This is a genomic window from Gymnodinialimonas sp. 57CJ19 (assembly GCF_038396845.1).
Taxonomy (GTDB): Bacteria; Pseudomonadota; Alphaproteobacteria; order Rhodobacterales; family Rhodobacteraceae; genus Gymnodinialimonas.
The window spans coordinates 3,244,461-3,357,651 of record NZ_CP151587.1 but is presented as its reverse complement, the minus strand read 5'-3'; the positions used below and the strand labels follow the sequence as shown (position 1 = coordinate 3,357,651).

Annotated in this window: 105 protein-coding genes and 2 tRNA genes (2 of these 107 only partly in view); 57 read left to right on the top strand and 50 right to left on the bottom strand. The window is 62.1% G+C overall.

The features are described 5' to 3' along the window. From AADW23_RS16355 to phnF, 3 genes are all read right to left on the bottom strand, one after another. Positions 1-2,087: the 5' portion of an efflux RND transporter permease subunit gene (locus tag AADW23_RS16355; protein WP_341862007.1), read on the bottom strand. The gene continues 1,021 nt to the left of window position 1, outside the view; only the first 2,087 of its 3,108 coding nucleotides appear in the window; it begins with the start codon at positions 2,085-2,087; the stop codon falls past the left edge of the window. Continuing rightward, complete coding sequence (locus tag AADW23_RS16350) at positions 2,084-3,427, bottom strand: efflux RND transporter periplasmic adaptor subunit (protein WP_341862006.1); 1,344 nt, start codon at positions 3,425-3,427, stop codon at positions 2,084-2,086. The genes AADW23_RS16355 and AADW23_RS16350 overlap by 4 nt, the downstream gene beginning before the upstream one ends. A 148-nt stretch (positions 3,428-3,575) precedes the next feature. Next, a complete protein-coding gene (phnF, locus tag AADW23_RS16345) occupies positions 3,576-4,301 on the bottom strand; it encodes a phosphonate metabolism transcriptional regulator PhnF (RefSeq protein WP_341862005.1) in 726 nt (241 codons plus the stop codon). Between the two features lie 92 nt (positions 4,302-4,393). Here phnF and phnN point away from each other — a divergent pair, with 92 nt between their 5' ends. Next, a complete protein-coding gene (gene phnN / locus AADW23_RS16340; protein ID WP_341862004.1) occupies positions 4,394-4,972 on the top strand; it encodes a phosphonate metabolism protein/1,5-bisphosphokinase (PRPP-forming) PhnN in 579 nt (192 codons plus the stop codon). Here the strand turns inward: phnN and AADW23_RS16335 are convergent. Then, positions 4,948-5,628 (bottom strand): DUF1045 domain-containing protein, encoded by a 681-nt coding sequence (locus AADW23_RS16335; RefSeq protein WP_341862003.1) that lies wholly within the window; start codon positions 5,626-5,628, stop codon positions 4,948-4,950. The genes phnN and AADW23_RS16335 overlap by 25 nt on opposite strands. 40 nt (positions 5,629-5,668) lie before the next feature. On the opposite strand from AADW23_RS16335, the gene AADW23_RS16330 reads away from it, so the two are divergent. Continuing rightward, entirely contained in the window at positions 5,669-6,814 is a 1,146-nt protein-coding gene (locus tag AADW23_RS16330) for an alpha-D-ribose 1-methylphosphonate 5-triphosphate diphosphatase (RefSeq protein WP_341864348.1), read from the top strand. On the opposite strand, the gene AADW23_RS16325 is transcribed toward AADW23_RS16330, so the two are convergent. Further along, positions 6,811-7,737, bottom strand: coding sequence for an aminotransferase class IV (locus AADW23_RS16325; RefSeq protein WP_341862002.1), 927 nt, complete (start codon positions 7,735-7,737; stop codon positions 6,811-6,813). The two genes, AADW23_RS16330 and AADW23_RS16325, sit on opposite strands and share 4 nt — an antisense overlap. A gap of 84 nt (positions 7,738-7,821) precedes the next feature. Next, on the bottom strand, positions 7,822-8,853 hold the full coding sequence (ltaE, locus tag AADW23_RS16320; protein ID WP_341862001.1) for a low-specificity L-threonine aldolase: 1,032 nt from the start codon (positions 8,851-8,853) through the stop codon (positions 7,822-7,824). A 130-nt stretch (positions 8,854-8,983) separates the two neighbouring features. Here ltaE and AADW23_RS16315 point away from each other — a divergent pair, with 130 nt between their 5' ends. Then, complete coding sequence (locus tag AADW23_RS16315) at positions 8,984-10,459, top strand: PLP-dependent aminotransferase family protein (RefSeq protein WP_341862000.1); 1,476 nt, start codon at positions 8,984-8,986, stop codon at positions 10,457-10,459. A 135-nt stretch (positions 10,460-10,594) separates the two neighbouring features. On the opposite strand, the gene AADW23_RS16310 is transcribed toward AADW23_RS16315, so the two are convergent. The 6 genes from AADW23_RS16310 to AADW23_RS16285 all read right to left on the bottom strand — a co-directional run bounded on the left by AADW23_RS16310 (position 10,595) and on the right by AADW23_RS16285 (position 19,018). Next, a complete protein-coding gene (locus AADW23_RS16310) occupies positions 10,595-13,033 on the bottom strand; it encodes an FAD-dependent oxidoreductase (RefSeq protein WP_341861999.1) in 2,439 nt (812 codons plus the stop codon). 60 nt (positions 13,034-13,093) lie between these two features. After that, on the bottom strand, positions 13,094-14,425 hold the full coding sequence (locus AADW23_RS16305) for an aminotransferase class III-fold pyridoxal phosphate-dependent enzyme (protein ID WP_341861998.1): 1,332 nt from the start codon (positions 14,423-14,425) through the stop codon (positions 13,094-13,096). Between the two features lie 249 nt (positions 14,426-14,674). After that, positions 14,675-15,658 (bottom strand): phosphate acetyltransferase, encoded by a 984-nt coding sequence (pta, locus tag AADW23_RS16300; protein WP_341861997.1) that lies wholly within the window; start codon positions 15,656-15,658, stop codon positions 14,675-14,677. Between the two features lies 1 nt (position 15,659). After that, positions 15,660-17,441, bottom strand: coding sequence for a sulfoacetaldehyde acetyltransferase (xsc, locus tag AADW23_RS16295; RefSeq protein ID WP_341861996.1), 1,782 nt, complete (start codon positions 17,439-17,441; stop codon positions 15,660-15,662). 225 nt (positions 17,442-17,666) lie between these two features. Next, positions 17,667-18,188, bottom strand: coding sequence for a chemotaxis protein CheD (locus tag AADW23_RS16290; RefSeq protein WP_341861995.1), 522 nt, complete (start codon positions 18,186-18,188; stop codon positions 17,667-17,669). Continuing rightward, a complete protein-coding gene (locus AADW23_RS16285; RefSeq protein ID WP_341861994.1) occupies positions 18,185-19,018 on the bottom strand; it encodes a CheB methylesterase domain-containing protein in 834 nt (277 codons plus the stop codon). Before AADW23_RS16285 ends, AADW23_RS16290 begins: the two co-directional genes overlap by 4 nt. 410 nt (positions 19,019-19,428) lie before the next feature. On the opposite strand from AADW23_RS16285, the gene AADW23_RS16280 reads away from it, so the two are divergent. Genes AADW23_RS16280 through AADW23_RS16250 form a run of 7 tightly spaced genes read left to right on the top strand, consistent with a single transcriptional unit; the run spans position 19,429 to position 24,326 of the window. Then, complete coding sequence (locus tag AADW23_RS16280; RefSeq protein WP_341861993.1) at positions 19,429-19,734, top strand: STAS domain-containing protein; 306 nt, start codon at positions 19,429-19,431, stop codon at positions 19,732-19,734. Next, entirely contained in the window at positions 19,731-20,111 is a 381-nt protein-coding gene (locus AADW23_RS16275; RefSeq protein ID WP_341861992.1) for a response regulator, read from the top strand. Before AADW23_RS16280 ends, AADW23_RS16275 begins: the two co-directional genes overlap by 4 nt. Then, positions 20,108-22,228: a chemotaxis protein CheA gene (locus tag AADW23_RS16270; protein WP_341861991.1), complete on the top strand. Its 2,121-nt coding sequence runs from the start codon at positions 20,108-20,110 to the stop codon at positions 22,226-22,228. Before AADW23_RS16275 ends, AADW23_RS16270 begins: the two co-directional genes overlap by 4 nt. Beyond that, positions 22,215-22,682: a chemotaxis protein CheW gene (locus AADW23_RS16265; RefSeq protein ID WP_341861990.1), complete on the top strand. Its 468-nt coding sequence runs from the start codon at positions 22,215-22,217 to the stop codon at positions 22,680-22,682. The genes AADW23_RS16270 and AADW23_RS16265 overlap by 14 nt, the downstream gene beginning before the upstream one ends. After that, entirely contained in the window at positions 22,679-23,539 is an 861-nt protein-coding gene (locus tag AADW23_RS16260) for a protein-glutamate O-methyltransferase (protein WP_341861989.1), read from the top strand. The genes AADW23_RS16265 and AADW23_RS16260 overlap by 4 nt, the downstream gene beginning before the upstream one ends. 11 nt (positions 23,540-23,550) lie before the next feature. Next, complete coding sequence (locus tag AADW23_RS16255; RefSeq protein ID WP_341861988.1) at positions 23,551-23,937, top strand: response regulator; 387 nt, start codon at positions 23,551-23,553, stop codon at positions 23,935-23,937. Beyond that, on the top strand, positions 23,907-24,326 hold the full coding sequence (locus tag AADW23_RS16250; protein WP_341861987.1) for a hypothetical protein: 420 nt from the start codon (positions 23,907-23,909) through the stop codon (positions 24,324-24,326). The genes AADW23_RS16255 and AADW23_RS16250 overlap by 31 nt, the downstream gene beginning before the upstream one ends. A 48-nt stretch (positions 24,327-24,374) precedes the next feature. Here the strand turns inward: AADW23_RS16250 and AADW23_RS16245 are convergent, their stop codons facing one another. Further along, on the bottom strand, positions 24,375-24,875 hold the full coding sequence (locus AADW23_RS16245) for a hypothetical protein (protein WP_341861986.1): 501 nt from the start codon (positions 24,873-24,875) through the stop codon (positions 24,375-24,377). Between the two features lie 337 nt (positions 24,876-25,212). On the opposite strand from AADW23_RS16245, the gene AADW23_RS16240 reads away from it, so the two are divergent. Next, positions 25,213-26,937 carry a hypothetical protein gene (locus AADW23_RS16240; RefSeq protein WP_341861985.1) on the top strand — a complete coding sequence of 575 codons (1,725 nt, stop codon included), beginning with the start codon at positions 25,213-25,215 and terminating at the stop codon, positions 26,935-26,937. A gap of 3 nt (positions 26,938-26,940) precedes the next feature. Then, a complete protein-coding gene (locus tag AADW23_RS16235; protein ID WP_341861984.1) occupies positions 26,941-27,963 on the top strand; it encodes an SUMF1/EgtB/PvdO family nonheme iron enzyme in 1,023 nt (340 codons plus the stop codon). A gap of 61 nt (positions 27,964-28,024) precedes the next feature. On the opposite strand, the gene AADW23_RS16230 is transcribed toward AADW23_RS16235, so the two are convergent. From AADW23_RS16230 to AADW23_RS16210, 5 genes are all read right to left on the bottom strand, one after another. Next, positions 28,025-29,443, bottom strand: coding sequence for a hypothetical protein (locus tag AADW23_RS16230; RefSeq protein ID WP_341861983.1), 1,419 nt, complete (start codon positions 29,441-29,443; stop codon positions 28,025-28,027). A gap of 254 nt (positions 29,444-29,697) precedes the next feature. Beyond that, the gene (locus AADW23_RS16225) at positions 29,698-30,432 is read right to left on the bottom strand and encodes an SDR family oxidoreductase (protein ID WP_341861982.1); all 735 of its coding nucleotides are present in this window, start codon (positions 30,430-30,432) and stop codon (positions 29,698-29,700) included. After that, complete coding sequence (locus tag AADW23_RS16220; protein ID WP_341861981.1) at positions 30,429-31,727, bottom strand: FAD-binding oxidoreductase; 1,299 nt, start codon at positions 31,725-31,727, stop codon at positions 30,429-30,431. Before AADW23_RS16220 ends, AADW23_RS16225 begins: the two co-directional genes overlap by 4 nt. Next, entirely contained in the window at positions 31,724-32,134 is a 411-nt protein-coding gene (locus AADW23_RS16215; protein ID WP_341861980.1) for a GtrA family protein, read from the bottom strand. Before AADW23_RS16215 ends, AADW23_RS16220 begins: the two co-directional genes overlap by 4 nt. Next, the gene (locus AADW23_RS16210; RefSeq protein ID WP_341864347.1) at positions 32,131-33,570 is read right to left on the bottom strand and encodes a UbiA family prenyltransferase; all 1,440 of its coding nucleotides are present in this window, start codon (positions 33,568-33,570) and stop codon (positions 32,131-32,133) included. Before AADW23_RS16210 ends, AADW23_RS16215 begins: the two co-directional genes overlap by 4 nt. Positions 33,571-33,736: 166 nt before the next feature. Here AADW23_RS16210 and AADW23_RS16205 point away from each other — a divergent pair, with 166 nt between their 5' ends. Beyond that, positions 33,737-35,170, top strand: coding sequence for a tetratricopeptide repeat protein (locus AADW23_RS16205; RefSeq protein ID WP_341861979.1), 1,434 nt, complete (start codon positions 33,737-33,739; stop codon positions 35,168-35,170). A 10-nt stretch (positions 35,171-35,180) separates the two neighbouring features. Here the strand turns inward: AADW23_RS16205 and AADW23_RS16200 are convergent, their stop codons facing one another. From AADW23_RS16200 to AADW23_RS16160, 9 genes are all read right to left on the bottom strand, one after another. Beyond that, positions 35,181-35,756, bottom strand: coding sequence for a peroxidase-related enzyme (locus AADW23_RS16200; protein ID WP_341861978.1), 576 nt, complete (start codon positions 35,754-35,756; stop codon positions 35,181-35,183). Positions 35,757-35,824: 68 nt separating this feature from the next. After that, positions 35,825-37,528 (bottom strand): ABC transporter ATP-binding protein, encoded by a 1,704-nt coding sequence (locus AADW23_RS16195; RefSeq protein ID WP_341861977.1) that lies wholly within the window; start codon positions 37,526-37,528, stop codon positions 35,825-35,827. Continuing rightward, positions 37,528-38,478 carry an ABC transporter permease gene (locus AADW23_RS16190; protein WP_341861976.1) on the bottom strand — a complete coding sequence of 317 codons (951 nt, stop codon included), beginning with the start codon at positions 38,476-38,478 and terminating at the stop codon, positions 37,528-37,530. Before AADW23_RS16190 ends, AADW23_RS16195 begins: the two co-directional genes overlap by 1 nt. Next, positions 38,475-39,503 (bottom strand): ABC transporter permease, encoded by a 1,029-nt coding sequence (locus AADW23_RS16185; protein ID WP_341861975.1) that lies wholly within the window; start codon positions 39,501-39,503, stop codon positions 38,475-38,477. The genes AADW23_RS16190 and AADW23_RS16185 overlap by 4 nt, the downstream gene beginning before the upstream one ends. Positions 39,504-39,702: 199 nt before the next feature. Then, the gene (locus AADW23_RS16180) at positions 39,703-41,259 is read right to left on the bottom strand and encodes an ABC transporter substrate-binding protein (protein ID WP_341861974.1); all 1,557 of its coding nucleotides are present in this window, start codon (positions 41,257-41,259) and stop codon (positions 39,703-39,705) included. A gap of 214 nt (positions 41,260-41,473) precedes the next feature. Continuing rightward, on the bottom strand, positions 41,474-41,911 hold the full coding sequence (locus tag AADW23_RS16175) for a universal stress protein (protein ID WP_341861973.1): 438 nt from the start codon (positions 41,909-41,911) through the stop codon (positions 41,474-41,476). Positions 41,912-42,089: 178 nt separating this feature from the next. Beyond that, positions 42,090-43,679, bottom strand: a complete 1,590-nt coding sequence (locus AADW23_RS16170) for an ABC transporter substrate-binding protein (protein ID WP_341861972.1) — start codon at positions 43,677-43,679, stop codon at positions 42,090-42,092. A 155-nt stretch (positions 43,680-43,834) separates the two neighbouring features. Then, the gene (xth, locus tag AADW23_RS16165) at positions 43,835-44,617 is read right to left on the bottom strand and encodes an exodeoxyribonuclease III (protein WP_341861971.1); all 783 of its coding nucleotides are present in this window, start codon (positions 44,615-44,617) and stop codon (positions 43,835-43,837) included. A gap of 251 nt (positions 44,618-44,868) precedes the next feature. Beyond that, entirely contained in the window at positions 44,869-45,252 is a 384-nt protein-coding gene (locus tag AADW23_RS16160; RefSeq protein WP_341861970.1) for an STAS/SEC14 domain-containing protein, read from the bottom strand. A gap of 171 nt (positions 45,253-45,423) precedes the next feature. Here AADW23_RS16160 and AADW23_RS16155 point away from each other — a divergent pair, with 171 nt between their 5' ends. The 3 genes from AADW23_RS16155 to clpX all read left to right on the top strand — a co-directional run bounded on the left by AADW23_RS16155 (position 45,424) and on the right by clpX (position 48,809). Beyond that, on the top strand, positions 45,424-46,401 hold the full coding sequence (locus tag AADW23_RS16155) for a nitronate monooxygenase family protein (protein WP_341861969.1): 978 nt from the start codon (positions 45,424-45,426) through the stop codon (positions 46,399-46,401). Positions 46,402-46,726: 325 nt separating this feature from the next. Beyond that, positions 46,727-47,353 (top strand): ATP-dependent Clp protease proteolytic subunit, encoded by a 627-nt coding sequence (locus tag AADW23_RS16150; RefSeq protein ID WP_341861968.1) that lies wholly within the window; start codon positions 46,727-46,729, stop codon positions 47,351-47,353. A gap of 190 nt (positions 47,354-47,543) precedes the next feature. Beyond that, the gene (clpX, locus tag AADW23_RS16145) at positions 47,544-48,809 is read left to right on the top strand and encodes an ATP-dependent Clp protease ATP-binding subunit ClpX (RefSeq protein ID WP_341861967.1); all 1,266 of its coding nucleotides are present in this window, start codon (positions 47,544-47,546) and stop codon (positions 48,807-48,809) included. Positions 48,810-48,914: 105 nt separating this feature from the next. Here the strand turns inward: clpX and AADW23_RS16140 are convergent, their stop codons facing one another. The 5 genes from AADW23_RS16140 to AADW23_RS16120 all read right to left on the bottom strand — a co-directional run bounded on the left by AADW23_RS16140 (position 48,915) and on the right by AADW23_RS16120 (position 54,920). Continuing rightward, a complete protein-coding gene (locus tag AADW23_RS16140) occupies positions 48,915-49,910 on the bottom strand; it encodes a hypothetical protein (protein WP_341861966.1) in 996 nt (331 codons plus the stop codon). Positions 49,911-50,002: 92 nt separating this feature from the next. Next, positions 50,003-52,414: an FAD-dependent oxidoreductase gene (locus tag AADW23_RS16135; RefSeq protein WP_341861965.1), complete on the bottom strand. Its 2,412-nt coding sequence runs from the start codon at positions 52,412-52,414 to the stop codon at positions 50,003-50,005. Between the two features lie 78 nt (positions 52,415-52,492). Beyond that, a complete protein-coding gene (locus tag AADW23_RS16130) occupies positions 52,493-53,485 on the bottom strand; it encodes a biotin-dependent carboxyltransferase family protein (RefSeq protein WP_341861964.1) in 993 nt (330 codons plus the stop codon). Next, positions 53,482-54,156, bottom strand: a complete 675-nt coding sequence (locus AADW23_RS16125; protein ID WP_341861963.1) for an allophanate hydrolase subunit 1 — start codon at positions 54,154-54,156, stop codon at positions 53,482-53,484. The genes AADW23_RS16130 and AADW23_RS16125 overlap by 4 nt, the downstream gene beginning before the upstream one ends. Further along, positions 54,153-54,920 (bottom strand): 5-oxoprolinase subunit PxpA, encoded by a 768-nt coding sequence (locus AADW23_RS16120; RefSeq protein WP_341861962.1) that lies wholly within the window; start codon positions 54,918-54,920, stop codon positions 54,153-54,155. Before AADW23_RS16120 ends, AADW23_RS16125 begins: the two co-directional genes overlap by 4 nt. A gap of 293 nt (positions 54,921-55,213) precedes the next feature. Between AADW23_RS16120 and AADW23_RS16115 the strand changes: the two genes are divergently transcribed. From AADW23_RS16115 to AADW23_RS16100, 4 genes are all read left to right on the top strand, one after another. Continuing rightward, positions 55,214-55,969 carry a sulfite exporter TauE/SafE family protein gene (locus tag AADW23_RS16115; RefSeq protein WP_341861961.1) on the top strand — a complete coding sequence of 252 codons (756 nt, stop codon included), beginning with the start codon at positions 55,214-55,216 and terminating at the stop codon, positions 55,967-55,969. Positions 55,970-56,131: 162 nt separating this feature from the next. Continuing rightward, positions 56,132-56,620: a MarR family transcriptional regulator gene (locus AADW23_RS16110; protein ID WP_341861960.1), complete on the top strand. Its 489-nt coding sequence runs from the start codon at positions 56,132-56,134 to the stop codon at positions 56,618-56,620. Positions 56,621-56,623: 3 nt separating this feature from the next. Then, positions 56,624-57,871, top strand: coding sequence for an efflux RND transporter periplasmic adaptor subunit (locus AADW23_RS16105; RefSeq protein ID WP_341861959.1), 1,248 nt, complete (start codon positions 56,624-56,626; stop codon positions 57,869-57,871). Next, positions 57,871-61,008 carry an efflux RND transporter permease subunit gene (locus tag AADW23_RS16100; RefSeq protein WP_341861958.1) on the top strand — a complete coding sequence of 1,046 codons (3,138 nt, stop codon included), beginning with the start codon at positions 57,871-57,873 and terminating at the stop codon, positions 61,006-61,008. Before AADW23_RS16105 ends, AADW23_RS16100 begins: the two co-directional genes overlap by 1 nt. 119 nt (positions 61,009-61,127) lie before the next feature. Here the strand turns inward: AADW23_RS16100 and AADW23_RS16095 are convergent. Further along, positions 61,128-61,211: transfer RNA gene (locus tag AADW23_RS16095), tRNA-Tyr, on the bottom strand. A 130-nt stretch (positions 61,212-61,341) separates the two neighbouring features. On the opposite strand from AADW23_RS16095, the gene rlmB reads away from it, so the two are divergent. From rlmB to AADW23_RS16080, 3 genes are all read left to right on the top strand, one after another. Then, positions 61,342-62,124, top strand: a complete 783-nt coding sequence (gene rlmB, locus AADW23_RS16090) for a 23S rRNA (guanosine(2251)-2'-O)-methyltransferase RlmB (RefSeq protein ID WP_341861957.1) — start codon at positions 61,342-61,344, stop codon at positions 62,122-62,124. A gap of 7 nt (positions 62,125-62,131) precedes the next feature. Further along, positions 62,132-62,452: a hypothetical protein gene (locus AADW23_RS16085; protein WP_341861956.1), complete on the top strand. Its 321-nt coding sequence runs from the start codon at positions 62,132-62,134 to the stop codon at positions 62,450-62,452. Between the two features lie 180 nt (positions 62,453-62,632). Then, on the top strand, positions 62,633-63,103 hold the full coding sequence (locus AADW23_RS16080) for a CoA-binding protein (protein WP_341861955.1): 471 nt from the start codon (positions 62,633-62,635) through the stop codon (positions 63,101-63,103). Positions 63,104-63,209: 106 nt separating this feature from the next. Here the strand turns inward: AADW23_RS16080 and AADW23_RS16075 are convergent, their stop codons facing one another. From AADW23_RS16075 to hisA, 4 genes are all read right to left on the bottom strand, one after another. Continuing rightward, positions 63,210-63,518: a phosphoribosyl-ATP diphosphatase gene (locus tag AADW23_RS16075; RefSeq protein WP_341861954.1), complete on the bottom strand. Its 309-nt coding sequence runs from the start codon at positions 63,516-63,518 to the stop codon at positions 63,210-63,212. Next, positions 63,515-64,276 (bottom strand): imidazole glycerol phosphate synthase subunit HisF, encoded by a 762-nt coding sequence (gene hisF / locus AADW23_RS16070; protein ID WP_341861953.1) that lies wholly within the window; start codon positions 64,274-64,276, stop codon positions 63,515-63,517. Before hisF ends, AADW23_RS16075 begins: the two co-directional genes overlap by 4 nt. Before the next feature lie 65 nt (positions 64,277-64,341). Then, positions 64,342-64,701, bottom strand: coding sequence for a hypothetical protein (locus AADW23_RS16065; RefSeq protein WP_341861952.1), 360 nt, complete (start codon positions 64,699-64,701; stop codon positions 64,342-64,344). Further along, positions 64,698-65,414, bottom strand: coding sequence for a 1-(5-phosphoribosyl)-5-[(5-phosphoribosylamino)methylideneamino]imidazole-4-carboxamide isomerase (gene hisA / locus AADW23_RS16060; protein ID WP_341861951.1), 717 nt, complete (start codon positions 65,412-65,414; stop codon positions 64,698-64,700). The genes AADW23_RS16065 and hisA overlap by 4 nt, the downstream gene beginning before the upstream one ends. A 146-nt stretch (positions 65,415-65,560) precedes the next feature. On the opposite strand from hisA, the gene AADW23_RS16055 reads away from it, so the two are divergent. Continuing rightward, positions 65,561-65,950, top strand: coding sequence for a DUF2147 domain-containing protein (locus AADW23_RS16055; RefSeq protein WP_341861950.1), 390 nt, complete (start codon positions 65,561-65,563; stop codon positions 65,948-65,950). Positions 65,951-66,027: 77 nt separating this feature from the next. Here AADW23_RS16055 and AADW23_RS16050 read toward each other — a convergent pair whose 3' ends face one another. From AADW23_RS16050 to AADW23_RS16035, 4 genes are all read right to left on the bottom strand, one after another. After that, a complete protein-coding gene (locus tag AADW23_RS16050; protein ID WP_341861949.1) occupies positions 66,028-66,468 on the bottom strand; it encodes a hypothetical protein in 441 nt (146 codons plus the stop codon). A gap of 172 nt (positions 66,469-66,640) precedes the next feature. Continuing rightward, a complete protein-coding gene (hisH, locus tag AADW23_RS16045) occupies positions 66,641-67,279 on the bottom strand; it encodes an imidazole glycerol phosphate synthase subunit HisH (protein ID WP_341861948.1) in 639 nt (212 codons plus the stop codon). Positions 67,280-67,348: 69 nt separating this feature from the next. Then, positions 67,349-67,936 carry an imidazoleglycerol-phosphate dehydratase HisB gene (gene hisB, locus AADW23_RS16040; protein ID WP_341861947.1) on the bottom strand — a complete coding sequence of 196 codons (588 nt, stop codon included), beginning with the start codon at positions 67,934-67,936 and terminating at the stop codon, positions 67,349-67,351. Positions 67,937-68,167: 231 nt separating this feature from the next. Then, positions 68,168-68,242: transfer RNA gene (locus tag AADW23_RS16035), tRNA-Gly, on the bottom strand. 177 nt (positions 68,243-68,419) lie between these two features. Between AADW23_RS16035 and AADW23_RS16030 the strand changes: the two genes are divergently transcribed. Beyond that, a complete protein-coding gene (locus AADW23_RS16030) occupies positions 68,420-69,397 on the top strand; it encodes a hypothetical protein (protein ID WP_341861946.1) in 978 nt (325 codons plus the stop codon). A 66-nt stretch (positions 69,398-69,463) separates the two neighbouring features. On the opposite strand, the gene AADW23_RS16025 is transcribed toward AADW23_RS16030, so the two are convergent. From AADW23_RS16025 to AADW23_RS16010, 4 genes are all read right to left on the bottom strand, one after another. After that, positions 69,464-70,297 (bottom strand): metallophosphoesterase, encoded by an 834-nt coding sequence (locus tag AADW23_RS16025; protein WP_341861945.1) that lies wholly within the window; start codon positions 70,295-70,297, stop codon positions 69,464-69,466. A gap of 242 nt (positions 70,298-70,539) precedes the next feature. After that, complete coding sequence (locus tag AADW23_RS16020; RefSeq protein ID WP_341861944.1) at positions 70,540-73,980, bottom strand: pyruvate carboxylase; 3,441 nt, start codon at positions 73,978-73,980, stop codon at positions 70,540-70,542. A gap of 284 nt (positions 73,981-74,264) precedes the next feature. Beyond that, positions 74,265-74,645 (bottom strand): hypothetical protein, encoded by a 381-nt coding sequence (locus AADW23_RS16015; RefSeq protein WP_341861943.1) that lies wholly within the window; start codon positions 74,643-74,645, stop codon positions 74,265-74,267. A 66-nt stretch (positions 74,646-74,711) separates the two neighbouring features. Next, positions 74,712-75,854: an alpha-hydroxy acid oxidase gene (locus AADW23_RS16010; RefSeq protein ID WP_341861942.1), complete on the bottom strand. Its 1,143-nt coding sequence runs from the start codon at positions 75,852-75,854 to the stop codon at positions 74,712-74,714. Positions 75,855-76,039: 185 nt separating this feature from the next. On the opposite strand from AADW23_RS16010, the gene AADW23_RS16005 reads away from it, so the two are divergent. Together AADW23_RS16005 and AADW23_RS16000 are read left to right on the top strand one after the other, a co-directional pair. Beyond that, on the top strand, positions 76,040-78,733 hold the full coding sequence (locus AADW23_RS16005; protein WP_341861941.1) for a UvrD-helicase domain-containing protein: 2,694 nt from the start codon (positions 76,040-76,042) through the stop codon (positions 78,731-78,733). Positions 78,734-78,821: 88 nt separating this feature from the next. Next, on the top strand, positions 78,822-79,388 hold the full coding sequence (locus AADW23_RS16000; protein WP_341861940.1) for a hypothetical protein: 567 nt from the start codon (positions 78,822-78,824) through the stop codon (positions 79,386-79,388). On the opposite strand, the gene AADW23_RS15995 is transcribed toward AADW23_RS16000, so the two are convergent. Beyond that, positions 79,385-79,990, bottom strand: a complete 606-nt coding sequence (locus tag AADW23_RS15995) for a LysE family translocator (protein WP_341861939.1) — start codon at positions 79,988-79,990, stop codon at positions 79,385-79,387. The two genes, AADW23_RS16000 and AADW23_RS15995, sit on opposite strands and share 4 nt — an antisense overlap. Before the next feature lie 71 nt (positions 79,991-80,061). Between AADW23_RS15995 and AADW23_RS15990 the strand changes: the two genes are divergently transcribed. Beyond that, positions 80,062-80,514, top strand: coding sequence for an Lrp/AsnC family transcriptional regulator (locus AADW23_RS15990; protein ID WP_341861938.1), 453 nt, complete (start codon positions 80,062-80,064; stop codon positions 80,512-80,514). A 373-nt stretch (positions 80,515-80,887) separates the two neighbouring features. Here AADW23_RS15990 and AADW23_RS15985 read toward each other — a convergent pair whose 3' ends face one another. Continuing rightward, on the bottom strand, positions 80,888-81,109 hold the full coding sequence (locus AADW23_RS15985; protein WP_341861937.1) for a DUF1127 domain-containing protein: 222 nt from the start codon (positions 81,107-81,109) through the stop codon (positions 80,888-80,890). A gap of 187 nt (positions 81,110-81,296) precedes the next feature. Here AADW23_RS15985 and AADW23_RS15980 point away from each other — a divergent pair, with 187 nt between their 5' ends. The 23 genes from AADW23_RS15980 to ftsA all read left to right on the top strand — a co-directional run bounded on the left by AADW23_RS15980 (position 81,297) and on the right by ftsA (position 103,300). Then, positions 81,297-82,499, top strand: coding sequence for an MFS transporter (locus AADW23_RS15980; RefSeq protein ID WP_341861936.1), 1,203 nt, complete (start codon positions 81,297-81,299; stop codon positions 82,497-82,499). Between the two features lie 31 nt (positions 82,500-82,530). Continuing rightward, positions 82,531-83,619, top strand: coding sequence for an Mrp/NBP35 family ATP-binding protein (locus tag AADW23_RS15975; protein ID WP_341861935.1), 1,089 nt, complete (start codon positions 82,531-82,533; stop codon positions 83,617-83,619). A 772-nt stretch (positions 83,620-84,391) separates the two neighbouring features. Continuing rightward, complete coding sequence (locus AADW23_RS15970; protein ID WP_341861934.1) at positions 84,392-84,784, top strand: division/cell wall cluster transcriptional repressor MraZ; 393 nt, start codon at positions 84,392-84,394, stop codon at positions 84,782-84,784. Positions 84,785-84,795: 11 nt separating this feature from the next. Then, positions 84,796-85,776, top strand: a complete 981-nt coding sequence (rsmH, locus tag AADW23_RS15965) for a 16S rRNA (cytosine(1402)-N(4))-methyltransferase RsmH (protein WP_341861933.1) — start codon at positions 84,796-84,798, stop codon at positions 85,774-85,776. Between the two features lie 2 nt (positions 85,777-85,778). Next, positions 85,779-86,138, top strand: coding sequence for a cell division protein FtsL (locus AADW23_RS15960; RefSeq protein ID WP_341861932.1), 360 nt, complete (start codon positions 85,779-85,781; stop codon positions 86,136-86,138). Then, positions 86,135-87,916 carry a penicillin-binding protein 2 gene (locus tag AADW23_RS15955; protein WP_341861931.1) on the top strand — a complete coding sequence of 594 codons (1,782 nt, stop codon included), beginning with the start codon at positions 86,135-86,137 and terminating at the stop codon, positions 87,914-87,916. The genes AADW23_RS15960 and AADW23_RS15955 overlap by 4 nt, the downstream gene beginning before the upstream one ends. A gap of 11 nt (positions 87,917-87,927) precedes the next feature. Then, positions 87,928-89,403 (top strand): UDP-N-acetylmuramoyl-L-alanyl-D-glutamate--2,6-diaminopimelate ligase, encoded by a 1,476-nt coding sequence (locus AADW23_RS15950; protein WP_341861930.1) that lies wholly within the window; start codon positions 87,928-87,930, stop codon positions 89,401-89,403. Continuing rightward, positions 89,400-90,809: a UDP-N-acetylmuramoyl-tripeptide--D-alanyl-D-alanine ligase gene (gene murF, locus AADW23_RS15945; RefSeq protein WP_341861929.1), complete on the top strand. Its 1,410-nt coding sequence runs from the start codon at positions 89,400-89,402 to the stop codon at positions 90,807-90,809. The genes AADW23_RS15950 and murF overlap by 4 nt, the downstream gene beginning before the upstream one ends. Before the next feature lie 12 nt (positions 90,810-90,821). Then, positions 90,822-91,907: a phospho-N-acetylmuramoyl-pentapeptide-transferase gene (mraY, locus tag AADW23_RS15940; RefSeq protein ID WP_341861928.1), complete on the top strand. Its 1,086-nt coding sequence runs from the start codon at positions 90,822-90,824 to the stop codon at positions 91,905-91,907. Beyond that, the gene (locus AADW23_RS15935) at positions 91,904-92,212 is read left to right on the top strand and encodes a hypothetical protein (RefSeq protein WP_341861927.1); all 309 of its coding nucleotides are present in this window, start codon (positions 91,904-91,906) and stop codon (positions 92,210-92,212) included. The genes mraY and AADW23_RS15935 overlap by 4 nt, the downstream gene beginning before the upstream one ends. After that, positions 92,209-93,603, top strand: coding sequence for a UDP-N-acetylmuramoyl-L-alanine--D-glutamate ligase (gene murD / locus AADW23_RS15930; RefSeq protein ID WP_341861926.1), 1,395 nt, complete (start codon positions 92,209-92,211; stop codon positions 93,601-93,603). Before AADW23_RS15935 ends, murD begins: the two co-directional genes overlap by 4 nt. 162 nt (positions 93,604-93,765) lie before the next feature. After that, on the top strand, positions 93,766-94,932 hold the full coding sequence (gene ftsW, locus AADW23_RS15925) for a putative lipid II flippase FtsW (protein ID WP_341861925.1): 1,167 nt from the start codon (positions 93,766-93,768) through the stop codon (positions 94,930-94,932). A gap of 7 nt (positions 94,933-94,939) precedes the next feature. Further along, positions 94,940-96,043 carry a UDP-N-acetylglucosamine--N-acetylmuramyl-(pentapeptide) pyrophosphoryl-undecaprenol N-acetylglucosamine transferase gene (locus tag AADW23_RS15920; protein ID WP_341861924.1) on the top strand — a complete coding sequence of 368 codons (1,104 nt, stop codon included), beginning with the start codon at positions 94,940-94,942 and terminating at the stop codon, positions 96,041-96,043. A gap of 3 nt (positions 96,044-96,046) precedes the next feature. Continuing rightward, a complete protein-coding gene (gene murC / locus AADW23_RS15915; RefSeq protein WP_341861923.1) occupies positions 96,047-97,471 on the top strand; it encodes a UDP-N-acetylmuramate--L-alanine ligase in 1,425 nt (474 codons plus the stop codon). Further along, on the top strand, positions 97,468-97,809 hold the full coding sequence (locus AADW23_RS15910; protein WP_341861922.1) for a hypothetical protein: 342 nt from the start codon (positions 97,468-97,470) through the stop codon (positions 97,807-97,809). The genes murC and AADW23_RS15910 overlap by 4 nt, the downstream gene beginning before the upstream one ends. Next, positions 97,806-98,129: a hypothetical protein gene (locus AADW23_RS15905; RefSeq protein WP_341861921.1), complete on the top strand. Its 324-nt coding sequence runs from the start codon at positions 97,806-97,808 to the stop codon at positions 98,127-98,129. Before AADW23_RS15910 ends, AADW23_RS15905 begins: the two co-directional genes overlap by 4 nt. Further along, entirely contained in the window at positions 98,126-98,395 is a 270-nt protein-coding gene (locus tag AADW23_RS15900) for a DUF2484 family protein (protein ID WP_341861920.1), read from the top strand. The genes AADW23_RS15905 and AADW23_RS15900 overlap by 4 nt, the downstream gene beginning before the upstream one ends. Then, the gene (locus AADW23_RS15895) at positions 98,395-98,664 is read left to right on the top strand and encodes a DUF2484 family protein (RefSeq protein WP_341861919.1); all 270 of its coding nucleotides are present in this window, start codon (positions 98,395-98,397) and stop codon (positions 98,662-98,664) included. The genes AADW23_RS15900 and AADW23_RS15895 overlap by 1 nt, the downstream gene beginning before the upstream one ends. Next, positions 98,661-98,945 (top strand): hypothetical protein, encoded by a 285-nt coding sequence (locus tag AADW23_RS15890; RefSeq protein WP_341861918.1) that lies wholly within the window; start codon positions 98,661-98,663, stop codon positions 98,943-98,945. The genes AADW23_RS15895 and AADW23_RS15890 overlap by 4 nt, the downstream gene beginning before the upstream one ends. Next, positions 98,942-99,877: a UDP-N-acetylmuramate dehydrogenase gene (gene murB / locus AADW23_RS15885; protein ID WP_341861917.1), complete on the top strand. Its 936-nt coding sequence runs from the start codon at positions 98,942-98,944 to the stop codon at positions 99,875-99,877. The genes AADW23_RS15890 and murB overlap by 4 nt, the downstream gene beginning before the upstream one ends. Positions 99,878-100,056: 179 nt before the next feature. Then, positions 100,057-101,022, top strand: coding sequence for a D-alanine--D-alanine ligase (locus tag AADW23_RS15880; RefSeq protein ID WP_341861916.1), 966 nt, complete (start codon positions 100,057-100,059; stop codon positions 101,020-101,022). Further along, a complete protein-coding gene (locus AADW23_RS15875) occupies positions 101,010-101,975 on the top strand; it encodes a cell division protein FtsQ/DivIB (RefSeq protein ID WP_341861915.1) in 966 nt (321 codons plus the stop codon). Before AADW23_RS15880 ends, AADW23_RS15875 begins: the two co-directional genes overlap by 13 nt. Continuing rightward, positions 101,972-103,300, top strand: a complete 1,329-nt coding sequence (gene ftsA, locus AADW23_RS15870) for a cell division protein FtsA (protein WP_341861914.1) — start codon at positions 101,972-101,974, stop codon at positions 103,298-103,300. Before AADW23_RS15875 ends, ftsA begins: the two co-directional genes overlap by 4 nt. A gap of 15 nt (positions 103,301-103,315) precedes the next feature. On the opposite strand, the gene AADW23_RS15865 is transcribed toward ftsA, so the two are convergent. Beyond that, positions 103,316-103,495 (bottom strand): hypothetical protein, encoded by a 180-nt coding sequence (locus AADW23_RS15865; protein WP_341861913.1) that lies wholly within the window; start codon positions 103,493-103,495, stop codon positions 103,316-103,318. Between AADW23_RS15865 and ftsZ the strand changes: the two genes are divergently transcribed. The 6 genes from ftsZ (at position 103,494) to AADW23_RS15835 (ending at position 112,133) form a co-directional block, all read left to right on the top strand. Then, positions 103,494-105,158 carry a cell division protein FtsZ gene (gene ftsZ / locus AADW23_RS15860; protein ID WP_341861912.1) on the top strand — a complete coding sequence of 555 codons (1,665 nt, stop codon included), beginning with the start codon at positions 103,494-103,496 and terminating at the stop codon, positions 105,156-105,158. The two genes, AADW23_RS15865 and ftsZ, sit on opposite strands and share 2 nt — an antisense overlap. A 287-nt stretch (positions 105,159-105,445) precedes the next feature. Next, positions 105,446-106,363, top strand: coding sequence for a UDP-3-O-acyl-N-acetylglucosamine deacetylase (gene lpxC / locus AADW23_RS15855; RefSeq protein WP_341861911.1), 918 nt, complete (start codon positions 105,446-105,448; stop codon positions 106,361-106,363). A 137-nt stretch (positions 106,364-106,500) separates the two neighbouring features. Next, positions 106,501-107,406 carry an outer membrane protein assembly factor BamD gene (locus AADW23_RS15850; RefSeq protein WP_341861910.1) on the top strand — a complete coding sequence of 302 codons (906 nt, stop codon included), beginning with the start codon at positions 106,501-106,503 and terminating at the stop codon, positions 107,404-107,406. 60 nt (positions 107,407-107,466) lie between these two features. Continuing rightward, complete coding sequence (gene recN / locus AADW23_RS15845; RefSeq protein ID WP_341861909.1) at positions 107,467-109,116, top strand: DNA repair protein RecN; 1,650 nt, start codon at positions 107,467-107,469, stop codon at positions 109,114-109,116. A 254-nt stretch (positions 109,117-109,370) separates the two neighbouring features. Further along, positions 109,371-111,002 (top strand): chloride channel protein, encoded by a 1,632-nt coding sequence (locus AADW23_RS15840; RefSeq protein WP_341864346.1) that lies wholly within the window; start codon positions 109,371-109,373, stop codon positions 111,000-111,002. Between the two features lie 63 nt (positions 111,003-111,065). Then, entirely contained in the window at positions 111,066-112,133 is a 1,068-nt protein-coding gene (locus tag AADW23_RS15835) for a hypothetical protein (RefSeq protein WP_341861908.1), read from the top strand. 10 nt (positions 112,134-112,143) lie between these two features. Here AADW23_RS15835 and AADW23_RS15830 read toward each other — a convergent pair whose 3' ends face one another. Together AADW23_RS15830 and AADW23_RS15825 are read right to left on the bottom strand one after the other, a co-directional pair. Beyond that, on the bottom strand, positions 112,144-112,485 hold the full coding sequence (locus tag AADW23_RS15830; RefSeq protein WP_341861907.1) for a DUF427 domain-containing protein: 342 nt from the start codon (positions 112,483-112,485) through the stop codon (positions 112,144-112,146). Between the two features lie 107 nt (positions 112,486-112,592). Beyond that, positions 112,593-113,191, bottom strand: partial view of an aminopeptidase P family protein gene (locus AADW23_RS15825; protein ID WP_341861906.1) — the final stretch only. Its footprint extends 1,213 nt past the window's final position; 599 of the gene's 1,812 nt are visible here — the last part of the coding sequence; the start codon falls outside the window, past its right edge — the gene reads right to left on this strand; it ends in the stop codon at positions 112,593-112,595.

The window sequence follows — 113,191 nt, the reverse complement described above, 5'->3', positions numbered from 1 at the left end:
TGCGCGTTGAAGAAGCTTTCGTCTCGGCCCATGGCGGCCACAAGCTCGGCTGCGGCCTCGGTCATGTCATCGACATTGGTGCCGGTAATCGCAAATTGCAAACCTTGTCCGCCGCCGCGAATGTTGAGGCTGTTGGTGGACCGGGCGCTGGCCTGTACGCCGGGAACCTCGGCCAAAAGGGTGCTGATCTCGGACACGATCTGTTCTTGCGAGAAGTCCCGTTCATTCCAATCGGGCAGGCGCACGATAATGAAGGCGCTGGTGCCACTGCCAACACCGACAATGCTTTGCACCGCCGCGATCTGGCCGCTTTCCTGGTATGGGGTCAGGATTTCCTCGATCATCTCCACTTGGGTGTCGAGGTAATCAATCGTGGTGTCCGACGCGCCCCGCGCTGACACAAGAAAGAAGCCGCGATCCTCGGTCGGGGTGATGCTGGAGGACAAGGACCCCGCCGCGCCCGCTGCGATAATGGCAAAGCCGCCCGCGACGGCCACGACGATCAGGGGCATCCGAATGGCGTGGTCCATCACGGTGTCAAACGCCCGCGACAGCCAACCGGGTTTGGACGGGGCAGGGGTCGTGTCTGCGATTTTGCCGGGGTCAAGGAAGGCCGCAAGCACCGGGGCAAGCGTCAGCGCCGTGATCGACGAAAGGGTCACCGCAAAGGCCAGCACGAAGCCGAATTCGCTGAACACGCCGCCCGCTTGACCGGGCAGGAACGAGATCGGGATAAACACCGCCGCAAGGGTCGCGGTGGTGGAGATAACCGCAAAGAACACCTCATTCGTGCCAGACGCCGCCGCCGCAAACGCGCCCAAGCCCTGCTTGCGCTTTCTCACAATGTTCTCAATCACAACGATGGAATCGTCCACCACCATGCCGGTCGCCAAGACCAACGCCAGAAGGCTGATGGTGTTGACGGAAAAACCGGTGATCCAGATCGCTGCGATCGTGCCAACCAAGGCCACGGGAATGGTGATGGCAGGGATGATCGTCGCCCGAGGCGAGCGCAGGAACGCGAAGATCACCGCAATCACGATAAGGGTCGCAAGGCCGATGGATTTGATTACCTCGCTGATGGAGCCTTCGATGAAAATGCCATCATCCGACGTCACCACCAACTCTACCCCCTCGGGAAGCGCGGCGCGGAGTTCTTCCACCGCCACGCCCACATCGCGCGAGATCGCAAGCGTGTTGCCCACCGATTGCCGCGTAATGTCGAGGCCAACAGCCGTCTGCCCGTTGACCCGCGTGACTACTGCGCCGTCTTCCGGCATCAGGCGCACGAACGCCACATCGGCGACGCGGGTATTGGCGTCGATCGGCACTTGGCCGACCATATCCACAGTCACATTGGCATTGCCGACCCGCAGGGCCAGGGTTTGGGTATCGGTCTCCAACGTGCCCAGGGGGGTGTCATCACGCAGCGCCGCCAAAGCGGATGAGACGTCAAAAATCGTCAGGCCACGGCTCAGCAGGCCAGGGCGGTCCAAGGTGACGCGGAACTCGTTGGCACGGTTGCCGCGCACAGTGACTTCGGCGATGCCGTCGATGGTGGACAGACGGTCATAGACCGCGCCTTCGGCCAAGGCGGTCAGCGTGTTCAGATCCGCGTCCCCCAACAGGGCAAGGCGAATGATGGCATCGGCGGCGGCATCGCTTTTGGTGACCGTGGGGTCATCATCAAGGCCGTCGGGCAACTGGCGCAGGGTGCTCGACACGATCTCTCGGGCCTCATTGGCGGCAACATCCACATCGGTGCTGCCGGAAAGCTCAATGGTGATGCGGCTGGATTCAGCGCTGGAGGTGGACTCCATGTAAGCGAGGCCTTCCAACGCGCTGAGCGCATCTTCCAACACCTGCGTGACATCGCGGTCCACGGTGCCGGCAACGGCCCCTGGGTAGGAGCTTCGAACCGACAGAACCGGGGAATCCACATCGGGCATTTCGCGCACGTCAACGGCCACCAATGCGGCCAATCCGGCGATCAGGATCAACAGGTTAAAGACAATGCCAAGGATCGGGCGGGCAATAAACAGATCGGTGAAGCCAGTTTTCCGGCTTGGGGCTTTGGACGTGCTCATGTCGCGTCTTCCGGTTTGGTGGCGTCGGCGCTCGGGTCCGCTTCTTCGGCCCCGGCATTTCGGCCCCTTTGTCCGTTTTCGCGGTCACGGGGGCGAGTTCCCGCATCGGCCTCTGGCGCGCCATCGTCCTCTGGCGCGCCATCGTCCTCTGCATTCCTCCCAGCACCTTCTGCCGCCCGAGGCCTCTCACCAGCCCCCGTCGAAATCGCCGCACCTTCGCGCAGCTTGTGGGCGCCTTCCGTCACGACCATGGCCCCTCGGGCAATATCCGAGCTGATCCAGGCAGAGTCGTTCTGGCGATACAGGATCGTCACCGGCACCTGCTCGGCCACGCCCCCCGCATCAATCCAAACGCTCGACCCCTCCCGTGACCATGTGATGGCAGTCGAAGGGACAACGGGCAAAGGCTCACTTTCCTGCGTCAGGCGCACGGCGAAGGTCATGCCGGGCCACAACAGGCCATCGGCGTTGTCGATCAACGCCTCGACCGTGACGCTGCGGGTCACGTCATCAATGCGGCTGTCGAACGATATGATGGAGGCAGTGAACACCCGTCCAGTGAATGTAGACGTCGTGGCGAGGACGTCCTCGGCCTCGGCCAACAGCCCCACGGCGCGCTCAGGAAGCTCAAACTCAATCACCAACGAGCTCGACTGGTCGATGCTGACCAGCACGCTGTTGGCGCTGAGCGTGTCGCCAACCTCCACATCGCTGAGCGCCAAACGCCCGCTGATGGGCGCGCGAATGATCCGCTCTTCCACGGCCAATTCCGCCAGCCCCACATCCGCCTCGGCCAACCGTTGCGCCAACCGGGCCTCGGACAGGCTCACTTCGGTGACAGTGGAAGTGCCGGTGGCTTGCAAGCGCTCGTACCGTGCAACGGTGGCGATGGCTTGTTCCAGTTGCGCGGTGGCCACTTCAAGGTTCAAGACCTCGGCGCGGGCATCGAGGCGCACAAGAACATCGCCCGCGGTGACCTCCCGGTTGGCAATCAGATTGGTCTCAACCACAGTGCCCGCAACGTCAGACACAACTTCCGCACTGCGCAAAGCCGAGGCGGTGCCAACGGCGCTGATCACGCTTTCATGGGGGCGCATTTCCAGCGCTTGGGTCACCACGGTTGTGGTGTTTGCTCCGCCTCCACGGCCCCCACGACCCCCGCGGCCGCCCGGCCCACCCCCGCCACCGGGACGCGCGGCAGGGGCAGTCTCTTCAGCCTCTGCCGGGCCATCTGCTGTACCCGTAACCATGGCAAGCAGCGGCGCAGGCACGCCGAAGGAATAGGAATAAGCGCCCGTCAGAATGGCCAGCGCGACAACAAGAGTAAGTAGCTTACGCATCGTTTGAACGGTCCCCGAGTATGCATGCTCTTTATTGAACGGGCGAGCGCTCGGTTTCCGTCGCCGTGCGGCGAATTTTTCTGCAAATAGGGCAGGGGGCCCGGATCTTGCCTGCCAACTCTCGGCAGCGATCGGTCAGTTCAGGGCGTCAGAAGCCCCGTGGTTCAGTGTCCGTCACCGTAAGCGTGACCTTGTCTGCGGCAAACCACGCCCGTCCGAATTCTATCGGCACGCCCTCGTGATCCACGTTGATGCTGATCGTGCGCAAGATCGGATCCCGAGGGCGTATTTCCAGCAGGTCGGCGCGGGATTTCGTGGCAACCTGGGCCGTGACCTCGGTTCGGGCGCGGGTGTAGTCAGTCACGCCATGGGCCGCGAAGGTTTTCGTGACCGAGCGTGTCTCTCGCATGATTTCCAGAAAGTCCGGGAACCGGGCGGCGGGAAAAACCGACCGGAACGCGCCGACGGTGACATCATCGGACCGGATGATCCCCTCGGAGATATGGATCAGGGGCGTACCACCAAGATCCAACGCCTCGACCTCGTCCAGGGTCGCGGTGCGGGTTTCCAGATGCAAGACACGCCGATCAGGTACGCGGTTGGCGTCCAACAGATTTTGGTGGAACCGCACACGGCGCCCGATGGGGTAGGGCGTTGGGGTATGGCGCACAAAGACCCCGGCACCGCGCCGCGAAAAGACAATGTCGCGATCCGCAAGGGCGGCCAAGGCCCGGCGCACGGTGTGGCGGTTCACACCGAAGCGATCCGCCAGCTGCGCCTCGGTCGGCAGGCGTGCTCCGGGCGGGAAATGCCCGGCGGCAATCTCTTCGACCAGGGTGTCGTGGATCGCCGTCCAGATCGGGATACGTCCCATGATCATCCTTTCCCGATGAGAGGCTTGCATGTGGTCAACGACAGGCGCAGAGTATTTGTATAGTTGTATAAATAAACGGACAACCCGGTAATATGTCTAATGTCCTTGATCCCCATCACGTGGCACCGGGACGGTTTATTGTCGTTGTGGGCCCATCGGGAAGTGGCAAAGACAGTGTGATGGCGGGGATCTGCGCCCAGGTTCCGGCGCTGCACCGGGCGCGTCGGGTTATCACACGCGCCCCGGAGGCGGGGGGCGAAGATTATGACGCCGTGACAGAGGCCGAATTCGCCACCCGCCTCGCCCAAGGGGCATTCGCGCTGCATTGGCAGGCCCATGGCCTGTCCTATGGTATCCCGGCACAGGTTTCGGACGCGTTGGCAGGGGGGCAAGATGTCCTGGCGAACCTGTCGCGCAGCGTCTTGGCGCAAGCCTGCCAGCAGTTCGCGCGGCTTGTCGTCCTGCACATCACCGCCACGCCCGATGTTTTGTCGCAGCGCCTCACCTCTCGGGGGCGGGAAGATCGCGCCGGGCGCGACCGCCGATTATCGCGCATTGCGCCGCCCATGCCCCCCGGCTTGCAGGTGGTAGAGGTCGATAACTCCGACACGCTGGAAGCAAGCGTTTCTGCCGCGATATCAGCGCTTTATCCCGAAAGGGGGTGGCGATGAAGCAGGTGGAAAACCCCCGCGTCGCCCTCGGCCATCAAAGCAAGGGAGTTGATGGCGAAGGGCGCAGACAGCTCCGGGGCAAAGTGTTGCGCCAGCACGCGTTGAACCGCGTTGGCGTGGGGCGTGCGCCCGGTCAGGGTCATGTGGAAACGGAACGCCTCCATCACGTAAGGATAGCCCCAACGCTGCAGCAGCGCCTCTTGCGCTTCGGTCAGGCCCGCCTTCCGGCGCCGCGCCAGTTCCGCGTCCGACGGTGGCGCACGGAAGCTGTCCAAACCTGCCACGGCGGCGCTGGCCAATTCGGCCAAGGCACCCGAGGGCTCCGACGGCACCAGCGCCACAAATCCCCCAAGCCGCCGCACCTCCAGCGTGGGGATCACCACCGGCGGGCGGGTCGCACAAAACGCGCGGGCGGCATCATTCAGCCCATCGGCATCCGTGCCCTTTGCCAGTACGAACGGCGGCTTTATCGTGCCATGGAACCCGTATTTTCGGGGCGTGGCGGTGAGGGTGGCAATATCCTCGGGCAAGTCGTCAACCGGGGAATGCACCACAGGTTTTCCCGCGACACTATCCCACCCCAACCAAGTAGAGCCTTTTGAGAATAACGCGCCCTCGGGCACCACATATAAACCGTATCTTTTGAACCGATCCATTTTTTCCCCAGAGGTTGCCATGCCTGATCCGTCCTCTCTGATGCCCCAGCCCGTGACCCTTGCCAATGCCCGGTTGATCCTGCCCCAAGGCGAAGTGCGCGGCCAGATCACCTTCGACGGCGCGCATATCGTGGATGTGACCGAGGGCGCTACCGTGCCTGCGGGGGCCGTGGATTGCGCGGGCGATATCGTGTCGCCGGGGCTGGTCGAGCTGCACACCGACAATCTTGAACGCCACATTCGGCCCCGTCCGGGCGTCCATTGGCCCCATGCCGCCGCCCTCGTTGCCCATGATGCCGAGCTTGCATCCTGCGGCATCACCACGGTTTTTGACGCCATCCGCGCCGGGTCGCTCAAGGCGCAGGGCGATGCCAGTTGGGCACGCTATGCCCGCGAAATGGCGACAGAGATGCTGGCAGCCCGCGCACGCGGCGCGTTGAGGATCAGCCACCACCTGCACCTGCGGGCCGAGATCTGCTCTCATTCGTTAATCGAGGAATTGGAAGAGTTCGGCCCCGAGGATCGCGTGGGCATCGTGTCGTTGATGGACCACACGCCGGGACAAAGGCAGTTCGCGGACCTCAAGCAATACGAGATCTACATGCGCGGCAAACACGGGCTGTCCCAGGGGACCTTTGATGAACACGTCCGTACCCGCACCGCGTTAGGGGAAGAGGTGCGCGAGGTCCATGAAGCCGCCGCCGTTGCCGCCGCCGCGCGGCTTGGGGCCACCTTGGCGAGCCACGATGACACGACCCCGGATCACGTGGCGCGGTCCGGCACCCACGGCGTGGCCCTGGCCGAATTCCCCACCACGCGCATCGCGGCCGACGCTTGCCGGGACGCGGGGATTGCGGTGATGATGGGCGCCCCCAACTTGATCCGGGGCGCGTCCCATTCGGGCAATGTCTCGGCGTTGGAACTGGCCGAGGCGGGCACACTCGATATTCTGTCGTCGGACTACGTGCCGTCCGCTTTGTTATTTGCGGCCGTGCGTTTGGGCGAGGTCTGGGGCGATCTGGCCCGCGCCATGGCCACGGTCACAACCGCGCCTGCGCGGGTCTCGGGCCTGACGGATCGGGGCACGCTGGCCGTGGGACAACGCGCCGATGTGGTCCGCTTCCGCACCCATGAGGGCGTGCCGGTGGTCCAAAGCGTGTGGTCGGCGGGCGCGCGGGTGGCCTAGGCGCTCTGCTCTGCAATATGCCTTGCGATCAATGCCTTGTAAGCGGCTTGAATGCGGGCGGTGACGGGGCGGTCCATGGTGCCGATCGGCTTGCCATCAATCTCGGCCACGGGGGTTTGCGCCCCGAAAGTGCCGGTCAGGAACGCCTCGTCCGCTGACACCGCCTCATACAACGAGTAGTTCTTCTCTCGCACCGTGATCCCTTCGGCGTGGCACAGGTCAATCACCTTCTGACGCGTCACCCCGTTCATGCAGTAATCCCCGGTCGACGTCCAAACCTCGCCCTTGCGCACGATGAAGAAGTTGCAGGCGTTGGTGGTGTTCACAAAACCATGGGGGTCCAGCATCAGCCCCTCGTCCGCCCCCGCCTGCTCGGCCTGAAGGCAGGCAATCACGCAATTCAGCTTGGAGTGGCTGTTGTATTTGGCGTCCTGGCTCATCGGCAGGCCACGCACCTGTGGCACCGTGGCCAGGCGAATGCCCGCGTCGTGCAAGCGGTCCACGGGTTTGGAGTGTTCGCAGATAATCACCAGGGTCGGACCCGAGCGGGACAGCGACGGGTGCTGGAACGGCTTCACCTTCACCCCGCGCGTCAGCATCAGGCGGCAATGCACGTCGGTGTGCATATCGTTGGCCTTCCGCGTCGCCTCCAGCGCCTCGAAGATGCCCGCGCGGTCCATGCCCACATCCAGCGACACCGCTTTGCAGCTGTCGAAGAAGCGGTCCATGTGTTCGTCAAGAAAGCTCCACACGCCCTCGTAAAGGCGCAGACCTTCCCACATGCCATCCCCCAACAAAAACCCGCTGTCATAGACCGACACCTTGGCATCGTCGCGGTGGACGATGTCGCCGTTCACGTAGATCTTGATGTCGGCATTGCGCGGGTCTTCCAGCGCATCATGGGTGGTGAGTGTATCGTTCATGGGAAGCCTCATTTTCTGTTGCGCCTTTGCGGCGGATGCCACCGCGCCGGGGCATATGTGTCCTTCAATCGGCGAGCCGATACCCTATGCAACAGCGGCAAACGCCGCCTTCGTGGCCGCAAATCCCGCGTCGGTAATATCGCGATGCAAAACAAGACGCAGCGCGGGTTCCGGCGCAGAGGTGCGGATGCCGTGGCTGGCCAGTTGGCTCAGCTCCAACCCCGGGCGCGGCGTCAGGAAAACCATGTTGGTGTTCTGCGAGACGTCGCCCAATTCCAGCGCGGACAGGTGCCTGGCAAGATCCTCTGCGCGGGCATGATCCTCGGCCAATCTGGTGACGTTGTTGTCCAGTGCGTAAAGCCCGGCCGCGGCCAAAACCCCCGCCTGCCGCATCCCGCCGCCCAACATCTTGCGCATCCGCCGCGCCCGCGCGATCAGGTCTTTCGGCCCCACAAGAACCGACCCGATTGGCGCGCCGAGGCCCTTGGACAGGCAGATCGACACGGTATCAAACGGCCCCGCAAGCGCCGTTTCCGCGCATCCAAGGGCAGTGATGGCGTTGAAGAACCGGGCGCCGTCCAGATGCAGGCTCAACCCCGCCGCGCGGCCCGCGTCCACGGCGGCCTGCATCCGGGGCAGGGATACCGCTTGGCCGTTGTGAGTGTTCTCCAGCGATAAAAGGCGGCTGATGGGATGGTGGCTGTCGTCTTCCTTGATCGCCGCGGTAATATCGTCGGCTTCCAACGCGCCATCGGCGGCGACATCCAAAGCGTGCAAGGCCACGCCGCCCAAGACAGAGGCACCCGCCGCCTCATAGCGGATCACATGGTACGCACCGCCCGCGATAACCTCTTCTCCGCGCCCGCAATGGGCCAGCATCGCCAACAGGTTGGATTGCGTGCCCGAGGGGGCAAAAAGGGCGGCGTCCTTGCCCAAACGCTCTGCCAGGGAGGCCTCCATGCGGTTCACGCTGGGATCGTCGCCATACACATCGTCGCCCACCTCCGCCGCGGCCATGGCCGCGCGCATTTGGTCGCACGGCTGCGTGACGGTGTCTGATCGCAGGTCCGCAAGGACGCGACCACGGGGCGAGGTATTGGCAGTATATTGGGGCATCACGCGCGGCTCCTTTACGGTCAGGGGAAAGCACCATGGGCGCGGGGCATTGGCAACCCCAAGACGACGCTTGGCCTTGTTGTTTCGGGCAGAATTCCCCATTCTGGCCTTATCATTTTAGCGAGTCTCTATGGCCATCATTTCCGAGCACCATATCTTCCTGCCAGAAGATGCCAACGTGGGCCTTCAGACACGCCTGAAGGACGCGATTACCCGTGCCATCTGGGACCGACGCTTTGCGCCCGGCGACCGGTTGCCCGCCACGCGTGCCCTGGCGCAACACCTTGGAATCAGCCGCATAACCGTCAGCCTTGCCTATGAAAGCCTGCTGTCCACGGGCTATATCGTATCGCTGCCCCGGTCCGGTTTCTTTGTGGCCAGCGATGCGCCGACGCAGATGGAGGTCAGCCCCTTGGGACAGGCCGATGACGCGGCTCGGTTGGATTGGGGCGCCCGCCTTGGCCCGGTGCCGCCCGCCTTGGGGGCGCAGGCCTCTCCGGCGGATTGGCGCAGATATCGCTATCCCTTTATTTTCGGAGAGCCCGACGTGGCGCGGTTCCCGGTGGACGACTGGCGCGATTGCGTGCGGCGCGGGTTGGGGAAACGACATTTCGAGCAAGTGGCCGATGACGCCAGTGACCGCGACGATCCGTTTCTTGTAGAACAAATCGTACGCCGCTCGGTGTCCGGGCGTGGCGTGGCTGCGACGGTGGATGAAGTGCTGGTCACGGCGGGCGCACAGAATGCGCTGTGGCTGACGGTGCAGGTGCTGTTTGGCGGGAAAGGCGGCGATGTCGCGATGGAGGAGCCGGGCTATCCAGAGTTGCGCAACCTGCTGCGCCAACAGGGGCTGACCATCCACCCGGTGCCGGTGGATCGCGATGGGATGCAGGTGGATCAGATCCCCGACGGGGTCAGAGCGGTGTTTGTGACCCCGTCCCACCAGGCCCCCACCGGCGCGACCATGTCCATGGCCCGCCGCCGCGCCTTGTTGGAGCGGGCCGAGGCGAGCGATTTCATCGTGATAGAGGACGATTACGATTACGAAATGAGCTACGCCTCCCCGTCGCTTCCGGCTTTGCGCTCGTTGGATCAACAGGGGCGGGTCGTCTATGTGGGCAGTTTCTCCAAATCTATCTTTCCGGGCCTGCGGTTGGGGTATTTGACCGCGGACGCGCGGTTTGTGGACCACGCGCGGGCGGTGCGGACGTTATCAGAGCGCCATCCCCCGGGGCTGACCCAGCGCACGGTGGCCTATTTCCTGTCAGAGGGGCACTACAACAGCCATTCACGCCGGATGCGCACGCGGATGGCGCGGCGCAATGAGGTTTTGCGGGCGGCCTTGGCAGAGAACGGGTTAACGCCCGCGTTGAGCCGGGCCACAGGGGGCACGACGCTGTGGATGTTGGGGCCAGAGGGGCTGGATGCGGACGCCTTGGCCGTAGCCCTGCGCGAAAAGAGCGTGCTGGTCGAGGCGGGATCGGCGTTTTATGGGTGTGAGGGCGCACCGCGCAACAGGCTGCGGTTGGGGTTTGCCACCATAGAGACGGCACGGATCGCCGATGGGGTGGCATTGATTGCCGAGACCATCGCCGAGATGGGGTGACTTGCTGGTGTTCGGGACGAGGTTGGCGGTGCAGGGGGGCTAGCCCCCCACGCCTTTTTCCGGGGAAAAAGACGTTCCCCCCAGAGGTGTATTTGCCAAGATGAAGGAGCGGCCTAGCGCGTTCGGGTGCGGATATCAGGCGCGGGCGCGTTCGGATTTTGGGTCGTACATGGGGCGCGTGGAGGCCTGGGCCTTTATGCGGGTGCCGGCGACTTCGATCTCAAAGGTGGAGGCGAGCATCTCGGCGGGGGTTTCACCGGGGCAGGGGACATAGCCCAAGCCGATGGCACCGCCGAGGGTGTGGCCGTAGTTGCCGGAGGTGATGTAGCTGACGACCTCGCCGTTGCGGATGATGGGCTCGGCGTGGAAGAGCATGGGTTCGGGATCGGTCAGCTTGAATTGGACCAGGCGCATTTGCAGGCCCTCTTCGCGCTTTTTCGCGACCGCGTCGGCGCCGATGAAGTTGGTTTTGTTTTTGGCGACGGCAAAGCCAAGGCCCGCTTCGACGACGTGATCCTCGCCGGTGATGTCATGGCCGAAGTGGCGGAAGGCCTTTTCGATCCGGGCGCTGTCCATCATGTGCATCCCGCACAGCCGCAGCCCGTGGTCGGCGCCGGCGGCGTGGAGGGTTTCGAAGACATGGGCGGCTTGGTCGGCGGAGACGTAGATCTCCCACCCCAACTCGCCCACGTAGGTGACGCGGTGGGCGCGGGCGGTGCCGAGGCCGATCTCGATTTCCTGCGCAGTGCCGAAGGGGAAGGCGTCGTTGGACCAGTCGGTCGGGCTGACGGCCTGCATCAGCGCCCTTGCGTTAGGGCCCATCACGGCGATCACCGCTTCGGCCGCCGTCATGTCCGTCAGCACCACCATCTCGTCGCGGCGGTGCATCTTCAGCCATGCCATGTCGCGGATCAGCGTGGCCGCAGGCGTGACCACCAGATAGCTGTCGCGCGCCAGCCGCGTGATGGTGACATCCGCCTCGATCCCGCCGCGTGGGTTGAGGAATTGCGTGTAGACGATCTTGCCCACGGGCACCGCCATATCCCCGCCCGCAATCCGGTTCAGGAACGCCTCCGCGTCGGGGCCATCCACGCGGATCTTGCCGAAGGAGGACATGTCGTACATGCCCACCGCCTCGCGCACCGCGCGGTGCTCTTGCGCCTGATTGTCGAACCAGTTCTGGCCCTTCCAATCGTAGACGTATTCCCGCTCCTGCCCCTCGTTGGCGTACCAATTGGCCCGCTCCCAACCTGCCAACTCTCCGAAAACCGCGCCATTAGCCTTCAAGTGCTCGTGCAACACGGACCGCCGCACCCCGCGTGCCGTGGCCTTCTGGCGGTAGGGGTAGTGGTCGGCGTAGAGCAGCCCGAGCGTCTCGGAAGCCCGTTCCTTCAAATACCTCCGGTTCCGCTGAAACGGCTGCATCCGGCGAATGTCCACGTCGCCCACGTCAAACGGCGGCAGGCCGTTTTCCATCCACTCCGCCAGCGCCCATCCCGCGCCGCCAGCGGATTGAATGCCAATCGAGTTGAAGCCCGCGCAGACCCAATAGCCCTCCACTTCCGGAGCGGGCCCCATGTGATACGCATCATCGGGCGTGAAGCTTTCAGGGCCGTTGAAGAACGTGTGAATGCCCGCCTCGGCCAGCATCGGCATCCGCTCGCAAGCCTGCTCCAGGATCGGCTCGAAGTGGTCGAAATCCTCGGGCAGCTGGTCGAACTCGAAATCCTCGGGGATCGGCCCCCAGGGCTTGGACACCGGCTCGAACGCGCCAAGCAGCATCTTGCCCGCGTCTTCCTTGTAGTAGGCGCATTCGTCCGGCACCCGCAGAACAGGCAACTGCTGCAAGCCGTCAATGGCCTCCGTCACGATGTAGAAATGCTCGCACGCTTGCAGCGGCACATTCACGCCCGCCATGGCGCCAAAATCGCGCGCCCACATGCCTGCACAGTTCACCACCATGTCGGCCTGGATCGTTCCAGCCTCGCCATCGGCCTCCCAGTTAACGCCGTTAACCTTTCCGCCCGCCACGTCCACGCCCGTGACCTTCACGTTCTCCAACACCGTCGCGCCGCCCATGCGCGCGCCCTTGGCCATGGCCAGCGCGATGTTGGCCGGGTCGCCTTGCCCATCCAGCGGCAAATACACCGCCGCCGTCATGCCCTCGGTGTTCACGTGGGGGTAATGGCGGTTGACCTCTGCGGCGTCGATCTCCTCGACCTCCACGCCGAACGACCGCGCCATGCTGGCCTGCCTGCGGATCTCCTCCGCCCGGTGCTCGGTCAGCGCCATGGTGATGGAGCCGCAGCGGCGGAACCCCGTGGCCACGCCCGTCTCGGCCTCCAAGTTCCCGTACAATTCCTGGGAATACTTCGCCAACCGCGTCATGTTCTTGGTCGCGCGAAGTTGCGCGATCAGCCCCGCCGCGTGCCAGGTTGTCCCGCTTGTCAGGCGCTTGCGTTCCAGCAGAACCACATCTTTCCAACCCAGTTTCGTCAGGTGATAGGCCACGGAACAGCCAGCGACGCCGCCGCCGACGATGACGACGCGCGCGTGAGAGGGGACTTTGGACATATGTGGGAGACCCGGATTGAATGAAAAAAGGGGCGGAGGTTTCCCCCCGCCCCGATAGCGTTAACCGTTGGCCTGCATGTGGTCCAACGTTTTGCGGAAGCGGCCGACGATCTCGTCAACATTCTCGCGCGTGGCGATGAACTGCGGCGCGATGATCGCGTTGTCCCCGGTGAATTTCACCGACAGTCCGTCCCAGAACATGCGCTTTTGCAACTCGGTGCCGCGCATGCCGGGGCCACCTTCCGCGTGCACTTCGACGCCCGCCATCAGGCCCGCAACGCGGATGTCCTTGATCATCTCATGGTCCTTCAACCCGCCCATCAGCGCCTCTTCAAAATAGGGGATCAGATCGGCAGAGCGTTGGTACAGCCCCTCTTCTTCAAGGATGTCCATCATGGCGTTGCCCGCCGCGCAGGCCGCCGGGTGGCCCGAGTAGGTGTAGCCGTGGAAAAACTCCGTCAACCCGCGCTTGGAAGAGCCTACGACCGTCTCGTAAATGTCATCGCGGCAGGCCACGGCCCCCATGGGGATGGAGCCGTTGGTCAGCGCCTTGGCCATGGTGATGATGTCAGGCTCCACGCCGTAGCGCTGCGCGGCGAAGGCCGTGCCCATACGGCCGAAACCGGTGATAACCTCATCAAATACCAGCAGGATTCCGTATTGGTCACAGATCTTGCGCAGACGCTCCAGATAGCCCTTGGGGGGCGGCAGCGCACCGGTGGACCCGGCCACGGGCTCGACAAATACAGCCGCGATATTGCCGCCGCCGTAGGTCTGGGCCATCCGCTCCAGATCATTGGCGAGTTCCTCGCCGCTATGCTCGGAATGGCCGCCGGGGATGAACGTCTCGGACGGGTCATAGGTGTGGCGCAGCATCATCACGCCGGGCACCGTGGCGTGGAAGATATCGCGGTTCTTGACCATGCCCGACAGGCTCACGCCGCCGATGTTCACGCCGTGATAGGCGCGCTCGCGGGACACGAAACGGGGGCGGCTTTCGCCACGCGCGTTCCAGTACGCCATGACGATCTTCATCGCCGTGTCCACGGATTCAGAGCCGGAGTTGGTGAAGAACACGTGGTTCATCTTCTCGGGCAACATGCGGCTGATCTTCTCGGCCAGCGCGAAGCTGCCCGGGTGGCCCGCCTGAAACGGCATGACGTAGGTGTATTCGGTCATCTGCTTGGAGACGGCCTCGGCGATCTTCGGGTGGCAGTGCCCGGCGGGCGAGCAGAACAGGCCCGAGGAGCCGTCCAGCAATTGGCCGCCCTTGTGGTCGTAAAGGTGGACGCCTTCCGCACGGACAACAAGGCGCGGGTCTTCCTTGAAGCCGCGGTTGTCAGAGAATGGCATCCAGTGCGCTTCAAGCGAGTTCGTTGCATCATAGGCCATGGTGGACCCTCCCAAAAATGCCCGCCGAGCAACCTCGGGGGGCATGAAAACGATGCACAAAAGTCGCGCCAAGCGCAGAGTCGGAGTAGGGCCAGAAGGGACGATGATTAAGGCCACGACATTTGCAGGTGATACGAGAGGTGAGTGCACGGCCAGAGAGCGCCCAGAATGGTGTGCGCAATTCTTGTATATGAATAATTTTGCGTTGTTTGACAGTGACTTGGGCGGATGCTCACGCTTGAGCAGGCGTTACTGCGCCTGAACGGCCGTGACCGCGATGATCTGAACGATATCGTCCGCCGTACAGCCCCGCGACAGATCATTGGCCGGCTTCGCCAACCCTTGAAGGACCGGCCCAATCGCCGTCGCCCCCCCAATCCGCTGCGCGATCTTGTAGCCGATATTGCCAGCATCGAGGTTCGGGAAGACCAGCACATTGGCGTGGCCCGCAACCTCGGAGCCGGGCGCCTTCGAGGCCCCGACAGAGGGCACGATCGCGGCATCGAACTGCAGCTCTCCATCAATCGCCAGATCGGGCGCCGCTTCCCTCGCAAGCGCGGTGGCCTGCGTGACCTTGTCCACATTCGGATGCCGCGCGCTGCCCTTGGAAGAGAATGACAGCATGCCCACCCGGGGCGTCGTGTCGAGCAAGGTCCGCGCCGACGCCGCCGCCTGCTGCGCGATGGAGGACAGTTCTTCGGCGGACGGGTCAATGACCAGCCCACAGTCGGAGAAGATGAACCCTTGGCGTCCCATCGGATGCCCCTCGGGCAGCACCATCAGGAAGAAGGAGGACACCAGCGCCGCGCCCTTGGCCTTGCCGATCACCTGAAGCGCGGCGCGCACGGTGTCGGAGGTCGTATGAACCGCGCCGCCCACGGTGCCGTCGGCCAGCCCCTCGCGCACCATCATGGCCGCAAAGACGAGGGGTTGGCGGACGAAACGGGCGGCCTGTTCCTCGGTCACGCCCTTGTGGGCGCGCAGGGCATGGAAGGCGGCGGTAAAGGCGGGAAAATGGGGGGAGGTCTCGGGGTCTTCGACAGACACGCCGGGGATCGTAGCGGAGAGGGCGCCGGGCCCCACAATGGTGACCCGGGCCAAGCCCCGGTCCACAGCAACCCGCGCGGCTTCTTGCACGCGCGGGTCACTGCCTTCACTTAGCACGATGTGCTTCAAGTCCGCCGCCGCGCGGGCGGCAATGGCGGCCAGCGGATCACTCGCCACCTTGCTCATGTCAGCCGACCTTCTGGGGGCGCATATCGTCCTTGGAGATGCCCGCAACCTTGACCGGCTTCTTCATCGCGTCGCGACGGAAGGGCTCACCCAACTCCTGGTTGATCATCGCCTCGATCAGCGTGGTGATACCGTTCTCCATCTGATCCTTGATCGCCTGATCAAGGGCCGCCGTCAGCTCGTCCTGCGTGCGGGCGACAACGCCCTTCAGGCCACAGGCTTTGGCGATACCGGCGTAGGAGACATCCTCGTCCAGCTCGGTGCCGACGAAGTTGTCGTCGAACCACAGCGTCGAGTTCCGCTTCTCAGCGCCCCACTGATAGTTGCGGAACACGATCTGCGTGATCGCGGGCCAGTCGCCACGGCCAATCGCCGTCAGCTCGTTGACCGAAATGCCGAAGGCGCCGTCGCCCGCAAAACCAACAACCGGTACATCCGGGCGGCCGATCTTGGCACCGACGATGGAGGGCAGGCCATAGCCACAGGGGCCGAAGAGGCCGGGGGCCAGGTACTTGCGGCTGTCGTTGAACGAGGGGTAGGCGTTGCCGATGGCGCAGTTGTTGCCGATATCGGAGGAGATGATCGCCTCCACCGGAAGCGCGGCCTGGATTGCACGCCACGCCATGCGCGGGGCCATCCAATCGGGCTTCGCGTTGCGGGCACGCTCGTTCCAGTCGGTGCCGGGATCGTCCTGCTCTTCAGTCATCGACGTCAGTTCCTGCGCCCATGCGGACTTGGTCTGAGCGATCATGTCCTTGCGCGCCTGACGGTCGGTGTCGCCGGCGCCGTCAGACAGCTTCTCGGTAATGCCCTGGGCAACCTTGGCCGCGTCGCCGACGATGCCGACGGTGACCTTTTTGGTCAGGCCGATGCGGTCGGGGTTCAGGTCCACCTGAATGATCTTGGCGTCCGTGGGCCAGTAATCAATGCCGTAGCCGGGCAGGGTGGAGAAGGGGTTCAGACGGGTGCCAAGGCACAGGACCACGTCGGCCTTCGAGATCAGCTCCATGCCCGCCTTGGAGCCGTTGTAGCCCAGGGGACCGGCGTAGAGGGGGTGGTTGCCGGGAAAGGCATCGTTGTGCTGGTAGCCAACGCAAACGGGCGCGTCGAGACGCTCGGCCAGCACGCGGGACGCCTCGATGCCGCCTGCAGATAGGATCGCACCGGCACCGTTCAGGATGACGGGGAATTTGGCGTTGGACAGCAGATCTGCCGCTTCCTGCACGGCCGCTTCACCGCCCTGAGGCAGTTCGAAGTCGACGATGACGGGCAGCTCGATGTCGATCACCTGGGTCCAGAAATCGCGCGGCACGTTGATCTGAGCGGGGGCAGAGGCGCGTTTGGCCTGCATGATCACGCGGTTCAGCGTCTCGGCGATGCGCGAGGGGTCACGCACTTCTTCCTGATAGGCGACGCAATCGGCGAACAGGTTCATCTGCTCCATTTCCTGGAAACCGCCCTGACCGATGGTCTTGTTGGCGGCCTGCGGCGTGACCAGCAGCACCGGGGTGTGGTTCCAGTAGGCAGTCTTCACGGCGGTCACGAAGTTGGTGATGCCGGGGCCGTTTTGCGCGATCATCATCGACATCTTGCCGGTGGCGCGGGTGTAGCCGTCAGCCATCATGCCGCCCGAAGTTTCATGGGCGCAGTCCCAGAAGGTGATGCCCGCATCGGGGAAAATGTCGGAAATCGGCATCATGGCAGAGCCGATAATGCCGAATGCGTTGTCGATGCCATGCATCTGAAGTGTTTTGACGAAGGCTTCTTCGGTGGTCATTTTCATGGCGAATCTCCCCAGAGCGGACTCCCCCGTGGGTCCGCAATTGCGCAATTAATGAGCCAATTGGTCTCAAAAGTGGTAGGGCCAAAATTTCAGACGAGTAGGGCCAACATCAGCGCAAAGTGAACGTTTCAATGGCGCCAGTGGATCGGTGCCAGGATGTCGAGGCAACATGCCTCTCTGCCTCAGGGGCATACGCCTTTGGCCGTTGCTGATCAAAGAGAAAAGCTAGAAAAGCTCGATTTCCGGGCTGACGGGAACGGCGGCGACGGGTTTCGAGACCGGGACCACTCGCATAAGAGACACTTCCACCTCTCCGGTGTAGGGGGAAAAGCGAACGCGCCTGCCACGGGTGCCGCCAAGATCGTGGCCGCGCAGAGTGAACCCTTCGGTGCGCACGAAGTCGTAGGCAAAGGTGCAATTCGCCTCTCCTACGCCGGTTTTTCCGCCCAGAACACTGGCACCGCCGAATAGCCAAACCTCCAACCGATGCCGTGCTGCGCCTTTTCGCAGCAGCGCATTGGTGAGCTCCTCCATACTGCGGCCACCGTATCGGACACTGTTGCCATTTCGCGGGTCGTCGCCGGGCAGGAGAAAGTGGTTCATCCCCCCCAACCGCAACTCCGGGTCGCGCATACAGGCAGAAATGCAAGAGCCCAGAATACTGGTGAGCGTTTGTTTCGGGTCGTTCGAAACGCGCAACTGTCCCTGCATGACGTGCTGCATATATGGGTTGGCAAAATTGATCATTGGATTGGTGCTGCGCTTGCGGAGGCGGCGCTTAGGATTGCTTTGCCAATTTCAGGAAGCGGAAGGACTTCGCGGGCGAAGCCCTGCTCTGTGGCAAGGCGGGGCATGCCGTGGACTGTCGAGGTCGCTGCATCCTGCGCGATCGTCCAGCCGTCGGCCCGGTGGATGGCCCCCAAACCTTTAACGCCATCGCGCCCCATGCCCGTCAGGATCACGCCCACGGCGCGGCTACGTAGGGGGGCTACACTATTGAAAAGGGCGTCGATGGACGGTCGATAGCCCGAGACTGGCGGGGCTTGGGACACAACGCACCGCATGCGCTGGGGGTCCAAGGTCAGATGGGAAGGGGGGCCGGGTGCGAAGACAACAGTGCCCGCGCGCATCGGCATGTCGTGCTGGCCAAGCGTCACATGGGCCGCGCAGTTGCGGTCAAGCCGTGCAACGAAACGCTTCAGAAATTCCGGCTTGATATGTTGTACGATCAGCGTCGGCGGGCAGTCTTTGGGGTAGCTGGACAGCACTTCCGTCAATGCCTCTACCCCCCCGGTTGAAGCGCCAATGGCGACCACACGCTGTGCCGCGCGTCGGTCCGGCGAATGGAGGGAAAAGAATGGTGGCGGCACCTCAACATTAAGGCCAAGCGCGCGAAAAATACTCCCGGCACTGGTCGCAGTGTGGGCAGCAATGAAGGCGCTGCCGATCATGTGCAGCAGCGCCCTGAACATCGGAAATTCAGGCCGCCGCGCGACGCATGGCGAGCAGATCGTGACGTCGGGGGGCTGCGCTTCCGTTTGCGCGTAGGCATCGGTCAGTGAGGCGAAAGTACCCACGACCCTAAGACGACCATCTTGGACAAGCCTTTGCACAAATGCAGCCCGGGCGCCGTGGTCAGGTTGGATGACAGAAACGCTAAGAGGGGAATGCGGATGTAGCCCGGAAATCACTATACTACCCTTTTATTATCCCTTTTTCCGGTCATTTTTGGCACCGGGGACGCAAGCAATACGCCTTTGCTCAGGGCTAACGGCAAATAGTTAAGAAACTCTGTCGAGACATCGAAATTCTAGCATCAGATCAGGATTGGATTTTTACCGGGCTGTTAACGCAACCTTCATATTGCATCCGTTACCCCTTCCTTGCAGCGGCCCTGCGTATGTCCGTGAACAGAAATGACGCGCCGCCGGAAGCATAGCCGGTCGGGGCAGGGCGTTGCGTATATGGGCGCCTTAAAAGGAGCGAGATGATGGTCGATACGTACAACCTGGAAGGACATCTCGATAGTCTTGCAGCCTCTCCGATCGCCCGAGAGTTGCTGGAACATCGCGGCGCCGCCCTTCGCGTGGATAGTCATCACGTCGCCTACGCCGGAACGCTTCTTGTTCAGATACTGGTCGCGGCGAAAAGGCAATGGCAGGAGGATTGCCACGATTTCAGCGTTGCCCCGGTCAGCCCGATCTTGGCAACCGCGTTGGCAGAACTTGGCGTGGATCCAGCCGCAATCGGGGCAGCGCCAGAGGACATCCTGACGACGGAGGCCATTGAATGAGCCTGTCTGTTCTCGCGATTGATGATTCAAAGACCATGCGCAGTTTGTTGAGCTCGGCGCTCGGCAGGGTCGGCTATTCGGTGGAACTGGCAGAGGATGGCAATGATGGGCTGGAGCGGTTCACCAACAGCGATCCCGACGTTGTGATTACCGATATCAACATGCCCAACCTCGACGGGTTTGGGTTTATTGAAGCGGCGCGCAAGCTGACCCGTGATCGCGTTGTACCGATCCTTGTGTTGACGACGGAATCCGCTCCAGAGCTGCGTGCTCGAGCGCGATCCGCCGGGGCCACGGGCTGGATCGTTAAGCCTTTCGACGACGAGAAACTGATTTGGGCGATCGAGCGTGTCGCGGATACGAAGGGGCAGGGATGAGCGCCGCCGGAACAGACGACTTCCGTTCCTCATTCTTCGAGGAATGTGAGGAACTCCTGGAAGCGATGCATGACGGCTTTGGCCTCATGATCGACGGCTTGGGCGATAAAGAAACTATTCACGTGGTGTTCCGTGCCGTTCATTCCATCAAGGGCGGCGCGGGGGCATTTGGGCTGACGGCGCTGGTTGCCTTCGCGCATCATTTCGAAACCGCCCTCGACCGCGTGCGGTCCGGTGCGGTCACGGCATCCCCGGACTTGCTATTGCTATGCCAACGCTGCGGCGACCACCTGTCCGACCTCGTGGCCACTGCCAGAGAGGGAAAGGACCTGGACCCGGCCCCGGCAATATCCCTTGGGGATCAGTTGGATGCGGTGATCGGCCCCCCTGTCGCCGCCGAAGCGCAAACCGATGCGGCGGCAGACGCGTTTGAACCTCTTTCGCTAGACCTGGGTGACTTTGGAATGGTCCCTGATGCGCCCGCTGAAGTGTCCGGTTATCAGTTAAAATTCAGCGCCGAGCCCGAGCTTTTTAGCAGCGGCAACGAGCCTGCCCTGTTGATCCGCGCTCTCGCCAGGTTCGGGACCTGTTCCGTCAAGGCCCATGTGGCAGACGTGCCGCCTCTGGCGCAACTCGACCCTTCCATGTCCTTCATCACATGGGACATTAATTTGGAGACCGATGCCTCGGAGGACGTCATCCGCGACGTTTTTGACTTCGTGACGGATTGCGCGCATCTCACCGTTTCGGCGCTTCCGATCATGGCACAGCCGCCCTTGCCGGACCTCGCGCCGCCGCCCTCACTGCCTTCTCCGTCCAACCCGGTCGTGGAAGCGCCAAAACCCAAGGTGGAAAGCGCCCCGCAACCCGCCGCGCCCACGGCCTCTCTCCAGACAATTCGGGTGGACTTTGAGCGGGTAGACAAGCTGATCAACCTGGTCGGGGAGTTGGTCATAAAAGAGGCAATGCTGACCCAGGCGGTCGGCACGATAGACCTGCCAACGGGCCACGATGTGTTGCAGGAAATTGAAGGCCTCAAACAGCTCGCAGGTGAGATTCAAGAAGGTGTGATGGCGATCCGCGCGCAGCCCGTGAAACCTCTGTTTCAGCGCATGGCCCGCACCATCCGCGATGCCGGTACGATGACCGGTAAGCGCGTAAAGCTCGTGATGAAGGGCGAAGCGGCGGAAGTAGACAAGACCGTATTGGAACGCCTCGTGGACCCGTTGAACCACATGGTGCGCAATGCGGTGGATCACGGCTTGGAAACCACCGAAGATCGGTTGGCGGCGGGCAAACCGGCCGAGGGCACGGTGACATTGTCGGCGGCCCACAGATCCGGCCGCGTGGTGATCGAGATTTCGGACGACGGGGGCGGCATCAATCGCGAAAAGGTGCGGGAAATCGCCATAGAGCGCGGGCTGGTTACGCCCGATACCCCTTTGACCCCGTCCGAGATTGACGCATTGCTGTTTATGCCGGGCTTCTCGCTCAAAGATGAAGTGTCCGAACTGTCCGGCCGGGGCGTCGGTCTGGATGTCGTGCGCAACGAAATATCCTCACTAGGAGGGCGCCTGGCGATCTCCTCCGAAATGGGCCAAGGGACTGTCTTCTCCATCAGTTTGCCGCTGACCCTTGCGGTGCTTGAAGGCATGATTGTTGTGGTGGCCGGTCAGACCATGGTGATCCCGATTACGGCGATTCAGGAAACCTTGCATCCCGACAGCGCGCACATCCACACGATCGGGTCCGGCAGTCGGGTGTTGTCGATCCGCAATACGTTAGTGCCAGTTGCGGATCTCGGGGCCATGTTCGGTTTCAGGAAGGAGCCTTCGGACCTGGAAGACCATGTGTTGCTGGTTGTCGAAACCGAAGCGGAGCGGCGCTGCGCCCTGATCGTCGATGCCCTCCACGATCAACGCCAAGTCGTGATCAAAAGCCTAGAGACCAATTATGCGCAAATCAGCGGTATCGCGGCGGCGACGATTTTGGGGGATGGGCGTATTGCCTTGATTGTCGATCCCGAAGGCATAGCCGCGGGCGTCGCGCCCGTACCTGCCAATGCTGATCCCATAACGCATACCGCCGATGAGGGAGAGTTGCATGTCGCAAACTGAACTGGAAGTAGAGAAGAGCACCCAGGAAGTTGTCGCGTTCTGCGTGGCAGAGCAGGATTTTTGCTTTGACATCATGTCAGTACGCGAAATCCGGGGGTGGACAGAAACGACAACATTGCCTCACGCCCAAAGCTATGTGAAGGGGGTCATCAACCTGCGCGGCTCTGTCGTTCCGGTGGTGGATTTGTCGGACCGCTTGGGCTTCGGCCCGTCCGAGCCGAGCGCGCGCCACGTGATCATCATCACGGTGGTCGAGGGGCAAACCATCGGCCTTCTGGCCGATGTCGTCTCGGATATTTTGGCGGTATCAGATGACGCCATGCACGCGGTGCCGGAAATGGTCTCGGATCAAGTGAAGGCATTCATTTCGGGTGTTGTCTTGGTGGAAGATCGCATGATCCGCCGCCTGGATTTGGGCCGCGTCGTGCCGACTGCCGGTAGAGAAGCGGCATGAGCTCGGACGTTTCGGCCCCGGCAGATCCCAACCCATCGCCGCATTCCTCGGAGGATGCAGCGTTTGGGACTATCGCAAGTATCCTGCAAGCCGAAACGGGTATCGAGCTGACGAAAGGTAAGCGGGGCCTTGCGATCTCTCGGCTATCGCGACGCCTGCGGGACTTGGGGGTGCGCGATCTGAACGCCTATTGCGACTTGCTTTCGGGTCCAAAGGGCGCCGCAGAACTGCAAGAGATGATCCTTTTGCTCACCACAAATGTGACGCGATTTTTCCGTGAGCCGCACCATTTCGATGCTTTGCGCTCAGCAATTCTGCCCGATCTCATGGAGAAGGCGCGGGCTGGCGCAAAAGTGCGCATCTGGTCGGCGGGATGTTCCAGCGGCGAAGAGGCATTTTCCCTCGCCATGACAATTCTCGACGCCTTTCCCGAAGCAGCTTCATGGGATGTGCGCATTCTTGCCACGGATATCGACCGGAATGTCATCGACGTCGGGCGCAGAGGACGGTTTCGGATCAGCGAAGAAGAAAAGCTGGCCCATCCGGTCCTTGAAGACTTCACCGAAAGGGTCACGGGCGACAATCATGAGGTGTGCAAAGTTGTGCGGTCCATGGTGCAATTTGGGTGCCTTAACTTGCAGCACCCCTGGCCGATGCAAGGGAAGTTTGACGTCGTCCTGTGTCGCAACGTCGTGATCTACTTTTCTCAAGAGACGCAGCAACGCCTTTGGCCTCGGTTTGCGAACGTGATGCAGGACGGGGGCCACCTGATTATCGGACATTCTGAACGGGTCACCGGCCCCGCCGTAAAGCGGTTCAAGCCAGCGGGCGTGACCTATTATGAACTGAGCGCCTAGGGGGGCATGAAATGAGCACGAAAGACATGCTGAGGGTTCTTGTGGTGGACGATATGTCGACCAGTCGAGGATTGATCATTCAGGCATTGGAATGGATGGGGATCGGCGCCATTGACCACTGCGCGGACGGGCAGGAGGCGCTGCAAAAGCTGTCTGCCGCGCCGGTGCATATGGTTATTTCTGACTATAACATGCCGGGAATGGACGGGCTGCATCTGTTGCACGCCTTGCGAAGCAATCAGCAGACGGCAAAGACAGGGTTCATCCTGATCACGGGCACCACGGACAGCACCGTCATCGACAAGGGTAAGCAGTTGGGGATGAACAATTTTCTGAAGAAGCCATTCTCGCCAACGGCGCTGAAAGCTTGCATCGAACGCGTTGTGGGGCCGCTATAGTGGCGCGGGGCGGGGTATCGACCATTGCGGTAGGAAAGCTGTTCGCCAATCTTTCCCGCGAGGCGGGGCGCTTGGCGCAAGTTGCGCTACGGCTCGATCATGCGCTTGGCGATCTTGCCGCGTCCGATAGCAACGTTGCGGCCTCGCTAATGACGGAGCTTCAGGACATAGATGGCATCGTGCAGGCACTGGATGCCCTACGTCAGATCACGGGCGCCGCCGCTGCAGAGGTCTCAGCCACCGGGGATATGCACCTGCGTTCCCAACCCCTCGGTTCGGGCGTCACCTTGGAAAGCGTACGTGAAGCCTGTCTCAACACCGGTGAGACGGCGCAAACTCAGTGCGCCAAGACGCCGCAAATCGCTTGTTCACTCTTTGAGGAGTTCTGAAACACGGCCGCGCGATGCCGAACGACATCCGTGTATTTGCCACAAACGTCACGTATCAGGCGTATCCTTTGGCGCCCCATCAACGCCACTCGTCCCCCCGTTCAAGTGGTTGAGGACGGGGCGCACATCGGTTGCGCGGCCATCGGCCAACATCACTTCCGCCAACAACGCGCGCAGTGCGTCATCTTTGGGGCTGCGTTCAATCGCCAGCAAAAGGATCGCGCGGGCGGCGGCACCATCCCCGACGGCCATAGCGATCCGTGCTTTTGCTGCCGCGAGTTGAGCAGGCGACGGGACCAGCGCCGCCTTTGGCGGTGAGGAATTATGGGCCGCAAGCACCGCCTCGGCATTGGCGACCAGATTTCGGGCACCAGCGATATTCCGGCTTCTCAAAGCGCTTCGCAGCTCATTGTCGAACGATTTCTCGGACGTGATTCCCCCATCCGCGGCCTCAGGCCGTTGGGCTTTGCGCCATGTTTCGACTGACGGATTTGTACTCTTATGGCCTGCAATTGCTACTTCAGACATGTCTGTGGACTTCCCAGCCATGGTGTTCCCTCTTTCCCAAATGACCCCATCCGCAGGTAGGTTGGCCGCAAAGCGTTGGATTCACAATCATTTCTAATAAGTAACTTCATTGACGCGCACTGATCGGCGCCAGACCTCTCGGCTTTCGCACCCAGGCGGCGGCTCATTCCTGCTCCAACTGCAACCCGTTACTGGGGCAGATAGGGGCGCCACTCATCGTCTGTAAGGGCGACCAGTCGCAATTCACGCGGACATTTCGTTGCGTGAATCGGCGCTTTGCTGCAAACCTTTCATAGTTACTAAGAATTCCCGCGTGTCGTCTTTCACGCGGCCAATTTTAATTTTGATGGAGCTCCACTTGCTGCCCTCTTTTTCTTTCTTTTCGGCATTTTCCCTTCCCATCGCGGCGACCCTCGCCGTCTCCTTTGCCCCCCCGGCGGCCGCACAGGGCATCGCCTTGCCCGACCAAAGCGTAATTGACGCGCAAATGGCGGAATTGGGTGCAAACGTACCGGGCTCCATCTTCGCGATGCAGCCGTTTCGCAATGGCCAGACCGTTACCGATGAGAATGGCACGACCTATGTGCTGACCTCACTCAACCCCCACGTAAACTCATGGTTCGTGCTGGAAATGACGCCCGAGGGCGGTCGTTCGAGCTTTGTGCATTTCGAAAACGGTGACCCAGAGACCTGGGACATCTCGCTGGTCGAAGACGACTACGGCCCCGCACTTTTCATCGAAGGAGAGGGCGATAGCTTCGCCTGCGCACCTTGGGAAGACGGCGAATTGGAGGAAGCGCAGGCCAGCTCGCTGCCCTATGCCCCGGTGTGCGACTGGAGCATTTTCGTCCGCAATCCCGTCACTGGCAACCGCACCACCCGCGAGGCCGTGGCCGAATTCTTGCGCGAGAACGTGATTTTCGGCGAATCCATCGTCAACCTGATCAAAGGCGCGTTCTTCGAGGATGCCTTCATGGTCTCGTCCGAGGGCGAGGAGGAATTGGAGGAAATTAACGGCGTCGAACTGCTCGGCAACGCGCTTCTCTCCAACACGCCCAACATGCGCCCCTATATGGGGTTCGAATTGGCGGGCACCGACGCGGGCGCGATGACGGCGGGCGCCTGGTATGAGGTCGAGGAAAGTCCGGGTATTTACGCCTCGGTCATGCAGCCGGGCATGATTGCCAGCGAAGTGATGCAGAGCGGCGGGGCCAACGGCCTTGATGGGATCGAGCGGCGCGCCGATGTCTATCTTGTGGCGTTTGACATGGCCCGGTTCGACATTGGGTATGAGCTCGGCACCGATCATCCGGGCCTCGAATGGTCCTCGCGCCCACAGAACCGCCATAACCAGGGCCGCGGCCCCGATGGTTTCAACACGCCCGCGCCGCTGGTGCGAACGGGTATGTTGAACCCCGCCTTCGTGGACCGCGTCGCGGCGACGTTTACCGGCGGTTTCAAACGCGATCACGGCGCCTGGCGCTTTGGCGATTACGCGACCTTCAATTACGGGCATCACTACGGATTCATGCAAAACGGCGTGCTCTTGTCGCGCCTTTGGCCGAACCTTGCGACCATGTATCTGACCCAAGATGGCGACGTGAACATGCGCACCTGGACCGAAGAAGATGACGCGCTACTGCCGGAACTGACCTTCGCGCGTCAGAACGGCGTCGCGATTATCGAAGATGGCGTTCCGGGCCCACGGGTCACGTCATGGGGCGGGGGCAACTGGTCGGGCGACGCAAACGCCACCCTGCGCACTTTGCGCGGTGGCGCTTGCGTGCGCACGGTGGAAGGTCGCCAGTTCCTGATTTACGCTTATTTTTCAACAGCTACGCCGTCCGCCATGGCGCGGACGTTCCAAGCCTATCAATGCGATTACGCCATGCTTTTGGACATGAACAGCCAAGAGCACACCTACATGGCTCTCTATATCCACGATGAAGAGGGTGAGGATGAGATGGATGTGCAGCACCTTGTGTCGGGTATGGCCGAGGCCGATCCCGACAACGGGCGCGTCGCGCGTTTCATCTCGGCACCGGACAACAGGGATTTCTTCTACCTATTGCGGAGGCATTGATTGATGGGACTAAGCAGGATTGTAAAAGCGGCAATCGCCGTCAGCGTTTTGGCGGTGACGGGGGCCAACGCGCAGTCATTGGCAGAACGAAATGAGCTTCTTTTCCAGCAATTGCAGGACATCCGGGGGCTCTCCAATGCCGAAATCAACCGCGTGCGCACGATCTTTGCCAACTCGCCCAATGGGTGGATGGGGCAGGGCAATCCGGCGGTAACCCGCCATCCATTCACCCCGGAAGAGGCGGCGGCACGCATCGGCGGCACGGTGGAGCAGGTACAAGCCAGCTACCGCAATCGAGAGTTTGAGAGGATCTGCGGCGGGCCCTACATGGTGCCGCTCTATGATCCCGAAACCGAGACCCCGCGCGACGCGACAGCCTGTGCGGACATGTTCGAATACCCAAACATTCCAATGGTTTATCCCGTCGTCTGGGTCCGCGCCAACGAGGCGGCGCAGCTTTGCGCGGCCGAAGGCGGCCGCATCGGCGACGCCCATGAATGGGAAGGGGCCGCAGCCGGGCAACTACTGCCGCCCGATTATCCCTTCGACAGAGTGCGCGGCATGGGCATGTCTGCGGCGGTCAACACGATCCGCAATTGGCATAACAACCACTACGCCAACACACGCGGCACCTATTCCATCGGCGCGTGGCAATCGGGCGTTTGTGCGACGGGGTCATTCAAGAACGCCTCGTGCAACGGCGGCAGCTTTCAGGGCTGCGGGTCAAACACCTATCCGGCGGGCAGTTTCCCGGCCTGTCAATCGCCCTTGGGCGTCTATGACATTGATGGCAACGCCGCCGAGCATATGAACCTACCCTTGGCTGAAGATCAGATGGCCTCTGCCGGATCGACGACCTTGGGCGTGACCGAGATGAAAGGCTCTTGGTTCATTTGGGATACGATCCGTGCCCATGAACATTGGGCGCGGTGGCGGGCACCGTTTTGGCATGGCACGCGGGTGATGTCCGAGGCGAGCCACAGGAACTATCACCTCGGGTTCCGCTGTTTCCGCGACGTGCAGTAGGTGGGTAAAACACAAAAGGCGCGCCAGATCCGGCGCGCCTTTTGCTTTTTGAAACAGGTTCTTACAGGGACGCGAGGCGAATGGTTGCGCCGGTCAACGTTCCATCAGAGTTCAAGAAACCTGCGTAGCGATCGTCTGTCAGCAGCTCCCGCAGGTCCACGGCACGGCCATCGACGAAAGCCGTGCGGCTGACCAATCGGATGCCATGGGAATAGTCGGCGTAATATTCGCCGTGCACCGTAGAAAGCGGCTGGATCGCGCGGCCGTTGGTGCGGTGCCAGCCGTAAATCGCGACACGGCCTGGATTGCGGGACAAGCGGTTGGCGAGGACCAGATCCTTCTTGTGACCGGCCACAAGCATCCCGGCCTGCACACCTGCGCGCGAGAATTGGCCGTCAATCGTGGCATCGTGGCGCAAGAAGTAGTCCGTGGACGACATGGCAGAGCCCGGCGTCATCGGGGACGGGGCAACACGCACGTCAGCTTGTTGGTAGATCGCGTCAACCATAGTGGTCGTGGGCAACATCATGTCGAAGGCATCGGCGACCCGTAGGGCGGCCTGCAAGCCCAGTGGCACGCGCACGTGGTCGCTGTCGGATCCGATGGCCAGGTAATCGGGCGTCACGCAGATTGTTACCTCAACCGAGCGCCCGCCAACGGTGCCGTTGAAGGTGACGGGGTGCAGGTCGCGGATATGGCTGGGGACGTTTCCGGCCAACGCCTCTTGCACCATGCGGTTGTCGCGGCCCGAGCCCGAGCCGTTTCCAGCGCTTGCCATAACGGCAGAACCGCTGGCAGCAGAGCCAGAGCGGCGCGGGATCGCACGTGCCAGACGGGGCGAGCAATCGCCACTGCCGCCGGCAAAAATGCTGCCGCGTGGGCTTTCACCGACTCCGGCGATGCCCCCCAAAGCGTCGGGTGCTTCCGCGCGGGCGACTTCAACGTCAAACGCTTCCGACAGCGCGGCGGCGCGGGTCACAATCTCTGCGGGGCGCAGAGTGGGGCGCGGGCTGGACGCGGCCAGAAGGGTAGAGGTTTGCGGTGCCGTTTCGGTCGCCACAGGTGCAGGTGTGGCGCCGGGGCGGGCCACCGGATGGGGCAGGGCCAAGGCCCGTTCCGCATCCAAGTTCCGCGCAATGGTTACGACTTGCACCACCTGCGGCACAGTAATGATCATGCTTGGGCGTGGTTCCGGCATCACCGGTGGACGGCCTGCTACAACGGAATAGCGCTCCACCGGATCAGTGGGTGCTGCGGCAACCTCGGCGGGAGCGGCCAATTGGGGGGCGACCCGCGCGCCGGGCGCTTGGTCGATCACAGCAGAGATACTCGTGTCGAAAGCCGTGACATCGGGGTAGCGGCGTTGCGGTGTCGGATTAATCGCGACAACCTCTTCCGTTTCGACCACCGGGCGCGGCGTCGTCACCGCGCCGGACACCACCACATAGGCGCAAGCCGAGGTGATTATGGTTGAGGCCAATACAACGGCCAACACGCCATTCGGCCGTTCCAGCGCCGTGGCTGTCAAAAATTTTGTTCGCGCAAATACACGCGCGATTACTGTCCCGTTCATCGTGAAGCACTGCCCATCTAGTACGTCGCAGCCCTTCAGCCACGGATAATGTCCCTTTGTCTGAGCCAGCCCTAAGGCGGAGGTGTTAATATCGCAACAACGCGCCCAAGATTCTCATCCTGCGCTTGATTTTTGCGCGGAATCTTGCCAGCCGGTCGCGCCTAGATCGAGGTCTTTTTAAACACCGGTTCGGGAATATTTCGGATCACCGCCATGACGAGGCGCCAGATCGGGCGTGTATAGATGACGTTGGTATTTCGCTTCACCGCTTTCACGATCGCGGCCCCGACTTCCTCGGGCTCAGCAGTCAGCGGAGCGGGCGTGTCAATCCCGTCCAACATGGCGGTATTCACGAAGCCGGGCAGCACTGTGACCACGTGAACCCCCTTATTTGCAAGGCGATTGCGAAGACCCGACAGGAATGCCGTGAAGCCCGCCTTGGCCGAGCCGTAGACGTAATTGGACGCGCGACCCCGGTCCCCCGCGACCGAGGAAATGCCAACCAAGGTGCCCGCGCCGCGGGCCTCCATCGCGTTGGCCAGATGCGCCAGAATGCTGGCGGGGCCCTCAAAATTGGCGCGCATAACCTGGGCGGCGGCCAGCGGATCGGCCTCGCTTTCCGATTGCGTGCCCATGGTGCCCACGGCGCAGACCGCAACGGCCGGAAGCGTGGGCAAAGCCTCCACAAAGGCTTTATGAGAATCAGTCGCCAGCGCGTCGAACTCATGAACAGTGACCTCAACACCGAAGCGGGTGCGCAGATCGCTGGCGTCTTCGGCAAGGCGGGACACGTTGCGGGCGGCCAGCTGAATCGGGTGGCCTTCCGCGGCAAAAGATCGTGCCACGGCACGGGCCATGTCAGAGGCAGCCCCCAGGATCAGGATCGGACGGCTCATAATCCCAACCTCCGCGATTGAACGGACGTAAAGCGCTCAGCCATCCCCGCCTGTTTGCGCATGGCGGCGAAGTCCGCGGCACGCGGGTCGGCCTGCGCCACGGCCTTTGGCATCCGGGCGTCCTTGGCCAAGTAGAAGCGGCCCTTGTGGGCCATAGTTATCGTGTCCAACCGTTCCATTAGCGCAAGGCTCCGTTTGTTAGTCGGGAAATCCATGGCGAGCGTATAGCCCTCCATCGGGAAGGAAAACGGGCCGGATTGCGACCCGAGGCGTTTCAGGACGGACAGCACCGACCCTTGGCCAGAGGCGGCTATCGCCTCCATTATTTCGGCCAATCCGGCTTCCGCCGTGTCCTTTGGCAGGGCGCATTGGAACTGCACAAACCCGTGCCGCCCATAGAGCTTGTTCCAATTTGCCAATCCATCGAGAGGGTAGAAGTAGCTATCCCAATCCACCACCGCGCGGCCCGCTTTGCGCCGTTGCAAGCGCCAGTAAATGCTGTTGATCGTGCGCAGGGCTGCTCCCTTGAACAAGAACGGAAGCCCGAACGGGACCGGGGTTTTGCCGGGACGGCCAAGGTCGAACTCGGTGCGGTCCATCGGCAAGTCTTGGGGCAGGGCGTGGCGGCCTTTCAGCAAGATGCTGTGGCCGTGGGTCTTGCCCGCGCTGCAATTGATCCATGCAACGGAATAGGGCGCGTCCATCGCACCCTCAAACGCAGCGATCGTATCGGTTAACGACGTTAACGCTACGCTTTCCTGCACGATCCAAGATGTCTCGACCCGGCGCAGGCGGATCTGCGCGCGCAAGATCACCCCGGTAAGCCCCATGCCCCCAAGGGTCCAATCAAACAGCGCGTCGCCCTGCTTGGTCCGGGTCACCGTGCCATCGGGTCCCATCAGGTCGATCCAGTCGACACAGGTCCGGAAAGAGCCGTCAATGTGGTGGTTCTTGCCATGGACATCGGCCGCAATCGCGCCGCCAAGGCTAACCAATTTGGTGCCCGGCGTGACCATGGGAAACCAGCCGCGTGGCAGGAAAGCTTGGATAATGTCGCCCAGAAGCACGCCCGCCTCGGCCACCAACACCCCGTTTTCAAACGACCGCATTCGGTCCATGCCGGTCATATCCAGTGTTAATCCGGGGTTCAGGGCGGCGTCGCCATAGGCACGCCCGTTGCCCCTTGCGATCAGCGGCGCCTCCAACACCGCTTGGCGCACATCCTCTTGGGTGCGCGCCCGCACGACCCGGCATTCGACCTTGGGAAAACGGCCCCAGCCGCTCAGCATCTTCATCGGGGGCCCCGTTGAAATACAAACCTTCGGTCCAGTTGATACTTCGTCAAATACCCCACCCCGAGGCCGATCAACGCCCCCGCTTCCCTTGCGAAATCTGTGCCCCATGTCAGCCAGAAGGCGGTTTCCGTCACCCAGAAAATTGCCGTCGTCGCCACGCCCATCAGAGAATAGAGGCCAAACTGCCGACCCTGTGCCGCGGCACCTTGGGTCTCATCAAAGAAAACCCATCGCTTATCGAGAAGGTATTTCACCACCAACCCTGCAAGCGTCCCCGCCCCCAAAGCAGCCACGAACCAGAGTGAACCGTCGCCACCCAATAGCACCAGCCGCTGCACCAAAAGGTTAACCGCAACGGCGACTGCCGCGAAGGCCACGTAGCGGATGATAAGGCCAGTGCGCGTCATAGGAACACGGCACCCACGACCAAAACGCCGCACAGAAGGATTACCCACCGCGAGGTGGAATTTGACACCGCAAAGATCATCGGATCGTCGTGCATCAACCCTCGGTCTGCTTTCAGCACCATGCGGCTGATCCAGAATATCAGCAGCGGGCAGACACCCCACAACAACCAAGGCGCGCCGAATTTGGCCTGTGTCGTCGGCTCGTCCACATAAAGGGCAAGGACCAAAACCGCCAGATACCCCGAGGTAATCGCCATCTGGCTGACGATGCGCCGGTCCTCTGCGATGTAGCCGCGGCGTGAGGTTTCGCGGGTGGCAGTCTCGGAATCTGTCAGCTCTGCCAAGCGTTTAACTGCCGCCAGAGCAAAGAAGATAAACATCGAGAAGGCCAAAATCCACACCGATAAAGGAACGCCGATCGCCAAACCGCCCGCGATGATCCGCAAGGTGAACAGAAAAGCCAGCAAGCAAATGTCGACCAACGTGTGCTGCTTGAGATCTACGGAATAGGCGACCGTGGCCACGAAATAGAGCGCCACAGCCCCCAACAAGGCGGGCGTCACGAGCAGTGAGGTAACAGCCGACAATGCCAGCAAGACCGGAATCGCCATGGTGCCGATTTCAGGCGAAAGGGTGCCCGCCGCAAAGGGGCGCAGACGCTTTCGCGGATGGCTGCGGTCGTCGCGTAGGTCCAGAAGGTCGTTAATCAAATACCCGGCAGACGCAGCGAAACTAAGGGCCAGAAACGCTCCGATGATCGGCAAAATCGCCCCGAACCCGTGGCCGGGGTCCGCGATCAAGGGGACCGCGACCAGCAGGTTCTTGAACCACTGCTGCGGACGTATGGCGCGTAGAAGCGCGCGCGGGGGGGCCTCTCTCGGCACGTGTTCGGCGGGGGTGTTGCCTCGGTCAAGGGCGGCTACGACCTTCGGGGTCGCGCCGACGCTGATGGCCTTCTCGGCCCGTTCCCAGACCGCCAAATCCGCCGCGCTGTCGCCTATATAGGTAAAGCCCTGGGGAAAGCGGCCCTGCAAAAAGGCCGCTTTTTCAGTGCCTTTCAGGTTGCGCGTCCCGTCTGATCCGTGAACCTCGTCAAAAATATCCAGATGCGCGGCGATCTTGTCTGCCAATACCTGATCGCTGGCCGTCGCCAAGATCGTGCGCCCACCTTCTGCGCGCCAATCCCGCACGCGGGCGACGATTTCTTCGTCGTAGGGCAGGGTGCCGATATCCACATCGGACAGCTCTACCAAAGCACGTTTGAACGCGGCCCGCCCTTTCTTGAGCTTGCCCAAGGCCCGCACCGTCGCCCACCCGTCGTGCCCCAAGGCCGACCAACCGCATTCGTACAACATGTCCGAGCGCAACAACGTCCCGTCAAGGTCCACAACCAACACAGGGCGCGCGCGTTCTTCGGTGTTCGGGGACTGTGACAGTGACCTATTCCTTAACGTAAATTCGTTAAGAGAAGGTGCCTCAGGGCGATTGCCATGACCAGCGCTTTTTAAACGCTTTTTGCGGCGCGGATACGGGTTGGTATCGACTCAGGCAAACACGCTGTCTATCGTTTCAGAAATTGATTTTACTGAAGGATTGCACCCAATGCGCTTGCCTAAAGCCGTCCTGCGGATCACCTTGATTTCTGTCCTTTCCCTGAAGGCGACAGGTGTTCTTGCCCAAAGCGACGATGCCGCCGCGGCTGTCGAAGAGGCTTTGGCCGCGCTCCTGGCTTTGCGCGCCCCGTCCGAGGAGGATTTGGCGGAGGAACGCGCGGGCGCGGTTGAGGATGCCTTGGGGGCTTTTGAAACATTGGCCGCAGAGAGCGCAGAGCGGGCGGAAGCAGAAGCCGCAGCGACCCGCGCCACGGCGGTTGAAGACGCTACAACGGCTTTTGCAGCATTGGCCGCTGAAAGCGCCGCTCGGGCGGAAGCGGAGGCCATGGAAGCGGCGTTGGCCGCCGAGCGGGCCGAGGCGGTTGAGCAGGCTTCCAGCGCGTTCGAGGTGTTGGCTGCCGAGAGTGCCGCTCGCGCCGCAGAGGCTGCCGCTGCGCAGGCGTCCTTGGCGCAATGTATTGAAATTGCAGGGGAACCCTCCGCCGAGAATTATACGACTGAAGAAGAACAAACAGCCGCGCTCGACGCGTTGCGGGCGGCGTTCCCCGCGTGCCGGGAGGCGGCGGAAGCGCTGCCAGAGGAGGGCGCGCCGCTCTACCATCTGGCATCGGCAGCGCAAGCGGCTGGACGTCACCGCCGGGCCGTGCCGCTTTATGAACGCGCCGCCGAGGCGGGCGTTGCAGCAGCCATGACGCGCCTGGGAGATTACCACAATTTCGGCCTGCGCCCCATCCGCGAAGATGCTGCGCAAGCCGTTGAATACTATAGACAAGCTGCTGACTTGGGCGATCCCGCTGGCATGGCGACACTGGCCTTCATGTACCGCCTTGGACGCGGCGTAGAGGCCGACAGCGCAGAGATGGTGCGCCTGATGCGCATGGCCGCGGAGGCGGGCTATCCCTTTGCGCAATACAACCTTGCGCAGACCTTTTTGGACGGCGAAGGGGTGCCCGGTGGCGTTGATGAGGCCTTGGGTGTGCCCAATGCCCGCCGCGCCGTGCCGCTACTCGTGACTCTCGCCAGAGATGGAAATGTCGAGGCAGTTCAAGACCTTATCGCCCTCTATTCCGATGGGGCAGAGGGCGTTCCGGCCAATGATTTCCTGCGTGGCGGCTGGGTCGAAGCGCTGGCCGAGACAGGCGATCCACGCGGAATCGCGGCGCGTGGTTTTCTGTTCGAGCACGGCATCGGGCGTCCCGCGAACCCGGAATTGGCCGCCGCTGACTATATCGCAGCCCTGGAAAGCGGAGAGGTCGACATGAACGATCTTCGCGGCACGATCGACGGCCAAACGCCCCGATGGGACGGGGCCACGGCACGCGCATTTCAGACGATTTTGCAGGAACGCGGGCTTTACACGATGGCGATCGACGGCGATATCGGGCCGGGAACCCGCGCGGCGGCGCGTGGGTTAACCGACTGATAAATAAGAGCTATTCTCGGTCCATTGCGTGATATTCCGGGTTCGGCATCATGTCTGACGCGATGGCGAAGCGGTTAGACATGTTGAAGAACGCGATCACGTCAGAGAGGTCGAAGATCTCATCCTGGCTCAGGCCCACGGCCTCTAGCTTGGCGCGTTCTTCGCCTGCGACTTCCCAAGGTGCAGTGGTTAATTTCCACGCGAAATCAAGCATGGCTTTCTGACGTTCGGGCAGTTCTGCGACGCGGTAGTTCATCACCAACATTTCACCCAGCTGTGGGTCGCCGGACATCTTCCGTACCGCTTGGCCGTGGGCCACAAGGCAATAAAAACAACGGTTTGCCGAAGAGACGACCACGGCGACCATCTCTCGTTCCAGTTTGGTTAATCGGCTCTCGCCGAGCATGAGCGTGTTATAATACTGCCCGAACGCCCGAAGCTTTTCCTGGTTAACCGAGAAGGTCCGCAAGACGTTTGGCACCATCCCCAGCTTTTCTTGGCAGACCTCAAAATACCGCTTCGTGTCATCGTCGAGGCTGTCGAAATCGGGCAGGTCGTAGATAGAGACGTGGTCGGGTTGCGGCATGGAATCCTCCGATAATCAGGTGTGGGGGTGTATCAATGGTGTATCAATTGCGAATTGGGCACGGCGCGTCACGCCACGGATAGCCCCTCATCGGACAGGCCATCAAGGCGCGGCATCAGCGACAGAAGTTGCTGCGTGTAGGGATGCTGGGGAGAGGCGAACAGCGCCTCTGTCTCGGCGACTTCGACCAGCTCACCATTCTTCATCACGCCGACGCGGTCACACATCTGGCGCACCACGGGCAGGTCGTGAGAGATGAACAACATGGTTAACCCAAGATGCTCTTGCAGATCCTTAAGGATGTTAAGGATTTGCGCCTGGATCGAGACATCAAGCGCGCTCGTCGGTTCATCACAGATCAGAAAACGCGGCTGGGTCGCCAAGGCCCGCGCGATGGAAATACGCTGCCGTTGACCGCCGGAAAACTCGTGCGGGAATTTCAATCCCGCCTGCGCCCCCAAACCCACCCGGTCGAGCAGTTCGTTTACCCGATCTTTCAACGCTTTGCCCGTCAGAAGACCGTGGTGGCGGGCGGGCTCTGCGATGATCTCATCCACCCGCATCCGGGGGTTCAGGGACGAATAGGGGTCTTGGAAAATCATCTGGATTTGCTTGCGATACCAGTCGGGCACGCCGCCGGGCTGGTTCGACACGGGCTTGCCGTCGAAAGAAACCTCGCCGCCATCGACCTTGTAGAGCCCGGCAATCATCCGTGCGATGGTGGATTTTCCCGAGCCGGATTCCCCAACCAATCCAAACACTTCGCCTTCCTTGATGTCGAAGGTCGCGGTGTCCACGGCGGTAAACATCTTGCGGTTACGCGGCAGCAGCGCACGGGTCTGGACGAAGCGTTTGGTGATCCCGTCGGCCTGCACCAAGGATTTGGAGGGGTCGATCTGAACCTCGGGCCAGTTCCGCTTGAGGTCTTCAATCGCGAATTCCATCACGCGCCCGCCATAGGAGATCAGCGGGAAGCGGTGCAATTTGCGCGTCGGACGCGGCACGGCGGCGATCAGCGATTTGGTGTATTCGTGCGCGGGCTGGCCAAGGATTTGCGCGGTGGGGCCAGTTTCCACAACCTCGCCCATATACATGACGGTAACCTTGTCCGTTGTGTCGGCAATCACGCCCATATCATGGGTAATCAGGATCACGCCGACCTGACGCTCTGTAGCAAGTTCCTTAATCAGATCAAGGATTTGCGCCTGGATCGAGACATCAAGCGCGGTCGTGGGCTCATCCGCGATGATCACATCAGGCTCGGAGCAAAGCGCCAAGGCGATGACCACGCGCTGCCGCATCCCGCCCGAGAATTGGTGCGGATATTGGTCAAGCCGCGCCTCGGGGTCGGGGATGCCGACCCGGTCGATCAGGGCACGGGCGCGGTCATTGGCCTCATCCGTCGTGACGTCGAGATGTTCAGAGATCGTCTCAACCAACTGTTGGCGCACGGTGAACAGCGGGTTTAACGACGTTAACGGATCTTGGAAGATCATCGAAATCTTCTTGCCACGCAGGGACCGCATGGCGTCGGCATCAAGGCCCGAGATTTCCTCACCCTTGTAGCGGATGATCCCGCCCGCGATACGGCCGGGACGGTCCAGAAGGCCCATCACGGCGGCGCCGATGGTGGATTTTCCGGCCCCGGATTCGCCCACAAGCCCGTGGATTTCGCCGGGCTCCACCGAAAGGTTAGCGGCCTTGACGGCTGTGAACAGCGCCCGGCGGGTGGGGAATTCAACGGTGAGGTTTTCGATTTCAAGCAGGGACATCAGCGCAACCTCGGGTTGATGGCGTCACGGAGCCAATCGCCGAGAAGGTTAACGGCGAGCGCGAGGACAAGAAGTGTGGCAGCGGGGAAGACGAGAATCCACCATTTGCCGGAGAACAGGAACGTCTGACCGATGCGGATCAGGGTGCCGAGAGAAGGCTCGGTGGGCGGTGCGCCGACGCCGAGGAAGGAAAGTGTCGCCTCGGCGATGATCGCCAAAGCCAGCGAGATCGTGGCGATGACAAGCACAGGGGACAGCACGTTCGGCAGGATGTGGCGCGCCATGATGACAAAGGACGAGCGGCCAATCAGGCGCGCGGCCTGGACGTATTCCTTGTTGCGCTCCACCAATGTCGCGCCGCGCACGACACGGGCGAATTGCACCCAGTCCGACAGGCCGATGGCGAAGATCAGCACGATCAGGGCCATCTCGTCGCGGTACTCGATCGGGGTGACGCCTTTGGCGATCCCCGAGATCAGAAGCGCCACAAGGATGGAGGGGAAGGTCAGCTGGATATCGGCGATGCGCATGATGATCGTCTCGGTCCAGCCGCCCACATAGCCCGCGATTAGGCCCAGGGTGACGCCCAGGATCAGCGCGAAGGATACCGCCGCAAAGCCCACGAACAGCGAAATCCGAAGGCCGAACAGGATGGTCGAGAAGACATCGCGGCCTTGGTCATCGGTGCCCAGAATGAAGCTGTCCCCGGTAAACGGCGAGGGCGTGCCGGGGGGCGTCAGCCCGTTCATCAGGTTGAGGGACGCCGGGTTGAACGGGTCATGGGGCGCGATCCAAGGCGCGAAGATGGCCGCGAGGACCAGCACCAAAGTCACAATCGCCGAGATCAGAGCCACGGGGGAATGGAGGAAGGCGTAGCCGACATCGCTATCAAGCGCTCGGGCAAGGCGGGATTTGGCCTTGGGCGCGGGGGAAGAAGGAGTATCGCTCATGTCGTTTTCCCATCCACGCGCAGGCGCGGGTCAATCGCCACATAAAGAAGGTCCACGATCAGGTTGATCCCCACAAACATGACAGAGATCAGCATCAGATAGGCCGCCATCACGGGGATATCGACGAACTGGATCGCGTTGATGAACAAAAGCCCGACACCGGGCCATTGGAAGACCGTCTCGGTAATGATCGCAAAGGCGATGATGGAGCCCAGTTGCAGGCCGGTCACGGTAATCACTGGCACCATGGTGTTTTTCAGGGCGTGGCGGAAGTTGATCGCCCGGTCTGAAAGCCCACGGGCACGGGCGAAACGGATGTAGTCGGCGCGCAGCACCTCCAGCATCTCGGCCCGCACAAGGCGCATGATGAGGGTCATTTGGTAAAGACCCAGGGTGATCGCCGGAAGGACAATGCTTTGCAGCCCGTCCCAAGTGGCAAGGCCCGAGTTCCACCCGCCGACCCAGCCGAAAATGTGGCGGGTATCGCCCCGCCCAAAGATCGGCATCCCCCCGGTATTGAAGGTGATGTCCGTGAAGGGAATGCGCACCTCAAGGCCGACGCCGAAGGCATAGATCAGCAGAACACCGATCAGAAATGTGGGCAGGGATACGCCAATCAAACTGGCGGACATGATGAAATTGGCCCAGAAACCATCGCGGCGAATGGCGGTGAAAATCCCCAGAACAATGCCCATTCCCAACGCGATCAGGCCTGATACGAGGGCCAGTTCCAGCGTGGCAGGCAGCCGTTCGATGATGATCTCGGCCACGGGGCGGCCTTGGCGGTAGGAGATCCCGAAATCGCCCTGCACGGCACGCACGAGGAAGTCCCAATACTGCAGGAAGAACGGCTTGTTGAGCCCAAGGACTTCGCGCAGACGTTCGATATCCTGGACCGTGCGTTCCTGGCCCAACATCGTATCGACAGGGTCGCCCACGAAACGGAACATGGCAAAGGCCACAAGCCCCACGACCAGAAGGACGAGGATGGACTGGGCGATGCGTTTGAGGATGAAACTAAGCATTCAACGGTTCTGCGCTGTGAATAGGTGACGGGTCAAGCCGCGACCTGAGGGTTCTGGCGAACCTGTGAACCAAGCGCCGACGTGGGGAGAGTTCGAGAGGGGCCCTGAAGCCCCTCTCGATTGTGGGGTTTGGGGGATAATTCCCCCAAGTTTGCGCGGCCCAAAGCCCCCCGAAGGGGCGGCAAGGGGCGCAAGGGGTCTATTCTACCGGAAGACCCATCCTCACCCATCGCAGGATGAAGAAGTTGTCAGGACGTTGCGTCAGCTCGATCCCGTCGGCAACGCCCCAAAGCAGAGGCTGCACATACATGGTGTTGTAGACCGCATCCTGCTGCACGATGGCCGCGGCCTCATCCAGCATCGCCTGACGCGCATCGGGGTCAATCTCGGACTGGATCAGGGGCAGCATCTCGTCGATGCGGGGGTTGGAATAGCCGCCGAAGTTCCAGGTACCCAAACGCTCACCGTTGGTATGGACGAGGAACCGCAGGGGGTGCTCGGCGTCGAACGTGCCGGGCGACCAGCCCAGAAGGTACATGTCGTAGTTATCGGCCCGCAGTTCCGGCCAGTAGTTGGACACGGGCATGGTTTCGAGCTGAGCGTTCAGGCCCACTTGTGCCAACATGCCCACAACGGCTTGGCACACGGCCTCGTCGTTGAGGTAGCGGTCGTTGGGGCAGGACAGGTTGAAGGTGGCCCCCTCGGCGCCGGCTTCGGCAATCAGCGACCGCGCCAGGTCTTGGTCATAGGCGGGACGCGCTGCGTTGGCCTCGGAGAAGCCGCGCATGGCGGGGGAGACAAGTTGGCTGGCCTCTTCCGCATTGCCGCCCATGATCGCTTGCAAAATGGCCGGCACGTTGATCGCGTGGCCCACGGCTTGGCGCACGCGGACATCGGCGAAGATGTTGTCTTCCCCGCTCAGCAACGTTTCGTGGTCATGGCCGTAACCCAGCATAATCACGCGGGCCTCAATCCCCGACAGCACATGCACCCCGTCAGAGGCGTTAACGCGGTCGGCGTCTTGCACCGGCACAGGGTCGATCAGGTCAACGTCACCTGCCAGAAGGGCGGCCACGGCGGTGGCAGAGTTCTGGATTGGCGTGAAAATAGCCTCGGTCACGTTATGCTCGACCTCGCCCCACCAGCCGTCGAAGGGCACAAGCACGGTTTCCAGATCGGGCTGGCGGCTTTGAAGCATGAAGGCGGCGGTGCCGTTGACGTTGCGGGTGGCGAAGTTCTCGGTGTCGCGGGCAGGGCGCTCGGCCCCGTTTGCTGCGGCCCAATCGCTATCCATCATCATCCAGTTGGCGATGCTGTCAGGGAAGATAGGCTGCGGAGAAGTGGTAAGGATATCGACGGTATATTCATCCACTACTTCAACGCCCGACACGACGGCAAACCAGCTGGCCACGTCGCTATCTTCCGAGGAAGCGCGTTCGTAGCTGAACAGCACGTCATCGGCGTTGAACGCCGCGCCATCATGGAAGGTCACGCCTTGGCGCAAGGTGAAGCGCCAGCCCGCGCCGTCGGGCAGAGGTTCCCAGCTTTCGGCCAAGGCAGGTTCGATCGCCATGTCACGACCACGACGCACGAGGCCTTCGTAAACGTTGTTAAGGAAACCCAAAACAGGCGCAGAGGACACCGCGTGGGGGTCCATGGTTTGCGGATCAGTTGTGGCGGACCAGCGGAAGGTTTCAGCCTGCGCCGGAAGTGCGGTAGCCAGCGCAAGAACGCTAGCGGTGAGAAGGCGGTTCATTTGATATCTCTCCCCAGAGGTAGGTGGCGCATGTTTTGCGCCTATCGCCGGGCAGGGTGGCGCATTGGTTGATATAGCGCGAGGGGAGAGGTGGTCACGAAACTGTGAGATTGCGCAGGGCTGTTGTGCAAATACGCACGAATGCAGCGAAGCGCCTGTAAATTCACTCAAAATGAAAGGCGCGGCCTAGGGCATAAGGCCGCGCGATTGGGGATTAGCTATGGACGGTCAGGCAGGAGCAATCAGCACCCCGGCTGACTTTTTGGCTGACTGACCCCAGAAACAGGCTGGCGACAGAGCCCAAACCGCGCCGCCCCATGACGATCAGGTCAGCGTCATTGAGCTTGGCAGCGTCCAGAATGGCATCGGCAGGATCGCTATCGCCGATAGTGGTGCTGGCGGGCGCGGTGCCTAGCTCTGTCGCGCGGGCGGTGGATGCCTCCATAACCTCTTGACCGGCAAGCATAATCTGTTCGGGCGTGACGGGTACATCAACCACCGAGAATCCGACCGCTACGGCCGTGGTTTCCAGTTGCGGCGAGTGAACAAGATGCACCGCCGCGCCAAAGGTCTTGGCCAGCCCACAGGCGGTTTCCAAGGCTTTGTTAGAGGCTTCCGAGCCATCGAGGGCAACAACGATTGAAGTGAACATAGGGGCGGTCCTTTCGATTAGGTCACGCGGGATTGCGCCTATGACACTGCCAGACATGCGCCCCGGCTGCTTTGATCTTTGTCAAACCGGGAGCAGGCCGGCATAAAAAAGCCTGCCCGAAAGATCGCGCTTCCGGGCAGGCCAATGGTTAAAGGCGTTAACGCCTTTTTTGTGGGGTTTAGTTCAGTTCGAAATACTGGAACTTCACCTGATCGTCGGCATCCACCAGCGTGGTCCACGCATCCGAGATGCCCCAGTTCAGAACCTGGTGGTGGATCGGCAGGTAGATCAACTCGGCCGAGGCCATGGTCCAGAGGTCGGCGATGGTCTGATCGCGTGCCTCAAGATCTGTCTCGGACGACAGGGAAACGATCATCTCGTCCATCGCAGGGTTCGAGAAGCCGGTGCCGTTCCAGCTGCCACGACCGTCGGTGCGGGTGTGGTACAGGAAGTTGAAGACATACTCGGAATCATACGTCGGCACGCCCCAACCCAACATATAAAGGTCGGTTTCGCCATTCGCGATCAGCGGGAAGTGCTGGGCGCGGGGCAGGGCAGAGAGGTTAACGGTGATGCCAATCTGGGCGAACATGCCCACAGCCGCCTGACAGATCGACTCATCATTCACGTAGCGATCGTTAGGGCAATCAAGCTGGATCGAGAAGCCGTCGCCGTAGCCCGCTTCTTCCATCAGAGCTTGCGCAGCCTCAACATCATAGGCGGGATAGGCCTCTAGATCTTCGGTCCAGCCGTTAACCGGGGGCGGCAACATCGCGCCGGTGGGATCAGACTGGCCCCGCATCACGACCTGCATGATCGCGTCACGGTTAATGGCGATGTTCATCGCTTCACGCACGCGCGGATCGGCCAGCGGGTTGGCGCCCTCCACATCGTCACGCTCCAGATCGTCGGCACCGACGTTGAGGCCAAAGAAGATGTTACGGTTCTGCGGCCCTGTGCCAATGCCGATGCCATCGGCCGCTGCCACACGCTCCAGATCCTGCACCGGCAAGTCTTGGACGAAGTCCACTTCGCCGCCCAGGAAGGCGGCCAGACGGGTGGCGGGGTTCTGGATCGGGGTGAAAATGACCTCGGTCACGTCCATCGGGAACAGGTCCATGCCCCAATATTCAGGGTTCTGGGTCAGCACCGTCTGCACGTCCGCCTCTCGGCTTTGCAGAATGAAGGGGCCGGTGCCATTCACATTGCGGGCCGCAAAGGTGTCTTCGCCCGCGGCGAAATCTTGCACGTCCTCGGCGCCGTTCTCGACCGACCAACCTTCATCCATCATCATGATGTTGGTGAGGTTGTTGGGCAGCAGTGGGTTGGGGCCTTCTGTCTCGATCTCGACGGTGAAGTCGCCCGTGGCACCGACCTCCACAACACCCGACAGCAATTCCTTGAAGTTCGACGCTTCCTGCATCGCCCGGTTGAGGCTGAACACCACATCGGAGGCGTCGAAGCTTTCGCCGCCATGGAATGTCACGCCTTCGCGGATCTGAAACACCCAGATGTTGGGGTTATCCTCGCTGGGGCCCCATTCGGTGGCCAAGGCAGGCTCCATCTCGCCGGCCATGTTGCGCGCGACCAGCGGGTTGTAGATCTGGTGCATGAGGGTGGTTGTCGGCCCCTCGTTCTGGCTGTGCGGGTCCAGGGTCAGCGCCTCGGCCGCGCGGGTCCAGCGCAGGGTTTCAGCGGAAAGCGAGGTCGCGGTGATGGCGGTTGTCGCCAGCAAGGCTGCGCCTAGCGCGATAAAACGGTTGGTCATTCTAGTCTCCCGGTTGTGATTTTGAAGTCGGGTCACGGTCGTTGCCGTCCGGGAACACTATTAATGCACCGCGCGACTTGTCCAGTTCACAGGGAGAGTAATTTGGCAAAGGGTCGTAAGGTTAACGTAATTAACCTTCTGCAACAGTCGCGCCTTCAGGCGGCCAGCTCGATCCAGACGGGAACGTGGTCCGATGGTTTCTCACGGCCGCGCACATCCTTTTCGATCCAGCAATCCAGCAGAAGATCCGCAGCCTCCGAGCTCAGCAAGTGATGGTCGATGCGGATGCCGTCGTTCCGGTTCCAAGCGCCGGCCTGGTAGTCCCAGAAAGAATACATCCCCGGCGCTTGGTTGCAGGCGCGAAAAGCCTCGGTAAATCCAAGGTTTAGGAGGCGTCGGAAGGCGGCGCGGCTTTCTGGGCGGGCAAGGGCATCTTCCCGCCAAACCTCGGGGCGGGCGGCGTCTTCATCTTGCGGGATGATGTTGTAATCCCCCGCCATCACCAGCGGCACTTCACTCGCAAGAAGGTGCTGCGCATGGGCGTGCATCCGCGCCATCCACGCCAGTTTGTAGTCGTACTTGGGACCGGGCACCGGGTTGCCGTTGGGCAGATAGAGGCCGCAGACACGCACCGCTTCAGTGTCTCCGATCACTGTCGCCTCGATCCAGCGGGCCTGTTCATCTTCGTCATCACCGGGAAGGCCGCGGGTGACATCTTCGAGCGGCAGCTTCGACAGGATTGCGACCCCATTGAAGCCCTTTTGCCCATGGGTTTCAACGGTATAGCCCCGGTCTTCAAACAGCTCCCTTGGGAAGCCTTCGTCCACGGATTTGATCTCTTGCAGCAGGGCCACGTCGGGCTTTGAGTCATCCAGCCAATCGCCAAGGGCGTTGATGCGGGCCTTAACGCCGTTAATATTGAATGTCGCGATCCGCATGGGCGCAGTCCCTTTCGTGAGCCATGACCCGCGCGGGCCACGTCCCCCGTTTTGCCCCTTTGACGCGCGCTTGCCAAGCGGTGCTTTGGGCGCGTTGCGCGGACGTCTCCCCCTATGCGGCGGCGCGGCATGATCTGGGACAAGGTTTGGTTTAACAGCACAATTGGGGGCGTTCCGACATCGGGGCACCCTTCGCCCGAAGTGACCAAGCAAGTCGCCGACGCGGATCACGAAAGTCCGATTGCCGCGCCTTAATCGGAACGTTTTTCTGCCAACCAGGCCGCCGCGCTGAGTTCATCGTCGAAGTTCTTGATTTCCAACCCCGGCAACAGCGCGGATTCGATCGTGGCGGCGGCTCGGAACAGCTGATTGTCGCTGACAAAGGCGGCGCGGTCGATCTGATGAAGCACGGTAATCATTTGTGGCCAATGGCGCAGCTCTACCCCAATCGCTCCGATCGAGGGCCATTCCGCCCCTTGGTCAATCATTAACAAATCGCCATGGGCCATCCCCTCCATCTCGAGGGTGAGGGTCTGCAACGCCGCCTCCATCGCCACGGAATCGAGGGCTCCGGCCATGGTGACCCGCAAGGAATTTGGGCCTGTGCGATCAACGGTGAAATGAGATTGGGTCATCGGGATCTCCTGTCTGGTGGGGTTGGGGCAATGGTGACGTAAAAGAGGTGGGGGCGCCTTGATCAAGGTCAAGGAAACCGGGGCGAGGGGCGCGCACCGGGTCATGTGACGGTGCGTCCTTCTTGCCGATCCACAGGCGGCGCGATACCGTCACGGGCAAGGGAGGGCGACATGCCAAATAAAAGAGAATTACCAAGCGTTTTTAATGGGTTGAGACTGCCTGTCGTGGGCAGCCCCCTGTTCATCGTGTCCAGCCCCGAGCTGGTCATCGCCCAATGTTGCGCAGGCATTGTGGGCTCTTTCCCGGCGCTGAACGCGCGGGAAAAAGACGGCGACCCGATCGCGTTGGAGGCGTGGTTGAAGCAGATCACCGAAGCGTTGGACGCGTGGAACCAAGCCAACCCCGACACCCCGGCCGCGCCCTATGCGGTGAACCAGATCGTGCACCGGTCCAACGCGCGACTGGAGCGCGACCTGGAGATCTGCGCCCGCTGGAATGTGCCGATCTGGATCACCTCCCTCGGGGCACGGGAAGAGGTTAACGATGCCGCCCATTCCTGCGGCGGCATCGCGTTGCACGACGTGATCAACAACACCTTCGCGAAGAAGGCGATCTCCAAGGGTGCGGATGGGTTGATCGCCGTCGCCGCAGGGGCCGGCGGGCACGCGGGCCAACAATCGCCCTTCGCGCTGGTCCAGGAAATCCGCGAATGGTTCGACGGGCCGCTGCTGCTCAGCGGATCTATCGCCACGGGGGACGCGGTGCTGGCGGCGCAAGCGATGGGGGCGGATTTGGCCTACATCGGCTCTCCGTTCATCGCGACGGACGAGGCCCACGCAGCCCCGGCCTACAAACAGATGATCGCGGATTCCGGCGCAGAGGATATCGTGCTTTCCTCTTTGTTTACGGGCGTTTCCGGGAACTACTTAAAGCCGTCGATCACCGCCGCAGGCATGGACCCTGACGCGTTGGAAAAGGCCGATGTCAGTGCCATGAATTTTGCGGATGGCGCGTCCAGGCCCAAGGCATGGAGCCAAGTGTGGGGCGCAGGCCAAGGCATCGGCGCGGTTAAATCCGTCGGCCCGGCGGGCGAACTCGTGGCGCGGTTGGAGCGTGAATACAAAGCGGCCCGCGAACGCCTGCTTTAATTGGCCGGGGCGCCTCGTCGTGAGGCGCCCCGCTGCTTGGTTGAACCTTCGGTGGGAGGCTTGGGGCCGTAGATTCCTCTTTTCGAACATTCATCCCCCGGTCAACCCGAGGATATCCCCAGACCTCTTATCCTTTCAGAAACTTTTCCGTGGTCCGAAAATACGGACGGCGATCCCTGCCACCATCGGGCCGGCGCGCAAGAAATTCGGCGAATATGACCAAAGGATTGCCGAATACAGGCGAATTCAACCAATGGTGCCCTTGCAGCCCTGAAACGCCAGACATAGACTCTTGCAGAACAGAAAATCTGATAAGGCAGGCGCAATGCACGACCCCGTGGAATACTTCCAAAACAACCTGGTCCCGATGGTGGTTGAGCAAACCAGCCGCGGCGAGCGGGCCTATGACATTTTCTCGCGCCTCCTGAAGGAGCGGATCGTGTTTGTGAACGGTCCGGTCCATTCCGGCATGAGCCACCTGATTGTGGCCCAGTTGCTGCATCTTGAGGCTGAGAATCCCTCCAAAGAAATTTCGATGTATATCAACTCACCCGGTGGTGAAGTGACGGCGGGCATGTCGATCTACGACACGATGCAATACATCAAGCCCAAGGTGTCGACGCTGATTTGCGGCATGGCGGCCTCGATGGGGTCGGCGATTGCGATTGGCGGCGAAAAGGGGATGCGGTTCGCGCTTCCCAACGCTGAAATCATGGTGCACCAGCCGTCCGGCGGGTCGCGGGGCATGGCCTCGGACATCCTGATCTCCGCGCGGCATATCGAGCGGACGCGGGAACGTCTGTATCAACTGTATGTTAACCATTCTGGTCAAGACTACGAGACGGTCCAAAAGGCGTTGGACCGCGATTTGTGGATGACCCCTGAAGAGGCCAAGGAATGGGGCCATGTGGACGAAATCGTCGCCTCACGCGGCGGCAGCGACGCAGAATAAGGCCGCTCGGCGTCTTGTGACTTTTGCGCAGGGCCTTCGGGCCCTGTTGCTTGTAGGGGCCAGCACTCGGTCGCATCGGAATTTGCGATTGTGACCGGGGCGGTGCTGTTCTAGGCTGGCCAAAATCCGGTAAGATGACTGGTGTTTCGCGGCGATCCAGCCGCGTGAGGGCCCGGGTAAGGTGGACGATATGGCAAGTAATTCCGGCAACGATTCCAAGAACACGCTTTATTGCTCGTTCTGTGGCAAAAGCCAGCACGAGGTTCGCAAGTTGATTGCGGGCCCAACGGTGTTCATCTGTGATGAATGCGTCGAGCTGTGCATGGACATCATCCGTGAAGAGACCAAAAGCGCCGGGCTGAAAAGCGACGATGGTGTACCGTCTCCGAAAGAGATTTGCGGCGTTCTGGACGATTACGTGATCGGTCAGGCTCACGCCAAGCGGGTGCTCTCGGTGGCTGTACATAACCACTACAAGCGTTTGAATCACTCGGATAAATCCGACATCGAATTGGCGAAGTCCAACATCATGCTGATCGGCCCCACGGGCTGCGGCAAGACGCTGCTGGCGCAGACGCTGGCGCGTATTCTGGATGTGCCGTTCACCATGGCCGACGCCACGACGCTGACGGAAGCGGGTTACGTGGGCGAGGATGTGGAAAACATTATCCTCAAGCTGTTGCAGGCCTCGGAATACAATGTGGAGCGTGCGCAACGCGGGATCGTTTATATTGACGAAGTCGATAAAATTACGCGCAAGTCCGACAACCCCTCCATCACCCGCGACGTGTCGGGCGAAGGGGTGCAGCAGGCGCTGCTGAAGATCATGGAAGGCACCGTTGCTTCCGTGCCGCCGCAAGGGGGGCGCAAGCATCCGCAGCAGGAATTCCTGCAAGTGGACACGACGAACATCCTGTTCATCTGTGGCGGCGCATTCGCGGGGCTCGACAAGATTATCGCGCAGCGCGGCAAGGGCTCTGCCATGGGCTTTGGGGCCGATGTGCGGGATCCCGAGGCAAAATCCGTGGGTGAATACTTCAAGGATCTGGAGCCTGAGGATCTGCTGAAATTCGGTTTGATCCCGGAATTCGTGGGCCGTCTGCCCGTCATCGCGACGCTGGAAGACCTGGACGAAGACGCTTTGGTTACGATTCTGACCGGTCCGAAAAACGCGCTGGTGAAGCAGTATCAGCGCCTGTTCGAGCTGGAAGATGTGAAGCTGACCTTCACCGACGACGCCATGAGCGCGATCGCCAAGCGGGCGATCGCCCGGAAAACTGGCGCACGGGGCCTGCGGTCGATCATGGAAGATATTCTTCTGGAAACCATGTTCGAGATGCCCGGTTCCGAAGGGGTGGAAGAGGTTGTGGTGAACGAAGAAGCGGTGACCTCGGACACGCAGCCTTTGATGATCTATGCGGAACGCTCCAAGGAAGAGCCCGCCTCGGCGAGCTGATCTACCAGACATTTCCTAAGAATTGCCCCCGCCCAATTTGGGCGGGGGTTTCTTTTTATGGCGTGTGAGGAGGGCTGAGCCCGGATCGACAGCGCGGTGTTCAGGCTAACGCAGCCAGAGCTTTTCGCGCTTGAGGGTGTTTCTGATCTGCTGTTCGCGCCGAGGCAGGTTGGCCCGGTCAAACAGCGCCCGCGCTTTCGCCCCTTTGCCTTGGAAAATCATCCGGCGCATCGGTTCATAGGTCTTGAGCACCTTCTTGATCTTATTGGGGGCTGCCACTTCCTCCAACATATTCACCACGTCTTGGCTTTCGCGGGCATAGAGTAGGGGCAACACCCTGTAATGGCAGGAAGTTTTCCCGTCGAGCCAGCCGGGTTCCAAGGCGTCGCGGCCACCGCCGAAGGAGTGGATCACAAGGGGCAAGGCCACTTGATCCAGCCACGGGTCCAGGGTTTGACAGACCAGTTCGGCAGGTGCGTTGTGACGGATTTGGGTGGCGTATTGGGTGAAGCGGTCGCCGAATTCGTGGGGGCACTTATAGTAGAAGAAGCCTGCGTTGAAGTAGAGGTAACGGCGCCAGTACTCATCGGGGTGCGACGTGTCGAGGGACGAGGCGAAATCCAGCCCGAACATGTCGTAGAGCGATTTCCACGTCTGCGTGTAGCCGGGGCCATAAAGCTCGATTTGGGGCCATGTCCCCTCGACCCGGCGCGAGGCACTGGGTTTGGCGAAATCGAAGGGCACGTCGGTCAGATCGCCCATGATCAACGTGTCGGTATCGAAGAAAACAAAAGGCTCTCCCTTGGGCAGGGCCTTAAGCGCTTCGATCTTGTTGCCGTAAGGGTAAGCCTCGCCGAAGTGGTTGTTCTCGAACGGAATTATTTCGGCACCAAGCTCGGCCAGTGCATTGCGAACAGCATTGTCGCCCATGCGTGGATCTTTGGACCACCGAGGGCCGGGTTGGGGTTCGGCGACGAAAAGCTTGCCGGGAAAATCGGGGTTCGCGGCCCGAAAGGACGCGGCAAAGAGCACGGCTTCATATTGTAGGCGGCCGTTTTGGCCAACGATCATCACGTTGAAAGGGGTCGCGTTACGCGCCATGGAATTGTCCCGCTGCTCGGCTGGTTATTTTCCGGCAGTATAGGGCGAAAAGAGGCGGCGCGTCACGGGGTTACTGGGACGGCGTTAACCTTTTAGATGTCGCGCAGGCGGTGTCCCGAGGGATCGAACGGCGGCTCGGGCAAGACACGGGCGTTGTGGGGCTGGCCGAGGATGGCGACATGCACCGCGTCCCCCGCCTTGACGCTTCCGGCTTTGAGGTAAGCCAGCGCCAAGGACTGGCCAACGCTATAGCCATAGCCACCCGATGAGACCTGTCCAATGGCGGTGCCGTCGGGCAGAAACACAGGCTCGGCGCCCGATGCGTCAGCGGTGGTCGCCTCGATTGAGAGCAGGTGCATCGTCTCACGCGGAGCACGGTTGGCGATGTTTAACCAGCTGTCTCTGTTCAGAAATTCTTTGTCGCCCTTGATGAGGCCACCGAGACCGGATTCCTGTGGCCAATATTCCGGGGAGTAGTCGCGGCCCCATGATCCATAGCCCTTTTCCAACCGAAGAGACATCAGCGCACGGCTGCCCACGGGGCCTGCGCCCAGGTCGGCGGCGGCGTCCAGAAGGGCGGTGTAAAGGGTGATCTGGTCCGCCTCGGCGCAGTGCAATTCCCACCCCAAATCGCCGGTGAACGACACGCGGATGGCCACGCAATCCACCCCCGCGGCGCTGATCGAGGCAGAGCGGAAAAACGGGAAGGCGTCGTTCGACAGGTCCGCATTGGTGAGCCTTGCCAGTAGTTTACGCGCGTTCGGTCCGGCGACGTTGAAGCCGCAGGTGGCCTCGGTCAGGCTTTCGAAATGCGTGCCGTCGGGCAGGGGGTTCTGGTTAAAGAACCGCAAGTGATAACGTTCCGCCGCGCCGCCGCCGAGAATCCAGAACGTGTCTTCCGCCAGCTTGGTCACGGTGAAATCCCCCGCCACGCCACCGCGCTTGCCGATCAGTGGCGTCAGGCAGGACCGCCCGACAAGACGGGGCATTTTGTTGGCGAAAAGCGCGTTCAGCCAATCCTCTGCACCCGGCCCCGTGACGCGGTATTTCGCGAAGTTGGAGATGTCGATGACGCCCACGTTTTCGCGCAACATCAGGGCCTCGCGCCCCACGGCATCCCACCAGGGCTGGCGGGCGTATCCCGCGCTGTCTTCAACGGATTTATCAAAGAATGCGGGGTGTTCCCAGCCATAGTTCAAGCCAAACTTCGCGCCAAGACCGGTTTGCATGGCGTAAACCGGACGCTGTCGGACCGGGCGCCCGGCGGCGCGCTCTTCGCCCGGAAAGTGGATTTTGAAGCGATTGGCGTATTGGTCTTCGACCCGCGCTTTGGTGAAATCCTTGCCCGCCCAGTGGCCGTAGCGCGCCAGATCCCAGCCGAATAGGTCTAGTGACGGCTCGCCCTCTACCATCCATTCGGCTGCCAATCGCCCCAATCCACCGTTTTGCGAGAAGCCCGGAATGATGCCGCAGCAACAGAAATAGCCGGTGAGTTCGGGCACGGGCCCGAACAGGGCGCTGGCGTCAGGCGACCAGATCATCGGTCCGTTGATCACGCGCTTGATCCCGGCCATGCCCACGGCGGGGACACGGTCGATGGCCCGCATCATATTGGGTTCAATCCGGTCCAGATCGTCGGCGAAAAGCTCATGGCCGAAGCCTTGGGGCGTGCCATCTTCGGCCCAGAAACGCATGTCTTTCTCATAGGCACCGACCAACAGACCTTGCCCTTCCTGGCGGAGGTAATATTCCCCATCGCGGTCGGCGACGGAGGGCAGGCGACGGTCCAATGCGGCGATATCGGCGATGGTCTCGGTCACGAAATACTGGTGCTCGGTCGGGATCAGGGGCAGGTCCACGCCCGCCATCGCCGCCACCTCGCGGGCCCAAAGGCCGGCTGCGTTAACCACCCAAGGTGTGCGAATATCGCCCTTTTCGGTGCGAACGATCCACGTGCCGTCAGGTTGCGGATCGGTGCCCATGACGGGGCAAAAGCGGATGATCTCGGCGCCCCTTTGGCGCGCGCCAAGGGCGTAGGCGTTGGTCACGCCCGACGGGTCCACATTGCCGCCATCGGGTTCAAACATGATGCACCGGATGCCATCATAATCGACAAGGGGGTGCAGACGCTCGGCCTCATCGCGGCTGACCTCGTGAAAATTCATGCCATAGCGCCGTGCTTTCGCCTCTTGCAGGCGCAGTTGATGTTCGCGGTCCTGAGTCTGCGCAAGGTAGAGAGAGCCGGGTTGAAACACGCCGCAGGATTGGCCGGTCTCTTCCTCTAACTCCTTGTAAAGGTTCATGGTGTAATGCTGGAGCCGAGAGATATTGGTGCTGTCGTGCAGCCCGTGAATGTTGGCGGCTGCGTGCCAGGTGGACCCTGATGTCAGCTCGTCGCGTTCCAGAAGGACGACGTCGGTCCACCCCGCTTTAGCCAGGTGGTAGAGGATTGAACATCCGACGACGCCGCCGCCGATGACGACTGCTTGAGCATGGGTTTTCATGGCCGCTCTCCCGTTCTTTTCGCAACTCTGTCGGAGCGAAGGGGCCAATTCTGGTCCGTTGGCGACAGAAGCGTGCGCTCAAGCGTCGGTCACGCCGCTGATCAGGTTGGCTTGCATAAGCCGCTGTTGCAGCGACGCGCGCGGCGCGGCGAGCGTTTCCAGCGCCGCCAGCCGGGCGCGGTGCGTTTCCCGGGCCAGCAAGATGGCGTCGTCTGCGGTGACGGAAACAAAGCGAAGGGCGTCGCCCGCACGGTTTTGCGCAAGGCGGTCGGTGTCGGCGGACAGGACGGTGGCGATTTTCGGGTAGCCACCCGTGGTCTGGTGGTCAGCCAGCAAGACAACGGGCACGCCGTCGCCCGCCACCTGAATTGCGCCGCGCAAGATCGGCTCGGACGGGATGGAGAGAGCGTTGCCGAGGGGAAGGGCAGCCCCGTTCAAGCGTACCCCCATCCGGTCGAAAGCGTCGGTCATTTGGTAGCGGGTTGTGGTTAACGCACGCACCGCGCCGGGGGCGAAATGGTGATCCTGGGGGCCAATCACGACGCGCGGCTCGGACTGTGGGTGGGCAATTTCGGGACAATCATAGGGCCCCTCCTTGCTGGGGCGCAGGGCTGTATCGCGGACTGTGAAACTATCGCCCATGCGCACTGTGCCACCGCCAAGACCCGACAGCGTATGGGTCGCACTAGATCCAAGCCATTCATCTGCAACGATATTTCCGGCGAAAGCAAGGTAGCACCAGCTGCCCCATGCTCCGCCGCGAATCGTTAGCGTGTCGCCTTCCTGAAGGGTCAGCACCTGCCAGCCGGGGCCGGTTCGGGCGATGTCGAACGCCCCGCCCGCAACGGCGCAGGTGACCGCGCCCTCTGTGCATTCCAGCACAAGCCCGCCCAAAGACACCTCGATCGCGGTGCCTGTGGGTTGCCCCAACATGGCGTGAGCGGCGGCGAAGCTGAAGCGATCCATGGGGCCTGAGGCAGGCACGCCAAAGCGCATGACCCCCGCGCGACCAGCGTCTTGGAACGACACAAGCGGACCGGCGAAGCTCACCTTGAGCCGCGCGACACTCATGTCTGCAACCGGGCGGGTAAATCCCCACGCGCGATGCGCGTGAAGGTTACGGTATCGCCCACCTCAAACAGAAACGCACCGTTTTCGATGACTTCCACTGGAGAACGGCCGATGATGTTCCAGCCGGTCGGCATCGTTAACGGCGTTAAGATGCTCTGCGCTCCCGCAATCAGGACCGAGCCTTGGGGTACGTCACGCAGTGCCGCCGTCTTGCGTGGCACGTGTATGGGGGCCGGAAGGCCGGAAAGGTAGGCGTAGCCGGGCGCGAAACCGTACATCGAAACCCGCAAACGGGCGGTGGCGTGGGCGTCAATCACCGCGTTGATGGAAACGCCTTTGGCTTCGGCCACCGCTGTCAGATCAGGGCAAAGATCCGGGTCGTAGCAGACGGGCACGACATGGGTTTTCGCGGCGGTCTCAGAGGTCTGCCGCAAAGGGAACAGGTCACGGATCGCGGCGGCGATTGTGGCATGGTCGGTGATGATCGGATCGAACTGCACCGCAAGGTTAACGAGGGCGGGAATGACCTCTGCCACGCCCGCGATACCCGCTGCGGTAATGGCATGGTCAAGCGCGATAACCCGGTCATTGGCGGCGTCCGTTGGCTCTTCCGCGAGGGTCACAAGCAGACCGCTATCTCCGATGGGGCTGAAGCTTGGCGTTTCCCTCATGGGGTCAGGAAGCCTTTGACTTCAACGCCTTGAGCCTCAAGTCGGGTGCGGATGGTCGAGGCCATGACCACCGCGCCGGGGCTGTCGCCGTGCACGCAGATGGAGTGGGCATCCAAGGCGATGGGCGCACCGTCGATCACCGGCATGTGCCCGGTTTCCAACAGCTCCAACAACCGGTCCGCCGCAAATTCCGCGTCGTGGATCATCGCGCCTTCCTGACCGCGGGGGACGAGCTCTCCGGTCGAGAGGTAGCCGCGATCGGCGAACACTTCCGAGAACACCGGCTGGCCAGCGGCGCGGGCGGCTTGCTCGGTCTGGGTGCCGGAAATCGCGAGCACCGCAAGGCTGGGGTCGATGGCCGCGACGGCGCGGACAATCGCGTCGGCTACCTTGCGGTCGCGCGCCGAGAGGTTGGCCAAGGCGCCGTGGGCCTTCACATAGCTCACGCGGGCACCCGCCAAAGCGGCAACCCCCTGCAACGCGCCGATTTGCGCGGCGACCAACCGGGTGATTTCGGCAGGGGCCATGGGGATGACCCGGCGGCCAAAGCCTTCGCGGTCATTGTAACCGGGGTGCGCCCCAATCGAGACGCCGTTTTCCCGAGCGGAAACAAGGGTTTGAAACATGGTTTCCGGATCGCTTGCATGGCCGCCACAGGCGATATTGGCGCTGGTGACGATACTTAGCATGGTCGCGTCGTCCCCCATGGACCAGGGGCCAAAGCTCTCTCCGAGGTCGGAATTCAGGTCAATTCGGCGGGCCATGGGGCGTCCTTTGCACAGGTGTTAACCCTAACTTAGTGAACCTGTGGCCAAGGTGCGAGAGGGTTAGTCGCGCACCGCGACATCCCGGTTCTGTTGCCTGCGGCGCCGATCGCTATCGTGCGGAGCCTGCATTGCCCGAGGAACTGGCGGCTGAGGCGACCCGACGACATCTTGGGCGCAATGTCGGTCAGCGTCGGCACAAACCTTTCCGGCGCGTAACCTAAACCATTAAAATGCATTCTCAGCCGCGCCGTCGCTGGCAGGGCCGTGTCATTTACGCTAGGGCGTGTCCCATGATTGACCTTCTGATCCTTCTCGCAGCCGCCTTTGGGGCTGGCGTCTTGAACACCATCGCGGGCGGAGGCACGTTCCTGACGTTTCCGGCCCTTGTCATGGTCGGAGTGCCACCCGTGGCTGCCAACGCCACCAGCGCCGTAGCGGTCTTTCCCGGCTATTTGGCCGGTGCTTTGGGCTTCCGAGAGGAATTGGCCAGTTATAACCGTGCCCGCTTGTTACGCCTGAGCGTGGTGGCCCTCGCAGGCGCTGCGGTGGGCTCTGGTTTGTTGCTGGTGTCCTCAAACGAAGCGTTTTCGGCGGTGGTGCCGTTTCTGTTGCTCGCCTCAACCCTTGCGTTTTTATACGGCGAGAGGATCCGCGCGTTTGCCGCCGCGCGGGCGAGGGGGGTGACACCGGAAGGGGCCATCGGCCTATTCTTGGTGGCGGTCTACGGGGGCTACTTCAATGGCGGCCTCGGGATCGTCTTGCTGGCCTTGTTCGCCCTTTGGGGGATGAGAGACATTCACCGGATGAACGGGCTGAAGAACGGCCTTAGTTTTGTGATCTCTTTGATTTCCGTAGGGATTTTCGCGGCAGCAGGTCTGGTGGCGTGGCCCTACGCGATTGCGATGATGATCGCGGCGACACTGGGCGGATACGCTGGCGCCCCCTTGGCGCGGCGGCTGCCCAAGCAGGCGGTTCGCGGGTTGATCGGCCTGATCGGCTTCGGCATGAGCGGCGTCTTCCTTTGGCGGTTGATCGAGGGCGCCTGAGCTTACGCTGGAAATGTCGGAAGGCGGGCCCTTGTAACCCTTCTCTTTCCCGCTATCTCCCTCACTTGATGTTGCGTTCTATTTGTTCAGTTTAAACTGAATAAACTCTACGAAAGCAAGTTCCGGTGCAATAGGGCGCGCAAGTTGATGAAGGAGACCACCATGACCTCGGCCCCAGATCTCGGTCCGATCCGATCCGAATTCATCGAGAAGGTGGGTCTTATGGCCCAGGGAGAGGGCCTGCCGAAAACGGCGGGGCGCATGTTTGGGATGTTCATCTTCGACAACGGCACGGTGTCTTTCGGGGATTTGGCCCGACGGCTTCAGGTCAGCCGCGCCAGCGTCAGCTCCAGCGTGCGCATGCTGGAAGACAGGGGCGTTTTGAAACGGGTGTCCAAGCCCGGAGAGCGGCAAGACTACTTCCAACTGACCGCGACCCCCCATGAAAATATGTTGAAACGCACCCAGGACGGGGTGCGCCAGGCCCGAGACGAGGTGTTGGCCACCGCCAACAGTCTGCCCGACAGCTGCCCCGAAATCAAAGCGCGCATTGGCGATTTTGCAGGGCTTTATGCCGCCATTGATCGAAGCCTTGGCCTTGCCCTCGATCACCTGAATGAACCAGCGCCCGAAGCGTCCGCGAAGGAATAGAACATGACAAAATCCGCTGACAAGGGTGCCGCTGACACGGTGCCACAAACGACCCATACGGCGCCCGAAAAACCCAAGGCCTCGGACGAAAGTGCCCCCTCTGATGGCCTTGCGATGACGGAAGAACGCAGCACCTCGCCAGAGCCCACGCCGCCCGCAGGGTTGCGGTTTGACACTGACAAGGGGGCGTCCCGGTCCACATGGATCGCGGCGCTTTTGACGCTGGCGCTTGTGGGCTGGATGGGCAGCGGCTTTGTCGTCCCCTCTGAAGACCCCGAAGAGGAAGCCACCGCCCCCAACACGCCCCTTGCCGTGGCCGTGGCGGTGCAACAATCGGTGGCGCAGCCTGTCACGCTGTACTTCAACGCCGAAGGCCAAGCGCTGCCCGATCGGGATACGTTGATCCGCGCCGAAGCCTCGGGCGAGATTTCGGAACTGCTGGTCAGCATGGGCGACTACGTGGAAGAGGGCACGTTGATTGCCCGGATCAGCAGCGAGCGGGCCGAGGCGCAGTTGGTCCAGGCACAGCAGGAAGTCACCCGCACGCAGCGCGATCTGGAAAACGCGCAAACCCTGCTGGAACGTGGCGTGGCCACGGTGGACCGCGTGGAGCAGGCGCGATCTGCCTTCACCCAAGCCGCCGCACAGTTGACCGCCGCCGAAGAAGCCTTGGCCGATATGGCCATCGTCGCGCCCTTTGCGGGGCGGATCGAGGCGCTGGACATTGATACCGGAGAGTTCGTGCAAGCCGGAGCCGAGATCGGGCGCATCGTCGATAACTCGCCCCTTACTGTGTCATTCCGGGTCCCGCAACAGGCGCTCGGCAGCCTTGAAAGCGGCTTGCCGGCCAATGTGACCTTCATCACCGGAGAGACCCGGGAAGCCACTGTGACCTTCGTGGGCACCGCAGCCGCGCAATCCACGCGGACCTTTTTGGCTGAGGTTTCCTTACCTAATGAGGACGGCGCAATCGCGGCAGGTATATCGGCTGAAATCACCATCCCTACAGCGGAGGTGACGGCGCATTTCCTGTCGCCCTCCATCGTGTCGCTGTCGCCCGACGGGCAGTTGGGCATCAAGGCGGTGGACGCCGAGAACATCGTGCGTTTCTATCCGATCGAGATTGTGCGCGCAGAGATCAACGGCATCTGGGTGTCTGGCTTGCCGGACGAAATCGACCTCATCACCGTGGGCCAAGGCTACGTCAGCGATGGCGAAGAGGTGCGTCCTCAGGTTGAGGAGGCAAGCTGATGAACACGCTGATCGACGCCGCATTCTCGCGGTCGCGCGTTGTTTTGATCGCACTTTTGATGGTGCTGTCTGTGGGCGCCATTGCCTATATCTCGATCCCCAAAGAGGCGAACCCCGAAGTCCCTTTGCCGCTGTTCTATGTGCACACCGGCCTTGACGGGATCAGCCCCACGGACGCCGAGCGGCTGCTGATTGAGCCGATGGAGCAGGAATTTGCGGGCATCAGTGGCCTGCAATCCATGGAGGCTTTTGCCGCCGAAGGCTCGGCCTCGATCCAGTTGGAGTTCCAGCCCGGCGGCGACAACGACGAGGCGCTGGCCGACATTCGCGTGGCCGTCGACCGCGTTCAGGGAGAGCTTCCCGACGACGCCTACGACATATCCGTGACCGAGATTAACACCGCGCTCTTCCCGATCATCACAGCCGTCCTTTCCGGCCCTGTGCCCGAGCGCACGTTGAACACTCTGGCCGAGGAATTGCAGGAAGAAATCGAAGCCCTGACCGGCGTGCTGGAGGTCGACATCGGCGGTCAGCGCACCGAGTTCCTGGAGGTCTTGATCGACCCCACCGTGTTCCAGACCTACGATCTGTCGTTTGATGAACTGATCGGTCAGATCACCCGCAACAACCGCCTGATCGCGGCGGGGGCGATTGAAACCGGGGCAGGGCGGATCGTGCTGACCGTGCCGGGGCTGATCGAAGACCTGCAAGATGTCATGGGGATGCCAGTCTTGGTGCGCGACGGGACCGTTGTAACCTTTGGCGATGTCGCCACCGTGCGCCGCACGTTCGACGACCCCACAGGCTACGCCCGCATCGACGGGCAGCCTGCCTTGGCGCTGGAGATCACCAAGCGCTCGGGAGCTAATATCATCGAGACGGTGGCGCAAGTGCGCGCCTTGGTGGAAGAGTTGCGCGTCGATTGGCCGGAAACGGTGGAAATCGCCTACCTCAACGACCAGAGCGAACAGGTGCAAGACCTGCTGAGCGATCTGGAAGCCAACGTGATTGCAGCCGTGGCCTTGGTGATGATCGTGATCGTCTACGCCTTGGGCTTCCGCTCGGCCATCCTGGTGGGGCTGGCGATCCCCGGCGCGTTTCTGGCCGGTGTCACGGCGCTTTGGGCGATGGGCTACACGATGAATATCGTGGTGCTGTTCGCCTTGATCCTGGTGGTCGGCATGTTGGTGGACGGGGCCATCGTGACAACGGAATTGGCGGAACGGCAGCTGCAAGAGGGCGCCAGGCCCAAGCAGGCCTACGCCTCTGCCGCCAAGCGCATGGCGTGGCCGATCATCGCCTCGACCGCCACAACGCTTAGCGTGTTTTTCCCGCTGCTGTTTTGGACCGGCATGGTGGGGGAGTTCATGAAATTCCTGCCGATCACCGTGATCCTGACCCTGTCGGCATCGCTGTTCATGGCGTTGATCTTCATCCCCGTCGTGGGCGGGATCATCGGCAAGAAGCAACCGCAATCGGCGGCGGCGAAACAGGCGATGGCGGCGGCCGAAACCGAAGATCCCCGTGACATCCGCGGCCTCACCGGCGCTTACGTGCGCCTGTTGCAATGGGCGCTTCTGCGTCCCGGCGCGACGCTGTTGCTGACAATTTCCATGCTTCTGGGCAGCTTTGGCATCTACGGGCAATTCGGCAACGGCATCAGCTTCTTCCCTTCGGTGGAACCGGATGTGATGCAGGTGCAGGTACGGGCCCGCGACAACTTCTCGATCTATCAACGCGACGCATTGGTGCGGATGGTGGAAGACCGGATGCTCGACTTCGACGAAGTGGCCAGTGTCTACGCGCGCTCCACCATGAGCGCGGGGGGCGGGGATGAGGAGACAATCGGAACGATCCAGCTGGAACTGATTGATTGGGACATGCGCCGCACCGCCGAGACCCTTGGCGTGGATATCCGCGCCGCTGTAGCCGATATCCCCGGCATTGACGTGCAGGTGCAGACCGAAAGCGGCGGGCCGTCGGCCGGCAAGCCGATCAACCTGCAAATTCGCGCCAGGTCGCCGGAAGCCCAGGAAGAGGCCGTGGCCATTGTGCGCGGCATCATGGATGAGGTCGGCGGCTTCACCGATGTGACCGACACGCGCCCGCTTCCGGGGGTGGAGGTCGCGGTGATCGTGAACCGGGCCGAGGCGGCGCGGTTTGGCGCCGATGTCAGCCTTCTGGGTCAGGCGTTGCAACTGCTGACCCGCGGTATTGTGGTGGCGGATTACCGCCCCGATGACGCGGACGGCTCGCTCGATATCCGGGTGCGCTTTCCCTACGAGGAACGGTCCTTGTCCGAGCTTGGCAACCTTCAGGTGCCAACGGCCTCGGGGCTTGTGCCGATCTCCAACTTTGTCACTTTCGCCCCCACAGAGCGGGTCGGCACCATCCGCCGCCTCGACGAGCGCCGCGTTGTCACCATTGAAGCAAACGTCGCCCCCGAGGTTCTGGTGAACGATCAGGTCATCGCCCTGACCGCCGCCCTGGAGGCCGCGGAACTGCCCGCCGGGGCAGAATACACCTTTGGCGGCGAGGCCGAGGATCAGGCCGATGCGGTGACCTTCCTTATCAGTGCCTTCGTGGCCGCCATCGTGCTGATGTTCGTGATCCTCTTGACCCAATTCAACAACTTCTACCAAAGCTTCATCGTGATGAGCGCGATCATCTTTTCGGTCGCGGGGGTGTTGTTGGGGCTGGTGATTACCGGACGCCCGTTCGGCGTGGTGATGGGGGGCCTTGGCGTGATCGCCTTGGCGGGCATCGTTGTGAACAACAATATTGTCCTGATCGACACCTACAACGACCTCAAGCGTGCCGGGCAGTCCCCGCTGGAGGCCGCCTTGCGGACCGGTGCACAACGTTTGCGCCCGGTGCTGCTGACCTCGATCACCACGGCACTGGGGCTGATGCCCATGGTCATTGGCCTGAACATCAACTTCTTCACCCGCGAAATTGTTTACGGTGCGCCTTCCACGCAATGGTGGACCGAGCTTTCCAGCGCCATCGCGGGCGGGTTGATCGTGGCCACGATCCTTACCCTCGTCGTGACACCGGCGATGCTGATGCTGGGGGAAAAACGGGCCAACCGGGCCGTCCCCACAGCCAAGGCAACACCCGACCCGGTGCTGTCCTAAGGGCCCACAAATCAGCGGCGGCCATTCCATTTCAGGGCGTGGCCGCTCGCCATCGAGCCGCGAAAGCCCACCGCCCCAGAGGGCTGGCTTGCTTCAACCAATCATGTCGAGAAGTGAAATGGTGGGCGACCCTGGAATCGAACCAGGCGTGAGTCGCCTCGAGGGAGTTACAGTCCCCTGCCACACCTTGCGGCCTGTCGCCCACCGGGGCCGGATTTCTCCGGCGTGAGCGCGGAATATCGACGTCCGGCGGGGGGGTCAAGCGGGAATGCGCCTTGCGCTTGCCTCAAGTGCTGCGCAGTAAGGAGGCCACACATAAAGGCTGAGGGTATCATGGCCAAAAAACCGACTTGGGTGATTGATAAAGAACGCGGCAAACGGGCGGCGGCGGCGGAAACCATCTGGTTGTTCGGCCTTCATGCGGTGCGCGATGCCCTTGCCAACCCGGATCGGCAGGTCTTGCGCTTGGTCGTGTCCCTGAACGCGCAGGGCAAACTGGCCGATGCCATCGACGCGCGCGGGATTGAGGCAGAGATTGCCGACCCCCGCAAATTTCCGGTGCCCCTTGATGCTGGATCGGTCCATCAGGGTGCTGCGGTCGAGGTCAAACCGCTCGATTGGGGCGATTGGCGGGCTTTGGCGCGCGGCGATGGGTCCAAACGGTCGGTTGTGGTGATGCTGGACCGGGTGAGTGACCCACACAACGTGGGCGCGATTCTGCGCTCGGCCGAAGTATTCGGTGCCACAGCCGTAATCGCCCCCGCCCGCCACTCTGCGCCGGAAACCGGGGCGTTGGCCAAAACCGCTTCTGGCGCATTGGAACGGATGCCCTACGCACGCATCGGCAACCTTGGCGACGCGATGGAGGCCCTGAAGGCCGATGGCTTCTGGATGGTGGGCTTGGCAGAGGAGGGGGCCGAGCCCATCGACGCCGTCGCCACCCGCCACGCGGAAAGCAACATCGCACTGGTTCTGGGGGCCGAAGGGCCGGGCCTGCGCGAACGTACGCGCGAATTATGTGATGAACTGGCAAAAATCCCCTTTGCCCGCGACTTTGGGTCTCTCAACGTTTCCAACGCGGCGGCGGTGGCCCTTTATGCCCTGACGCGGGGGTAATGCGCCGATGCCCCATGCCACGAAGATCGCAACCTGCTGTTACTGCGGACGCAGGCGCACCCTGCGCCTGACCGCGCGGGAGGGGCATGAACTGGCCTGTGGCGCCTGCGGGGCACCGCTGCACGAGATGAAGTGGCTGAAGCCGCCCGAGGCACGGCGCGAGGGCGTGAAACGATCCCCGGAAACAATTGCCCCCCACGGCCATCGTCCGAAGGACCGGGCGGTAGAGCGGCCCAAGAAAGGGCGCAAGAAAAAGAAGAGGCGGTCGTCGATTTGGAAGAAGGCGCTGGAAGAGGCGTTTGACGTGATCGAGGACATTTTCGACTAGGCCGTTCCCGGCGCGATCACGTTTTCGTTGCCGACCTTCAAGAAACAGTTACAGGCCCCATATAGGAATCAGGCAGCGCGGGACGGAACCCTGCGCGCCCATATCTGTCCCTCGTTCCGAAACTGCGCCCGCCGGTGAGAATCCGCTGCGGGCGTCTTTTTTGTTTGGTAGAGTAGGGGCATGACGACGACTCCCTCTGATGATCTGTTGCGCCATGTGTTGCGCACCTCGCGCAGCTTTGCCTGCGTTGGCGTGTCGCCCAACCCGGTGCGGCCAAGCCATTACGTGGCGCGATACCTGAAATTGAAGGGCTTTCGCGTGGTGCCGGTGAACCCGGTCCATGTGGGAAAAGAGCTGTTTGGCGAAACCGTCGTGGCCGATCTGGCTGCGGCGGGGCCGGTGGATGTGGTGGATATTTTCCGGCGGCCCGAGCATGTGCCGGATATCGTCGATGCCGCCCTTGCGCTGCCAACGCCGCCAAATGTCATCTGGATGCAGATTGGCGTGATCCATGCAGAGGCCGCCGCCAAGGCGGAGGCAGCGGGGCTGACGGTGATCCAGGATCGTTGCCCAAAGATCGAATATCAGCGCCTGTTCGGAGAGCTGCGGATGGGTGGGTTCAACACCGGGATCATCAGCTCGAAACTGTGAGGCGCGTGGGGTCACGGGCCGTACACAGGCTGTACACACTTTGTGCATACGCAATTTTCGCACCTTTGCGGGGTGGGTCGCGTGTTTGCGTGCGCTAAGCCCCGCCTTATCGGCTGGCTTTCTCGTCGATGCCCGAGGTGCCGTGGCGGCGCGCCAGTTCATCTTCGATATCGCTAAGGGACACGTCACGGGCGGCGCACATCACCAGTAGGTGGTATAGCGCGTCGGCGGCCTCGGAGGTCAGCTTCTCCCGGTCGCCCTTCACGGCTTCGATAATCGCTTCCACGGCCTCTTCCCCGAATTTCTCGGCGCATTTCTCCGGGCCTTTGGACAGCAATTTTGCGGTCCAGGAGGTCTCTGGGTCTGCGTCCTTGCGGGCGGCAATCGTGTCGGAAAGCTGGTGCAGCGCGGTCATGGGAGCCTCACGGGGATGCCGGCGTCGGCCATGTGTTGCTTGGCCTCGGCGATTGTGTAAGTGCCGAAATGGAAGATGGAGGCCGCCAGAACGGCCGACGCGCCGCCCTCGGTCACGCCTTCGACAAGGTGGTCAAGCGTGCCAACCCCGCCCGACGCGATGACAGGCACCGGGACGGCGTCGGACACGGCACGGGTCAGCGGCAGGTTGAAGCCCGCCTTGGTGCCGTCGCGGTCCATCGAGGTCAGCAGGATTTCCCCCGCGCCATGGGCCACAACCGTTTTGGCGAATTCCACCGCGTCGATGCCCGTGGCTTTGCGGCCGCCGTGGGTAAAGATCTCCCACTTGCCGGGGGCCACCGTCTTGGCGTCAATCGCCACGACGATGCATTGAGAGCCGAACTTGTCCGCTGCCCGCGCAACACAGCTGGGATCAGCCACTGCGGCAGAATTGAAGCTGACCTTATCGGCCCCGGCCAACAGCAGATTGCGCACATCATCCACCGTGCGCACGCCGCCCCCGATGGTCAGCGGCATAAAGCACTGCTCGGCGGTGCGGGTGGCCAGATCATACATGGTGCCGCGGTTTTCGTGGGTGGCTTTGATATCAAGGAAGCAAAGCTCATCCGCGCCCGCCAAGTCGTAAGCGCGCGCCTGCTCCACCGGGTCGCCCGCGTCGATCAGGTCAACAAAGTTAACGCCCTTAACGGTTCGACCTTCGGCCACGTCGAGGCAGGGGATGATGCGTGTTTTCAACATGGGGACGTCATAGGGGATTGCAGCGCGGGGGGGAAGTCGTGTCAGGAGCCGTGGCTGTAGGGGCGTTACGGTTTGCGGCGGCGACCTACGATTTCGGCGATCGCTCCGCCCCCCAGCAAAAGCGCCCCGTAAAGCACGCCGACCGCGAGGCTTATGGCCGCGACCGTCACGACAAAATCCGCCCCGTCCGCCGAGAAGGTCGTGCATTGGCTGAAGCCATACAGCCAGTTCCCCGAACAATCGCCCATGGCAAACATCATCGCGCAGAAACAAAGTGTCAGCCAGACTGCCCAGAAAATAGCGCTGTAGCGCAAGGTACGCGCCAGCCGGAAACTGGCGCTGAACCAGGCCCACAGAAGAAACAGGCCGCAGATCAGGTACAAAGGCCCGAGGAACAGGAATGTTCCAAGGGCAGCGTCGCTCATGCCAACGCCGAGAGCGCTTCACCCAAATCAAGCGCCCCGTCATACAAGGCCCGGCCCGATATCGCACCCGCGATCACGCCCGTATCCTTCAAAGCCGTGAGGTCCGCCATGGACGAGACGCCGCCGCTGGCGATCACGGGGATCGAGGTGGCGCGTGCAAGGTCCGCGGTGGCCGCCACATTGGGCCCGCCCATGGCACCATCGCGGTCAATGTCGGTGTAGATGATGGCGGCAACGCCCGCGTCCTCGAACGCTTGCGCCAGATCGGTGACCATCACGTCGGTTTCTTCCGCCCATCCCTTGGTCGCTACGCGGCCCTTGCGCGCGTCGATGCCCACGGCGACCTTACCGGGGAAGGCGCGGGCGGCCTCGCGCACCAGATCGGGGTTTTCAACGGCGACGGTGCCGAGGATCACGCGGGCGATGCCCTTGTCCAACCACATCTCGATCGTGGCCATGTCGCGGATGCCGCCGCCCAATTGCGTGGGCACCGAGGTGGCCGCCAAGATCGCCTCGACCGCGGCACCGTTCACCGGCTCTCCCGCGAAAGCGCCGTTCAGGTCCACCAGATGCAACCATTGGCAGCCCGCATCCTGGAACGCCCGGGCCTGGGCGGCGGGATCGGTGTTGAAGACTGTCGCCTCCGACATCTCGCCACGCAATAGCCGCACGGTATTGCCGTCTTTAAGGTCGATGGCGGGGTAGAGGATCATCGGGCGCATCCTTCGGTCTGCAAGGTTTCGCGGGTTTTCCCCCATGTGCCGCGTCAGCGCAAGGGCCAGCCGCCGCCACGTCACTCTTGCCAGAAGGGGGCAATTTTAGCCACGGTCTGACCAGAGAGATTTGGGAGGATCATCACATGAAAAAGTATCTTTTGGCCGCTTGCTTGGCCACATTCGGCATGACCGGCGCGGCCCTTGCGGATGCGGCCCACGGCGTTTGGCAAACCGAGGTCGACGACGGCTCGTACGCGTATGTTACGATTTCCGGTTGCGGCGCGGCGGTTTGCGGCACCATCAGCCGTACATTCAATTCCAGCGGCGAATACCAGTCCCCGAACCTTGGACGTCAGATCGTGATCGACATGGTTCCTAACGGCGACGGCACCTACGAGGGCTCGGTCTGGCGCCCATCCAACAACCGCGTCTACATCGGCCGGATGAGCCTGAGCGGCAACGCCCTTACCCTGCGTGGCTGTGTGGCCGGCGGCTTGATCTGCGCCCGCCAAAACTGGACCCGCGTGCAATAAGCATCTGAGGTTTCAAGAAAAAAGGGCGGTCCCGAGGGGCCGCCCTTTGTCGTTCAATACCTGCGAAGGGGCGCGGCTTAGCTGCCGTAGGGTTGCCAACGCGACAGGCGGATGGTCGAGGCACGGGTGCCCGCCGGGGCGTTCATCGCGCGACGCACCTGAGAGGAAGAGGCACACGACAGAACGTGGCCGCCGTTGGTTGTCCGGGCGCTGACGCACAGACCGTCGCGGCCATTGTCCACTTCGCCGGAATAGATTGGGTAACCTTGGCCAAACGGCGTGGGGTTCGGGCCGGGCACAAGGCGGCAAACGGTGCGCACGCCCGCGTTGTCACGCGAATGCTGGGTCAGGGCCATGATCTGACCGTAGGCGACGGGAACTTCCAGTTCCAGATCAAAGACATAGTTGCCGGTGAAGCAATTGGCAGCTGTGTAGTTCTCTGGATAGATAACGGTTGTGGTGGGCGTACAGGCCGACAGGCCGACAAGGGCCAGAACGGCTAAGGCAAAACGGATCAAAGGAAGCTCCTGAGGTTGATGAATCACGTATCTGTGAAGGCTAACCTCTTGGCGCGAAAGGCGACACCCGCAAAGCGCGGCAGTGGTAGCCATATTGGCGGCGCTGTCACTGGGTAGCTGCCTGAAAGGACAGGTGCGCCGCGCGAGGTCGCACGATCGTAGGCGTGCCCGATCAGGGCCGCCACGCCAGGAAGTTGGCAATCATGCGAAGCCCGGCGGATTGGCTTTTTTCGGGGTGGAACTGCATACCCACCATCGTATCGCGGCCCACAATGGCCGTAACAGGCCCGCCATAATCCACATGGGCCAAGACATGCCCTTCATGGGTCGGTTGCATCGCGTAGGAGTGGACGAAATAGGCGTGATCACCGGTTTTCACGCCCTCCAGCACCGGGTGGGGGCGGTCGATTACCAGATCGTTCCACCCCATATGCGGCACCTTCAGGGACGGGTCCGAGGGCGCGATTTCTGTCACCTCGCCGGGGATCCAGTCGAAGCCGGCGGTGTCTTCATACTCGCGCCCCCAACTGGTCATCATCTGCATACCGACACAGATACCAAGGAAGGGTTTCCCTTTGACCTCAACGGCTTCCAGCAGGGCTTCCTCTAGCCCGGCGAACAGCTTCAACCCGTTGCGGCAGGCCGGAAAAGCGCCGTCGCCGGGCAGAACGATCCGGTCGGCACGGGCCACGACGTCGGGATCAGACGAGACCACAAGCGGGCCCGCGTCGGTTTCCCGCGCCATGCGCTGAAACGCTTTCTCGGCAGAGTGCAGATTGCCCGCGTCGTAATCAATCAGGACCGTTGTCATAGGGGTGCTTCCCGTATCTGGAGGGCGCCGATTGGCCCCGTTTCCAAGGTCAACCGCAGCGCGTGTGCCTTAAAGGCTGCCCTTGGTCGAAGGAATGGCATCGGCCTTGCGTGGATCAACCTCTAGCGCGTCGCGCAGGGACCGGGCCACGGATTTGAACGCCGCCTCGGCGATGTGGTGGCTGTTGAAACCCGCCGCTTGGGCAATGTGCAACGTGATGCCGCCGTGGGTGGCGAAGGCCTGGAAAAATTCGCGCACCAGCTCTGTATCGAACGTGCCGATCTTCTGGGTTGGCATCTCTACCTCCCAGACCAAGAACGGCCGCCCCGACAGGTCCAGCGCGCAAGAGACGCGGGCGTCGTCCATCGGCAGAACGCATTCGCCGTAACGCTTGATGCCACGCTTGTCGCCCATCGCCTGCGTCAGAGCCTGCCCCAGCGCGATGCCCACATCTTCGACCGAGTGGTGATCGTCGATGTGCAAATCGCCCGAGCACCGAACTGTCATGTCGATCAGCGCGTGGCGGGCCAGTTGGTCGAGCATATGGTCAAAAAAGCCCACGCCGGTCTGGTTGTCGTAGGTGCCCGCGCCATCGAGGTTAATCTCGACAGAGATGTCCGTCTCGGCGGTTTTGCGGGTGATCTGGGCTGTGCGCATTGGGCCTCTCCTATCGTCGCCCACGGGCTTGGCCCGCGGCGCTGTGTCGAGGCTGTGTATAGGGGGCAGCTGGGGCCCTGGGAAGGCCGGATTGGGGCAGGGGGCGGCGCCGTGGCAGCCTTGCACAGATTGCCGATGCGATAGGGAAATCGGCCAAGACCCGGAAACGACGAAGGGCCGCCGGTTAAGGCGACCCTGTCGATAAACCACTGGGGTAGAAGTGGTTCAAATTGGAGCGGGCGAGGCGATTCGAACGCCCGACCCTAACCTTGGCAAGGTTATGCTCTACCCCTGAGCTACGCCCGCTCACTTGAATGAGCGCTTCCTAATAAGAGTTCACGCAGGGTGCAAGAGGGAAATTCCATCCTTTTCACAAACCTGTGGATTGGACCAAGATAATCGCGCAAGATCATATTGTTTTAACCGCTTGATTGGCGCTCATTTCGGGGGGCTGAAGGCGGTATACTCACTTGGAGACCGTATATGAAATTCACCAGACCCCTTAAATTTAACACCTTGTCGGCAGCGATCCTTGCGGGGCTTATGGCCATGCCTGCCACCGATGCCGCAGCCCAGACAGAAGCCCTGACCCTGACGAGCATGACGGTGACGCGCCACGATATTTTGCGCAACATTGATACCGAGATGGCCTCACCCTGCTGTGCGCAGCACACGTACGAATCTGGGGCGGACAGTGATTTCATTTATCTCGATGTGGATTTCTCGGTTGCCTGGAGCGACGAGCTGGAACGCATCCAGATTTCTTCGAGCGATATCGAATTGCAGCTCGACAACGAGACCGAAGGGCGCAGGGCTTGGGGCCGGGTGGATTTCTTCCCCAACGTCCAGCGCGGCGGCAGCAGCCTGTCCGCACGGCGCCCCCGCGACTTCCCCGATGAGACCGCAGGCGCCTATCTGAACCTTGTGTTCACCGTACCCGCCGATGCCACCACGGCCACTTTGGTGATCGGAGAGGGCACCGATGCCCTGCGTTTGCCGGTTGATCTGGCCGTAGAGACCACGGAAATGCCCGCCGCGGCCAGCTTTTACGACATCAAGGTCGTCAACATCTCCACAACGCCAGAATTGGTGACCGAGGACCGGGTGAGCCGCAACACGATCGACGGGCGCATCGTGCCGGGTCTTGGGGTGATTACTCGGGTCGAGATCGAAATGACGCCATTTGTCGGCGCCGACACCGATAACGAACCCGGAGAGAATCAGGTCTTCAACCGCAACACCGCCTTTGCCTTGGTCGGGCCGGAGGGCTTGCCGCTGATCAGCTTGGGCCGGTCCACCAGCGGATCAATCCGTAACGGTTTCAGCAACTCGATCAGCTGGGACGGCGATGGGGCGGGGCCGACGACGACCCTGACGATGTTCTACCTCGGATCCGGCGCGCCGGGGGAATATCAGCTTTATTTCTACGATACCCACGTCGCAGATGTGACGTTGCAATAGCTTAGCGCCACGCAAGCGAAGGCCCGGATGACCGAGAGGGTGATCCGGGCCTTTTTCGTTTCGGGATCAGTACGAAAGCACGGTGCCATCCGACAGCGCGAAGTCTTCCGTGTGCACCACCACCGTGTCTTTCAGCGCCAAGAGAATGCCATAGGCGCCCGGCTCATCAACGCTGTCGGCGAAGGTGCCTTGGCCCAGGATCATCGGGATCTGGTGGCAGGGGCTTTTCAGGATCGTGAGCGGCAAGCCACCGCCCGCAGGGTTCGAGGCGCTGGCGTGGATGGTGCGGTGAATATGGCCGCAAATCAGGTGTCTTACGTGAGGGGCGCTGTGAAGGCGGCTGAGAAGGGCGTCGGAATTGGCCAGCCCGATCGCGTCCATCGCCCAGAACCCCACGGGGCAGGGCGGGTGGTGGGTGAAAACCACGACGTCCTTCCCGTCGGCCGCGGCACGGGCCAGCTCCGTATCCAGCCACGCCAGCCGCACCGGGCAAAGCCAGCCGTCCTGTTCCAGGGGCGCGCGGTTCTCGTAATCATGGGTGTCGAGGATCAGCAGGCGAAGGGGCCCGAGGTCCAGCGCGTGCTGGGCGAAGCCATCGGCGTTGAGACCATCGGGGAAAGCGGCAGTGAGATGTTGGCGCAGGTCATGGTTGCCCATGGTGACGGTCACGGGGATCGGACAATCGGCGAGAGCGGGGGCGAGGCGAGCGTATTCGGCGGGGTCGCCGGTGTTGGTGAGGTCGCCCAGAAGTATGATGTGTTGCGCATCGGGGTGGCGGGCGAGGGCGTGGGTGAGGCCTTGGGTAAAGCGCGCCAGAGGATCGAGGCCGATGATCGTTTCACCGGGAGGGGTGATGTGGAGATCGGTAAAGATCAGCGCTTTGTCGAAGGGGCTATTCATGGAGAGAGGGTGGCGGAAGCTTGGTGTTTGGGCAAGGGGAAGAGTTGAGGGACACAGGCGAAGACGGGGGTGCGGCGTCTGGGTCAGGCGGAGGGATTGAGTTGTATTGGCCAAGATGAAGGAGGAGCGTGGCGCGCCGAAACGGGGGGAGGCTTATGAGGCAGGCCAGGAAAAAGCGCCAGGGCGGGAGGCCACGGCGCTTTGAGGGGCAGCTGCGAGGAGCGTAGCGAGGAGGGGCTGCGTTATTCCAACTCTACCAGCAGGTCCTTGGCGTCGATCTGGCCGCCGGGTGTCACGTGGACCGCTTTGACCACGGCGTCGCGGTCGGCGTGGATGCCGGTTTCCATCTTCATCGCCTCGATCGTGAGAAGCAGCGTGCCCTCTGACACCTCTTGTCCTGCCTGCACGCCGACGGAGGCGACAACGCCCGGCATCGGCGCGCCGATGTGGTTGGGGTTGCCAAGTTCGGCCTTGGGGCGTTTGGCGGTTGCGGCAGAGACGAGGCGGTTTGGCACGCGCACCGTCCGGGGCTGGCCGTTGAGCTCGAAAAAGACGCGCACTTCGCCTTCGTCATTGGTCTCGCCAATGGCGACGAGGCGGATTTCCAGCGTGACACCGGGGTCAATCTCGGCCTCGATCTCTTCGCCCTGATCCATGCCATAGAAGAAGGTTTTCGTCGGCAGGGTGCGGACGGGGCCGTATTCTTGATGGCGGGTGGCGTAATCGGTGAACACCTTGGGGTACATGAGGTAGCCGTTCAGGTCCTCGTCGTCGATTTCGACATCCAGTTGCGCGGCAAGATCGGCGCGGGTGGCCTCGATATTCACGGGTTCCAGATGCTTGCCGGGACGCTCAAGATTGGGTTTTTCGCCCTTGAGCGCCTTCTTGACGATGCCGGAGGGGAAGCCGTTGGGCGGCTGGCCCAGATCGCCTTTCAGCATGCCGATGACGCTGTCGGGAAAGGAGACATCGACGGCGGGGTCTTCGACCTGCGCGCGTGTCAGGCCTTGGGAGACCATCATCAGGGCCATGTCGCCCACGACCTTGGAGGACGGCGTGACCTTCACGATATCGCCGAACATCTGGTTCACATCGGCGTACGTCTGCGCCACCTCGTGCCAGCGTTCCTCCAGCCCCATGGAGCGGGCCTGCGCCTTGAGGTTGGTGAACTGGCCGCCAGGCATTTCGTGCAGGTAGACCTCAGACGCGGGGGCCTGCATGCCGGATTCGAACGCCGCGTAGTGGGCGCGGACGGCCTCCCAATAATCCGAGATCTGACGGATTGCGGAGATATCGAGGCCGGTGTCGCGCTCGGTGAAGCGGAGGGATTCTACCACGGTGCCAAGGGTGGCCTGAGAGGTGTTGCCCGAGAGCGCGTCCATGGCGCAATCGACGGCGTCAACGCCATGCTCGGAGCAGGCAAGGATGGTGCCACAGGCGCTACCTGCGGTGTCGTGGGTGTGGAAGTGGATGGGCAGGTCCACGGCGTCTTTCAGGGCCGGGACGAGGACCTCGGCCGCGGCGGGGCGCAGGAGGCCGGACATGTCCTTGAGGCCAAGCACATGGGCGCCTGATTTCTCCAATTCCTTTGCCATATCAACGTAGTACTGAACGTCATACTTGGCGCGCGCAGGGTCGAGGATGTTGCCGGTGTAGCAGATCGTGCCTTCGACGATCTTGCCGGCATCGCCCACGGCATCCATGGCGACGCGCATGTTTTCGACCCAGTTGAGGCTGTCGAAGACGCGGAAGACATCGACGCCGCTTTCCGCCGCCTGCTTCACGAAGCCCTGCACCACGTTGTCGGGGTAGTTGGTGTAGCCGACGCCGTTGGAGGCGCGCAGCAGCATTTGCGTCATGATGTTGGGCATGGCCGCGCGGATGTCGCGCAGGCGTTGCCAAGGGCATTCCTGAAGGAAGCGGTAGGCCACATCGAAGGTCGCCCCGCCCCAGCATTCCACCGAAAACAGGCCCGGCAGGTTGTGGGCATAGGCAGGGGCCACCTTGATCATGTCGATCGAGCGCATCCGCGTGGCGAGCAGCGATTGGTGCCCGTCGCGCATGGTGGTGTCGGTGATCAGCAGTTGCTTCTGGTCTTTCATCCAGGCGGCAACGGCCTCGGGCCCCTTGGCGTCCAGCATGGTGCGGGTGCCGGCGGGCGGGGCCTCGACCGGGGTGCGCGGGGCGCGGGCGGGTTTGATATCGGCGGGCGGCTTGGGGCGGCCCTGCGTTTCGGGGTGCCCGTTCACGGTGATGTCGGCCACGTAGCGCAGGATCTTGGTGGCGCGGTCGCGACGGGGGCGGAAGTCAAACAGCTCCGGCGTCTCGTCGATGAACTTGGTGTGGTACTGGTAGTTCAGGAAGGTCGGGTGCTTGAGCAGGTTTTCGACAAAGGCGATGTTGGTGGACACGCCACGGATGCGGAATTCGCGCAGGGCCCGGTCCATGCGGGCGATGGCGGCGTCGGGCGTGGGGGCCCAGGCGGTCACTTTTGTCAGAAGGCTGTCGTAGTAGCGGGTGATGACGGCGCCGGAATAGGCCGTGCCGCCGTCCAGCCGGATGCCCATGCCCGTGGCCGAGCGGTAGGTGGTGATGCGGCCATAATCGGGGATGAAGTTGTTGGTGGGATCCTCGGTCGTCACGCGGCACTGCAGCGCGTGGCCGTCGAGTTTCACATCGTATTGAGAGGCGACCCCGGTGGCGGCGGCCAGCATCTTGCCCTCGGCAATCAGGATCTGCGCGCGGACGATGTCGATGCCGGTGACTTCCTCGGTCACCGTGTGTTCCACCTGCACGCGGGGGTTGACCTCGATGAAGTAGAATGCGCCGGTGTCCATATCCATGAGGAATTCGACGGTGCCCGCGCATTCATAGTTCACATGCTCGCAGATCTTCTTGCCCAGAAGGCAGATCTCATTGCGCTGCATGTCGGTCAGGTAGGGGGCGGGGGCGCGTTCGACGACCTTCTGGTTGCGGCGCTGGACCGAGCAATCGCGCTCGTACAGGTGGTAGATGTTGCCATGGCTGTCGCCAAGGATCTGCACCTCCACATGGCGGGCGCGGATGATCATCTTCTCCAGATAACCCTCGCCGTTGCCGAACGCCGCCTCGGCCTCGCGACGGCCCTCCAGCACCTTTTCCTCCAGCTCATCCTCCGACGCGATGGGCCGCATCCCGCGACCGCCGCCGCCCCAGGAAGCCTTGAGCATCAAGGGGTAGCCGACCTCTGCCGCCTCTGCCTTGATCGCGTCCATGTCGTCGCCGAGCACTTCAGTCGCAGGGATAACCGGAACGCCGGCCTCGATGGCCACCCGCCGGGCAGAGGCCTTGTCGCCAAGGGCGCGCATCGTCTCGGCCTTGGGGCCGATGAAGGTGATTCCATTCTCGGTGCAGGCATCCACGAAATCCGGATTCTCGGATAAAAGGCCATAGCCCGGATGGATCGCATCGGCGCCGCATTGTTTCGCAACGCGGATGATCTCCTCGATGGAAAGGTAGGCGGCGACCGGGCCCAGACCTTCGCCAATCTTGTAGGCCTCATCCGCCTTGAACCGGTGCAGGCTCAGCTTGTCTTCCTCGGCATAGACCGCGACCGTGCGCTTGCCCATCTCGTTGGCGGCGCGCATGACGCGGATCGCAATCTCGCCGCGATTGGCAATGAGGATCTTCTGGAATTCGGCCATTGTAACGCTCCTAGGATGCAGTTGCAGCATTCTTGGACCGATGTGTGTGAAAGGGCAAGTAGATGCCCGTCCTGATCAACAGCCGCCGGGGTCGGTGTAATGAGCCGCGTTAAACGCGGTCTGTTCAATGTGCCCGTCACCGTGCAGGGCCATGCCCGCTTATTCCGCCATGAAGCCGGACAAGCGCAGGTTTTATGGGCGAGCGGGGGGGGGGCAGCGCCCTTTATGCGAAGCAGGCGAGGCAGGACAAGGGCGACGCAGCCTCACCTCGGACGCTGGTCGCGTCAGCTTTTGGGGCGAAGCCGGGCGCGAAAAGGCGCTGTCATTTGCCAGCGGATCAGAAAATGCTCATCCCAGACCGCGTAATCCACCCCATGGGCGCGGGCCACCGCCCCGATCTGGTACTCGTATTGGGATTCGATATTATCAGTGTCGATCAGGATCACCATCGGGTCGCGCCCCGTCAGCAGGGCGTTGAACGTCGCCTGATGCAGGCTGTCATAGGCGCCGCGGGTGTGATCCAGCCCGATTTCAATCGCGTGGGTGTCCGTGATGCAATCAACCCGGACGTAGCTATCTACCGCGTGGAGGCTATAGGGCGCCCGGTGCTCAGCTTCCCCGCCCAACATGGCACATAGAATCGCAATGGCTTGGGCTTCGGTCATGGGAACGATATAGGAACATTAACCTTTCGTGTTAACCCCTCCTTTACGTTTCTGGTTTATGGCCCATTAACCTCTGATGAGGCGCCCCCCCAGATCCTCAAGGCGCCGCGCCCCGATTTGGGCCATGTTGCTTTCCATATCCTTGACCAGGATGTCATACCAATGGGCCGGACCATCGCGGCCCAACGCGCCAAGGGCGTAGTGCCAGGCGCGACCCATCATCACGAAATCAGCCCCCAGCGCCAAAGCCCGCAGGATATCCAGCCCACTCTCCACACCGCTGTCGAATATGATTGGCAGATCCGTGGCCGCCCGCACCCCCGGTAGCATACTGGCCGCCCCCGGTGCGCCGTCAAACTGACGCCCCGCATGGGTCGAGACCCAAACAGCATCCACCCCCTCGGACGCTGCACGCGCCGCCACCTCCGGCTCACACACCCCCTTCAAAACCAGCGCCCCGTCCCACGCCTCTCGCAAGGCGGCGACGTAGTCCCAATCCGGCGCGGCCCTCAGAAGATACCCCACATGGGCGGTCGAGGGCAGGGGCCCCTTGGCCAAATCCGCCGCATAGCTGTCCATCAACCGCATCCGCGGCATTTCCCCAAAGCCGATCCCCGTGGCCCAAACCGGGCAGCGCGCCACCTGCGCCAAAAGCCTCGGGGTCAGCCGAGGCGGTTGCACCAACCCGCCCCTTGTTTGCCGCTCCCGTCGGGACGCCGCCGGCACATCCACCGTAAGCACCAAGGTGTGAAACCCCGCCGCCTTGGCGCGCTCTAACATATCGTCGCGGACCTCCGCCGACTTCGGTGGATACATCTGAAACCAGCCCTGATCGCCGATCTGCCCGGCCAAAGCCTCCGGCACTTCGGTCGCCACCGTTGAAAGCCCGTAGGGAATGCCTGCCTGCGCTGCGAACCCGCTCAACAGCTGCTCCGCCTTCGGCCAAATCAGCCCCGACATGCCCAAAGGCGCAATCCCGAACGGCACCGGATATTCCCGCCCCATCAACTGACACCGCAGATCAGGCGCGACTTCTCCCAACAAGGCGGCCGGGCGCAACAAAACGTCGTCCAAAGCCGCGCGATTGCGGGCGGCCCCGGCCTCCACCCCCGTGGCCGAATCCAGATATTCCCACACGAAATGCGGAATGCGGCGCCGCGCCCGTGCCTTAAGGTCGCTCAGGGCGGGAAATCTTGCATGTAAATCCATCCGCGGACTCAACCCCTCAACACGCTCAACCTCAACCACTTTTCGCGCCCCTATTTCACCTTTTCACAAATATCGCGGGGAGTTTGAGGGGCTGGCCCCTCAATTCCACCGCCGCCACAGCCACCACGCAGAACAATCTGCGAACATACCTTCCCCTTGCGCCAATCCCGCACTATCCTTGCCCCATGACCCAATTCGACGATTCCGATGCCTTCGAGGCTGCCGCCACCACCTCCCTTGCTGCCCGTGCCATGGCCGCGCGTCCCCAAGGCGCGTCCTCGTACATGGACGGGCTCAACCCCGCCCAAGCTGCCGCCGTTCAGCAATTGGACGGCCCGGTCTTGATGCTCGCTGGCGCGGGCACCGGCAAGACCCGAGCGCTGACGGCGCGGATTGCCCATCTGATCGCGACAAATACCGCCCGCCCCAACGAAATCCTCGCCGTGACCTTCACCAACAAGGCCGCGCGCGAGATGAAGAACCGTGTCGGCGTGCTTCTTGGCCAACCGGCCGAAGGGATGCCATGGCTCGGCACGTTCCACGCGATCTGCGTGAAGCTCTTGCGCCGTCATGCCGAACTTGCCGGGCTGAAATCCAATTTCACCATCCTCGATACCGACGATCAGACCCGTCTGATGAAGCAACTCATCATAGCGGAAGGGATTGACGACAAACGCTGGCCCGCCCGCGCGCTGGGCTCCCTTATCGACGGCTGGAAAAACCGAGCCTTGACGCCTGACAAGGTCCCCAGCGCCGATCACGGCGCGTTCAACCACCAAGGGGTGAAGCTCTACGCGCAATACCAGGCCCGCCTGAAAGAGCTCAACGCATGTGACTTCGGTGATCTGCTCCTCCACGTCATCCAGATTTTCCAGGAAAACGAAGACCTTCTGGCCCAGTATCAACGCTGGTTCCGCTACATTCTGGTGGACGAGTATCAGGATACGAACGTCGCCCAATACCTCTGGCTGCGCCTTCTGGCGGCGGGGCACAAGAACATCTGCTGCGTCGGCGACGATGACCAATCCATCTACGGCTGGCGCGGGGCGGAAGTCGGTAACATCCTGCGGTTCGAGAAAGATTTCCCCGGCGCCCATGTGGTCCGGCTGGAACAGAACTACCGCTCCACCAAGCACATTCTTGCCGCCGCCAGCGGGGTGATCGAACGCAACCGAGTGCGTCTGGGAAAGACTCTCTGGAGCGATGGTGATGACGGTAATCTCGTATGCCTCATTGGACATTGGGCTGGAGATGAAGAAGCGATGTATATTGGTGATGAGATCACGGCTCTCATCGACGGCACATCACGATTTTCCAAGGATAGGAATAACCCCCGCTCAACTTCAATTCTCCAGGAGTTTGAAAGGCTGGCGAAACAGGGTGCTTTGCATGGAGCAAGAGACGAACATGAGCTGTACGTAAGGTTGAAGCAGCAAAACAGTCCTTATACCGACATCAAAACCCGAAATTTGATGTGGAAACTGACAGAACGACATAAAAACGGAGAGCCTCTGCCGCCTGCCTTTCAAAGGTTTGACGCGGAAGAAATTGCTATTCTCGTCCGCGCCTCGCACCAAATGCGTGCCTTTGAAGACCGGTTCCTGACCATCGGTCTGCCTTACCGCGTCATCGGCGGTCCGCGCTTCTATGAGCGGATGGAAATCCGCGACGCCATGGCCTACTTCCGCGTCGTCGTCTCCCCCGATGATGATCTGGCGTTTGAGCGTATCGTGAACACTCCCAAACGCGGCCTTGGCGACAAGGCGCAACAGACGATCCAGAAGATGGCCCGCAGCAACGGCGTCAGCCTTCTGGAGGGCGCGCGGCTTTGCGTGGAAACTCAAGCCATTGGCGGCAAGGGCGGGCGCGAATTGCGCGTCTTGATAGAAGGGCTGACGCGCTGGCGCGGGCATCTCAACGGCGGGCTGCGCGCCGTGGGTCCGGTGGATGACCTGATCGACGAGGAGGTCGAACCCGTCGGTGGCCAACTCGGCATGAGCCATGTGGAACTGGCCGAAATCATCCTCGACGAATCCGGCTACACCGCCCATTGGCAGAATGACAAGACACCCGAAGGGCCGGGGCGGCTAGAGAACCTGAAAGAACTGGTCAAGGCACTGGAAAACTTCGAGAATCTGCAAGGGTTCCTCGAACATGTCAGCCTGATCATGGATAATGAGCAGGACGACGAAGAACCCAAGGTCACGCTCATGACGCTCCACGCCGCCAAGGGGTTGGAGTTTCCGGCGGTGTTTCTGCCGGGGTGGGAAGACGGGTTGTTTCCGTCCCAACGCTCCATGGATGAAAGCGGCCAAAGCGGGCTGGAGGAAGAGCGGCGCCTTGCCTATGTGGGCATTACCCGCGCCGAGGAAGTCTGCACGATCTCCTTTGCGGGCAACCGGCGCGTCTACGGCCAGTGGCAATCGCAATTGCCCTCGCGGTTCATTGATGAACTGCCCGAAGAGAACGTTGAAATCCTGACCCCGCCCGGCCTTTACGGGCATCAGGGCGGCGGGCACCAAGGCGGGATATCTGCCACCGCCAGCCCGGTCGAGCGGGATATGGCGGGGTCCAACCTGCACCAAAAAGCGGCCAACGCCGACGTCTATAATTCGCCGGGCTGGAGACGTCTGCAAGCACGCCAAGGCCAATACGGCACGCGCCAGCCGTCCGAGGCCAAGTCCATGACCATCGACGCCGAAGCGATCAGCGCCTTTTCCGAGGGCGACCGGGTGTTCCACCAGAAGTTCGGCTATGGCGATGTTGTGTCAGTCGAAGGCGACAAACTGGGGATCGAGTTCGACAAGGCCGGTAGCAAACATGTCGTAGGCCGCTTCCTGGTGGCCGCCGGCAAAGAAGGGGGCGATGTGCCGTTTTAGGGGCCGCGCGCAGCGGTGGATTTCCGCCCCTCGACCAACCGCGCCCGGCACTCTAGGGTCCGTATCGATACCTCGGACGGAGAATGCCATGATGCGCCCCTTGACGGCTTTGGCCGCGCTGCCCTTCCTTGCGGCCATTGCCAGCGATGCGCAGGCGCAAGAGTTTCTGACCCGTGCCGAGGTGATTGCCCATATGGACGCCTCGGTTTTCTGCTACCATCCCGATGAGCGTCTGGCCTGCGGGTGGGCCGAAATCTACACGGAGCAAAACGAGGATCACGCCGTTCTCGTCACCGCCAGCGCCACGTGGGATTTCCCCATGGAGATCGCCCAATACCGCATTGATTGGCGCGGCGATGCCCTGTGCATCCCGTTCGAGGATCAGGGTCTGCAGGCCATGTGGGAAGCGGAAGGCTATCGTTTCCCCTTCAGCCTGGAGGGATTCACTGCCCTGCCGGATGACGGTTTGCCCGTGCGGCAGGCCGAATTGCGCGAAACCGCCCCGCGCGAGTTCTGTTTCCAGTACACCACAGACCCCGATGCGCCCGGCCAACTGCTGCAACATGTGTTCCGCGATGGTGTTTGGGATGAAGAATTCGACCCGATCGCCTTGATCCCACGTTTCGCCAGTGGCGTTTCGATTCGTCCCAACTAGTCGCCTGAGCCGAGAATCAGCGGGTAGAGAGACAAGACCAGCAGCCCGGCCATGGTCCAATTGAAGGCGCGTAAACGCACCGGCCCATCCAGCCAGCGGCGCACCTGGGTGCCGCCCCACGCCCATGTGGCCACCGACGGCAGGTTCACCATGGCAAACACGACGCCAACGATCACGGCGCCAACCCAGCCCGCCCCCTCGGGCGCGTAGGTCGTTTGGGCATAAATCGACATGTAGACCGCCTTGGGGTTCACCCATTGGAACCCTGCCGCTTGCCGAAACGTCAGGGGGCGCGCGTCTTGCTTGGCATCGGCGGGCGGCGCGGAGTTGGCAACTTTCCAGGCGAGCCACAGCAGATAGGCCACGGAAACCACTGTCAAAGCCGTGCGCAGCCAAGGCACCCAGTCGAAAATCTGCACCAAGCCAAGGCCCAATAGCACGGTCATCGCTCCGTGCCCCAAGGACACGCCCAACATATGCGGCACCGTGCGCCGCAGCCCAAAGTTCACGCCCGAGGCCATAAGCATGATGTTATTGGGCCCCGGCGTGATGGACGAAGCGAAAGCGAACAGCACAAGGCCCGAGAGGATTTCATAAGACATGGCGCAATATACGGCGATAAATGCGGAGTGAAATTGCCAAACGCGCCGTTTAGCTGCATATTTGGCAACAAATGACGAAAATAGATGACAAAGACCGGCATATATTGCGTGAGCTGTCTCGGGATGGCCGCGTGTCGAACCTCGATCTGGCCGAGCGTGTGGCATTGTCGCCCTCGGCAACCCTGCGCCGGGTGCAGGCGCTTGAAGCGGGTGGCGTCATCGCAGGTTACCGGGCGGTTTTGGATCCGGCGGCGATGGGCATCGGCTTTGTTGCCTACATTACCGTGGGTCTCAGCCTTCATACCAGGGCCGCACAAGAGGCGTTTGAAGCCGCGGTGGCCCGCGCCCCAGAGGTGGTGGAGTGCCACAACATCACCGGGACAGTCGAATATCTGCTGCGGATCGAGGCCCAGGACCTGATCGCCTACAAGCGGTTTCACACCGATTTTCTGGGGGCGTTGCCGCAGGTGGCCAGGCTCACCACCTTCGTTGTCATGGGCTCTCCCAAAGATACCCGCGCCTGAAGCGGTGCCTTTAAACGAAAAAGGCGATGATGTTCTTCTGGGAGGAAGAGACCATCACCGCCAATTCGCAGCCCGCTCAATGGGAGGAGAGAGCAAGGCCGATGCGCAGCGTCCGTCCAAGGGAGGAGAGGACATTCGCCGCTGTAGCCAGACCTAACCAATGGGAGGAAAGGGTCGGTCTGTCGTATGGTGTCACTCCAAGGGAGGAGGAGGAGTTTCACCGTTCATCGCGGTCCCAATGGGAGGAAAGAGACCGGATATCTGACCCTAAGGGGGTCTTTGTCAGGGTGCGGGCGCATCCATGGGAGGATGGACGCAGCCCGCTGTCCCGGATGCTCTGTGGGAGGACAGAGCCCGGTATGTCGTGCGTCGCTTAGACGTTTTTGCCGTAAGCGGCTTCCATCGCGATGCGTGTGACCGTGGAGCGGCTGATGCCCAGATCGGCCAACTCGCGGTTGGAAAGATCCTGAAGCTCGCGCAGCGTGCGGTGGTAAACGCGCCAGTTGTTGTAGGCTTCTGTCGCGGTGTCGCGCAGATCAGCCAAGCGTTGGCCGAAGGAAGCGGTGATTGAGCGGTTGCCTGTTTCGTAGGCCATGGTGGTCCTCGATTTCGTCTGCGGGCTGTGGGAGCTCTTGCCCTTCCGGTGCCCAAGTGGTTGGTCTGTGTCGTCTTGTTGACAGTGAAGATAGGCGAATGCTGCAGGTGCACAATGGCCGAAAGGGAAATGCTGCTATGCAGCGGACGCATGACACATTTTCGTTACTTTACTTAGGGTTAATCAGATGATGATAGCGGGCGGCGCCTTCAAAGACCGGCAATTTCGGCTGTTTTTCGGCGGTGTCTTTTTTGCGGTGCAAGCTATCTGGATACAGCGCGTAACCCTTGGGTGGCTGGCGTGGGAGCGGACGGGACAGGCCTCGGCCGTGGGGATTGTCGCCGCCCTCAGCCTGTTTCCGACATTGGTGCTGGGGCCCTTCTTTGGGGTCATGGCGGACCGGGTCGATATCCGAAAAGCCGCTTTCGCCACCAACGGCCTGATGGCCGCGATCATCGCGGTGCTGGCGATCTTTGCCAGTGACGTGGGCGCGGTGGGTTTGGCAATGGCCGCCCTGAGCATCGGATTGATCTCTGCCGCGCACCACCCGGTACGCATGTCGCTTGGTCCGCGGTTGGTGGCGAAGGATATGGTGCAACATGTGGTTGCCGTGACGGCGCTGAATTTCAACATGGCCCGCCTTGCCGCCCCGGTCTTTGCGGGGTGGGTGATTGCCACAGCGGGCGGACCGACGGCGCTATGGCTGGCGGCGCTATGCTATGTGCCGATGCTCCTTGTCCTGCCAGCGCTGCATCCCCGAAATCTCCCGGCCCGCGTGGCGGCCCCGATCCTGAACGACCTGATGGAAGGTGTCCGCTACGCCGCCCAGGATCCGCTGATCCGCCAGGCGTTGCTTCTTACGCTTGTGTTCTCCTCCACCGCCCGGGGCGCGTTAGAGGTGTTGCCGGTGGTCGCCGATGGCGGCTTTGCGCGGGGCGCAGCGGGGTTGGGATATCTGACCGCCGCCGCCGGGGCAGGGGCGGTGATATCGGCGTTCCTGAAAGCGGCTGGCGTGTCGGCGGTGGGCGCGCGTATCCCGGCTTCGGTCTGGGTGTCGGCCTTCGTGGGGCAGGCGGCGGTGATGGGCATGGGCCTTGCGCCAAGCTGGCCGCTTGCGCTTTTTGCCACCGGGGTCACGGGATTAACCGCGACGTGGTGCGGGGTAAGCCTGCAATCGGCGATCCAGACCGGCTTGCCCGATGCCTTCCGGGGGCGGGTGATGAGCCTTTGGGTCGTTGTCGGTTTCGGCACGGTTTCCATCGGCTCCGTCGCCATCGGGGCGGCGGCGGATTTCGTCGGGATCGGCGGCGCGTTGGCAATTGCGGGCGGTTTGGGCGCAATCACCATGGCCGTTGTGGGGGTGCGCGCCCGGTCAATCCAACCTATGTGAAAGAAAACCTGCCCAAGAAGGATGAGAGCCTATGTCCCAGACCCGCGAAACGATCCTAGAGGCCCTGAAGGCCATCGGCCTGCCAGACGGCGGAGATCTTGTCAGCCGTGACATGATCCGCGCCCTGACGGTGCACGATGGCAAGGTCAGCTTTATCATCGAAGCCCCATCCCCCGCGATTGCGCAACAAATGGCGGGCCTGCGATCAGGGGTTGAGGATTTCATCGGCAAGATGGAGGGCGTCACGCAGGTCTCTGTCGCGCTGACGGCCCATAGCGCCGCCCCCTCTGCACCCGCCGCCCCCAAGGGGGCGCCACCCAAGCTGTCGGTTGGCGGGCACATGAAGCCGCAAGAAGGCTCCATGAAGCCCAAGGGTGTGAAACGCATCATCGGGATCGGCTCGGGGAAGGGGGGCGTGGGCAAATCCACCGTCTCGACCAACCTTGCCGTGGCATTGGCCCGGCAGGGACGCAAGGTGGGGCTGCTGGACGCCGATATCTACGGGCCAAGCGTGCCCCGGATGATGGGGGTGAACAAACGCCCGGCCTCGCCCGACGGCAAAACGATCATTCCCTTGCAGGGCCACGGCGTCACCTTGATGTCGATTGGCTTCATGCTGCCGGCGGAAAAAGCCGTGGTGTGGCGCGGACCGATGCTGATGGGGGCATTGCAACAGATGTTGACCCAGGTGGAGTGGGGCGAGTTGGACGTGCTTCTTGTCGATCTGCCACCCGGCACCGGCGATGTGGCGATGACGCTTTGCCAAAAATCCGAGGTGACCGGCGCGATTGTCGTCAGCACGCCGCAGGATGTGGCGCTTCTGGATGCCCGTAAGGCGCTTGATATGTTCTCTTCCCTCAAGACGCCGGTTCTGGGGCTGATCGAGAACATGGCCTCTTACCACTGCCCCAAATGTGGCCACGAGGCGCATATCTTCGGGGAAGGGGGCGTACGGGCCGAGGCCGAGAAGATGGACCTGCCGTTCCTTGGCGCGCTTCCCATCGACCTCGACACACGGATCGCGGGCGACGACGGCACCCCCATCGCTGCGGGCGACAGCCCCATGGCCGAAGCCTACGCGAGCCTTGCCAAGCGCTTCATCGACGGCGGCATGGCCTGAACAACCCCGTCGGGGGCCATCGCGCCCCCGACGCAGACGGATTCAATCCATCTCAAATGCGATTCGAATCAGAAAAATAAGAACAAACCAAGATCACGCGGCCGTGATCGCCGGAGGGTTGGGGGATTTTGGGAAAAATCTGCCACCATCCTCCACTTTCCTCCCCCACACAGCTCCACCCCAAGATGATGGGATTTTCCGATGTTTAACCACAACATGGGCGCTTGGCTTGTGACTTATCCACACCACATGCTGTGTTTGAGAGGGTCGAAAATCAACAGATTGGGGGTTCGTCCCAAAAAAAGGAGTTGAATGGGAGTCATTCCCGTGGGACAAGAATTCATCGACAACGAGACAAGACAAAGGATCACAAGATCCGAACCAAAAACAAAAAATGGCAGGTTCATACAGGCATCTCATTCGTCGAAAAAAGAGATCCGGCGCGTAGACGAGCAGACATCCCCCCCAGGTAGTCGGCGCAGTCGGACACCCCAGAAATGGGACGAGGGCGGCGGGTTGAGGAGTGGCAGCTTCCTCAATCCGCCGTTTCCATTTCAGGGCTATCGCGCCGCAGGGCGCACAGTTGAGGGAATGAATTACGGCCCCATTGTGGCCAATTTGAGGCAGACACATCGTGGATACGCGGTTTTTAGGCACCAACGTGTGCAAGGTAGATGGAAAGGGTCGGGTCTCGCTCCCGGCTAAATTCCGTCGAGTCTTGCAGGCGGAAGATGCCAAATGCGGTCCGGGTGAAGCGCCTCGTCTTTACGTCATGTTCGGAGACACGCGTAACGAATACGTCGAATGCCTGACCGGCAACGCCTATGATGAGCTGCTGGAGCGCATCGAAAGCATGGCCGACGGCGAGCGTGACCGCGAAATCCTTGAGCTTTTGTACTTCTCTTTCTGTGACGCGATCACCGTCGATGATGCGGGCCGATTTGTTCTGCCCCAAGGCGCGCGTGACAAGTTGGACCTGGAAGGCGAGGCCGTGTTCCAGGGCAAGGGCCGCCGCTTCCACATCCTCAAGCCATCCGACAGCGAGGCCGCCAAGGATCGTCTGGCCGCCCTGTTGGACCAAGCGGCAGGCGACAAGGAATTCTTTAACCCGATCTCATTGGCGAACCCGCCCAAAGCAACTCCGGTAGCAGACGATGTTCAATGACGCAGGGCACCATGACCGACGCAGTAGATCAGCCACACATCCCCGTTCTCTTGGGGGCGATCCTCCGCGAAGTGGCGCCGCTTTCTGGCGTGTGGCTGGACGGAACCTTCGGCGCTGGTGGATACGCCCGTGGCTTGCTTGAAGGGGGTGCCAGCACAGTGATTGGCGTGGACCGCGATCCCTTGGCCTTCGAGTTGGCCGCAGATTGGGCCGGGTCCTATGGTGATCGTTTGCGTCTGGAAGAGGGTACGTTCTCGGACCTCGATACATTGGCGGGCGAGCCGCTGGACGGCGTCACGCTGGATCTTGGCGTATCGTCGATGCAGCTGGATATCGCGGAGCGGGGCTTTTCGTTCATGCGCGACGGGCCTCTGGATATGCGTATGGGGCAAAGTGGGCTGTCGGCGGAAGACTTGGTTAACGACGCGCCCGAAAAGCTGTTGGCCGACATCCTTTATCAGTACGGGGAAGAACGCGCCTCGCGCCGGATTGCCAAGGCGATTGTGGTAGAGCGCGCCAAGGGCCGCATCAACACCACCCTGCAACTGGCTGGGATCATTGAAAAATGCCTACCCCGCAAGAAGCCCGGTCAAAGCCACCCCGCGACGCGATCGTTCCAAGCGATCCGCATCGCGGTGAATGATGAGTTCGGGCAATTGGCCCATGGCTTGATGGCCGCCGAACGGGCGTTGATGCCCGGCGGCAAACTGGCGGTTGTGACGTTCCATTCCTCGGAAGACCGGATCGTGAAGAAGTTCATGGCCGAGCGGGCCAGCACCGGGGGAGGCGGCTCCCGCTACGAGCCCGAGGCCGCCGCCAAGACCCCCGGTTTCACCCTGACACCCCGCAAAGCCATCGCGCCTGACGCCGAAGAGGTCGCCCGCAACACCCGCGCGCGGTCCGCCAAGTTGCGCATCGCCACCCGCACCGATGCGCCGGCCCAAGACATCGACCTGAAAACCCTTGGCTTGCCGCAGTTGGAGGGCCTTTAACCATGCGTTTTACCACGTTGATCGCCGCCATTATCGTCGTGGGCCTGGGCTATTGGGCCTACCATCAAACGATCCAGACCCAGATGGCCGACCGTGAGGTGAACCGGTTGCAGCGCCAGATCGTCCAGGAGCGCGAGCGCCTTGGTATCCTGCGGGCCGAATGGGCCTATCTGAACCGTCCCGATCGCTTGCGCGAACTGGCCCGCTTTAACTTTGACCGGCTGGAGCTGTTGCCGCTGACCTCGAACCAATTTGGCAACGTGGCGGAGATCCCGTTCCCTTCGCCCATTGATGACGCCGAGGCGTTCATCCTGGAGAATGCCTCTACCCCTGAATGGGACGGAGAGGTCGAGCCCCTATGAGCCTGCGCATTCCGTTAAGACCGTTAACCCGCATTCTCGATGCCCGCGCACGCGGCGAAAACCCCGATAACGTCGAGAAGGAAAACCTGCGTCTGCGCCATGAGGGGCTGCGGGACAAGATGCGTATCCGCGCGGAATCGCGGCTTCTGCTGGTGGCGCTGTGCTTTGTTTTGGCGTTTGGCGCCGTGGGTTGGCGCATGGCGGGGCTGGCCACGTCTGTCCCGACCGAGCCGCGCATTGTCAGCCAAGGGCCGACGATTCTAAACACCCGCGCCGACATTACCGACCGGCACGGGCGTATTCTGGCGACGAACTTCGCCACCAACGCGCTTTATGCTCACCCCCATGACCTGATCTACCCCCGCGCCGCCGCCGAAGGCTTGGCCGCGATTTTCCCTGAAATGGACGCCGACGACCTGCACCGCCGCTTCACCAGCGGATCGCGGTTCTTGTGGTTGCGCCGCTATATCTCTCCTGAACAAGAGCAGCAGGTGCACGATCTGGGCGAACCGGGGCTTCTGTTTGGCCCCCGTGAAATGCGGCTGTATCCCAACGGCTCGATCGCGGCGCATATTCTGGGCGGCGCAAGTTTCGGGGAAGAGGCGGTCAACGCCGCCGAAGTGATCGGCATTGCCGGGATTGAAGCACACTACGACGACGAATTGCGCGACCCCAGCCGGGTCGAGCCGCTGACGCTTTCGCTTGATCTGACGGTCCAGGCCACGGTGGAGGAAATCCTCGCCGGCGGCATGACCTTGATGGGCGCGCGTGGCGCCTCGGCCGTGTTGATGGATGCCCACACGGGCGAGATCATTTCGATGGCCAGCCTGCCCGATTTCGACCCCAACGCGCGGCCGCGGCCGCTTCTGGAAGGTGACCAGGCCGACAGCCCCCTGTTCAACCGCGCGGTGCAGGGCGTTTACGAATTGGGCAGTGTTTTCAAGACCTTCACGATCGCGCAGGCGCTGGAACTGAACCTTTATTCCCCCTTCGACATGATCGACACGACGGGGCCCCTGCGGATGGCCGGTTTCTCGATCCGCGACTTCTCGTACTACGGGGCCGAGCAGAGCGTTGCTGACGTCCTGATCCATTCCTCCAACATTGGCACGGCGCGTATGGCGCAGTCGATCGGGCGCGAACGGCAGCGTGATTTCCTTGGCAGCCTTGGCCTGCTGGAGCCAACAGAAGTTGAACTGGTCGAGGCCGCGTCCTCGCGTCCGCTTCTGCCGCCGCGCTGGGGTGAATTGTCCACAATGACAATTAGTTATGGCCACGGTGTGTCCACCTCTCCGCTGCATTTGGCGGCCGCCTATTCTACCATCGTGAACGGCGGCACGATGATCGAGCCGACCTTGCTGCGCCGTGAAACACCGCAAGCGGGACCGCGTATCATCTCGGAATCCACCAGCCGCATCGTGAATTCCATGCTGCGCCAGGTCGTGACCGAAGGCACCGCCAGCTTTGGCGAAGTGGAAGGCTACGCCGTGGGCGGCAAGACCGGCACCGCCGATCTGCCACGTCCCAATGGGGGCTACTACGAGGACCGCAACCTCAACACTTTCGCCAGCGCCTTCCCGATGAACGACCCGCAATATGTGTTGATCGTCACCCTTCAAGAAGCTTCGGACCCGTCGGGCAATCAGCCGCGCCGGACCGCCGGTTGGACAGCCGTGCCCGTCGCGGCAGAGGTCATTCGCCGCACCGCACCGCTTCTTGGATTGCGGCCAAGCGTTGAACATCCCCTCGGTTTGCAGCTATCCAGCTCCTCAAACTGAGGAGGCGGGCAATGGCTGAACGACGACTATCCGATCTGGGGCTGACCGCCCTGAGCGGCGGCGATGTGGTGGTGTCGGGCCTTGCCCTTGATAGCCGCAAGGTGGAAAGCGGCACGCTGTTTGCGGCGCTTCCCGGCACGCGCGTTCATGGGGGGGAATTCATCCAATACGCCCTGCGCATGGGGGCGGGGGCGGTGTTGACGGACCGCGCAGGCGCCGAGATCGCGGCAGAGGAACTTGCCGCATCCGATGCCGCTTTGGTCGTGGTGGAAGACCCGGCCGACGCTTTGGCCCATGCGGCCGCGCTGTTTTTCGGCGCGCAGCCTGAAACCATGGTGGCGGTGACGGGGACGAATGGCAAAACCTCGGTCGCCAGCTTCACCCGCCAGATATGGGAAGCCCTAAAGGTTAAGGCCGTTAATATCGGCACCACGGGCGTCGAAGGCGCCTATGAGGCGCCGGGCATTCACACCACGCCCGAGCCCATCACGTTGCACCGCGTTCTAGCCGATATGGCCGCAGCAGGCGTGACCCACGGGGCGATGGAAGCCTCGTCCCATGGGCTTGACCAAAAGCGGATGGACGGCGTGCGCCTTGCGGCGGCGGCCTTCACCAACCTGACCCAGGACCATCTGGATTATCACGGCACGATGGAGGCCTATTTCGAGGCCAAGCTGCGCCTTTTTACCGAGCTGTTGCCCGAAGGTGGCGTGGCTGTGGCGAACTTGGATGACACCTATGGCCCCCGCGTGGCGGAGGCTTGCACAGATCACGGGATCGAGGTTTTGGGCGTCGCGCAATATGCCGACGCCGCGCTCAAAATCACCGGACGGCGGATTGATGAGACGGGCCAGGATGTGTTGTTTCGCTGGCAGGGAGAGGCGCGGCAGGTGCGCCTGAACCTGATCGGTGCGTTTCAGGCGATGAATGTGCTGACCGCCGCCGGGCTGGTGATTGCGGGTGGCGAAGATCCCGATGCCGTCTTCGCGGTTTTGCCGAAGATGGAGGGCGTGCGGGGCCGGATGCAATTGGCCGCGCGGCGTAGTCACGGTGCACCGATCTATGTTGACTATTCGCATACGCCCGATAGCTTGGAAGTGGCGCTCAAGGCGTTGCGCCCCCACGTTCTGGGAAGATTAATCGTTATTTTCGGGGCAGGTGGCGACCGAGATACAAGTAAGCGCCCGCTAATGGGCGAGGCCGCCGCGCTGTGGAGCGATGTTGCTTTTGTGACAGACGACAATCCCCGCTCGGAAGATCCCGCCAGCATTCGCGCCGCCGTCATGGCGGGCTGTCCGGAAGCGACAGAGGTCGCGGACCGGGCCGAGGCGATCTTGCGCGGCGTGGACATGCTGGAACCGGGCGATGCGCTTCTGATTGCCGGAAAAGGCCACGAGACGGGCCAGCAGGTGGGCGACGTGATCTATCCCTTTGACGATGTGGAACAGGCCTCGGTCGCGGTGGCCGCCTTGGAGGGCGCGATATGACCTTGTGGACAGCGTCCGAGGCGGCTGAGGCCACCGGCGGCACCGCCAGCGGCACGTGGGAGGCCACAGGCGTTTCCATCGACACGCGCACAATACAGCCCGGTGATCTGTTTGTGGCTTTGGCCGCCGCGCGCGATGGCCATGAATTCGTGGCGCAAGCGTTGGATGCCGGGGCCGTTGCCGCCCTGGTCAGCCATGTGCCCGACGGTGTGGACCCTGCGAAATGTCTGGTTGTGGACGCGGTCCTGCCCGCGTTGGAACGGCTCGGCCAAGCGGCCCGCGCCCGCACCGATGCCAAGGTGATCGCGATCACCGGATCGGTGGGAAAGACCACCGCCAAGGAAATGCTCAAGCAGGCGCTGACGGGACAGGGTAATGTCCATGCGGCGGTCGCCTCGTACAACAACCATTGGGGCGTGCCCCTGACGCTGGCGCGGATGCCCGCTGACACCGATTTCGCGGTGATCGAGATCGGCATGAGCAACCCCGGCGAAATCGCGCCCCTGGCCCGCATGGCGCGGCCCCATGTGGCGATGATCACCACCATTGCGCCGGCCCATCTGGAGGCCTTCGGCGTGATCGAAGGAATCGCGGCAGAGAAAGCGGCCATCTTCGACGGGCTGGAACCCGGCGGCGTGGCGATCATCCCCCTCGACGTGAGCACCAGCGGCATCCTGATCGACGCCGCCAAGGCCAAGGGCGCAGAGATTGTCACCTTCGGAGAGGCAGAGGGCGCCGACCTGCGCCTGACCGATGTGATGTTGTCCGAGGACAGCACCGTCATGCGCATCGCTACGGCCGAGGGCGGGCGACTGGCCAAGCTGTCGGTTTCGGGGCGTCATTATGCCAGCAACGCGGTCGGCGTGATCTGCGCCGTGGCAGCCGCTGGCGCCGACCCGACCCAGGCCGCGATGATGTTGTCTCATTGGCAGCCGGTTGAGGGGCGCGGTCAGCGAGAGCGGATTACGCTCAGCCGCACCGATGATATCGCGATCGAGTTGATCGACGACGCCTTCAACGCCAATCCCGCGTCGCTTGCGGCCGGGCTGGAGGTGCTGGCCGCGATCACCCCGCAACGGGGCGGGCGGCGCATTGCGGTGCTGGGGGACATGTTGGAACTGGGCGAGGCGCGCGATCAGATGCACGCCGATGTGGCCAAGCTGCCCAGTATGGACGCGGTCGATGTGGTTCACACCTGCGGGACGTTGATGGCGCATTTGCACGCGGCTTTGCCCGGCGCAAAACGCGGGTTGCACGAAGCCACGGCGCAGGATTTGTGCCGGGTTCTGCCGCGCAGCTTGCGGCCCGGCGATGTTGTGCTGGTGAAGGGCTCGAAGGGGTCCAAGGTGTCTGTAGTGGTTGACGCCCTACGGAAACTGGGGCAATCGCTTGACGGTAAAGGTTAGAGGTGCCGCAATATGTTGTTTTGGCTAAGTGAGCTGTCGGACGGCGGCGATGTCTTCAACCTGTTTCGCTACATTACATTTCGGGCGGGCGGCGCCTTCTTCACGGCGCTGGTCTTTGGATTCATTTTCGGTCGTCCACTGATCAACGCCCTGCGGCGCAAGTACAAAGACGGCCAACCGATCCGCGAGGACGGCCCCGCAAGCCATCTGGAAACCAAAGCCGGCACACCGACCATGGGCGGCCTGTTGATCCTTGCGGCGCTGTGCCTGTCGACGTTGATGTGGGCGCGGCTCGATAACCCCTATGTCTGGCTGGTTCTGGGCGTCACGGTGGCCTTTGGACTCATCGGTTTTGCCGATGATTGGGCGAAGGTCAGCCGTAATACCACGGCGGGCGTGTCGGGCAAGGTGCGCCTTGCGGCGGGCTTCGCGATTGCATTGGCAGCCGGTTTGATCGCCGCGCAATTGCACCCCGAAGACCTGTCGAGCCAGCTTGCCATGCCGGTCTTCAAGGACGTGCTGATCAACCTTGGCTACATCTACATCCCCTTCGTGATGATCGTCATCGTGGGCTCGGCCAACGCCGTGAACCTGACCGATGGCCTTGATGGCTTGGCGATTATGCCCGTGATGATCGCGGCCGCGACCCTGGGTATCATCGCTTATGCGGTCGGTCGGGTGGACTTCACCGAATACCTGGACGTGCATTATGTACCGGGCACCGGAGAGCTGCTGATCTTCTGCGCGGGTCTTATCGGGGGCGGTTTGGGCTTTCTCTGGTACAATGCCCCACCGGCCGCTGTGTTCATGGGCGACACCGGATCTCTTGCCTTGGGCGGCGCCCTTGGCGCGATTGCCGTCTGCACCAAGCACGAGATCGTTTTGGCCATCGTTGGCGGCCTTTTCGTGGCCGAGGCTGTGTCGGTGATCGTGCAAGTTCTCTACTTTAAAATGACCGGGAAGCGCGTATTCCTGATGGCCCCCATCCACCACCATTTCGAGAAGAAGGGTTGGGCCGAGCCGCAGATCGTGATCCGCTTTTGGATCATCTCGCTTATTCTGGCGTTGATCGGTTTGGCGACCTTGAAACTGCGATGACCTCTCCCGCCTGGCACCCCTTTGTGCGCCGGGTTTCGGCCGAGGTTCAGGGGCTGCACGTTGAGGTCGTGAACCATTGGTTCAAGGGCTGCGCCTTGTTGGTCAACGGCGCAGAAGTGGCCCGCAACGACGACCGGTTCGCCCTGTCCGAAGAGGTGCCCTTGATCGAGGTCACGATCGCCGGGCCTAGCGGGCCGCTGCATCTGGATGTGCGCATGGTGGCGATATTCTTTACTCAGATCGAATTACGCGCCGATGGGCGCCACGTGGCGGGCAGCCGCTTGGTTAAGGAGCAAGAGCAATGATTCCGGTGATGGGTTTTGAGGGTCGCAAGGTGATCGTGCTGGGGCTTGGCCGCTCGGGCCTCGCGGCGGCGCGGGCGTTGCGTGAAGGCGGGGCCGAGGCGCTGTGTTGGGACGATGGCGAAGCGGGCCGTACGCGGGCGGCGGAGGAGGGGTTCACCCTGCACGATCCGATCCGCGATGGGCTGGAAGATGTCGCCTGTCTCGTGACCTCCCCCGGCATCCCGCACCTATACCCCGCGCCCCACCGCGCCATTGCTGCGGCCTACGCGGCGGGCGTGCCGGTCGATAACGACATTGGGCTGTTCTTCCGATCGCTGGGGCAGGGGGATTGGGCTTTCCACGACACGCCGCCGCGCGTCGTCGCGGTAACCGGATCGAACGGGAAATCCACCACGTCGGCCCTGATCGCCCATATTCTGGAAGAGCAGAACATCCCCGTGCAACTCGCCGGGAACATCGGCCGCGGCGTGCTGGATATCGAGCCCCCAATCGACGGAGAGGTCGTGGTGCTGGAGCTGTCGTCCTACCAGACGGAACTTGCCCGCGCATTGACGCCCGATATTGCCGTTTTCACCAACCTGTCGCCCGATCATCTGGATCGTCACGGCGGCATGGGGGGCTATTTTGCTGCCAAACGCCGCCTGTTTGCCGAAGGCGGGCCGGAACGCGCCGTGATTGGGGTAGATGAGGCAGAGGGCCAATATCTGGCCGGTCAGATGGTCGAAGGGCCCGAGGACGGACGCCTGATCCGGGTGGCCGCAGGCAAGCTGAGCGGGCCGGGGTGGGATATCAGCACCCGCAAAGGCTGGCTGAGCGAATTCCGCAAGGGCCGCCAGGTGGCCTCTATCGACCTGCGTGGGGTGCCGGGGCTGCCCGGCGCCCATAACCACCAGAACGCGGCCTGCGCCTATGCCGTGTGCCGCGCCCTTGGCCTTGCGCCCCGCGTGATCGAGACCGCATTCGCCAGCTTTGAGGGCCTACCCCATCGCTCGCAACGGGTCGCGGAAATCGGCGGCGTGTTCTACGTCAACGACAGCAAGGCCACCAACGTCGATGCCGCCGTGAAGGCCCTGGGCGCGTTCAAGAAGATCCGCTGGATCTGCGGCGGGCTGGAAAAAGACGGCGGGCTGGAGGCCCTTTGGGAAGCGGCGGGGCAAGTCTCCAAGGCCTATGTCATTGGTCGCGAGGCCGAGGCCTTCGCCCTGCATCTGGGCGATATACCCCTAGAGGTTTGCGGCGACATGGCCACCGCCGTGGCCCGCGCCAGCGCCGACGCGCAGCCCGGCGATACGGTGCTTCTGGCCCCCGCCGCCGCCAGCTTCGACCAATACGACAGCTTCGAGGTGCGCGGGGCGGATTTCATCGCGCAGGTCGAGAAGCTTCAACCCTAGCCCATGGACGTGATCCCAAGGGCTGTGCCGCCACGGCGAAACCCACACTAACCCTAGCCAGCCAAGGCTTTTCAGGCTAAACTCATGCGATAGACCCGAGATAACTCGGGCATGGGCAGACACGCGGCGCATAACGTCGCTTGAGGGCAAGGCAGGCATTCCATGACGGAAATGGCGCATGGCACAGTCGTTGTGCACACGGGCGACGCAGTTATTCCACGGTGGTGGAGCACGATTGATCGCGTGACATTGGGCTGCGTATTCGCGCTCTTTGCGATCGGTATCCTCTTGGGGTTTGCGGCCTCTCCGCCCTTGGCGGAAAGCAATGGGCATGAACCGTTTCACTACGTGATCCGGCAAGCCTTCTTCGGCGGCATTGCCCTGAACGTCATTATCTTGGTGTCGATGATGTCCCCCCTGGCGGTGCGCCGATGGGGCGTGATTGGCTTTGCGTTTGCGGTGTTGGCGGTGGCGATGTTGCCGGTTTTCGGCACCGACTATGGCATGGGGGCCACGCGCTGGTACTCTTTGGGGTTTGCCTCGCTGCAACCGTCCGAGTTCCTCAAGCCGGTCTTTGTGGTCTTCACCGCCTGGATGATGGCTGCCAGCCAAGAGGTCGCGGGCCCGCCCGGAAAGACCTTCTCTCTCATCGTGACGGTGCTTTTGGTCGGCTGCCTTGCGTTGCAACCGGACTTTGGCCAAGCGGCCTTGGTGATCTTTGCGTGGATGGTGATCTACTTCGTGGCAGGGGCGCCAATGCTGGTGCTGGCCATTGTGATCGGAGCCGTGGGCCTGTTCGGGGTGTTTGCGTACTCCGCATCGGAACACTTCCGCCGCCGGATTGATGGCTTTCTCAGCGACGAAGTGGGCGAGAATACGCAACTTGGCTACGCCACCGACGCGATCCGGGAAGGGGGGCTGTTTGGCACCGGGTTGGGCGAAGGCTCGGTCAAATGGACGCTGCCCGATGCCCATACCGATTTCATCATCGCCGTGGCGGCCGAGGAATATGGCCTTGTGCTCGTCCTCGTCATCATCGCGCTTTACCTCACCATCGCGCTGCGCAGTTTCTCTCGGCTGATGAAAGAGCGCGATCCTTTTGCGCGTCTGGCAGGCACGGGCCTTGTGTCCCTTCTGGCGCTGCAAGCTTTCATCAACATGGGCGTTGCGGTGCGGCTTTTGCCCGCCAAGGGCATGACCTTGCCCTTCGTCAGCTACGGCGGGTCATCTTTGATCGCGACAGGGATTGCGGTCGGGATGCTTTTGGTATTCACCCGCACGCGCCCACAGGGCGATATCGCCGACCACCTTCTTTCCCGCCAACGGTAGCGCCGCCATGACACAGCCTCATCTCATCATCGCCGCTGGCGGCACCGGGGGGCACATGTTCCCGGCCCAGGCCCTGTCCGAGGCGATGTTGCGCAAGGGCTGGCGGGTGACGCTTTCCACCGACGCCCGTGGGGCGCGGTATGTGGGTGGGTTCAGCCACGCGGTGGAAATCCGTCAGGTCTCCTCTGCGACGTTCACACGGGGCGGGCCGCTGGCGAAACTGGCCGTGCCGTTTCGCATTATGGGCGGCGTGTTTTCAGCCACCTTGCGGATGATGCGCGAGAAACCCGATGTAGTCGTGGGTTTTGGCGGTTATCCGACGATCCCCGCCATGGCCGCCGCAAGGCTGACGGGACGGCCTCGGATGCTGCACGAACAAAATGGCGTTCTGGGCCGAGTGAACCGGATTTTCGCCAAGCATGTGGCCCATGTGGCCTGTGGCACCTGGCCCACCGATGTGCCTTTGGGCGCGGATGCGGTGCACACCGGCAACCCGGTCCGCGCCGCGATCGTGGAACGGGGCAGTGCGCCCTATACGCCCCCCGGCGACTGGCCGATGAGCCTTCTGGTGTTCGGCGGCAGCCAAGGCGCACGTATCCTGTCCGATGTGGTGCCCGCTGCCATCGCTCTGCTGCCCGAAGAATTGCGCCAACACCTGCGCATCGCGCAGCAGGCCCGCGAAGAAGACGTGGCGCGCGTGCAAGAAGCCTATGATTTCCTGGGGATGCGGGTCGAGGTGGATACCTTCCTGCACGAAATGCCCCGCCGCCTGTCCGAGGCGCAGCTTGTTATCTGCCGCTCGGGCGCCTCGTCGGTGGCCGATATCAACGTGGTCGGTCGCCCGGCGATCTACGTGCCGCTGGCCATCGCCGTGCGCGATGAGCAGACCGCCAACGCCCGGGGCCCGGTCGAGGCAGGCGCCGCCGTGCTGATGCCCGAGGCACAGTTCACGCCGGAAACTCTGGCCCAGACCATCGCCGAAATCCTCAGCCAGCCCGAGGCCGCCACGCAGATGTCGATTGCGGCCCTGTCTGTTGCAGTACCCGACGCGACCGAGCGTCTTGTCGAGCTTGTCGAAAGCCTCGCCCCCAACACCACGCCGAAAGGGTAACCCATGAACGCCGCTGTCACCAAATTACCTACCCAACTCGGTTCGATCCATTTTGTAGGGATCGGCGGCATTGGCATGTCGGGCATCGCCGAAGTGTTGTTGAACCACGGTTATGACGTGCAGGGGTCTGACCTGAAAGCCACGCCGATCACCAAGCGTCTGGAAAGCCTTGGGGCCAGGGTCTTTGTGGGGCAGCAGGCCGAGAACCTTGAAGGCGCAGAGGTTGTGGTGATCTCGTCGGCGATCAAACCGGGCAACCCGGAATACGACGCCGCGCGCGCCCGTGGTCTGCCGATTGTGCGCCGGGCCGAGATGCTGGCCGAACTGATGCGCCTACGCTCCAACATCGCGGTTGGCGGGACCCACGGTAAGACCACGACCACCACGATGGTTGCCACGTTGCTGGACCACGGCGGCGTTGATCCGACGGTGATTAACGGCGGGATCATCCATGCATACGGCTCCAACGCGCGGGTGGGGCAAGGCGATTGGATGGTGGTGGAGGCCGATGAGAGCGACGGAACCTTCAACCGTCTGCCCGCCACCATTGCCATCGTCACCAACATTGACCCCGAGCATATGGAGCATTGGGGCAGCATCGAGAACCTGCGTCAGGGCTTTCTCGATTTCGTCTCCAACATCCCGTTCTACGGCCTTGCCGTCTGCTGCACCGACCACCCCGAGGTGCAAACCCTCGTGGGTAAAATCACCGACCGCCGCGTGGTGACGTTCGGCTTTAACGCACAGGCCGACGTCCGTGCGGTCAACCTGCATTACAAAGGCGGCGTGGCCTGTTTTGATATCGCGCTTCAGGCAGAAGACATGGTTATCGAAGGCTGCACCTTGCCGATGCCGGGCGATCACAACGTCTCCAACGCTTTGGCGGCAGTGGCCGTGGCGCGGCATCTGGGCATGAAGGCCGATGAAATCCGCGAAGCTTTGGACGGGTTCAAGGGGGTGAACCGACGGTTCACCAAGGTGGGCGAGGTTGGCGGCATCACCGTCATCGACGACTACGGCCACCACCCGGTGGAAATCGCCGCTGTCCTCAAGGCCGCGCGTCAGGCCAGTGATGGCCGCGTCATCGCCGTCCACCAGCCGCACCGCTATTCGCGTCTGCATTCTCTGTTTGAAGACTTCTGCGGTTGTTTCTCGGAGGCCGACGTTGTCGCCATCGCCGAAGTCTATGCCGCCGGAGAGGACCCGATCGAGGGCGCATCGCGCGATGATCTGGTGGCAGGCATGATCCGCCACGGCCACCGCCATGCCCGCGCCATCGACAGCGAAGATGATTTGGAGCGTCTGGTGCGTGAACAGGCGCAACCGGGCGATATGGTCGTGTGCCTTGGGGCTGGTACGATCTCTGCTTGGGCCAACGGTTTGCCTGCACGCCTCGCCGATCTTGATAACCAAAAGGCCGCCGGATGACGGACACCCTGGTCCTCGCCCTTATCGTGATCATCCTGCCCGGCGTTGTTGCGCTGATGTGGGTGACGCGCAGCGGCGTGATGCCGGGCCTTTTGATCCTTGGGGCCATGGTGCTTTGGACGGCGGTTTCATTGTCCGGCGCGCTAAATCCCGGCAACGCCCCCATCGCGCCCGAGATTTTTGGCGGAGAGACCATAGCCCACCGCCAGCGCACCGGGCTGCCAGAGGCGCTTTGGACGTTCCTCGTGCTGGTGCCCGGCACCATCTGGACCGGGGTCGCAGTGCTGATCGGCCGCGCCGCCTATCGCCGCAACCATAAGCAAGATGATCCGTCATGAAACTCGCACTGGCCCTTGCATTGATCCTTGCTGCCGGGGTGCTGGCTTTCGGGGTCACGAAAGCCTTTGGCGCGCGCTTCGGCGCTGCCGTTGTTGCGCTGGTGGCGGCGTTGAACCTGCCGTTCTTGCTGGCTTATATCCCGCTTCTCTTCCCGGAAACGCCGACGGAGGCCGCGCCATCCTTTTCCCCGACTGACACGTCATTCGGCGCGGCGGGTTACATGTTCCTTGGTGCCGTGACCTTTGCGGGGCTAACCATAGTCTCGGCGATTACCGGCAGTTTTCTGGGCATGCGGACCCGACAAAGGCACGTCACATGAGCCTCGCATTAACCCTCGTTTGCGTCTGGGTCGTGGCTTCGGCCATCGTGGCGATGATGCCGATGCGCTTGCAATGGCCGTTTGGCTTTCCGCTTTTGGTGCTGTCTGTGCCGATGGTGGTTTTCGTGGGCTATACCCATGGCTGGATCTGGACGGCGGTCATCGTGCTTGCCGTCGTCTCCATGTACCGCAACCCTCTGCGATACTTCTATAAACACGCCCGCGCTCGTGTGAGTGCTCGGACGGACGAAGGGGGCGCTTCCTGATGCCTATTTCCCTGATCCTTGCTTGTGTTTGGGCGCTGCTTGCTTGCCTTGCGGCCATGGGCCCACGCCGCATTCAATGGCCGGTCGCTTGGGTGCTGATTGCCACGGGCATCCCGCTTTTGGGGTGGGTGACCTATCAGTCTGGCCCGTTCTGGGGCGTTGTCGTGTTTGCCGCCGGCGCGTCCATCCTGCGCTGGCCCTTGAAACGCGCCGCCCATCACCTGCGCCGCGCGATGTCCGGGGCAGGGGACGGAGACCTGCCCCGATGAATACAGAGCTGTTCGTGGGCTTCGCCGCGATTGCAGGCATCTTGGCGGGATACATCACCGCCCGCATCGGCACGCGCTGGATGCTGTTCGCGCTTTGGGGCGTCAGCACGGGGCTGTGTCTTCTGATGCTGACGCTGGTCTATAGCGAAGACATGGACGAAGCCTTGGTGGGTATTTACATCCTGTTCGGATTAATGGTGCCCTTCACCGCCTGCGCGTTTTTGGCGGGCGGACTTGGGGTGCTGGTGCGCCGCTTGCGCAAGGAGACAGAGCCGGAATGACAGATCACCTTCCCACCCCGCGCGGGCGTCTGACCGCTGGCAAAGACCTCTCTTCGCTCACATGGTTGCGCGTAGGCGGCCCGGCGGAATGGCTGTTTCAACCCGCCGATGCCGATGATCTGAGCGATTTCCTCAAGGCGCTTGATCCCGAGGTGCCGGTATTTCCCATGGGCGTCGGCTCCAACCTCATCGTGCGCGACGGTGGAATGCCCGGAGTGGTCGTCAAACTGGGCCGTCCGTTCATGGATATTTCAGTGGAAGGTGACACGGTCACCGCCGGGGCGGCTGCCCTGGATGCCCGATTGGCGCGTACGGCAGCGGACGCGGGGATTGATCTGACGTTTCTGCGCACCATCCCGGGATCTCTGGGCGGGGCGCTAAGGATGAACGCGGGGTGCTACGGCTCTTACGTGGCGGATCATTTCGTAAGCGCCGAGGTGATCCTGCGCGATGGCACGCCTGTCACGCTGACCGCCGACGACATTACCTTCGCCTACCGCCAGACAGACATTCCCGAAGGCGCGACGATCGTGTCGGTCACCCTGCGTGGTAGCGGCGAGGACAGCCTTGTGTTGCACACAAGGATGGAGGAGCAGTTGGCCAAACGCGATGCCACCCAACCCACCAAATCCCTGACCGCCGGATCGACCTTTCGCAATCCCGCTGGCTTCAGCTCCACCGGGCGGGCCGATGACACCCATGATCTCAAGGCCTGGAAGGTCATTGACGACGCCGGTATGCGCGGTGCCACCCTTGGCGGCGCACAGATGAGCGAGATGCATTCCAACTTTCTCGTGAACAAAGGTGGCGCAACTGCCGCAGATCTCGAAGGATTAGGCGAAGAAGTGCGAAAAAGGGTTTTCCAATCCCAAGGCATAGAACTAGTGTGGGAAATCATGCGGGTCGGCACACCCGGTGGGACTACAGAATAGCCACGCGCAGCCCGAAAAGTGGGAACCGGTTTTCGGATCAAGCTGCGCGGTAAGAAAAGACAGCGCAGCCCGAAAAGTGGGAACCGGTTTTCGGATCAAGCTGCGCAACAAAAGAACAACGCAAGGCTCCGCATAAGCGGGGATAATCGATCCGGCAGGCAACGTATCAGCCGGACAAAATGAGGACAGAAGCGGTGGCAGGGTTGAGCAGCCTTCCATCTCGTGTCGTCGTCTTGATGGGTGGCCCCTCTGCGGAACGCGAGGTGTCGCTTAGCACCGGTCAAGGGTGCGCCGAGGCGTTACGCGGAGAGGGATTTGACGTTATCGAAGTTGATCCGGGCGAGGTCCACGCCGGGGCCGCGCTATGCGCACGTCTGTCCGAAATTAAACCTGATGTTGTGTTCAATGCGCTCCACGGTCGATGGGGCGAAGATGGCTGCGTCCAGGGCATGTTGGAGTGGTTGCGCCTTCCCTACACCCACTCGGGCGTTCTGGCCTCAAGCCTCGCCATGGACAAGACCCGCGCCAAAGTGGCTCTGAAGGCCCATGGCTTGCCGGTGGTCGAAAGCGTGATTGCCCGCAAGGAAGATGTCTGCGCCGTTCATGTGATGCCTGCGCCCTATGTGGTGAAACCCAATAATGAAGGCTCCTCCGTCGGGGTTTATTTGGTGAACGAGGCCGCCAACGGCCCGCCGCAGCTGTCCGACGATATGCCCGCCGAGGTGATGGTTGAAACCTTTGCGCCAGGGCGCGAGCTGACGGTCTCTGTCCTGGGCGACAAGCCCGGCGATCCCGGCGCTTTGACCGTGACCGATATCCTTACCGATGGCTGGTACGACTACGATGCGAAATACAAACCCGGCGGCTCGCGCCATGTGGTGCCGGCGCAGGTGCCGCAAGAGATCTGGGATGCCTGCATGGACATGGCCCTGCGGGCGCATACGGCGCTCGGTTGCAAGGGTGTCAGCCGTACCGATTTCCGCTGGGATGAGGCACGCGGCCTTGATGGTTTGATTATCCTCGAGGTGAACACGCAGCCTGGCATGACGCCCACATCCCTGACGCCCGAACAGGCGCAGGCGACGGGCATGAGCTTTGGTAAACTCTGCGCTTGGTTGGTGGAGGATGCGTCATGCGACCGGTAATAGCAGGCGAGGCGCCTCGTCACATTCAACGCACCTCCGTTCGGTCGATCATTCCCCGTCGCAACGGGTCCGGCGGCGCAGCCCCCCATGATCCGGCCCCCTCCAAGCTCAGCTACCGTGTGACCCGCCTTTGGCTCACGCCGATCTTCCGCAAAGCGCTCAACATCGGCATCCCGCTGTTCGCGCTGTTTGCTGCCGTTGCCTGGTATCTCAGCGATGAGGCCCGCATTAACGGTTTGTTTGAGGCCGCCTATGAGATCCGCCGCGAGGTTGAGAACCGGCCAGAGTTTCGCGTAAACGTGCTGGGGATCGACGGTGCCTCCGATGATGTCACGGAAGAGGTCCGCGCCGCCCTTGCGCTGGACCTGCCGATCTCGTCCTTCGATCTGGACCTTGATGAATTGCGCGGCCGCCTGGAGGCGTTGCCCCCCGTGCGCAGCGCTGACCTGCGCATTCAGTCCGGCGGCTATCTGGCCGTGCGCATCGACGAACGTATCCCCGCCGCCCTGTGGCTGACCCATGAGGGGCTGAGCATCATCGACGAAGAAGGTCACTTCGTTGCGGGCTTCGGCACCCGAGAGATTGAAGACCCTTTGCCGCTTCTGGGCGGGGAGGGGGCCGATCTGGCCGTGACCGAGGCGCTGGCGCTGATCGAGGCGGCAGCCATTCTTGGCGACCGCGTCCATGGGCTTGTGCGTATGGGGCAACGGCGGTGGGATGTGGTGCTGACCAACGAAACGCGGATCATGCTGCCCGAATTCGGAGCGACTGCCGCGCTGGACCGTGTGCTGGCGCTTCATGATGTGGGTGAAATCCTGTCGCGGGACGTGACAGCAGTTGATTTACGCAACCCCGGTCGCCCGACCGTGCGGTTGACCGATGATGCAATGGAAGAGCTACAGCGTATGCGTACGCTGGCGGCTGAAAGATCCGATGGGGACACGAGCGGATGAATCTTCTCTATCAAACACAACGGGCCATGCGGGCCAAACGTACCGAAGCCATGCGACGCGGCGTGATTGCCGTATTGGACATCGGCACCTTCAAGGTGGCCTGTCTGGTGCTGAAATTCGACGGCACCGAGCCTGAGGATGACGGCATCGGCGCCATGGCCGGGCAATCCTCGTTCCGGGTGATCGGCGCGGCAACAACCCGGTCGCGCGGCGTCAAGTTTGGCGAGATTGATACGGTGCAAGAAACCGAGCGTGCCATCCGCACCGCTGTGCAAACCGCCCAGAAAATGGCCAACGCCCGTGTCGATCACGTGATCGTCTCGCTTTCCGGTGCACGGCCGCGCAGCTATGGCCTGACCGGTGAAGTCGATTTGCAAACCGGCGCCGTGGAAGATCACGATATTGGCCGCGTGTTGTCCGTCTGCGACATGCCCGATATCGGCGCGTCGCGCGAAGTGCTGCATGCGCAGCCGGTGAACTTCTCTCTCGATAATCGCTCGGGCCTGTCGGACCCGCGCGGCCATGTGGGCAACCGCCTGTCGTGTGACATGCATCTGCTGACCGTGGACAGCCACGCGATCGAGACGCTTCTACACTGCGTCAAACGCTGTGATCTGGAACTGGCGGGCGTGGCCTCTGCGCCCTATGTCGCGGCCATGTCTTCACTGGTGGAGGACGAGCAAGAACTGGGGGCGGCCTGCATCGACCTTGGGGCAGGAGCCACGAGCCTGTCGATCTTCATGAAAAAACACATGATCTTTGCCGATACCGTGCGCATGGGCGGGGCCCATATCACGCGCGACATCAGCCAAGGTCTGCATATCCCCGTGGATATGGCCGAGCGGATCAAAACCAAGTTCGGCGGTCTCATGGCCACGGGTCTGGATGACCGAGAGATCATCGAGTTGGACAGCGACACCGGTGATTGGCACCACGACCGCCGCACCGTATCACGGGCCGAGTTGATCGGCGTCATGCGCCCTCGGGTCGAAGAAATCCTTGAAGACGTGCGGGCGCGGCTGGATGCGGCAGGGTTTGAACATCTGCCGTCGCAACGGATCGTCCTGACCGGGGGCGGCAGTCAGATCCCCGGCCTTGATGGTCTTGCCTCGCGCATTCTGGGCAACCAGGTGCGCCTGGGGCGGCCCATGCGGGTGGCGGGCCTGCCGCAGTCGGCCTATGGCTCGGCGTTCTCGGCCTGTGTCGGTTTGGCGCTGTTTGCAGCGAGCCCTCAGGACGAGTGGTGGGACTTCGATTTGCCCGCCGACAGGCTGCCTGCACGGTCCGTTCGTCGCGCTGTAAAATGGTTCCGCGACAACTGGTGACCCCTGCATATGGGGTCAGACCGCTAAATCGCCGATAAATTCGCCACAAAACGGCCACATTTCGCGCATGGGGCGTATTTTCTGCGTGACGACGCAGGGGAACGGCGGTACGCTGGCCTTCAATAAATGAGGCAAATTCGGCAATTCCGACCAGAAGATCGGGGGCCAGGACAAGAACAGGCGGACAGTATCCATGACTCTGAATCTTACCATGACCGACGCTCAACCCGAGCTGAAACCCCGTATCACCGTCTTCGGTGTCGGTGGCGCAGGCGGCAACGCCGTGAACAACATGATCGACCAACAGCTTGATGGCTGTGAGTTTGTTGTTGCCAACACCGACGCTCAGGCATTGCAGCAATCCACCGCGCACGCGCGTATCCAGATGGGTCAGCGCGTGACCGAAGGTCTCGGCGCAGGGGCACGCCCTCAGGTTGGCGCTTCCGCCGCTGAGGAAAGCATCGAAGAGATCGTCGACCACCTCGCGGGCGCCCACATGGCGTTTATCACCGCGGGCATGGGCGGCGGCACCGGCACCGGCGCTGCACCAATTATCGCGCAAGCCGCGCGGGAGTTGGGCGTTCTGACCGTTGGTGTTGTAACCAAGCCGTTCCAGTTTGAAGGCACCAAGCGGATGCGTCAGGCCGATGAGGGCATCGAAGCCCTGCAAAAGGTCGTCGATACGCTGATCATCATTCCGAACCAGAACCTGTTCCGTCTGGCGAATGAAAAAACCACTTTCACCGAAGCCTTCGCCATGGCGGATGATGTGCTTTATCAAGGTGTTAAAGGTGTGACGGACCTGATGGTTCGCCCCGGTCTTATCAACCTCGACTTCGCCGATGTTCGCGCTGTGATGAACGAAATGGGCAAGGCCATGATGGGCACGGGCGAGGCCGATGGCGACAACCGCGCCATGCAGGCCGCCGAGAAGGCGATCGCCAACCCGCTGCTGGACGAGATCAGCCTGCGTGGTGCGCGTGGCGTGTTGATCAATGTTACAGGTGGGTACGACCTGACCTTGTTCGAGTTGGACGAAGCCGCCAACCGCATCCGCGAAGAGGTGGACCCAGAGGCGAACATCATCGTCGGCTCTACCCTGGATACGGCGATGGAAGGCCAGATGCGCGTCAGCGTTGTGGCAACCGGCATTGACGCGGCAGAGCGTCAGGAAGAAGTGCCAATGCCTTCGCGTCAGTTCTACGCCACGGGCTCCGCCGTCGCCGCCGCCGCAGAGGCCAAACCAGCGCCGGCCGCCGCACCCACCGCAGAGGTGGAGCAGTATGAGGAAGCCGCCGCGGAAACGCCGCCCGAGCCCTCCTTGTTTGAAAGTTTTGAGGCCCCCGCCGAGGCAGAACCGGATCTGGTCGCCGAAGACGACGTGCCAGCGCCTGCCTATCAACCCGCGCCGGCGCCTGCCGCTTTTGCACCCGCACCTGCACCTGCACCGCAGCAACCCACTCCGGTGGCTGTCGCGGCTGAAGATCAGCAGGGCTACGTGGCCCCCAAGCCCGCCGCCGGCGGTGCCCCAACGCCCGAAGCTTTGGCCCGTCTGCGTGCTGCCATCCAGCGTGATACGCCCCGCGCACCTCAGGCTGCACCCGTAGCAGCACCTCAGCAGCAGGGTGGTTTTGGCGGTGAACAGCCTCAGAAACGCGGCTTCGGCATAAATTCGCTCATCAACCGTATGACGGGCACCGGCGAAGATGGCGCGGCCCCGGCCGAACGTCGTCAGCCCACAATGGCGGCTCCGGCCCCCGCGCCGGCGCCTCAGCATCACGCGGCGGATGATGGCGTTGTTGACCCCGATCAGGAGCGGATTGAAATTCCCGCCTTCCTGCGCCGCCAAGCGAACTAAATTGCAGTCACATTGTGACAGGAAAGACCGGCCTCGCGCCGGTCTTTTTCGTATTAAGTACAGAGTGTTACAGAGTTACCCACAAGATGTAGGCAAGTTTTCGCCCACACCGCCACCCATTGTTGCAAGGCGTCATAAAGCTTGAGTTGCTCCTAGCGCTGCCCCCCGTTACCCCCATATACAGCGGAAACCATGCGTTAACCTTTTAGCGCCAGAGCCGCTTCCGGCAGAGCGTCTTACGCAATCGACGCCGCGGAATTTGTTGGGACGGAAGAGCGGGCAGTTTGATGCAGGCAACACTTCGCAGAAAAGCCACATTCAGTGGGGTCGGTCTTCACAGCGGGCGTTTGACTCGTGTCAGCATGTTGCCGCAAGCCGCCAACGTCGGCATCTGGTTCCGCCGCACCGACCTGGACGATGCCGCAATGATCCCCGCCCGCTACGATCTTGTCCCCCAAAGCCGCCTGTGCACCAAGTTGGTGGCCGAAGATGGGACCGAAGTTTCCACTGTCGAACATATCATGGCCGCCCTGATCGGCTCTGGTATCCATAACGCCCTGATCGAGGTGGATGGCCCCGAGCTTCCGATCCTCGATGGGTCTGCCGCGCCCTTCGTGCGCGCGATCCTCGATGCAGGTATCCAGCGCCAATCCGCGCCAATCCACGCGCTGGAAATCCTCAAGACCGTTCGCGCCGAAGATGGCGACGCCTGGGCCGAGTTGTCGCCCTCCCGCGGGCTGGAGATGGATTACACCATCGAATTCAGCGATAAGGCGATCGGCTATCAGCGGCGGATCGCCAATTTGGCCAATGGCCGTTTCGTGCGCGAATTGTGCGACAGCCGCACCTTCTGCCGCCGCGCCGACGTGGACATGATGCACGAGGCGGGCCTTGCCCTGGGCGGGACCTACGACAATGCAGTCGTCGTGGATGGCGACGACGTCCTCAGCCCCGGTGGCTTCCGCCATGCGGATGAGGCCGTGCGCCATAAGATGTTGGACGCATTGGGGGATTTGGCCTTGGCCGGTGCTCCCATTCTGGGCTGTTACACCGGTTTCCGGGCGGGCCACATGGTTACGAACCAGTTGCTTCGCAATCTTTTCGCCACGCCGGGAGCGGTGCGTTTCGTGGAATGCACGCCGGATCAGGCGGCCGCATTGCCCGGCGTTGGCGTAAAATCAGCAGATCTTGCGCACGTCGCATGACGTGGCCACAACATCACGTTATCACTTCGGTGCATCTTCGTGTCGGTTGAGGGATTTTGCCCGCAAAAGGAATGTGCTAGAGCAGTGCCGACAGGGTCCGGGATCGGGCTCAGGACTATGGGTTTGAGGCTAATCGCATGACAACCAACCGCTTTCGACTTTCCGGTGCAGCCCTTGGGCTGACGCTCGTTTTGGCGGGCTGTGGCGGCGGTGGTGGAGGCAATGGTTTCCTTGGCACCGGCCTGTTCAGCGGCAATGGCGGCGGCGGTTTCTTTGCCGGGCGCAATGCGAACATCCCTTTGGAAGAGCTGGACGCCGAGACGATCTATCAGCAAGCCGAATTTGAGCTGGAAAACGGTCGCGCCGACAATGCAGCCGAGTTGTTTATCGAGGTGGAGCGTCTGCACCCATATTCCACATGGGCCGAGCGGGCGCTGATCATGGCGGCCTTTGCCTATCACGAGGATGGCGACTATGAGGCAGCCCGTGTGGCGGCCCAACGCTACCTTGATTTCTACCCCGGCAACGAAGACGCGGCCTATGCCCAGTATCTTCTTGCCCTGTCCTATTATGACCAGATCGACCAAGTGGGCCGTGACCAGGGCGTGACCTATCAGGCGCTGCAAGCGCTCCGTGTCGTGATCGAGCGGTATCCCGATAGCGAATACACCCAAGACGCGATCCTGCGCTTTGACCTCGCCTTTGACCATCTGGCGGGCAAGGAAATGGAAGTGGGCCGCTACTACCTGCGCCGCGAACATTACACATCGGCGATCAACCGGTTCCGGGTTGTGGTAGAGGAATTCCAAACCACGTCGCACACGCCGGAAGCCCTGTTGCGTCTGGTGGAAGCCTACCTTGCACTCGGTCTGACGCAAGAGGCGCAAACCGCTGGCGCGATCCTTGGCTACAACTTCCAGTCTTCGCCGTTCTATGACGACGCTTACCGTCAGTTGACGGGGCAGGGGCTGTCATTGGAAGCCGCCGGAGAAAACTGGCTGCGCGAAGTCTGGCAGCAGACCGTGCGTGGGGATTGGCTGTAAGTCGGGCGGGAATGCCGTAAGCGCTTGACCGTTCCGCCTGCTTTGGGCAACACACAATCTATGCTGCGCCATCTCGATATCCGCGATATGTTGATTATTGACCGTCTGGAACTCGCGTTTCAGCCGGGGCTCAATGTGTTGACCGGGGAAACCGGGGCGGGAAAGTCGATTTTGCTCGACAGTTTGGGCTTTGTGCTTGGCTGGCGGGGCCGCGCTGATCTGGTGCGCACGGGCGCGGCGCAGGGCGAAGTGGTGGCAGAGTTCGATCTGCCCGAAGGCCACCCCGCTTATGCCGTATTGGATGAAGCGGGCTTGCCAGCCTCGGACGAGCTGATCCTGCGCCGCATTAACACGCCTGAAGGTCGCAAAACCGCTTGGGTCAACGACCGGCGCGTCAGTGGCGAGGTTTTGCGTGCCTTGTCCGATGTGTTGGTAGAGCTACACGGCCAACAGGACGACAAGGGGCTGCTGGACCCCAGGAACCACCGCGCAATGCTGGATGAATACGGCAACCTCGACGGCTTGCGCGGCAAGGTGGCCACCGCTTGGCGCAGCAAGGCGGCCGCGGGCAAGGCACTGGCGGCGGCGGAAAAACGGCTTGTGGAAATGCGCGAGGAGGAAGAATTTCTCCGCCACGCGGTCGCTGAGCTTACCAAGCTGGCCCCCGAGCACGGCGAAGAAGCGGAGTTGGACGCCAAGCGCCGGATGATGCAAGCGGCCGAAAAGATGCGCGAAGATGTGGCCCAGGCGATCACCGCCCTTGGCCTGAACGGCGCCGAAGGCGCGTTGAGCGACGCGAGCCGATGGCTCGACGGGGTGGTGGAGCACGCCGAGGGCCGCTTGGAAATGCCCATGGCCGCGCTGGAGCGCGCCCTGGTGGAATTGGGCGAGGCGCAAGCCGGCGTCGCCAGTTTCGCGGAACGGCTGGAGTTCAACCCGGCCGAGTTGGAGATGACGGAAGAACGGCTTTTCGCCCTGCGCGGGTTGGCACGGAAGCACAACGTGCTGGCTGATGATTTGGCCGGTTTGGCCGAGACACTGGGTCAACGTCTTGCCGCGCTTGATGGCGGAGAAGCCGAGATTGCAGAATTAACCAAAACCCGTGACCGCGAAGACGCCGCCTATAAAGGGGCGGCGGATAAGCTTACGGCGGCGCGTGCGAAAGCCGCGCTGAAGCTCGATCGCGCCATGGGGGCTGAGCTTGCGCCTCTGAAGATGGACCGTGCCGTCTTTGAAACCCGCCGCGAAGAGGCCCCCGCCGGGCCTGACGGCGTGGACACGATCACTTTCACCGTGGCCACCAACCCCGGCGCACCCTCTGGCCCGCTGAACCGCATCGCCTCGGGCGGAGAGCTGTCGCGGTTCCTTTTGGCGCTGAAGGTCTGCCTGACCTCGGACCAGGCCGGGTTAACGATGATCTTTGATGAGATTGACCGGGGCGTCGGCGGAGCCACAGCCGATGCCGTTGGGCGGCGCTTGGCCGATCTGGCCTCGGGCGGGCAAGTGTTGGTCGTGACCCATTCGCCGCAGGTGGCGGCCCTTGGGGCGCATCATTGGCAAGTGGCCAAGACGGTGGAAAAGGGCGTGACTTTCAGCCGCGTGGTGCCCCTGTCCGACGACCAGCGCGTGGAGGAAGTTGCCCGCATGGTTGCTGGCGACACGATAACCGACGCTGCAAAAGACGCGGCACGGGCTCTGCTCAAGGGGTAGGCCCCCGATACCCCCCCCGCCGTGCCGGACAGCCACACCCAATTGTCGGAAAACACTGAATTTCCAGGGCTGTGGCTTTCCAAATCCTTAAGCTTTCTCTACCGTTTTAAAGTAATGGTATTCAGGGGAGGCGGCCGCGCGGCGTTGCCCCTCGGTGTCCCCCAGATGCGTTCCGCGCCAGAAAGTGAGCCTGTCCCGTGGCCATTGATCCGCGCGGTCTGATTCAAGCCCAAGCCTCCAGAAGCGTCACCGCCTTGCGGGGCATCTGGTCGTTGTTGTTGGAAAAGGGACCGAGCCAGTTCCAATTCTGGTTAATCGCACTGGCGATCGGCGTGTCGGCGGGCTTCACCGCTTTGGGGTTCCGTAAAGGCATCAGCTGGTTGCAGGAAACGCTCTACGGCGTCGAGGATGTCCGGACACTGCACAGTTTCGCACAGGGACTTCCCTGGTGGATGATCCTGATCATTCCGGTAGTCGGTGGTTTGGTGACAGGCCTTATCTTATACAAGTTTACGCCCGATGGCCGGGTCCGCGCCGTGGCCGATGTCATCGAGGGCGCGGCCCTCAATGATGGCCGGGTTGAAGGGCGGGCGGGCATCGGCTCGGCGCTCGCATCCCTCGTGACCCTTGGAACCGGCGGCTCCACGGGCCGCGAAGGGCCGGTGGTGCATTTGGCTGCGGTGATTTCTTCGAAGATATCGCGCTGGATCAACGCCGATGGCATCACCGGGCGCGATCTTCTGGGCTGCGCCGTGGCGGCCGCCGTCTCGGCCAGCTTCAATGCGCCAATCGCGGGCGCCATTTTTGCCCTTGAAGTTGTTCTGCGCCACTTCGCGGTCCATGCCTTTGCCCCCATCGTCATTGCCAGCGCGGCGGGGACGGTGATTAACCGGCTGGAGTTTGGCGATGTCACCGAATTCACCTTGGAAAGCGAAAGCATGTTGCGCTTTTACGTAGAGCTTCCTGCTTTTCTGATCCTTGGCATCCTGTGCGGGTTCATCGCTGTCTTGTTCATGCGCGGCACCTTCTGGGCCGAAGACGTGGGCAACGCGCTGCAGCAACGCACAAAGCTGCCCCGCTATCTGCGCCCCGCAATCGCGGGCCTCGCCCTGGGCGCAATCGCCATCTGGTTCCCCCACATCATCGGCGTGGGGTACGAGACGACTTCCGCCGCCCTGACGGGAGAATTGTTTCTATGGGAGGCCATCGTCTTTGCGATCCTGAAGGCGATCGCCACGGCGATCACCGTAGGGGGGCGCATGGGGGGCGGCGTGTTCTCGCCCTCTCTGATGATCGGGGCGATTTCGGGCCTGGCCTTTGGCTTGGTGGCGACGGGGATTTTCCCCGATGTGTCGGGCTCAGAGACCCTTTACGCACTGGCCGGCATGGGGGCGGTCGCGGCGGCGGTTCTAGGGGCGCCGATTTCCACCACGTTGATCGTGTTTGAACTGACGGGCGATTGGCAAACCGGTCTGGCGGTGATGGTCGCCGTGTCGATGTCCACGGCGGTCGCGTCCAAGATGGTCCATCGCAGCTTCTTCCTGACCCAGCTGGAGCGGCGCAATATCCACCTTGCCGCCGGCCCGCAGGCCTATCTGCTGGCGATGTTCCGTGTGGGTCGCGTGATGCGCCCCATGACCCACGAAAATTCCGCCCCGCAGGAACGTTTGCTGACCTTGATCGAGCAGGGCATTTTCACCGACACCAATGCGACACTTGAACGGGCTTTGCCGATCTTTGAACGCACCGGCCTCGACTTCTTGCCGGTGGTGCAATTGTCTCCCACAGGCGGGCCACCGGCCCTTGAAGGGGCATTGTTCCACGTCGATGCCCTGAAAGCCTACAACAAGGCGCTGGCGGCAACGGCGGCGGAAGAACACAGTTAACTTGGCATTCGGAAACAGATTATTTCTTTGGTGAATGGGCTGGGACACGGCATGCTTGCAGCCATGTTGATCCGGATTCTTTTCGCCCTCGCTCTGCTGTTACTCAGCGCCCAAACCTCCGCTGCTCAGGGCGCGGCGGGTCGGTTGCAAACCGTGCTTTCCAGCGTGCCGCAAGCGGTGCTGGACGGCGCGGAGGGGCCAATCATTGCGGGCTACGGCAATGGCGATGCGGTGCGCTGGATCGCGGTGCGCGGCGCTCAGGCAGGGCGCAACCCGAACACGCCAAACCGGTTTGCAGCGCTCCGCTCTGCCGCGCCCTTGCAACGCGACATCATCGAAGGAACCGAGGATGCGGCGATCCGCGCTGCCGTGGGGCTGACGGCGCTCGACTGGGTGGAAACATGGGAAGTGTCCGCAGGCACGGTGCGCGTGGGTGCGATGGATATCTTCCCCGACAGCGAAATGCGCCTGCGGGGCGCGTTGTTTTCAAACGGACTTTCCGAAGACGACCGCGGCGGCGCCCCGGTGCTTTGGCACGGGGATACCGACTACGCCGCAGATACATTCGCGCGTGATCCGGCCCATCCCTTCGGGGGCGATCAAGGCTTGCCCCTGCGGATGCTTTTCTTGGGGGATCGCGCGATCTGGGCTACAGGGTGGACGGCGCTGGATGCGGTGCGCGCGCCCACGGGGGCGAACCTCGCCGCCCGCGCCGATGCGCAGACATTGCTTGGCGGCTTGCGGCGGGTGGGTAATCTGGGCGGTGTCGTCTCGGTCCGTTGCTGGCTGCGCAACGGGGCCGAGTTGCCGATCACCGGCGCAGAGGCGGGCCCGGTCGAAGCTTTGGCCCTGGCCGATTTCGCCAACCGAGAGACAGAGGGCGCTGCGATGGTTCTGGCCCTTGCCGAGGGTGTGGACGCAGAATCCCTGGCCGTTCGACTGCGCGAGGCGTGGCCAATCCTGAGCGAATTGCCATCCCCGGCCGAACCGGAAATCTCCGCAGGCGGCGGGTCCATCACGCTGACCATGCGCAGCGATTGGGGCGACGACGGCGCGGCAAGCAATGCCGCCTATGAGGTTTTTCTCAATGCCCTGAACGGCGGACGTCTTGGGTTCCTTCTGAACCGCTGAGCAATACGCGCTAGAGCTTCTCGACCGCCACCCGGTCGGTGTAAAACGCAATGTGGCCCGCAATCTCTTTCACACCGTCAAGCGGTGTCTCGTAGCTCCACGCGGCATCGACGGCGTCGCCATCGGGGCCGGTTACAGTGAAATAGGTCGCTGTGCCTTTGTGCGGGCAGGTGGTCGATGTCTGGGTCTGCTCCAGAAAACTCATCCCGATGTCTTCGCGGGGGAAATAGATGACCGCCGGCATATCGCCTTCAATCAGTTCCAGCGCGGCAGAGCTTTCGCCCAGAACGGCACCGCTGGCGCGGACGACCCAAGTGCCGGATGCTGAGCGGATCGAGATGTGATCGGCCATGAATTACTCCCATATAATGTCTGATTGAGCGCTGTATGTACCCTGCGACATGCGGCAGGCACAAGGCGCGGCCCTGACGCGGGCCTGAGCCCGCGCCAGAGTTGGTTCTAAATCGGCGCGCAGGCGGCCTTCAGCCAGGCGGCTGTGGCAGTGTAGCCCCCGGCCTGTAACAGCGGTGTGACGCGGGCCAGAACATCGGCGTGGTAGGTGTTGAGCCAGTCCCGTTCCGCAACGCAGAGCCTTTCGGTCACAATCAGGCGGCGGTCGATGGGGGCGAATGTCAGGGTCTCGAAACCAAACATCTTGCGGTGCGGATCGGCCCCTTCGGGAGCGTCCACCACGTAGATCAGGTTCTCGATCCGAATGCCAAAGGCCCCTTCACGGTAGTAGCCCGGCTCGTTTGAAACAATCATCCCCGGCTCCAGTGGCACGTCACTGCGGCGCGACAGGCCCTGCGGCCCCTCGTGCACGTTCAGATAGACGCCAACGCCGTGGCCGGTGCCGTGGTCATAATCGCGTCCAGTGGACCACAAGGGCGCACGGGCCAGCGCATCCAGATGCTGCCCGGCGACACCCTTGGGAAAGCGCGTGCGGTGCACAGCGATCATCCCTTGCAGGACCAGCGTGAAGCACTCGCGTTCCTCATCCCCGACCGTGCCGACGGGCAGGGTGCGCGTGATATCGGTGGTGCCGTCCTCGTATTGCC

Bases quoted from the DNA above. Each gene is read 5' to 3' on its own strand.
- AADW23_RS16350 (WP_341862006.1), bottom strand. From the start codon at position 3,427: ATGCGTAAGCTACTTACTCTTGTTGTCGCGCTGGCCATTCTGACGGGC.
- phnF (WP_341862005.1), bottom strand. From the start codon at position 4,301: ATGGGACGTATCCCGATCTGGACGGCGATCCACGACACCCTGGTCGAA.
- phnN (WP_341862004.1), top strand. From the start codon at position 4,394: ATGTCTAATGTCCTTGATCCCCATCACGTGGCACCGGGACGGTTTATT.
- AADW23_RS16335 (WP_341862003.1), bottom strand. From the start codon at position 5,628: ATGGATCGGTTCAAAAGATACGGTTTATATGTGGTGCCCGAGGGCGCG.
- AADW23_RS16330 (WP_341864348.1), top strand. From the start codon at position 5,669: ATGCCCCAGCCCGTGACCCTTGCCAATGCCCGGTTGATCCTGCCCCAA.
- AADW23_RS16325 (WP_341862002.1), bottom strand. From the start codon at position 7,737: ATGAACGATACACTCACCACCCATGATGCGCTGGAAGACCCGCGCAAT.
- ltaE (WP_341862001.1), bottom strand. From the start codon at position 8,853: ATGCCCCAATATACTGCCAATACCTCGCCCCGTGGTCGCGTCCTTGCG.
- AADW23_RS16315 (WP_341862000.1), top strand. From the start codon at position 8,984: ATGGCCATCATTTCCGAGCACCATATCTTCCTGCCAGAAGATGCCAAC.
- AADW23_RS16310 (WP_341861999.1), bottom strand. From the start codon at position 13,033: ATGTCCAAAGTCCCCTCTCACGCGCGCGTCGTCATCGTCGGCGGCGGC.
- AADW23_RS16305 (WP_341861998.1), bottom strand. From the start codon at position 14,425: ATGGCCTATGATGCAACGAACTCGCTTGAAGCGCACTGGATGCCATTC.
- pta (WP_341861997.1), bottom strand. From the start codon at position 15,658: ATGAGCAAGGTGGCGAGTGATCCGCTGGCCGCCATTGCCGCCCGCGCG.
- xsc (WP_341861996.1), bottom strand. From the start codon at position 17,441: ATGAAAATGACCACCGAAGAAGCCTTCGTCAAAACACTTCAGATGCAT.
- AADW23_RS16290 (WP_341861995.1), bottom strand. From the start codon at position 18,188: ATGATCAATTTTGCCAACCCATATATGCAGCACGTCATGCAGGGACAG.
- AADW23_RS16280 (WP_341861993.1), top strand. From the start codon at position 19,429: ATGATGGTCGATACGTACAACCTGGAAGGACATCTCGATAGTCTTGCA.
- AADW23_RS16275 (WP_341861992.1), top strand. From the start codon at position 19,731: ATGAGCCTGTCTGTTCTCGCGATTGATGATTCAAAGACCATGCGCAGT.
- AADW23_RS16270 (WP_341861991.1), top strand. From the start codon at position 20,108: ATGAGCGCCGCCGGAACAGACGACTTCCGTTCCTCATTCTTCGAGGAA.
- AADW23_RS16265 (WP_341861990.1), top strand. From the start codon at position 22,215: ATGTCGCAAACTGAACTGGAAGTAGAGAAGAGCACCCAGGAAGTTGTC.
- AADW23_RS16260 (WP_341861989.1), top strand. From the start codon at position 22,679: ATGAGCTCGGACGTTTCGGCCCCGGCAGATCCCAACCCATCGCCGCAT.
- AADW23_RS16255 (WP_341861988.1), top strand. From the start codon at position 23,551: ATGAGCACGAAAGACATGCTGAGGGTTCTTGTGGTGGACGATATGTCG.
- AADW23_RS16245 (WP_341861986.1), bottom strand. From the start codon at position 24,875: ATGGCTGGGAAGTCCACAGACATGTCTGAAGTAGCAATTGCAGGCCAT.
- AADW23_RS16235 (WP_341861984.1), top strand. From the start codon at position 26,941: ATGGGACTAAGCAGGATTGTAAAAGCGGCAATCGCCGTCAGCGTTTTG.
- AADW23_RS16225 (WP_341861982.1), bottom strand. From the start codon at position 30,432: ATGAGCCGTCCGATCCTGATCCTGGGGGCTGCCTCTGACATGGCCCGT.
- AADW23_RS16220 (WP_341861981.1), bottom strand. From the start codon at position 31,727: ATGAAGATGCTGAGCGGCTGGGGCCGTTTTCCCAAGGTCGAATGCCGG.
- AADW23_RS16215 (WP_341861980.1), bottom strand. From the start codon at position 32,134: ATGACGCGCACTGGCCTTATCATCCGCTACGTGGCCTTCGCGGCAGTC.
- AADW23_RS16205 (WP_341861979.1), top strand. From the start codon at position 33,737: ATGCGCTTGCCTAAAGCCGTCCTGCGGATCACCTTGATTTCTGTCCTT.
- AADW23_RS16200 (WP_341861978.1), bottom strand. From the start codon at position 35,756: ATGCCGCAACCCGACCACGTCTCTATCTACGACCTGCCCGATTTCGAC.
- AADW23_RS16195 (WP_341861977.1), bottom strand. From the start codon at position 37,528: ATGTCCCTGCTTGAAATCGAAAACCTCACCGTTGAATTCCCCACCCGC.
- AADW23_RS16190 (WP_341861976.1), bottom strand. From the start codon at position 38,478: ATGAGCGATACTCCTTCTTCCCCCGCGCCCAAGGCCAAATCCCGCCTT.
- AADW23_RS16185 (WP_341861975.1), bottom strand. From the start codon at position 39,503: ATGCTTAGTTTCATCCTCAAACGCATCGCCCAGTCCATCCTCGTCCTT.
- AADW23_RS16180 (WP_341861974.1), bottom strand. From the start codon at position 41,259: ATGAACCGCCTTCTCACCGCTAGCGTTCTTGCGCTGGCTACCGCACTT.
- AADW23_RS16175 (WP_341861973.1), bottom strand. From the start codon at position 41,911: ATGTTCACTTCAATCGTTGTTGCCCTCGATGGCTCGGAAGCCTCTAAC.
- AADW23_RS16170 (WP_341861972.1), bottom strand. From the start codon at position 43,679: ATGACCAACCGTTTTATCGCGCTAGGCGCAGCCTTGCTGGCGACAACC.
- xth (WP_341861971.1), bottom strand. From the start codon at position 44,617: ATGCGGATCGCGACATTCAATATTAACGGCGTTAAGGCCCGCATCAAC.
- AADW23_RS16160 (WP_341861970.1), bottom strand. From the start codon at position 45,252: ATGACCCAATCTCATTTCACCGTTGATCGCACAGGCCCAAATTCCTTG.
- AADW23_RS16155 (WP_341861969.1), top strand. From the start codon at position 45,424: ATGCCAAATAAAAGAGAATTACCAAGCGTTTTTAATGGGTTGAGACTG.
- AADW23_RS16150 (WP_341861968.1), top strand. From the start codon at position 46,727: ATGCACGACCCCGTGGAATACTTCCAAAACAACCTGGTCCCGATGGTG.
- clpX (WP_341861967.1), top strand. From the start codon at position 47,544: ATGGCAAGTAATTCCGGCAACGATTCCAAGAACACGCTTTATTGCTCG.
- AADW23_RS16140 (WP_341861966.1), bottom strand. From the start codon at position 49,910: ATGGCGCGTAACGCGACCCCTTTCAACGTGATGATCGTTGGCCAAAAC.
- AADW23_RS16135 (WP_341861965.1), bottom strand. From the start codon at position 52,414: ATGAAAACCCATGCTCAAGCAGTCGTCATCGGCGGCGGCGTCGTCGGA.
- AADW23_RS16130 (WP_341861964.1), bottom strand. From the start codon at position 53,485: ATGAGTGTCGCGCGGCTCAAGGTGAGCTTCGCCGGTCCGCTTGTGTCG.
- AADW23_RS16125 (WP_341861963.1), bottom strand. From the start codon at position 54,156: ATGAGGGAAACGCCAAGCTTCAGCCCCATCGGAGATAGCGGTCTGCTT.
- AADW23_RS16120 (WP_341861962.1), bottom strand. From the start codon at position 54,920: ATGGCCCGCCGAATTGACCTGAATTCCGACCTCGGAGAGAGCTTTGGC.
- AADW23_RS16115 (WP_341861961.1), top strand. From the start codon at position 55,214: ATGATTGACCTTCTGATCCTTCTCGCAGCCGCCTTTGGGGCTGGCGTC.
- AADW23_RS16110 (WP_341861960.1), top strand. From the start codon at position 56,132: ATGACCTCGGCCCCAGATCTCGGTCCGATCCGATCCGAATTCATCGAG.
- AADW23_RS16105 (WP_341861959.1), top strand. From the start codon at position 56,624: ATGACAAAATCCGCTGACAAGGGTGCCGCTGACACGGTGCCACAAACG.
- AADW23_RS16100 (WP_341861958.1), top strand. From the start codon at position 57,871: ATGAACACGCTGATCGACGCCGCATTCTCGCGGTCGCGCGTTGTTTTG.
- rlmB (WP_341861957.1), top strand. From the start codon at position 61,342: ATGGCCAAAAAACCGACTTGGGTGATTGATAAAGAACGCGGCAAACGG.
- AADW23_RS16085 (WP_341861956.1), top strand. From the start codon at position 62,132: ATGCCCCATGCCACGAAGATCGCAACCTGCTGTTACTGCGGACGCAGG.
- AADW23_RS16080 (WP_341861955.1), top strand. From the start codon at position 62,633: ATGACGACGACTCCCTCTGATGATCTGTTGCGCCATGTGTTGCGCACC.
- AADW23_RS16075 (WP_341861954.1), bottom strand. From the start codon at position 63,518: ATGACCGCGCTGCACCAGCTTTCCGACACGATTGCCGCCCGCAAGGAC.
- hisF (WP_341861953.1), bottom strand. From the start codon at position 64,276: ATGTTGAAAACACGCATCATCCCCTGCCTCGACGTGGCCGAAGGTCGA.
- AADW23_RS16065 (WP_341861952.1), bottom strand. From the start codon at position 64,701: ATGAGCGACGCTGCCCTTGGAACATTCCTGTTCCTCGGGCCTTTGTAC.
- hisA (WP_341861951.1), bottom strand. From the start codon at position 65,414: ATGATCCTCTACCCCGCCATCGACCTTAAAGACGGCAATACCGTGCGG.
- AADW23_RS16055 (WP_341861950.1), top strand. From the start codon at position 65,561: ATGAAAAAGTATCTTTTGGCCGCTTGCTTGGCCACATTCGGCATGACC.
- hisH (WP_341861948.1), bottom strand. From the start codon at position 67,279: ATGACAACGGTCCTGATTGATTACGACGCGGGCAATCTGCACTCTGCC.
- hisB (WP_341861947.1), bottom strand. From the start codon at position 67,936: ATGCGCACAGCCCAGATCACCCGCAAAACCGCCGAGACGGACATCTCT.
- AADW23_RS16030 (WP_341861946.1), top strand. From the start codon at position 68,420: ATGAAATTCACCAGACCCCTTAAATTTAACACCTTGTCGGCAGCGATC.
- AADW23_RS16025 (WP_341861945.1), bottom strand. From the start codon at position 70,297: ATGAATAGCCCCTTCGACAAAGCGCTGATCTTTACCGATCTCCACATC.
- AADW23_RS16020 (WP_341861944.1), bottom strand. From the start codon at position 73,980: ATGGCCGAATTCCAGAAGATCCTCATTGCCAATCGCGGCGAGATTGCG.
- AADW23_RS16015 (WP_341861943.1), bottom strand. From the start codon at position 74,645: ATGACCGAAGCCCAAGCCATTGCGATTCTATGTGCCATGTTGGGCGGG.
- AADW23_RS16010 (WP_341861942.1), bottom strand. From the start codon at position 75,854: ATGGATTTACATGCAAGATTTCCCGCCCTGAGCGACCTTAAGGCACGG.
- AADW23_RS16005 (WP_341861941.1), top strand. From the start codon at position 76,040: ATGACCCAATTCGACGATTCCGATGCCTTCGAGGCTGCCGCCACCACC.
- AADW23_RS16000 (WP_341861940.1), top strand. From the start codon at position 78,822: ATGATGCGCCCCTTGACGGCTTTGGCCGCGCTGCCCTTCCTTGCGGCC.
- AADW23_RS15995 (WP_341861939.1), bottom strand. From the start codon at position 79,990: ATGTCTTATGAAATCCTCTCGGGCCTTGTGCTGTTCGCTTTCGCTTCG.
- AADW23_RS15990 (WP_341861938.1), top strand. From the start codon at position 80,062: ATGACGAAAATAGATGACAAAGACCGGCATATATTGCGTGAGCTGTCT.
- AADW23_RS15985 (WP_341861937.1), bottom strand. From the start codon at position 81,109: ATGGCCTACGAAACAGGCAACCGCTCAATCACCGCTTCCTTCGGCCAA.
- AADW23_RS15980 (WP_341861936.1), top strand. From the start codon at position 81,297: ATGATGATAGCGGGCGGCGCCTTCAAAGACCGGCAATTTCGGCTGTTT.
- AADW23_RS15975 (WP_341861935.1), top strand. From the start codon at position 82,531: ATGTCCCAGACCCGCGAAACGATCCTAGAGGCCCTGAAGGCCATCGGC.
- AADW23_RS15970 (WP_341861934.1), top strand. From the start codon at position 84,392: ATGTTCGGAGACACGCGTAACGAATACGTCGAATGCCTGACCGGCAAC.
- rsmH (WP_341861933.1), top strand. From the start codon at position 84,796: ATGACCGACGCAGTAGATCAGCCACACATCCCCGTTCTCTTGGGGGCG.
- AADW23_RS15960 (WP_341861932.1), top strand. From the start codon at position 85,779: ATGCGTTTTACCACGTTGATCGCCGCCATTATCGTCGTGGGCCTGGGC.
- AADW23_RS15955 (WP_341861931.1), top strand. From the start codon at position 86,135: ATGAGCCTGCGCATTCCGTTAAGACCGTTAACCCGCATTCTCGATGCC.
- AADW23_RS15950 (WP_341861930.1), top strand. From the start codon at position 87,928: ATGGCTGAACGACGACTATCCGATCTGGGGCTGACCGCCCTGAGCGGC.
- murF (WP_341861929.1), top strand. From the start codon at position 89,400: ATGACCTTGTGGACAGCGTCCGAGGCGGCTGAGGCCACCGGCGGCACC.
- mraY (WP_341861928.1), top strand. From the start codon at position 90,822: ATGTTGTTTTGGCTAAGTGAGCTGTCGGACGGCGGCGATGTCTTCAAC.
- AADW23_RS15935 (WP_341861927.1), top strand. From the start codon at position 91,904: ATGACCTCTCCCGCCTGGCACCCCTTTGTGCGCCGGGTTTCGGCCGAG.
- murD (WP_341861926.1), top strand. From the start codon at position 92,209: ATGATTCCGGTGATGGGTTTTGAGGGTCGCAAGGTGATCGTGCTGGGG.
- ftsW (WP_341861925.1), top strand. From the start codon at position 93,766: ATGACGGAAATGGCGCATGGCACAGTCGTTGTGCACACGGGCGACGCA.
- AADW23_RS15920 (WP_341861924.1), top strand. From the start codon at position 94,940: ATGACACAGCCTCATCTCATCATCGCCGCTGGCGGCACCGGGGGGCAC.
- murC (WP_341861923.1), top strand. From the start codon at position 96,047: ATGAACGCCGCTGTCACCAAATTACCTACCCAACTCGGTTCGATCCAT.
- AADW23_RS15910 (WP_341861922.1), top strand. From the start codon at position 97,468: ATGACGGACACCCTGGTCCTCGCCCTTATCGTGATCATCCTGCCCGGC.
- AADW23_RS15905 (WP_341861921.1), top strand. From the start codon at position 97,806: ATGAAACTCGCACTGGCCCTTGCATTGATCCTTGCTGCCGGGGTGCTG.
- AADW23_RS15900 (WP_341861920.1), top strand. From the start codon at position 98,126: ATGAGCCTCGCATTAACCCTCGTTTGCGTCTGGGTCGTGGCTTCGGCC.
- AADW23_RS15895 (WP_341861919.1), top strand. From the start codon at position 98,395: ATGCCTATTTCCCTGATCCTTGCTTGTGTTTGGGCGCTGCTTGCTTGC.
- AADW23_RS15890 (WP_341861918.1), top strand. From the start codon at position 98,661: ATGAATACAGAGCTGTTCGTGGGCTTCGCCGCGATTGCAGGCATCTTG.
- murB (WP_341861917.1), top strand. From the start codon at position 98,942: ATGACAGATCACCTTCCCACCCCGCGCGGGCGTCTGACCGCTGGCAAA.
- AADW23_RS15880 (WP_341861916.1), top strand. From the start codon at position 100,057: ATGAGGACAGAAGCGGTGGCAGGGTTGAGCAGCCTTCCATCTCGTGTC.
- AADW23_RS15875 (WP_341861915.1), top strand. From the start codon at position 101,010: ATGCGACCGGTAATAGCAGGCGAGGCGCCTCGTCACATTCAACGCACC.
- ftsA (WP_341861914.1), top strand. From the start codon at position 101,972: ATGAATCTTCTCTATCAAACACAACGGGCCATGCGGGCCAAACGTACC.
- ftsZ (WP_341861912.1), top strand. From the start codon at position 103,494: ATGACTCTGAATCTTACCATGACCGACGCTCAACCCGAGCTGAAACCC.
- AADW23_RS15865 (WP_341861913.1), bottom strand. From the start codon at position 103,495: ATGGATACTGTCCGCCTGTTCTTGTCCTGGCCCCCGATCTTCTGGTCG.
- lpxC (WP_341861911.1), top strand. From the start codon at position 105,446: ATGCAGGCAACACTTCGCAGAAAAGCCACATTCAGTGGGGTCGGTCTT.
- AADW23_RS15850 (WP_341861910.1), top strand. From the start codon at position 106,501: ATGACAACCAACCGCTTTCGACTTTCCGGTGCAGCCCTTGGGCTGACG.
- recN (WP_341861909.1), top strand. From the start codon at position 107,467: ATGCTGCGCCATCTCGATATCCGCGATATGTTGATTATTGACCGTCTG.
- AADW23_RS15835 (WP_341861908.1), top strand. From the start codon at position 111,066: ATGTTGATCCGGATTCTTTTCGCCCTCGCTCTGCTGTTACTCAGCGCC.
- AADW23_RS15830 (WP_341861907.1), bottom strand. From the start codon at position 112,485: ATGGCCGATCACATCTCGATCCGCTCAGCATCCGGCACTTGGGTCGTC.